The sequence below is a fragment of the Bacillus sp. BML-BC051 genome, from assembly GCF_019656175.1.
Lineage (GTDB): Bacteria > Bacillota > Bacilli > Bacillales > Bacillaceae_G > Bacillus_A > Bacillus_A mobilis.
Genome location: NZ_BPLI01000016.1, coordinates 1 through 115,343, shown reverse-complemented (window position 1 = coordinate 115,343; position 115,343 = coordinate 1). Strand labels below are relative to the sequence as shown.

123 protein-coding genes, 1 tRNA gene, 3 pseudogenes and 2 riboswitches (1 of these 129 running past the window's edge) are annotated in these 115,343 nt (G+C 35.5%); of the genes and pseudogenes, 90 read left to right on the top strand and 37 right to left on the bottom strand.

The features are described 5' to 3' along the window. Positions 1–344 carry the 5' portion of a hypothetical protein gene (locus tag K5S59_RS07940; protein WP_000424520.1) on the bottom strand. 490 nt of this gene lie to the left of the window's left edge, so 344 of the gene's 834 nt are visible here — the first part of the coding sequence; its start codon is at positions 342–344; its stop codon lies beyond the left edge, outside the window. A gap of 196 nt (positions 345–540) precedes the next feature. Between K5S59_RS07940 and K5S59_RS07935 the strand changes: the two genes are divergently transcribed. Next, positions 541–1,326, top strand: coding sequence for a zinc ribbon domain-containing protein (locus K5S59_RS07935; RefSeq protein WP_000650078.1), 786 nt, complete (start codon positions 541–543; stop codon positions 1,324–1,326). A 128-nt stretch (positions 1,327–1,454) separates the two neighbouring features. On the opposite strand, the gene K5S59_RS07930 is transcribed toward K5S59_RS07935, so the two are convergent. Then, the gene (locus K5S59_RS07930) at positions 1,455–1,883 is read right to left on the bottom strand and encodes a hypothetical protein (RefSeq protein ID WP_000332418.1); all 429 of its coding nucleotides are present in this window, start codon (positions 1,881–1,883) and stop codon (positions 1,455–1,457) included. Positions 1,884–2,082: 199 nt separating this feature from the next. On the opposite strand from K5S59_RS07930, the gene K5S59_RS07925 reads away from it, so the two are divergent. The 3 genes from K5S59_RS07925 (at position 2,083) to K5S59_RS07915 (ending at position 4,664) form a co-directional block, all read left to right on the top strand. Beyond that, the gene (locus K5S59_RS07925) at positions 2,083–3,417 is read left to right on the top strand and encodes an FAD-dependent oxidoreductase (protein ID WP_098873032.1); all 1,335 of its coding nucleotides are present in this window, start codon (positions 2,083–2,085) and stop codon (positions 3,415–3,417) included. Between the two features lie 100 nt (positions 3,418–3,517). After that, positions 3,518–4,006, top strand: coding sequence for a GNAT family N-acetyltransferase (locus K5S59_RS07920; RefSeq protein ID WP_098873031.1), 489 nt, complete (start codon positions 3,518–3,520; stop codon positions 4,004–4,006). A gap of 247 nt (positions 4,007–4,253) precedes the next feature. After that, positions 4,254–4,664 (top strand): DUF3908 family protein, encoded by a 411-nt coding sequence (locus tag K5S59_RS07915; protein ID WP_000996801.1) that lies wholly within the window; start codon positions 4,254–4,256, stop codon positions 4,662–4,664. 31 nt (positions 4,665–4,695) lie between these two features. Here the strand turns inward: K5S59_RS07915 and K5S59_RS07910 are convergent, their stop codons facing one another. From K5S59_RS07910 to odhA, 6 genes are all read right to left on the bottom strand, one after another. Next, the gene (locus tag K5S59_RS07910; RefSeq protein ID WP_098258232.1) at positions 4,696–5,286 is read right to left on the bottom strand and encodes a class I SAM-dependent methyltransferase; all 591 of its coding nucleotides are present in this window, start codon (positions 5,284–5,286) and stop codon (positions 4,696–4,698) included. A gap of 91 nt (positions 5,287–5,377) precedes the next feature. Next, positions 5,378–6,919: a SagB family peptide dehydrogenase gene (locus K5S59_RS07905; protein WP_120449698.1), complete on the bottom strand. Its 1,542-nt coding sequence runs from the start codon at positions 6,917–6,919 to the stop codon at positions 5,378–5,380. Positions 6,920–6,935: 16 nt separating this feature from the next. Continuing rightward, on the bottom strand, positions 6,936–8,885 hold the full coding sequence (locus K5S59_RS07900; RefSeq protein WP_000193000.1) for a TOMM precursor leader peptide-binding protein: 1,950 nt from the start codon (positions 8,883–8,885) through the stop codon (positions 6,936–6,938). Beyond that, entirely contained in the window at positions 8,882–10,801 is a 1,920-nt protein-coding gene (locus K5S59_RS07895) for a putative thiazole-containing bacteriocin maturation protein (RefSeq protein ID WP_001061545.1), read from the bottom strand. Before K5S59_RS07895 ends, K5S59_RS07900 begins: the two co-directional genes overlap by 4 nt. A gap of 124 nt (positions 10,802–10,925) precedes the next feature. After that, positions 10,926–12,185: a 2-oxoglutarate dehydrogenase complex dihydrolipoyllysine-residue succinyltransferase gene (gene odhB / locus K5S59_RS07890; RefSeq protein ID WP_000569925.1), complete on the bottom strand. Its 1,260-nt coding sequence runs from the start codon at positions 12,183–12,185 to the stop codon at positions 10,926–10,928. A 134-nt stretch (positions 12,186–12,319) separates the two neighbouring features. Continuing rightward, positions 12,320–15,187, bottom strand: a complete 2,868-nt coding sequence (gene odhA, locus K5S59_RS07885) for a 2-oxoglutarate dehydrogenase E1 component (RefSeq protein WP_000197139.1) — start codon at positions 15,185–15,187, stop codon at positions 12,320–12,322. A gap of 823 nt (positions 15,188–16,010) precedes the next feature. Between odhA and K5S59_RS07880 the strand changes: the two genes are divergently transcribed. The 11 genes from K5S59_RS07880 to K5S59_RS07830 all read left to right on the top strand — a co-directional run bounded on the left by K5S59_RS07880 (position 16,011) and on the right by K5S59_RS07830 (position 20,974). Then, positions 16,011–16,220 (top strand): helix-turn-helix transcriptional regulator, encoded by a 210-nt coding sequence (locus tag K5S59_RS07880; protein ID WP_086389278.1) that lies wholly within the window; start codon positions 16,011–16,013, stop codon positions 16,218–16,220. Positions 16,221–16,222: 2 nt separating this feature from the next. After that, positions 16,223–16,600 carry a hypothetical protein gene (locus K5S59_RS07875; protein ID WP_048545076.1) on the top strand — a complete coding sequence of 126 codons (378 nt, stop codon included), beginning with the start codon at positions 16,223–16,225 and terminating at the stop codon, positions 16,598–16,600. A 28-nt stretch (positions 16,601–16,628) separates the two neighbouring features. Further along, entirely contained in the window at positions 16,629–16,811 is a 183-nt protein-coding gene (locus K5S59_RS07870) for a DUF3976 domain-containing protein (RefSeq protein WP_001178300.1), read from the top strand. Positions 16,812–16,936: 125 nt separating this feature from the next. Then, positions 16,937–17,296, top strand: coding sequence for a hypothetical protein (locus K5S59_RS07865; protein WP_120449699.1), 360 nt, complete (start codon positions 16,937–16,939; stop codon positions 17,294–17,296). A gap of 18 nt (positions 17,297–17,314) precedes the next feature. Further along, a complete protein-coding gene (locus tag K5S59_RS07860; RefSeq protein WP_001195386.1) occupies positions 17,315–17,584 on the top strand; it encodes a hypothetical protein in 270 nt (89 codons plus the stop codon). Positions 17,585–17,666: 82 nt separating this feature from the next. Then, complete coding sequence (locus K5S59_RS07855) at positions 17,667–18,212, top strand: hypothetical protein (protein ID WP_098873286.1); 546 nt, start codon at positions 17,667–17,669, stop codon at positions 18,210–18,212. A 157-nt stretch (positions 18,213–18,369) separates the two neighbouring features. Beyond that, positions 18,370–18,966: a hypothetical protein gene (locus K5S59_RS07850; RefSeq protein WP_000723768.1), complete on the top strand. Its 597-nt coding sequence runs from the start codon at positions 18,370–18,372 to the stop codon at positions 18,964–18,966. Between the two features lie 443 nt (positions 18,967–19,409). Continuing rightward, the gene (locus K5S59_RS07845) at positions 19,410–20,285 is read left to right on the top strand and encodes a WXG100 family type VII secretion target (RefSeq protein ID WP_000522926.1); all 876 of its coding nucleotides are present in this window, start codon (positions 19,410–19,412) and stop codon (positions 20,283–20,285) included. Between the two features lie 13 nt (positions 20,286–20,298). After that, entirely contained in the window at positions 20,299–20,496 is a 198-nt protein-coding gene (locus K5S59_RS07840; protein ID WP_001255348.1) for a hypothetical protein, read from the top strand. Then, positions 20,497–20,745, top strand: a complete 249-nt coding sequence (locus K5S59_RS07835; protein WP_000771617.1) for a DUF4176 domain-containing protein — start codon at positions 20,497–20,499, stop codon at positions 20,743–20,745. Positions 20,746–20,785: 40 nt separating this feature from the next. After that, positions 20,786–20,974, top strand: a complete 189-nt coding sequence (locus tag K5S59_RS07830) for a hypothetical protein (RefSeq protein ID WP_000516410.1) — start codon at positions 20,786–20,788, stop codon at positions 20,972–20,974. 424 nt (positions 20,975–21,398) lie between these two features. Here the strand turns inward: K5S59_RS07830 and K5S59_RS07825 are convergent. Both K5S59_RS07825 and K5S59_RS07820 read right to left on the bottom strand, forming a co-directional pair. Beyond that, positions 21,399–21,471: transfer RNA gene (locus tag K5S59_RS07825), tRNA-Val, on the bottom strand. Between the two features lie 189 nt (positions 21,472–21,660). Continuing rightward, positions 21,661–21,885 carry a hypothetical protein gene (locus K5S59_RS07820; RefSeq protein ID WP_000090219.1) on the bottom strand — a complete coding sequence of 75 codons (225 nt, stop codon included), beginning with the start codon at positions 21,883–21,885 and terminating at the stop codon, positions 21,661–21,663. Positions 21,886–22,170: 285 nt separating this feature from the next. Here K5S59_RS07820 and K5S59_RS07815 point away from each other — a divergent pair, with 285 nt between their 5' ends. The 6 genes from K5S59_RS07815 (at position 22,171) to calY (ending at position 27,191) form a co-directional block, all read left to right on the top strand. Continuing rightward, positions 22,171–22,398 (top strand): hypothetical protein, encoded by a 228-nt coding sequence (locus K5S59_RS07815; protein WP_000251861.1) that lies wholly within the window; start codon positions 22,171–22,173, stop codon positions 22,396–22,398. A gap of 155 nt (positions 22,399–22,553) precedes the next feature. Continuing rightward, on the top strand, positions 22,554–23,840 hold the full coding sequence (locus K5S59_RS07810) for a D-alanyl-D-alanine carboxypeptidase family protein (protein ID WP_098258826.1): 1,287 nt from the start codon (positions 22,554–22,556) through the stop codon (positions 23,838–23,840). A gap of 191 nt (positions 23,841–24,031) precedes the next feature. Then, positions 24,032–24,601: a signal peptidase I SipW gene (gene sipW, locus K5S59_RS07805; protein WP_000674073.1), complete on the top strand. Its 570-nt coding sequence runs from the start codon at positions 24,032–24,034 to the stop codon at positions 24,599–24,601. Positions 24,602–24,663: 62 nt separating this feature from the next. Continuing rightward, a complete protein-coding gene (locus K5S59_RS07800) occupies positions 24,664–25,254 on the top strand; it encodes a TasA family protein (protein ID WP_000172848.1) in 591 nt (196 codons plus the stop codon). Positions 25,255–25,410: 156 nt separating this feature from the next. Beyond that, the gene (locus tag K5S59_RS07795) at positions 25,411–26,190 is read left to right on the top strand and encodes a DUF4047 domain-containing protein (RefSeq protein WP_000917480.1); all 780 of its coding nucleotides are present in this window, start codon (positions 25,411–25,413) and stop codon (positions 26,188–26,190) included. Between the two features lie 407 nt (positions 26,191–26,597). Then, positions 26,598–27,191 (top strand): biofilm matrix protein CalY, encoded by a 594-nt coding sequence (calY, locus tag K5S59_RS07790; protein ID WP_000053727.1) that lies wholly within the window; start codon positions 26,598–26,600, stop codon positions 27,189–27,191. Positions 27,192–27,267: 76 nt separating this feature from the next. On the opposite strand, the gene K5S59_RS07785 is transcribed toward calY, so the two are convergent. Both K5S59_RS07785 and K5S59_RS07780 read right to left on the bottom strand, forming a co-directional pair. Continuing rightward, positions 27,268–27,591 carry a helix-turn-helix domain-containing protein gene (locus K5S59_RS07785; RefSeq protein ID WP_000578881.1) on the bottom strand — a complete coding sequence of 108 codons (324 nt, stop codon included), beginning with the start codon at positions 27,589–27,591 and terminating at the stop codon, positions 27,268–27,270. A gap of 79 nt (positions 27,592–27,670) precedes the next feature. Continuing rightward, positions 27,671–27,805 carry an anti-repressor SinI family protein gene (locus K5S59_RS07780; protein WP_000276217.1) on the bottom strand — a complete coding sequence of 45 codons (135 nt, stop codon included), beginning with the start codon at positions 27,803–27,805 and terminating at the stop codon, positions 27,671–27,673. Between the two features lie 342 nt (positions 27,806–28,147). On the opposite strand from K5S59_RS07780, the gene inhA1 reads away from it, so the two are divergent. The 11 genes from inhA1 to K5S59_RS07725 all read left to right on the top strand — a co-directional run bounded on the left by inhA1 (position 28,148) and on the right by K5S59_RS07725 (position 41,281). Continuing rightward, positions 28,148–30,535, top strand: coding sequence for a M6 family metalloprotease immune inhibitor InhA1 (gene inhA1 / locus K5S59_RS07775; protein ID WP_120449701.1), 2,388 nt, complete (start codon positions 28,148–28,150; stop codon positions 30,533–30,535). A 171-nt stretch (positions 30,536–30,706) separates the two neighbouring features. After that, positions 30,707–32,074, top strand: a complete 1,368-nt coding sequence (locus tag K5S59_RS07770; protein ID WP_000116790.1) for an aldehyde dehydrogenase — start codon at positions 30,707–30,709, stop codon at positions 32,072–32,074. Positions 32,075–32,310: 236 nt separating this feature from the next. Next, on the top strand, positions 32,311–33,294 hold the full coding sequence (gene potA / locus K5S59_RS07765) for a spermidine/putrescine ABC transporter ATP-binding protein PotA (protein WP_000720324.1): 984 nt from the start codon (positions 32,311–32,313) through the stop codon (positions 33,292–33,294). Further along, a complete protein-coding gene (gene potB / locus K5S59_RS07760; RefSeq protein ID WP_120449703.1) occupies positions 33,291–34,139 on the top strand; it encodes a spermidine/putrescine ABC transporter permease PotB in 849 nt (282 codons plus the stop codon). The genes potA and potB overlap by 4 nt, the downstream gene beginning before the upstream one ends. 6 nt (positions 34,140–34,145) lie before the next feature. Next, positions 34,146–34,946, top strand: coding sequence for a spermidine/putrescine ABC transporter permease PotC (potC, locus tag K5S59_RS07755; protein ID WP_000714201.1), 801 nt, complete (start codon positions 34,146–34,148; stop codon positions 34,944–34,946). Between the two features lie 38 nt (positions 34,947–34,984). After that, positions 34,985–36,034 carry a spermidine/putrescine ABC transporter substrate-binding protein PotD gene (gene potD, locus K5S59_RS07750; RefSeq protein WP_000772504.1) on the top strand — a complete coding sequence of 350 codons (1,050 nt, stop codon included), beginning with the start codon at positions 34,985–34,987 and terminating at the stop codon, positions 36,032–36,034. A 59-nt stretch (positions 36,035–36,093) separates the two neighbouring features. Continuing rightward, positions 36,094–36,741 carry a phosphatase PAP2 family protein gene (locus K5S59_RS07745; protein ID WP_097845385.1) on the top strand — a complete coding sequence of 216 codons (648 nt, stop codon included), beginning with the start codon at positions 36,094–36,096 and terminating at the stop codon, positions 36,739–36,741. Between the two features lie 110 nt (positions 36,742–36,851). Then, positions 36,852–39,044 (top strand): MMPL family transporter, encoded by a 2,193-nt coding sequence (locus K5S59_RS07740; protein ID WP_120449704.1) that lies wholly within the window; start codon positions 36,852–36,854, stop codon positions 39,042–39,044. Positions 39,045–39,145: 101 nt separating this feature from the next. Further along, positions 39,146–39,562 carry a hypothetical protein gene (locus K5S59_RS07735; protein ID WP_000490294.1) on the top strand — a complete coding sequence of 139 codons (417 nt, stop codon included), beginning with the start codon at positions 39,146–39,148 and terminating at the stop codon, positions 39,560–39,562. A gap of 98 nt (positions 39,563–39,660) precedes the next feature. Then, entirely contained in the window at positions 39,661–40,584 is a 924-nt protein-coding gene (locus K5S59_RS07730; RefSeq protein WP_120449706.1) for an RluA family pseudouridine synthase, read from the top strand. 91 nt (positions 40,585–40,675) lie between these two features. Continuing rightward, positions 40,676–41,281 carry a DUF1648 domain-containing protein gene (locus tag K5S59_RS07725; protein ID WP_120449708.1) on the top strand — a complete coding sequence of 202 codons (606 nt, stop codon included), beginning with the start codon at positions 40,676–40,678 and terminating at the stop codon, positions 41,279–41,281. Between the two features lie 40 nt (positions 41,282–41,321). On the opposite strand, the gene K5S59_RS07720 is transcribed toward K5S59_RS07725, so the two are convergent. The 4 genes from K5S59_RS07720 to K5S59_RS07705 all read right to left on the bottom strand — a co-directional run bounded on the left by K5S59_RS07720 (position 41,322) and on the right by K5S59_RS07705 (position 46,585). Then, complete coding sequence (locus K5S59_RS07720) at positions 41,322–42,149, bottom strand: CAP domain-containing protein (RefSeq protein WP_000747583.1); 828 nt, start codon at positions 42,147–42,149, stop codon at positions 41,322–41,324. A gap of 465 nt (positions 42,150–42,614) precedes the next feature. After that, entirely contained in the window at positions 42,615–43,943 is a 1,329-nt protein-coding gene (locus K5S59_RS07715) for a (Fe-S)-binding protein (protein ID WP_000209611.1), read from the bottom strand. Continuing rightward, on the bottom strand, positions 43,940–45,352 hold the full coding sequence (gene glcD / locus K5S59_RS07710; RefSeq protein WP_212982184.1) for a glycolate oxidase subunit GlcD: 1,413 nt from the start codon (positions 45,350–45,352) through the stop codon (positions 43,940–43,942). The genes K5S59_RS07715 and glcD overlap by 4 nt, the downstream gene beginning before the upstream one ends. A gap of 117 nt (positions 45,353–45,469) precedes the next feature. Beyond that, a complete protein-coding gene (locus K5S59_RS07705; protein ID WP_120449712.1) occupies positions 45,470–46,585 on the bottom strand; it encodes a CdaR family transcriptional regulator in 1,116 nt (371 codons plus the stop codon). 136 nt (positions 46,586–46,721) lie between these two features. On the opposite strand from K5S59_RS07705, the gene K5S59_RS07700 reads away from it, so the two are divergent. The 9 genes from K5S59_RS07700 (at position 46,722) to K5S59_RS07660 (ending at position 54,890) form a co-directional block, all read left to right on the top strand. Then, entirely contained in the window at positions 46,722–47,696 is a 975-nt protein-coding gene (locus K5S59_RS07700; protein ID WP_001234173.1) for a YncE family protein, read from the top strand. After that, complete coding sequence (locus K5S59_RS07695) at positions 47,689–48,360, top strand: response regulator transcription factor (RefSeq protein ID WP_000049884.1); 672 nt, start codon at positions 47,689–47,691, stop codon at positions 48,358–48,360. Before K5S59_RS07700 ends, K5S59_RS07695 begins: the two co-directional genes overlap by 8 nt. A gap of 3 nt (positions 48,361–48,363) precedes the next feature. Beyond that, a complete protein-coding gene (locus K5S59_RS07690) occupies positions 48,364–49,764 on the top strand; it encodes a sensor histidine kinase (protein ID WP_000494824.1) in 1,401 nt (466 codons plus the stop codon). Positions 49,765–50,003: 239 nt separating this feature from the next. Next, positions 50,004–50,693, top strand: coding sequence for a FadR/GntR family transcriptional regulator (locus tag K5S59_RS07685; protein ID WP_255260117.1), 690 nt, complete (start codon positions 50,004–50,006; stop codon positions 50,691–50,693). A gap of 168 nt (positions 50,694–50,861) precedes the next feature. Further along, entirely contained in the window at positions 50,862–51,581 is a 720-nt protein-coding gene (locus K5S59_RS07680; protein ID WP_000869141.1) for a (Fe-S)-binding protein, read from the top strand. A 16-nt stretch (positions 51,582–51,597) separates the two neighbouring features. Further along, positions 51,598–53,019 (top strand): LutB/LldF family L-lactate oxidation iron-sulfur protein, encoded by a 1,422-nt coding sequence (locus tag K5S59_RS07675; protein ID WP_000061923.1) that lies wholly within the window; start codon positions 51,598–51,600, stop codon positions 53,017–53,019. Next, a complete protein-coding gene (locus tag K5S59_RS07670) occupies positions 53,019–53,729 on the top strand; it encodes a LutC/YkgG family protein (protein ID WP_000147206.1) in 711 nt (236 codons plus the stop codon). The genes K5S59_RS07675 and K5S59_RS07670 overlap by 1 nt, the downstream gene beginning before the upstream one ends. A 112-nt stretch (positions 53,730–53,841) precedes the next feature. Next, entirely contained in the window at positions 53,842–54,564 is a 723-nt protein-coding gene (locus K5S59_RS07665; RefSeq protein WP_098258833.1) for a prepilin peptidase, read from the top strand. A gap of 14 nt (positions 54,565–54,578) precedes the next feature. Then, entirely contained in the window at positions 54,579–54,890 is a 312-nt protein-coding gene (locus tag K5S59_RS07660; RefSeq protein ID WP_001103787.1) for a cyclic-phosphate processing receiver domain-containing protein, read from the top strand. Positions 54,891–54,917: 27 nt separating this feature from the next. Here the strand turns inward: K5S59_RS07660 and K5S59_RS07655 are convergent, their stop codons facing one another. The 7 genes from K5S59_RS07655 to phaQ all read right to left on the bottom strand — a co-directional run bounded on the left by K5S59_RS07655 (position 54,918) and on the right by phaQ (position 60,393). Then, complete coding sequence (locus K5S59_RS07655; RefSeq protein ID WP_000893043.1) at positions 54,918–55,769, bottom strand: formate/nitrite transporter family protein; 852 nt, start codon at positions 55,767–55,769, stop codon at positions 54,918–54,920. A gap of 203 nt (positions 55,770–55,972) precedes the next feature. Beyond that, positions 55,973–56,767: a TerC family protein gene (locus K5S59_RS07650; RefSeq protein ID WP_120449713.1), complete on the bottom strand. Its 795-nt coding sequence runs from the start codon at positions 56,765–56,767 to the stop codon at positions 55,973–55,975. Between the two features lie 90 nt (positions 56,768–56,857). Continuing rightward, positions 56,858–57,023, bottom strand: a riboswitch (yybP-ykoY riboswitch). A 38-nt stretch (positions 57,024–57,061) separates the two neighbouring features. After that, positions 57,062–58,381 (bottom strand): TrkH family potassium uptake protein, encoded by a 1,320-nt coding sequence (locus tag K5S59_RS07645; RefSeq protein ID WP_000822324.1) that lies wholly within the window; start codon positions 58,379–58,381, stop codon positions 57,062–57,064. Between the two features lie 114 nt (positions 58,382–58,495). Then, the gene (locus K5S59_RS07640) at positions 58,496–58,681 is read right to left on the bottom strand and encodes an alpha/beta-type small acid-soluble spore protein (protein ID WP_000241212.1); all 186 of its coding nucleotides are present in this window, start codon (positions 58,679–58,681) and stop codon (positions 58,496–58,498) included. A 147-nt stretch (positions 58,682–58,828) separates the two neighbouring features. Beyond that, positions 58,829–59,272, bottom strand: a complete 444-nt coding sequence (locus K5S59_RS07635; protein ID WP_001067917.1) for a MaoC family dehydratase — start codon at positions 59,270–59,272, stop codon at positions 58,829–58,831. A 101-nt stretch (positions 59,273–59,373) separates the two neighbouring features. After that, complete coding sequence (gene phaP / locus K5S59_RS07630) at positions 59,374–59,898, bottom strand: polyhydroxyalkanoic acid inclusion protein PhaP (protein WP_000448585.1); 525 nt, start codon at positions 59,896–59,898, stop codon at positions 59,374–59,376. 42 nt (positions 59,899–59,940) lie between these two features. Further along, on the bottom strand, positions 59,941–60,393 hold the full coding sequence (phaQ, locus tag K5S59_RS07625) for a poly-beta-hydroxybutyrate-responsive repressor (RefSeq protein WP_000903018.1): 453 nt from the start codon (positions 60,391–60,393) through the stop codon (positions 59,941–59,943). A 198-nt stretch (positions 60,394–60,591) separates the two neighbouring features. Between phaQ and phaR the strand changes: the two genes are divergently transcribed. From phaR to K5S59_RS07600, 5 genes are all read left to right on the top strand, one after another. Then, positions 60,592–61,074 carry a polyhydroxyalkanoic acid synthase subunit PhaR gene (gene phaR, locus K5S59_RS07620; protein ID WP_000566960.1) on the top strand — a complete coding sequence of 161 codons (483 nt, stop codon included), beginning with the start codon at positions 60,592–60,594 and terminating at the stop codon, positions 61,072–61,074. A 152-nt stretch (positions 61,075–61,226) separates the two neighbouring features. Beyond that, complete coding sequence (locus K5S59_RS07615) at positions 61,227–61,970, top strand: acetoacetyl-CoA reductase (protein WP_000250414.1); 744 nt, start codon at positions 61,227–61,229, stop codon at positions 61,968–61,970. An 83-nt stretch (positions 61,971–62,053) separates the two neighbouring features. Next, complete coding sequence (phaC, locus tag K5S59_RS07610; protein WP_000206842.1) at positions 62,054–63,139, top strand: class III poly(R)-hydroxyalkanoic acid synthase subunit PhaC; 1,086 nt, start codon at positions 62,054–62,056, stop codon at positions 63,137–63,139. 94 nt (positions 63,140–63,233) lie between these two features. Continuing rightward, positions 63,234–64,427 (top strand): NAD(P)/FAD-dependent oxidoreductase, encoded by a 1,194-nt coding sequence (locus K5S59_RS07605; RefSeq protein WP_212981777.1) that lies wholly within the window; start codon positions 63,234–63,236, stop codon positions 64,425–64,427. Positions 64,428–64,450: 23 nt separating this feature from the next. Next, positions 64,451–65,800 carry a TrkH family potassium uptake protein gene (locus K5S59_RS07600; protein ID WP_001204690.1) on the top strand — a complete coding sequence of 450 codons (1,350 nt, stop codon included), beginning with the start codon at positions 64,451–64,453 and terminating at the stop codon, positions 65,798–65,800. A gap of 38 nt (positions 65,801–65,838) precedes the next feature. On the opposite strand, the gene K5S59_RS07595 is transcribed toward K5S59_RS07600, so the two are convergent. Continuing rightward, positions 65,839–66,174, bottom strand: coding sequence for a DUF3905 domain-containing protein (locus K5S59_RS07595; RefSeq protein WP_002070938.1), 336 nt, complete (start codon positions 66,172–66,174; stop codon positions 65,839–65,841). A gap of 147 nt (positions 66,175–66,321) precedes the next feature. On the opposite strand from K5S59_RS07595, the gene K5S59_RS07590 reads away from it, so the two are divergent. The 11 genes from K5S59_RS07590 to cbpA all read left to right on the top strand — a co-directional run bounded on the left by K5S59_RS07590 (position 66,322) and on the right by cbpA (position 78,849). Further along, positions 66,322–66,474, top strand: a complete 153-nt coding sequence (locus K5S59_RS07590) for a hypothetical protein (RefSeq protein ID WP_000240799.1) — start codon at positions 66,322–66,324, stop codon at positions 66,472–66,474. A gap of 228 nt (positions 66,475–66,702) precedes the next feature. After that, positions 66,703–67,779, top strand: coding sequence for a putative 2-aminoethylphosphonate ABC transporter substrate-binding protein (locus K5S59_RS07585; RefSeq protein WP_073517459.1), 1,077 nt, complete (start codon positions 66,703–66,705; stop codon positions 67,777–67,779). Between the two features lie 20 nt (positions 67,780–67,799). Further along, complete coding sequence (locus tag K5S59_RS07580) at positions 67,800–68,801, top strand: putative 2-aminoethylphosphonate ABC transporter ATP-binding protein (RefSeq protein WP_000006173.1); 1,002 nt, start codon at positions 67,800–67,802, stop codon at positions 68,799–68,801. Further along, positions 68,802–70,559: a putative 2-aminoethylphosphonate ABC transporter permease subunit gene (locus tag K5S59_RS07575; protein ID WP_120449716.1), complete on the top strand. Its 1,758-nt coding sequence runs from the start codon at positions 68,802–68,804 to the stop codon at positions 70,557–70,559. Between the two features lie 21 nt (positions 70,560–70,580). Then, complete coding sequence (gene phnX, locus K5S59_RS07570) at positions 70,581–71,375, top strand: phosphonoacetaldehyde hydrolase (RefSeq protein WP_000687368.1); 795 nt, start codon at positions 70,581–70,583, stop codon at positions 71,373–71,375. 15 nt (positions 71,376–71,390) lie between these two features. Further along, a complete protein-coding gene (gene phnW / locus K5S59_RS07565) occupies positions 71,391–72,488 on the top strand; it encodes a 2-aminoethylphosphonate--pyruvate transaminase (protein ID WP_098258837.1) in 1,098 nt (365 codons plus the stop codon). Next, complete coding sequence (locus K5S59_RS07560) at positions 72,485–73,669, top strand: saccharopine dehydrogenase family protein (RefSeq protein ID WP_000862147.1); 1,185 nt, start codon at positions 72,485–72,487, stop codon at positions 73,667–73,669. The genes phnW and K5S59_RS07560 overlap by 4 nt, the downstream gene beginning before the upstream one ends. 40 nt (positions 73,670–73,709) lie before the next feature. Further along, positions 73,710–74,492, top strand: coding sequence for a DeoR/GlpR family DNA-binding transcription regulator (locus K5S59_RS07555; protein WP_000117660.1), 783 nt, complete (start codon positions 73,710–73,712; stop codon positions 74,490–74,492). Between the two features lie 429 nt (positions 74,493–74,921). Further along, positions 74,922–77,222: an NEAT domain-containing leucine-rich repeat protein gene (locus K5S59_RS07550; RefSeq protein ID WP_000750361.1), complete on the top strand. Its 2,301-nt coding sequence runs from the start codon at positions 74,922–74,924 to the stop codon at positions 77,220–77,222. A 248-nt stretch (positions 77,223–77,470) separates the two neighbouring features. Beyond that, on the top strand, positions 77,471–78,100 hold the full coding sequence (locus K5S59_RS07545; protein WP_097845404.1) for a class II aldolase/adducin family protein: 630 nt from the start codon (positions 77,471–77,473) through the stop codon (positions 78,098–78,100). A 125-nt stretch (positions 78,101–78,225) separates the two neighbouring features. Then, a complete protein-coding gene (gene cbpA / locus K5S59_RS07540) occupies positions 78,226–78,849 on the top strand; it encodes a cyclic di-AMP binding protein CbpA (RefSeq protein ID WP_001264221.1) in 624 nt (207 codons plus the stop codon). Positions 78,850–78,916: 67 nt separating this feature from the next. On the opposite strand, the gene K5S59_RS07535 is transcribed toward cbpA, so the two are convergent. Beyond that, positions 78,917–79,687: a divergent polysaccharide deacetylase family protein gene (locus K5S59_RS07535; RefSeq protein ID WP_001234115.1), complete on the bottom strand. Its 771-nt coding sequence runs from the start codon at positions 79,685–79,687 to the stop codon at positions 78,917–78,919. 397 nt (positions 79,688–80,084) lie between these two features. Between K5S59_RS07535 and K5S59_RS07530 the strand changes: the two genes are divergently transcribed. After that, positions 80,085–80,366 carry an aspartyl-phosphate phosphatase Spo0E family protein gene (locus tag K5S59_RS07530; RefSeq protein WP_000495529.1) on the top strand — a complete coding sequence of 94 codons (282 nt, stop codon included), beginning with the start codon at positions 80,085–80,087 and terminating at the stop codon, positions 80,364–80,366. A gap of 29 nt (positions 80,367–80,395) precedes the next feature. Here the strand turns inward: K5S59_RS07530 and K5S59_RS07525 are convergent, their stop codons facing one another. Then, complete coding sequence (locus K5S59_RS07525) at positions 80,396–81,892, bottom strand: DUF3149 domain-containing protein (RefSeq protein WP_000669143.1); 1,497 nt, start codon at positions 81,890–81,892, stop codon at positions 80,396–80,398. Positions 81,893–82,086: 194 nt separating this feature from the next. Here K5S59_RS07525 and K5S59_RS07520 point away from each other — a divergent pair, with 194 nt between their 5' ends. The 4 genes from K5S59_RS07520 to K5S59_RS07505 all read left to right on the top strand — a co-directional run bounded on the left by K5S59_RS07520 (position 82,087) and on the right by K5S59_RS07505 (position 85,277). Next, positions 82,087–82,533 (top strand): MarR family winged helix-turn-helix transcriptional regulator, encoded by a 447-nt coding sequence (locus K5S59_RS07520; RefSeq protein ID WP_000203334.1) that lies wholly within the window; start codon positions 82,087–82,089, stop codon positions 82,531–82,533. Between the two features lie 160 nt (positions 82,534–82,693). Then, positions 82,694–84,388: a M3 family oligoendopeptidase gene (locus K5S59_RS07515; protein ID WP_000008589.1), complete on the top strand. Its 1,695-nt coding sequence runs from the start codon at positions 82,694–82,696 to the stop codon at positions 84,386–84,388. Positions 84,389–84,526: 138 nt separating this feature from the next. After that, a complete protein-coding gene (locus K5S59_RS07510; RefSeq protein ID WP_000941963.1) occupies positions 84,527–85,060 on the top strand; it encodes a DinB family protein in 534 nt (177 codons plus the stop codon). Positions 85,061–85,160: 100 nt separating this feature from the next. Then, complete coding sequence (locus tag K5S59_RS07505; RefSeq protein ID WP_000066280.1) at positions 85,161–85,277, top strand: DUF6254 family protein; 117 nt, start codon at positions 85,161–85,163, stop codon at positions 85,275–85,277. An 11-nt stretch (positions 85,278–85,288) separates the two neighbouring features. Here the strand turns inward: K5S59_RS07505 and kinB are convergent, their stop codons facing one another. Further along, positions 85,289–86,497, bottom strand: a complete 1,209-nt coding sequence (gene kinB / locus K5S59_RS07500; protein WP_002070958.1) for a sporulation sensor histidine kinase KinB — start codon at positions 86,495–86,497, stop codon at positions 85,289–85,291. Between the two features lie 207 nt (positions 86,498–86,704). Further along, positions 86,705–86,748, top strand: a riboswitch (PreQ1 riboswitch). Between the two features lie 93 nt (positions 86,749–86,841). On the opposite strand from kinB, the gene queC reads away from it, so the two are divergent. From queC to queF, 4 genes are read left to right on the top strand one after another with little or no spacing between them, the layout of a single operon-like run. Beyond that, on the top strand, positions 86,842–87,504 hold the full coding sequence (gene queC, locus K5S59_RS07495) for a 7-cyano-7-deazaguanine synthase QueC (RefSeq protein WP_000711591.1): 663 nt from the start codon (positions 86,842–86,844) through the stop codon (positions 87,502–87,504). Continuing rightward, the gene (gene queD / locus K5S59_RS07490) at positions 87,504–87,995 is read left to right on the top strand and encodes a 6-carboxytetrahydropterin synthase QueD (protein ID WP_000368410.1); all 492 of its coding nucleotides are present in this window, start codon (positions 87,504–87,506) and stop codon (positions 87,993–87,995) included. Before queC ends, queD begins: the two co-directional genes overlap by 1 nt. Continuing rightward, on the top strand, positions 87,988–88,704 hold the full coding sequence (gene queE / locus K5S59_RS07485) for a 7-carboxy-7-deazaguanine synthase QueE (protein WP_000036276.1): 717 nt from the start codon (positions 87,988–87,990) through the stop codon (positions 88,702–88,704). Before queD ends, queE begins: the two co-directional genes overlap by 8 nt. An 18-nt stretch (positions 88,705–88,722) precedes the next feature. Next, positions 88,723–89,220 (top strand): preQ(1) synthase, encoded by a 498-nt coding sequence (gene queF / locus K5S59_RS07480; protein ID WP_000918895.1) that lies wholly within the window; start codon positions 88,723–88,725, stop codon positions 89,218–89,220. Positions 89,221–89,275: 55 nt separating this feature from the next. Here queF and K5S59_RS07475 read toward each other — a convergent pair whose 3' ends face one another. Then, positions 89,276–89,461, bottom strand: a complete 186-nt coding sequence (locus tag K5S59_RS07475; protein ID WP_001165081.1) for a YkvS family protein — start codon at positions 89,459–89,461, stop codon at positions 89,276–89,278. A 260-nt stretch (positions 89,462–89,721) separates the two neighbouring features. Here K5S59_RS07475 and K5S59_RS07470 point away from each other — a divergent pair, with 260 nt between their 5' ends. Together K5S59_RS07470 and K5S59_RS07465 are read left to right on the top strand one after the other, a co-directional pair. Continuing rightward, the gene (locus K5S59_RS07470; protein ID WP_000971065.1) at positions 89,722–89,880 is read left to right on the top strand and encodes a hypothetical protein; all 159 of its coding nucleotides are present in this window, start codon (positions 89,722–89,724) and stop codon (positions 89,878–89,880) included. Between the two features lie 89 nt (positions 89,881–89,969). Beyond that, entirely contained in the window at positions 89,970–90,572 is a 603-nt protein-coding gene (locus K5S59_RS07465; RefSeq protein ID WP_098258842.1) for a histidine phosphatase family protein, read from the top strand. 35 nt (positions 90,573–90,607) lie between these two features. On the opposite strand, the gene K5S59_RS07460 is transcribed toward K5S59_RS07465, so the two are convergent. Next, on the bottom strand, positions 90,608–91,186 hold the full coding sequence (locus K5S59_RS07460) for a GNAT family N-acetyltransferase (protein ID WP_000619535.1): 579 nt from the start codon (positions 91,184–91,186) through the stop codon (positions 90,608–90,610). A 245-nt stretch (positions 91,187–91,431) separates the two neighbouring features. Here K5S59_RS07460 and K5S59_RS07455 point away from each other — a divergent pair, with 245 nt between their 5' ends. The 12 genes and pseudogenes from K5S59_RS07455 (at position 91,432) to K5S59_RS07400 (ending at position 101,298) form a co-directional block, all read left to right on the top strand. Then, complete coding sequence (locus K5S59_RS07455; RefSeq protein WP_000356682.1) at positions 91,432–91,626, top strand: hypothetical protein; 195 nt, start codon at positions 91,432–91,434, stop codon at positions 91,624–91,626. 26 nt (positions 91,627–91,652) lie between these two features. Next, entirely contained in the window at positions 91,653–91,970 is a 318-nt protein-coding gene (locus K5S59_RS07450; protein WP_120449720.1) for a hypothetical protein, read from the top strand. A gap of 476 nt (positions 91,971–92,446) precedes the next feature. Continuing rightward, the gene (nrdI, locus tag K5S59_RS07445; protein ID WP_000634376.1) at positions 92,447–92,806 is read left to right on the top strand and encodes a class Ib ribonucleoside-diphosphate reductase assembly flavoprotein NrdI; all 360 of its coding nucleotides are present in this window, start codon (positions 92,447–92,449) and stop codon (positions 92,804–92,806) included. After that, positions 92,793–93,920: pseudogene (locus K5S59_RS07440) on the top strand (ribonucleotide reductase N-terminal alpha domain-containing protein); the annotation flags it as partial. The gene nrdI and the pseudogene K5S59_RS07440, both read left to right, overlap by 14 nt. A 382-nt stretch (positions 93,921–94,302) precedes the next feature. Continuing rightward, positions 94,303–95,253, top strand: coding sequence for a ribonucleotide reductase large subunit (locus tag K5S59_RS07435; RefSeq protein ID WP_306563445.1), 951 nt, complete (start codon positions 94,303–94,305; stop codon positions 95,251–95,253). A 93-nt stretch (positions 95,254–95,346) separates the two neighbouring features. Beyond that, positions 95,347–96,315 carry a class 1b ribonucleoside-diphosphate reductase subunit beta gene (gene nrdF, locus K5S59_RS07430; RefSeq protein ID WP_001203026.1) on the top strand — a complete coding sequence of 323 codons (969 nt, stop codon included), beginning with the start codon at positions 95,347–95,349 and terminating at the stop codon, positions 96,313–96,315. A gap of 216 nt (positions 96,316–96,531) precedes the next feature. Further along, positions 96,532–96,912 carry a GntR family transcriptional regulator gene (locus K5S59_RS07425; RefSeq protein ID WP_000687513.1) on the top strand — a complete coding sequence of 127 codons (381 nt, stop codon included), beginning with the start codon at positions 96,532–96,534 and terminating at the stop codon, positions 96,910–96,912. After that, complete coding sequence (locus tag K5S59_RS07420) at positions 96,909–97,607, top strand: ABC transporter ATP-binding protein (protein ID WP_000137713.1); 699 nt, start codon at positions 96,909–96,911, stop codon at positions 97,605–97,607. The genes K5S59_RS07425 and K5S59_RS07420 overlap by 4 nt, the downstream gene beginning before the upstream one ends. Further along, entirely contained in the window at positions 97,604–98,398 is a 795-nt protein-coding gene (locus K5S59_RS07415) for an ABC transporter permease (protein WP_098873276.1), read from the top strand. Before K5S59_RS07420 ends, K5S59_RS07415 begins: the two co-directional genes overlap by 4 nt. A gap of 14 nt (positions 98,399–98,412) precedes the next feature. Beyond that, complete coding sequence (locus K5S59_RS07410) at positions 98,413–99,315, top strand: ABC transporter ATP-binding protein (RefSeq protein ID WP_000528803.1); 903 nt, start codon at positions 98,413–98,415, stop codon at positions 99,313–99,315. After that, complete coding sequence (locus K5S59_RS07405; protein ID WP_000475443.1) at positions 99,315–100,091, top strand: ABC transporter permease; 777 nt, start codon at positions 99,315–99,317, stop codon at positions 100,089–100,091. Before K5S59_RS07410 ends, K5S59_RS07405 begins: the two co-directional genes overlap by 1 nt. Positions 100,092–100,284: 193 nt before the next feature. Beyond that, positions 100,285–101,298 carry a CPBP family intramembrane glutamic endopeptidase gene (locus tag K5S59_RS07400; protein ID WP_120449722.1) on the top strand — a complete coding sequence of 338 codons (1,014 nt, stop codon included), beginning with the start codon at positions 100,285–100,287 and terminating at the stop codon, positions 101,296–101,298. 29 nt (positions 101,299–101,327) lie between these two features. On the opposite strand, the gene K5S59_RS07395 is transcribed toward K5S59_RS07400, so the two are convergent. Then, on the bottom strand, positions 101,328–101,510 hold the full coding sequence (locus K5S59_RS07395; protein WP_000707107.1) for a DUF3913 family protein: 183 nt from the start codon (positions 101,508–101,510) through the stop codon (positions 101,328–101,330). 100 nt (positions 101,511–101,610) lie between these two features. Beyond that, entirely contained in the window at positions 101,611–102,063 is a 453-nt protein-coding gene (locus tag K5S59_RS07390) for an Lrp/AsnC family transcriptional regulator (RefSeq protein WP_001175500.1), read from the bottom strand. 63 nt (positions 102,064–102,126) lie between these two features. Between K5S59_RS07390 and K5S59_RS07385 the strand changes: the two genes are divergently transcribed. From K5S59_RS07385 to K5S59_RS07375, 3 genes are all read left to right on the top strand, one after another. Next, positions 102,127–102,618: a carboxymuconolactone decarboxylase family protein gene (locus tag K5S59_RS07385; protein ID WP_002070981.1), complete on the top strand. Its 492-nt coding sequence runs from the start codon at positions 102,127–102,129 to the stop codon at positions 102,616–102,618. After that, positions 102,611–103,165, top strand: coding sequence for a cysteine hydrolase family protein (locus tag K5S59_RS07380; protein ID WP_000184440.1), 555 nt, complete (start codon positions 102,611–102,613; stop codon positions 103,163–103,165). The genes K5S59_RS07385 and K5S59_RS07380 overlap by 8 nt, the downstream gene beginning before the upstream one ends. 85 nt (positions 103,166–103,250) lie before the next feature. Next, entirely contained in the window at positions 103,251–103,649 is a 399-nt protein-coding gene (locus tag K5S59_RS07375) for an SseB family protein (RefSeq protein WP_000435201.1), read from the top strand. A gap of 27 nt (positions 103,650–103,676) precedes the next feature. Here K5S59_RS07375 and K5S59_RS07370 read toward each other — a convergent pair whose 3' ends face one another. Further along, entirely contained in the window at positions 103,677–104,597 is a 921-nt protein-coding gene (locus tag K5S59_RS07370) for a S66 peptidase family protein (RefSeq protein ID WP_033656303.1), read from the bottom strand. 164 nt (positions 104,598–104,761) lie between these two features. On the opposite strand from K5S59_RS07370, the pseudogene K5S59_RS07365 reads away from it, so the two are divergent. The 3 genes and pseudogenes from K5S59_RS07365 to K5S59_RS07350 all read left to right on the top strand — a co-directional run bounded on the left by K5S59_RS07365 (position 104,762) and on the right by K5S59_RS07350 (position 107,766). Next, positions 104,762–105,361: pseudogene (locus K5S59_RS07365) on the top strand (IS607 family transposase). Beyond that, positions 105,358–106,514: pseudogene (locus tag K5S59_RS07360) on the top strand (RNA-guided endonuclease InsQ/TnpB family protein). The pseudogenes K5S59_RS07365 and K5S59_RS07360 overlap by 4 nt, the downstream one beginning before the upstream one ends. 157 nt (positions 106,515–106,671) lie before the next feature. Continuing rightward, positions 106,672–107,766, top strand: coding sequence for an NAD(P)H-dependent flavin oxidoreductase (locus K5S59_RS07350; RefSeq protein ID WP_000495249.1), 1,095 nt, complete (start codon positions 106,672–106,674; stop codon positions 107,764–107,766). 17 nt (positions 107,767–107,783) lie between these two features. On the opposite strand, the gene dltD is transcribed toward K5S59_RS07350, so the two are convergent. The 5 genes from dltD to K5S59_RS07325 form a co-directional block, all read right to left on the bottom strand. Next, the gene (gene dltD, locus K5S59_RS07345; protein WP_001030252.1) at positions 107,784–108,959 is read right to left on the bottom strand and encodes a D-alanyl-lipoteichoic acid biosynthesis protein DltD; all 1,176 of its coding nucleotides are present in this window, start codon (positions 108,957–108,959) and stop codon (positions 107,784–107,786) included. Beyond that, the gene (gene dltC, locus K5S59_RS07340) at positions 108,956–109,195 is read right to left on the bottom strand and encodes a D-alanine--poly(phosphoribitol) ligase subunit DltC (RefSeq protein WP_000807310.1); all 240 of its coding nucleotides are present in this window, start codon (positions 109,193–109,195) and stop codon (positions 108,956–108,958) included. Before dltC ends, dltD begins: the two co-directional genes overlap by 4 nt. Positions 109,196–109,263: 68 nt before the next feature. Further along, positions 109,264–110,430, bottom strand: coding sequence for a D-alanyl-lipoteichoic acid biosynthesis protein DltB (gene dltB, locus K5S59_RS07335; protein ID WP_000127944.1), 1,167 nt, complete (start codon positions 110,428–110,430; stop codon positions 109,264–109,266). Next, positions 110,427–111,941 (bottom strand): D-alanine--poly(phosphoribitol) ligase subunit DltA, encoded by a 1,515-nt coding sequence (dltA, locus tag K5S59_RS07330; RefSeq protein WP_000770525.1) that lies wholly within the window; start codon positions 111,939–111,941, stop codon positions 110,427–110,429. Before dltA ends, dltB begins: the two co-directional genes overlap by 4 nt. A gap of 12 nt (positions 111,942–111,953) precedes the next feature. Then, positions 111,954–112,100 carry a teichoic acid D-Ala incorporation-associated protein DltX gene (locus K5S59_RS07325; RefSeq protein WP_000440293.1) on the bottom strand — a complete coding sequence of 49 codons (147 nt, stop codon included), beginning with the start codon at positions 112,098–112,100 and terminating at the stop codon, positions 111,954–111,956. Between the two features lie 336 nt (positions 112,101–112,436). On the opposite strand from K5S59_RS07325, the gene K5S59_RS07320 reads away from it, so the two are divergent. The 4 genes from K5S59_RS07320 to K5S59_RS07305 all read left to right on the top strand — a co-directional run bounded on the left by K5S59_RS07320 (position 112,437) and on the right by K5S59_RS07305 (position 115,246). Further along, positions 112,437–113,606, top strand: a complete 1,170-nt coding sequence (locus tag K5S59_RS07320) for an amidohydrolase (RefSeq protein ID WP_000827665.1) — start codon at positions 112,437–112,439, stop codon at positions 113,604–113,606. Between the two features lie 226 nt (positions 113,607–113,832). Next, the gene (locus tag K5S59_RS07315; protein ID WP_000929011.1) at positions 113,833–114,009 is read left to right on the top strand and encodes a hypothetical protein; all 177 of its coding nucleotides are present in this window, start codon (positions 113,833–113,835) and stop codon (positions 114,007–114,009) included. Further along, a complete protein-coding gene (locus K5S59_RS07310) occupies positions 114,002–114,448 on the top strand; it encodes a flavodoxin (protein ID WP_000041146.1) in 447 nt (148 codons plus the stop codon). The genes K5S59_RS07315 and K5S59_RS07310 overlap by 8 nt, the downstream gene beginning before the upstream one ends. Before the next feature lie 24 nt (positions 114,449–114,472). Continuing rightward, the gene (locus K5S59_RS07305) at positions 114,473–115,246 is read left to right on the top strand and encodes a hypothetical protein (RefSeq protein WP_098259408.1); all 774 of its coding nucleotides are present in this window, start codon (positions 114,473–114,475) and stop codon (positions 115,244–115,246) included. Positions 115,247–115,343: the final 97 nt, after the last annotated feature.

Below are 115,343 nucleotides of genomic sequence, written 5' to 3'. Positions count from 1 at the left end.
CCAATGAAGAAGTTCCCAATTCGTTGATATACACTCTTTTGATTGTATTGATGTTGTACGTAGCCTAAAGCACCTTGACTTGTATCTGTTGGGAAAAACTGCGTTGCTACAATTTTATGACGAAATAGTACACACATAATGGCATGTCCAAGTTCGTGAATAGGGACACCGACCCAAGCCGTTAAAAGGAATCCTTTTCTCCCGAAAGCTCTCGACCAATACATGCGTGTGAGAGATTCTAAATAGCCTAATAGAAATCCAATTACAATGATAACGCCAATTAAAGAAAATAATTGGATTACGCTTGTAAGGAGTATTTGAAAAATTGAGTTTACCAATTCCATTGCCAGTCATCCAATCTGTTAAAAATGTTATTTGTTCTGTTTCATAATAGCATTATTTTTCAAGATTGCTAGCATATATATTTTCATTTGAAAGAAGGATTTCATAATCTTTTTCTTGTAGTCATGTTTTATGTCCAAAGTCATATATTGAATTTGTAACACCCTATATGGTATATGCTCAAGGAGGGATGAGAGAATGAAATGTCCGGCGTGTCAGACGGAAAATGCAGCAGAGGCAAAGTTTTGCGGGAATTGTGGACATTCGTTGACCGAGGAAGCAGTAGCGAGTGGTGCACAGGAAGAAGGTGAGCAACAAGCACGCGTAGCACCAGCAAAGGAAACTCGACCAAATGAAACGGTAGAGCAAGCGAAGCGGTTTGCAAGTGGCTATTTTCAGTTCTTTAAACATGCTTTCAAAGCACCGACAGCGATTATGAAAAGCGGCAAGGTTGAAGTACGAAATGGAATTGTAAGTCTTGTTCTTATTTGTTTTTTAGGGGCATGTATTTTTTATAGAATGATGAGTGCCGCAGCAGCTGTTACGAAAACATTTGCACCAGATATACCTACTCCTACATTCTTTTTGGACTCTGTAACGGTCTTTTTATTTTTACTAATTTTAACTTTATTTGTCGGATTTATTATTTTTGTAAGTGGGAAGATGATGAAATCATCTTTTTCGTTTCTTGAAGTATTCGGTATATGGGGAACGATAGCGACACCAGCTATTGCTATATTAGTGCTTTCTTTTCTTTTTAGTTTTTTATTAATCTTTTTCTTACCAATCTTATTAGGGCTGGCTACAACGTATATGGGAATTAGTATAATTGTAGCTACAGTAAAACTAGATAACGGTGGATTAGATCTTGTTTACACTCTTCTTATCGCAAATGTTTTCATCGGAATTGCAACGTTTATCGTGTTTTGGTCTTACATAAACACGATAATTCAAACCTTTACACAGGGATTAACTGGCCTCTAAAGAAAAGGTGGATGAATGTATGTACAAAGTGTGGGACTCAGTTTGAAGATTGAATCTTATAATGTTGAACTGAACAAATCAAGAGAATAGAACATATGAAAAAGGTACAGTGCACAACTGTACCTTTTCTATGTTTTTTTAGCTGGACCAGGATCCCTTGAGAAAAAGATATGAAAGAGGAATGTGACTTTACTTGCTCCTCCTGATGTACTTGCTTGCACATCAGATAATGCGCTAGATGTTAACACACCTTCAGAATGAGGCGGTACGACTATTTTGAGGGCATCATCTGATTCTGATGATGCAGTAACTGTTATTGTATCATCAGATAAGTTTAAAATTTTTACAGTACCGATTGGTAAGATAGACTTGCCAGCGTGTGATGCTGAAGCGAAGTGAGAGCCTTTCCAAATCGTTTGTGCGAAGGTTTCATCATTAGATAACCAAGCGCGAGCGCTGTATAATGTTGCGTTAATGGAAAATTCTTGGTCAAGTGATACGGCGGGTTTCGGTTCTTGCGGTTCCTCCGGAGTTTGAGCGAGAAGGCCGGCACACATATATGTTTCACCTACTTTCGATAGTTACTGTTATAGCATATTAAATATGTTGTTTATAAGACACGACGGTTACCTATTCAGGCATAGGTTTGTGCACTAAATTTGAAGATGAAATTCTCTTTCTTTACAATGGAAGTAGGTGTTATTTCTATAAAATATGGAAAACGTAAAGAGTATGTAAAAAAGAAGGAGTGGTAAAGTGAACTATGTCATTATTGGCGGAGATGCAGCTGGTATGAGTGCAGCGATGCAAATTGTTAGAAACGATGAAAATGCAAATGTTGTAACGTTAGAAAAAGGTGAGATTTATTCGTACGCGCAGTGTGGATTGCCGTATGTCATTAGTGGTGCTATCGCTTCAACGGAAAAATTAATCGCCCGTAATGTAAAGACGTTTCGTGATAAATATGGAATTGATGCGAAAGTACGACATGAAGTAACGAAAGTAGATACGGAAAAGAAAATGGTGTACGCAGAGCATACGAAGACGAAAGAAGTTTTTGAATTTCCGTACGATCGTTTATTAATTGCGACTGGAGTGCGTCCTGTTATGCCTGAATGGGAAGGTCGAGATTTGCAAGGCGTTCATCTTTTAAAAACAATTCCGGATGCTGAGCGCATATTAAAAACGTTAGAAACGAATAAAGTTGAGGATGTAACTATTATTGGCGGCGGTGCGATTGGACTGGAGATGGCAGAAACATTTGTCGAACTTGGTAAGAAAGTAAGAATGATTGAGAGAAACGATCATATTGGTACGATTTATGATGCAGATATGGCTGCATATATACATAAAGAAGCAGATAAACATCGTATTGAAATTTTAACAAATGAAAATGTAAAAGCATTTAAAGGAAATGAAAAAGTGGAACAAATTGAAACGGATAAAGGGACGTATAAAGCAGATCTTGTTTTAGTATCGGTTGGAGTAAAGTCAAATACTGATTTTCTTGAAGGAACAAATATACGTACAAATCATAAAGGGGCAATTGAAGTAAATGCATATATGCAAACGAATGTGCAGGACGTATATGCAGCTGGTGATTGCGCAACACATTACCACGTTATAAAGGAAATTCATGATCATATCCCGCTCGGAACGACTGCCAATAAACAAGGGCGACTTGCTGGACTGAATATGCTTGATAAACGAAGAGCCTTTAAAGGTACGTTAGGTACAGGTATTATTAAATTTATGGATTTGACGCTTGCTAGAACAGGGCTAAATGAAAAAGAGGCAAAAGGACTACATATTCCGTATAAAACAGTCAAAGTAGATTCAACAAATATGGCCGGCTATTATCCAAATGCGAAACCACTTTATTTGAAATTACTATATCGTTCTGACACGAAACAATTATTAGGCGGACAAGTAATTGGAGAAGAAGGCGTAGATAAACGAATTGATGTGATTGCGATGGCACTTTTCAATAAAATGAGCATTCACGATTTAGAAGATGTCGACTTAAGTTACGCACCACCATATAACAGCGTTTGGGATCCAATTCAGCAAGCGGCAAGGAGAGCGGAATAGCACTTTTTAAGTGCTATTTTTTTTGTAAAGGTAGGTAAACTTTTTTAGCGAATAATAAAGAAGGAGAAACAGTTACATATAGGGAAGGGGATCATTAAAAATGTTTGTAACAGTTCAAATAGTTCAAGAATCAGAAAAAGAAATATTGCGTAATTTGTATGCACTATATCTTCATGACCTCTCTGCATTCACTCCTAATATAACGATTGAGGCAAATGGCTTTTTTGAATACGAAGATTTACATATGTTTTGGGAAAATGATGGAATCACTCCGTATTTTATTAAAAGTGATAATGATATCATAGGATTTTTATTATTGTTGGAACGCCCGTTTTTGAAGAAGGAAAATGACTTTGGCATAAATGACATTTTCATATTGAATCAGTATAAGGGAAAAGGAATCGGTAAACAAGTTATTGAGAATTTATTAAAAGAGAAACGAGGACAGTATTTCGTTATCGAACTTGTGAAAAATGTACCAGCTGTTTCTTTTTGGAAGAAAGTATATAGGGAGTTAAACATCGAATTTGATGAGAAAAAACAGTTAATCGATGATGAAGAATGTCTCGTTCAAACGTTTAAAATATAATGAAATCGATGCTCCTAGTATTTATCTCGCATTAACGGTCAGTAAGACCACCACCTCAAAATTCAGCGAAAGCAAAGAAGTTAGGTGGAGGGCGGGCTGCTAGTAAAAGCCCGATTGGTGAAGGCTGATTAAAGTTTCACTTTATTTCGAATATACCGTTCACCCTTGAAAACATAGTACTTATCGCTTATATTTTCATATAGTATTTATTTTAAAATAAAGCAATGAACGAACCAGGGGGCACAGTATGGCAATTAATATGAAAACAATCGAAGAATGGATTGCTGAATCAAACGCAAGACAAGAAGAAGACTTTGGAAACGTTGTAGAAGAGATGAAAGAAGTATGCGTCGGACTTGATAATGCGACATTAATTTATACGAAAAACGTATTTTGTTTCGGTAAGAAAGTAGAAGTATTGTTCTTCTTCCAAGACCATGTCGTAATCGGACAAGAAAAAGATGAATATGTTGAAATTGAAAAATTAAAGTATGATGCTATTACACATAGCAACTTAAAAACAAATGACAAAAATACAACGTTAGAATTAAAGTTTGCTAATGGACAATCTATCAATTTAGATAGTTTAAATGATAACTACGGTACGAAAAATTGGTTATTTGCAAGACAAATTAAGAGTATCTTTAAATTAATCTAGTAAAAAAGCAGACCTCAAAGGGTCTGCTTTTTTATTTGTTTCCTATTACACAAAGGCATCCTCTTTCTTCGTAACATTTCACGCTTGTAAATCCTGTTTTATAAAATAGGTTTATTAATTCTTCATTCGTTTTATATTTCTCCATATGATATTGAATTTTAAAAGTTTCAGCCACTAATAAAAAGGATCCATTCGGTTGTAGGACGCGAAATACTTCTTTTATATCTTGTTCCACATCAGGCCAAAAGTAGTGTGTTTGAAAAGCGGTAATGAGATTGAAGAAGTTTGTATGATAGGGCATAGAAGAAACGCTTGCTTGTTGAACAATGACTTTTTGTTTTTGAACATCCTTTATATTCGTCTGTATAGAATTTTTAACAGCTTGATCGGAGTAATCAATCCCATATATTTTCCCAAGTGGAGTTCGTTTTGAAAGAGTGTGTATCGTTTTACCGCCGCCACAGCCAATATCTAATATGATTGCATTTTTCTTTATATGTACTTTCTGTAATGCCCAATTTGTTAGTCTCGTATGTGCACTGTTCATAATACAAAGCATGGAAGAACCAATTGTCCCGCGAGGATTTTTTGCTTGCTGGATTAATCGTTGTAAAATACTCAAGTAAAACTCTCCTTTTATGTAAGAATATATACTCATTTCGCTTTTTATAAATTAAGTCCTTTAAAAAAGCACGCCGTTCATCGGCGTGCTTCTAATTACGCAAATCCCCTTTTAACCAATTTCGCGCTCGATAAGCCCCGACAGGAATTTGAATGAGAGACGTTTCATTTCCAGTATCTATCCCGTATAACTGATCACATGAATTTGTATCAAAACTTAGTAATGGATGCCCGCCCATCCCCATCGCGGTTGCGGCGAAAACGAGTTTATGAACGAGTATACCAGCTTCCATTTGGTGAATACGGTATCCTCTATAGCCTAATGCATTTGTATAGTAATCTTTCTTTCCGACTACATGTAGGCAAAGCGGTACTTGAAAAAGATTTACGTTATCCATCGTCATACTGGATTGAAGGGGATAACGAAGGTCTCCATATCGAAGTGGCTGTATGGAATGTGTTTTACTGTTATAAGAATAAGCACCGTTTTCTATATCTTTTACGTTATAAAAACATCCATATAATGAGACTCGTGCATTTTCATTTACATACTGACCATCAAGGTCGTTGTAATAAGGGAAGGAGAGACTCGCTTCTTGTAGTAATGTAGCGAGCTCGGCTGCATCCCATTTCGTGAAAGTAAAGTCAGCATCAGGGGAATACCGTTCTTTACAAAGTTGTAAGAAATCATACGATAACCGTTCTACTTGCGGCAATTGTACAGCGTGCGCATGATGTTGATAGTGCTCTTCATGATGTAGTGTTTGGAAGTGTGCTGTCGATTCAATCATAGAAGCTTCATTTATTTTTGTTATCATTGGATATTCATTTACATGTTTTGAGCGAACGAAATGTTCGTGTGCTAACGGCGGAATTTGCTGCAACAATTCATGAGAAGTAACTGCTTTATTTTCATGGTAATCATTGTGAAACCAATTTGTATGTGGTTCTGTACTGAAAGGAACAACAGCATACACGCTTTCTTCACCTTCTGATAGTCCGAGTAAGTGATTGATTGCACGGTCTAGAAACTGAAAGTATACGCCATTTGTGTAACCGAATTGTTTGGCACATGCAAGTAATTGTCCGATGAGAACACCACTATCTAATCCTTGAAGACGGTATGAAAAATTATTGTATTTAAAGTAGTTTTTCCAAAACATAGTGGATACGAATGCAGTGCCAAAACAAGACTGTATGTTACAACGATTGCCAAGTGCCTCAGTAAGATAAGAATCAAAATTTCCTTCACGAAGTAAGATAAGCCGGTGATGCGCAGCGTCGTAATGGTAAATACCGTCTGGATAATCATCAATCTTTAAATATATATACAATTCATTTGGATATAAAGCGCCGCCTGAAGGGATAGATCTTCGGGATAAAATTTTCTCGCTATTTAGCTGACATAACTGTGTTAAACCAAATGAGTACCAAAGGTAATGACCAATCTCTTTTAAAGTAGGTGTAGTAGAAGAGTTAGGTAAAGATAATGGGATTTCTAAAGAGAGTGGAATAATAGGGACATTTCGATATAATTTATAAGGGAGCGGTGCATCTTCCCAGTCCACTTCATGGTTCGGCATAATTTCGTCTATAGAAAAATGGAGATGATGTAAAAAAGTATCCAGCTGCATAGAATCCCCTCCTTTACTATGGAAACGGATGCGGATGTGGATTTAATTGTTCATTCGTTAAAGGTTCGTTTGTATATCCAAGTGTCATCGGCACAGTATATACTCTATCCAGTCCTGTAACCCGAGTGAGATGGTGGCCGAACGTCATCGGTAGCATGCCTGGAATAATGACTTTTACACAATGTAATCCGTTTTTTTCTATAAGAGGTACTGTTTGATTTACAACGATTACGTCAAGTCCAGATTGCTGCAGACGGTTTAAAAGTTGATGAAGATCGGATGTTAAATCTAGATCAACTGATTGTAATGCATTCATTTCTTGGAATGATTGTACCGGGGCATCGTCACGTAAAAGAAAGTGAAGACGTTCTTCTGCTTCTTTTAATCCGTACAGCATACTATGGTCTTCCATTTTATTTACGAGATAAGGGTCTTGTAAGCAGTTTTCGTAGTGCTCTCTTTTTTGTTCGAGTTCATCGTCTGCTATTAGTAACATGCCTGCTATTTCATGGATGGCACTCTTTAAAGCGCGGACAGGGTCTAAATGAGAGCCTCCCGCACAAACAACGTTCATTCCATTTTCACGCGTATTTTTCGCAATTACCCATAAGCTTGGGATACCGTGTTCCATCGTTGCGTTAAAAGCATGTAATTCATACCCGGTAATCGTGTACAGCCGCTGAATCATTAATTGTAATTCCGTATCATTTGCTGAACTAAGATCAAGGCGGGGGAGAGGTAATTCGGCATACCAAGTGAGCAAAAAGGCGTCACGCTCTACAATTTCTAAAATGCCATGAAAAATTGCCTCTTCTAAACTACCACCAATTGCACATCCATTTGATGTTTCATACACGAAAGCATCTCGATGACCGAGGCTATAATAAGCAATTGATTCAGGAACTAAAATTGGCTGGTTTTGTAATAAAGAGTAGCCCCATACCCAGTTTTGTTCATAGTCAGGATCAAACGGTTTAAACGGAAAACTATTACGATTATAATGTTCATTTGTATGTACACCGAGCAAGAGGGGATTAAGTGCATGATCCTCTAACTCACGAAAACTGCCGTGTACATTTGTCTTTTTTCCTCGAGGTGACATACCACAATATCGTTCTAAACCTTCTAAAATAGCAGTTGCTTCACTCATTGCAAATGAATGAGTTCGGCCTGCAACACCTTCGTTTCCAAACATTAATGGCATGTTTATAATAACGTCAGCAAATGGTAATAAAGAATGCTGCATTTTTCCGTTCAACATACCGACCCGATAATCTAAATAATCTCTCGTTAAAAATGTGTTTAGTTCATGAATGGAACGACAGCGATAAGTTGCTTCGCTTGTTTTTAAGCTCGGTTGTAACGAAATCGCTGCTGCATCTGCCGTATCGTCAGGCAAATTACTACATACAGGGCAGAGCGGATCGGGAAGAAAAGAATGACGTGTACATTGCAGTGTTTGTAAGTTTAGTAAAATGAGTTCATTTTCTAAAGAAGAATGGTTATGGGTTAATATTTTCTCTGTTTCTGCACGAATAAGATGGCACATTTGTAACATACCATTTTGGGTGGCACGTACATCACGCCTTGTTACATTATCTGCCTTTAACGCATATTTCCGCTGTAGTTCCCACATTTCCTGTTGATCAAAGCCAGCGATAAACCGGCGTCCATCAGAGCAGTTGGAACAGCCAGTTGCAAGAGGATGAATGTAAGGACCAATAATACCTTCACCAAATGAAGTGAATGCACGTAGCCATGGAATATGATTCGATCGAAACATTAGCTCGGCATCATGATGAAGAGAAGAAGGAGAGCCATCATGTAGTACGAGAGCGAGATGAATGTTTTCAGGGAGTTCTTCTGTAAGGCTATGTTGGCGAATGATAGAATATTGTTTGCATAGTTGATCATGTACATAGTTTGCAAGTAAGCCATCTCCTATAAGCAATATATTTTGAGTCATAGACTGTCCTCCTTTGCAATTAATACCCCGTACACACCATCTAAGTTTTCTTTCAAAAATGGTTCAATAGCTAAATCAAACACGAATGGATAAAAATTATGTTCTTCTAAATGTTGCAAGGCAAGCTGTACAGATTGCGAGCTTGGAAGTTCTTCTTCCGCTTGTATTTCTAACCTAAAAGAATCCGTATCATATAAAATAATAGAGGATTCCGGCAAGATATTAGCTCTGTATGGAGTCTCTTCATTTTGAATATGAAGAAGGGATAGTTGTAGTGCGTTTCGTAACGCTAACGTTGTATTAATATTAGATGCGCCGTACCATCGATTATTTATACCGACCCAAACGACTGGAAAGCTGAGAATCTCTTCACTTACTGCTATTTTAGGTGTTTCATGAATTGTAGCGAGAGCATCGTAATAAAACCTACAATGTTTATCATGAATTTCGGTTAAGTCGACCGTCGTAATTTCTTCTAGCATATGTGACTGCCGCTCATACAATTTGTTATTTAAATGTTGTTGTAGCGCTCGGTATACACCTTCTGTCATTGTTTCTCCAGCGCCAATACCGATATCGTTATGTTCAGGAATAAGGCGGTGCATAATTTCTGCTATATATGTTTCAATTCCTGTTAAACCAGCTTCTCGGCGTGCTTCATTATGAGTTAAACCTCCGCAAGTCATAAGAGGCAGGAGGGAAGCAGGGCCATCTGATAGTGGAGTAGCTACTTGAATATGGCATTGTGATAAGGGTAATTGATATGAATCTTGTTCATCCCATACATGGAATATACCAGCTTCTTTAGAAGTTAATGAGTCGAAAAAGCGGAATAAATCAGTTGAGGTATGTTGGTTGGACCGATGCTCAAGTTGTTCAGAAAGATTTTCTATCGTATCAATTGTAAAACTTTCATCAGTTGCAAGAGGATGTTTTATAAAAGGATGCCATGCCCCTTCGAGTGTTTCGTAATTTAATAAAAAGAATTGTGGTTCTTTTTCTCGGGAAGAATCATCAGCGACATGCTTAAGTAATTCAAATACGATTATATTTGCTAACATTGCAGATGGAAGTGGTGAAAATGATGCTGATGAATGTTCATTTTGTAAAGTCGTTTCATGTAGCCGGTGCCATGCGGACTCCCAGCATTCTTCACGATTAGCTGTTACGATAGGGCCGGCTATACCAAGTGCTGATAAACAGACGGCAGGTATGAAGTTCTTTCCTACTTCTCTACAAATCGTGTGAACTGCTCTTAGGCCTTCAATATCTCCATTTTGAGAAACATACAAAATCCAGTCGAAAGGCTCGAACACTTCATGCAGGGGACGATCAATTGTCGTATCTATTTCCTGAACAAGGACATGATCATCAACTTCATGTGCAAGTTCTACTAGCTCATGAATGCGATCGTAATTTGTTTCCTCATAATCTGTAACAAGGTAATGAAAGGTAGGTAATCCTGATTCTAATAAAGAAGAAACTAAGGAAGTAAGCATATCTCCAGAACCAATTATAAGGACGTTTGCCGCGCGATATGTTTCGAATTTTAGAGCGCCTGAATGAGAATCAGCTTCTAAAAATTCAATTTGTGAAGCGTATCTATCAAGTAATGCGCTATTTAATTCATGAGGTGCATCTTGACTTACATCCCGAACGAAACCATTTTCATATAAAATCTCTCCGATTTCAAATACACGATTTTGATAGGGGAGAGGGAGACCGTCGGTTATTTCTGCTAAAGAGTAATTACCGTTAAACATTGGCATTAATTTTTCAATCCAGTTGTAAATCCCATCACCGTCCATACGAAATGAACTGGCGTTATTTCGAAAATAGACACCCCCGTTTGAGTCGGGGAGGAAGAAAGTATCCTTATTAGCTTTAAGTTTTGCATGAATTGGAAGGTTATTCATTTTAATCCTCCTTACGTTTAGGCATACATTATTAGCTTATGTTATGAAATTTGTCCCGTATGAACGCAATAAAAAAAGGTTGTAGAATGATTCATTCTACAACCTTTAATAGATTATTAATCTATCAACCTTCTAATAATAATGATTTTGGATCTTCAAGCATATCTTTAACAGCAACAAGGAAGCTAACTGCTTCTTTACCATCAACAATACGGTGATCGTAAGATAAAGCGATGTACATCATTGGACGGTTTTCCATACGTTCTGCATCGATTGCAACTGGACGTACTTGGATTTTGTGCATTCCTAAAATACCAACTTGTGGGCTGTTTAGGATCGGTGTTGACATTAGAGAACCGAACACACCACCGTTTGTAATTGTGAATGTACCACCTTGTAGTTCTTTTAATGAAAGTTTGTTGTCACGTGCTTTCATACCTAAATTACGAATTTCACTTTCGATTTCAGCGAAGTTTAATTGGTTAGCATCGCGTACAACTGGTACAACTAATCCATCTGGAGCTGCTACTGCAATACCGATATCATAGAATTTTTTAATGATAAGCTCGTCGCCTTGAATTTCAGCATTTAATAATGGGAATTGTTTTAATGCTGCAACAACTGCTTTTGTGAAGAATGACATGAAGCCAAGACGTACATCATGTTTTTTCTCGAAAGCATCTTTACGCTCTTTACGTAATTCCATGATTGCAGTCATATCAACTTCGTTAAATGTTGTTAACATTGCAGATGTTTGTTGAACTTCTACAAGGCGTTTTGCAATTGTTTGACGGCGGCGGGACATTTTCACACGCTCAACTGGTTTTTCGAATTCCGTTTTTGCAACTGGAGCAGGAGCTGGACTTTTTGGAGCAGCTGGTGCTTCTTTTGGTGCTGCAGCATGAGCTTGTACATCGTGTGGTCTCACACGTCCAAGTGGATCTGTGCTACGTACGTCGTTTAAGTCGATTCCTAATTCACGAGCCATTTTTCTAGCAGCTGGTGATGCGATCGGACGGTTCGTATTTGGTAAACCTTGTAAAGTTGCAGCTTGCTCAGCATTTGGAGCCGCAGCTTTCGGTGCTTCAGTTGTTTCTTGTTTTGGTTGCTCAGCCACTGGTGCAGGTGTACTTACTGCAACTGGTGCTCCGTTTGCATCTAAAATTGCGATAGTTGCGCCAACTTCAACTGTATCCCCAGGTTCGCCTAGTAACTTCGATACAATACCTGAATCTTCTGCAATGATTTCTACATTGACTTTATCAGTTTCAAGCTCAACAACGCTGCCACCTTTCTCAACTTTGTCGCCTACGTTGATAAGCCATTGTGAGATAGTTCCTTCAGTAATAGATTCTGCAAGCTCAGGTACTTTAATTTCGATCATTTTAAATGTCCTCCCCTTATTTGCCTAACGGTGTGTTTTTTCTTCTTTTGTCTTCGGTAATCTCCATTTGTTAGCCCGCCCCCCGGGCAGAGTATCCGTCCAGGGAGCAAGCTAGAAATCTTCATTGTTACTTTTTAGTTGCTGAAAACTTCAATTTCTTGTTTATCTTGACGGAAGTTATACTTCACATCTAAAGCGTGTGCAACAATTAGTTCTTGCTCAGCTTTGTGAGCGAATGGATCGCCACCAGATGGGCTAGAGCGATCTGGACGTCCAATATAACCTGTTTTCACTTTATCTCCAGCAAGTTCGAACAGAATTGGAGCCATGTAATGCCATGCGCCCATATTACGAGGTTCTTCTTGAACCCAAATAATTTCTTCTAAGTTTTTAAAGCGTTTAATAATAGATTGAACTTTCTCAGCAGGGAATGGGTACAGCTGTTCAATACGAACGACATGAACTTCATCTAAGTTGTATTCATGTTTACCAGACTCAATTTCTGCAGCTAAGTCAATCGCCATTTTACCTGTGCTTAAAACAAGACGTTTTACTTTGTTTGGTTTCGTGCCAAGGTTTTCTTGTTCTAGAGCAGGTTGGAAACGTCCTTCGCTTAACTGACTAGCAGTTGAAAGCGTAAGTGGGTGACGTAATAAACTCTTCGGCGTCATCAATACTAACGGTCGAACAGCTTCTGTTCCTAAGATAGATGCTTGACGACGTAAAATATGGAAGTATTGTGCCGCGCTCGTTAAGTTTGCAACTGTCCAGTTATTCTCAGCAGCTAACTGTAAGAATCGCTCTGGACGTGCACTAGAGTGCTCTGGTCCTTGACCTTCATAACCGTGTGGTAATAGAAGAACTAAACCAGATTTTTGACCCCATTTTGCTCTTCCAGCTGAAACATATTGATCAAATAATGCTTGCGCAGTATTTGAGAAGTCACCATATTGCGCTTCCCACATAACAAGAGTTTCTGGAGCGAATACGTTATAACCATACTCGTAACCAACAACAGCAGCTTCTGATAACGGACTGTTATGAACAGAGAAGGATGCATTAATGTTTGGTAAGCGATGCAATGGTGAATATGTTTCATTTGTATCCGTATCGTGTAATACGATATGACGGTGCGCGAATGTACCACGCTGTGAATCTTGACCAGTTAAACGAATTGGCGTACCTTCTTGTAAAATAGAAGCGAATGCTAATGACTCAGCAAGTGCCCATTCAATTTTACCGTTCTCTTCAAGAGCATCTTTACGGCGCTCAAGAATTTTCTTCACTTTTGGATATACGTTAAAGCCTTCTGGCCAAGATAGTAGACCTTCATTAATTGCGCGAAGTGAGTCAATCTCAACACCAGTATCAATTGGCTGAATGCCTTTTGCAACAACATCTGGTACTTTAACATGAATTGTTGCATCGCTCGTATCAGCTGGTGGTACTTGTGCATAGTCAGATTTTAATTGCTCTTGTATAAACTGTGTAATTGTTTCAACCTCATCTGCATTTAGAACACCAGCAGTTTGTAATTGGTCTGCATAAATCGCTCTTACAGTTGGGTGGTTTTTAATCTTTTTGTATACTTGTGGTTGCGTAACTGCTGGGTCATCCATTTCGTTATGACCGTAGCGGCGGTAACCAATTAAATCGATTAAGAAGTCTTTTTTGAACAATGTACGATATTGAATCGCAAGGTTAGCAGCAGCAAGACAAGCTTCTGGATCATCAGCGTTCACGTGAACAATTGGAATATCGAAACCTTTTGCAAGGTCACTTGAATATTTCGTAGAACGAGAATCATAGCTATCAGTTGTAAAACCAACTGCATTGTTTGCGATAACATGAATTGTTCCGCCTGTTTGATACGCGTTCAATCTGCTTAAGTTCAATGTTTCAGATACAATACCTTGACCAGGGAATGCAGCATCACCATGAACTAAAATTACGAATGATTTTGAAGTGTCTTGTTCTGGAAGACCAGATTTTTTACGATTCTCTTGAGCCGCACGTGCGAAACCTTCCACAACAGGGTTAACGAACTCAAGGTGACTCGGGTTATTTGCCAATGTAACGCGAGTGCTAACTTCTTCGTTACTAACGACTTGTTCTCTACCTAAATGGTATTTTACGTCGCCAGTCCAGCCAGAGTTAGCCACTGCGCCTTCTATTTTTGCATGTTTGAACTCAGCAAACATGTGACTATATGGTTTTTCTAATACGTGTGCAAGTACGCTTAGACGACCGCGGTGAGCCATACCAATCATGACATCTTCTACGCCGCTTTTAGCACCTTCTAGAACAATTTCATCTAGAACAGGTACAAGCATATCAACGCCCTCGATAGAGAAACGCTTTTGCCCAACGAATGTTTTATGCAAGAATTGCTCGAAACCTTCAACAGCTGTTAAACGTTTTAAAAGAGCAGTTCGTTTTTTATTTGATAGTGGTTGACGCAATGAATTTGATTCCACCATTTGATGCAACCACGCGCGTTCTTCACTATCTTGTATATGAGAAAATTCATAAGCTAAAGATTTTGTATAAACGTCTTTTAATCTATGAATTACATCAAGTGCAGTGTGAATACCTTCTGGTGCATCTTGCCATACTGTCTTTGCTGGAATCGCTTTCAAGTCAGCATCGCTCAGTTCGTTCATTGCTTTCTCAAGAAGAGATTGTCCATTTGCAGCATCTTCCATCGGATTGATGTGAGCCAACGTATGCCCGAAAGAACGAATCTGTTCAACAAGCTGAACGACTTTAAGAATTTTTTCAATGTTCCCTGTGTTTTGAGGAGAAAAATGTGTTGCTGTGTTGTCCCCTGTTACGACATCATCTTGAAACGAAGGAGCTCCAAAAATTTCAAAAAGCTCTTGTAATTCCGGATCAACAGAACCTGCTCCAGTTACGTAAAGATCATACTGCTCAATAACATAACCAAGGTTCGGACCGTGGAACTTGGCCCAAGGGTTTGTCGTTGTATTCTTCCTCGTCATTTGTTTAAACCTCCCAATGCATATAATCCTTTTCCTTACAAAAGGTGCATTTTGCTCTTTTCAATAATTGATGAACCAATAATCAATGTAAATCTTTTCTTTACTCTTATGTTATTACAATAATTTACATAATACCAAACACTATTACTTATCTGTTTTGTAAAAAAACATTCACAATAACTTATCACCCAAGTTAATCTTTCATGTTATAAAGTAATTTTACAGAAAAACAGGGTGGATATATTTGGTATACCTACACGAATAACTAAAATTGTTGCATGTAAATATAAGTATAATAGTTAGAATGTTTCGATAAAATCGAGTTCGAATTATGTATATTGAAATAATAAGCGCTTTCATTGATATTATACAACAATATAACGGAATATAGTATAAAAAATAAAAAATTATGAATTTATCGTAAACTTTATTTAGATAGTGTTAAATATTGAAAGGAAAGTGAAGGATTTCTACAAAAAAAGTTGCTAAACATAAAAAATGCTTCATAAACAGTTAGTTTCTATAAATATGACGAAAAACACCGTAAAACCAATAACGCATTTCGTAGAATAAAGAGATCAATGAAATATTTTAAAAGGATAAAACAAATAGGGAGATATTAAATTTTAAAAAAAGAGAGGAGGAGATATAGTAACGGTTATTTAAAGTGTTCCGCGTTTCATTTCAAAATAGACGTGCTGAAACTGAAAAAGTTTCTTCTATATAAATAGAGTGAAAAATGAACAAAACGAATGTAAAGGAAACTTGACGTAAAGCTTGCTTTACATATATACTCGGTATAAGGGAGGAGGGAGAAATTTCCTTGGAAAATAAAATGGTCGAATATCGAAAAAAATTTGGACTATCTCAAGAAAAATTGGCTGAGAAACTTGGAGTTTCTAGGCAAACTATCATTTCAATTGAAAAGGGAAAATACGATCCATCACTTCCGTTAGCATTTGAAATAGCAAAAACATTTCAGACAACGATAGAACATGTATTTATTTATGAAAGAAAAGAAGAGGGGGAATAAAGATGAACTATTCACAAAAGTACTTCGTTATCATGGGAATTATTTTTCTATTCATGAGTGGATTTATGATATTAACAGGTATAATGACGCATTCTGCACCACCGGCTCCAACGTATACAGTACTTGCGATGATGATTATGTGTTTCTGCTTAAGTTACTTACACCCGCAATTTAAAGAAAAAGATGAGCGAATGAAACTTATTCGTTATAAAGGAATGTTCTTCAGCTTTTTTGCATTAGCAGCATATTATCTTCTTTTCTCTTTCGGCTTAAACTTAAAAATAATTACACTATCTGCTACTGAACTATTGAACATATTAATGGCACTTACGATGAGTACAGTTTTTATCTCATTTGTTGTTTTATCGAAAAGATATTAAGATGGAAGAGAGAAAGGAAGATTAACATATGCAAATGATGTATGCTTTTGGCATTGGACTTGTATTATTTTTAGCTGTATTCTTATTTATTCGTAAAGACGTTCAAGGTGGGACGTTAACGAAAAGAGGCTTTTATAAAATGATCGGCTGTTTAGTCGTTATGTTTATAGCGATCATTGTAATGATCGTTTTAATAAATCAATCACTATAGAATGAACCTTACTTGAGTAAGGTTTTTCTTTTTGGTATAAAATCCGGAAATTCCCACTAAATCCATTTACTACATATAATAGATATTATATAATTTAATAAAATGATAGATAGGGGGCATAGTATATGAATAAAAAGACTAGCTTCTTTTTATTAACATGCCTACTACTTATAGCTAGTATTACTTATATAATATGTAACAAACGAGAACAAGTGCCACCTATGTTAGTATGGGAGGGTCAAGAATACTCCGTTACGAATGAACCTGCCGAAGCTGAAAAAGTTGGACAAAGGCTCGGAGAAGTAACAAAGAAAATCGAAACAAGTAAAAAACCTACTAAAAATAGTGAATCCAACACATTACAAGAAAAAACAGAAGTATTCACAATGATAGAAGAAGAAAAAGGTACTCACTCACCTTTAATCATCAAGGAGCCTTATAGTGATGAATATAGAGTAGTAAGACCGATGTTATATGTACTATAAAGTGAAAAGGAGACTCATATGCAGACAGTAACTTCATACCCATGGTCGTTAAGAAAAATGTTTGTTTTTTTCCTTTGCTTCGTCCTTCCGCCAATCGGTGCGATTTATATTTTGATGAATAGAGAAGCACTCCAAAAGAGAGACTTCATTTTATATGTATTATTTGCTGCTATTAATATATCGCTTTGGTTATCACTTATGATCTTTGATCGGAGTATGTGGATGGTAGCGGGGCATTATGTGTTTGGAGCAGTTGTTATTGTATTTTCGAATATGAATAAGAGATAAGCCAGCAACCTTACAGTTGCTGGTTTTTTATTTTGCTATTTATAATGAAGAAACAAATTTTTAATAGAGAGTAGTGGGCGTTATGAGATGGAAAGAGGGAACATTTGAAAAAGTAGAAACGAATGACTCATCTATTGAGCAAATTATAAACACGTTTAAGGAACAAAACTTAAATGGTGGCGCAATAATAAGCTGTTTCAAAGTGCATAACGAAAATTTTTTCAAAGAAATACCACATTCGAAAGATGGACACGAGCACTTCTTTAGAAGAATCTTCAACTCTTTAGATATAATCAATAACTTAGAAGAGTTAAAAATACATACATCAGAAAAATATAAGTTTCGTTTTAAAGAGCAACTGGCAGTCATACTTGATGGAAGCATTGCCGCTCAAATTTTGTGGGGCGGGGCATATGAAGGATTTAAGGAACGACCAGTTATCGCAAAGCAATTAGCGGTCAATGTATGTCAATATATGTTTCAAGATCGATACGAAGATATTAAAGTGTTCGAAAGCTATCACCCTTGGACAGATTGGTTTTACGATGTTGCGTGGGATATTACTTGGATGGTGTTAGATAGTACGGAGCATAAAATGTGGTTAGTTTGTGCTACGGATACGGATTGATAGAAGAGGGCCTTGTAGGAATGCTGCAAGGCTCTTTATCTTTTGGGAATGAATAGAAAATGAATCATATAAATGCTATACTAAAAAATGTTTGTAATGTCAGTTTCATACTATTATATAGTGATGACTTACTAGAAAAGATAAGAGGAGAATAAACGTGAAAAAGATACAGAAATTATTGCTGTTAATGATGGTAGTAGGATTAACCGTAGGTGTTTTAGCAGGATGTGCAAATCCGAAAGATACGACAGAAGAATTTTTAACAGCGATACAAAAAGGTGATGTAGAAAAAGCTCGTACATTTGTTGAGAGTGACAAGGAATTTAATAAACTAAATGAAAAAACAGATGATGCTGAGGCAAAAGAAATGCTGAGTGCAATTACGAAAAACTTTAAATTTGAAAAGCCAGAAGAAGTATCGAAAAAGGATGACAAAGCAGAAGTGAAAGTGAAAATTACATCTGCTGATCTATCCGTTGCTGTAACAAAAGCAGTGGGAGAAGTTATGCCAATGGCCTTCGCAAGCGCCTTTAGTGAAGACAAAGAGCAATCTGAAAAAGCAATCGAAAAAACGATGACATCAGCAATCGTCAAACACTTATCAGATAAAGATGCAATCATGGCAACTCGCGAAGTTACATTGAACTTAAAGAAAAACAAAGATGGCGACTATAAAATTGTTGCAGATGATAACTTGAAAGAAGTATTATTTGCCAATGCGAAGTCTTTGGAGAAGATGTTTGGCGGGAAGTGATTGACTTAGATAAAAAAGAGAAACCATATCACGTAGAAAGTTGATATGGTTTCTCTTTTTTTATGACCCCGGAGAGGCTCGAACTCAGGATCTTCATCTACTATCATCTTTCATGGTTATAGCAGATGATAGGGGATGAAAGTTGTTGTAGCTCCGTTCCATAGAGATACTATACAGGAAACAGTTGATAGGCATACCTCTTTAGTTTTATTTAGAAAGATAGGATAGGTCTACGTATTTAATAGTAGAAATAATTTTGTAGAATGGGACTAGATGATATTACAGAGTTAGCGCGAATGCATAAGTTATAAATTCAAGTACCGAAAGGGCAACTTTGAGGAGAAAAAGACTTCGGAGTTTTAAGATTATATAAAATATTCTTAGTTGCAACAATTCTATTGTGGTAAAATATTCTATATGAAAATTAAAAAGGGGAAAGGCTTATGGGCTTAATAAAAATTACTCCAGAGCGTTTGGAGCAATCTGCTAAGTTGGTACAAGATATAAGACAAACTTTAGACAATATACACAAAGATCTTTATAACCAAACAGAATACATAGCGTCTCAGTGGACAGGTGCAACCAGTCAAAATTTCTATCAAATGTTTAATGAAGCGAAACCAAGGATTTTTGAAGTTAATAATCTATTGGATAAAATTTCAGAAGAACTCAAACGTTCTGCCAAGAAATTCCGTGAAGCAGATCAAATGAATTATATGATAGCGAAGGCAAAATCCAAAAAAGATGTAGAATATTTAAAAGGTAGTATGGATGCGGAATTTGGTGATGGTAGAATTTCACTTAAAGGTAGTGGAACTGTGATGAATGCCGAACATGAATTATTTGATAATGCAAACTTTACCTTTAAAGCATTAAACGGTTCAGCAGAATTCAACATACCATATACTGTCGAGGCTGCTAAAGAAGATGTTTTACAACGAAATATTATAGGGGTGAAAATAGAAGGTGCTGTTGCAGAAGAGACGATAGCTCATAAATATAATTCTTCTAAAGGTTTTGGAGAGGAGTTAACTCTCACTAGCAAACAAGGAGTAGCTTCTTATGTACAGGGGATTGAAGGATTTTCTATTAAAAGTGAAAACATGATAGCTTTGCAAGTATACGAAGCGGAAATTACAAAGATTAAGATACCTGACTACATCCCTGTATTAGGTAAATACGATGTAGATGTTAAAGGTGAAATCATACTGGGTGGATATGGTTATAAAATCCGTGCAGGTGAAGAATCAGGATTTTCTGCGACAGCACCTAATGGTTATGGTGGAGGATTCTCATTTAAATTTAAGAAGGAAGAGTGAGGATGAGGTTAAAATGCGTAGAGTCACACAAATAGTAATATGTATTGCAGCAGTACTATTAATTACACTAGCTATGATAAATGGAGAAACGTGGAAAGATAAAATTGTTATCTCGCTGGCTGTTCTTGTATTTACTGGATTTTCTCTAGTATGGAACTCATTTGTTATAAATCTTATGGAAAAAATCAATAAAAAAAAGGAGAATAAATAAATGAAACTTTTACCGATTGGAACAGTTGTGAAGCTAGAAGATATAGAACAATTTGTGATGATTATTGGAAGAATGGTTACTTCAGCGGATAATCGTGATTTTGATTATATAGGTGTTCCTCACCCAGTTGGCTATCTAGGTGATGAAAAAGTATTATGTTTTAATCATGATAAAATTATAGAGGAAATGCATAGAGGGTATATGACTGAGAGTGAATTGGTTCTACGTGAGAAATTAGTAGAATTGTAAAAAGAAACGTAAATCTTAAGGATATGATAGGAGAAACAAAATGGGGAAGATAATGAGAATTATTGTAATTATTGGTATCCTTATTCCTCCAGCGTTACTGTGGAGTGCACCTGATATTCCTCTAAATGATAAACTGCTGTTTACAGGTTTACAACTAACTGTAGGATTCACCACAGTAGTAGTGTTAGAGGTTATATTTAGAAATCGAAAAAAGAAGAGGGCAAAATAGATATAAATTGTATAGAATGGCAGATAAGAATATTGGTGGTTAATCATCTCAATAAAAGAAGCTAACAGAAGCAGGGAGAACTCCTTGCTTTATTTTTTGTATAGAATTGCTAAGTAGAGTATCGTTAAATTAGGATATCTGAAGGGGGGATAGGGATCTGAGTTAGATAAACGGTAGTCTTAAGAGTTATCTAACTGATTTCAATGAGTGTAAAAACTATAATTTTAATTACTATACAAACTTAAGTAGCATTTTCTTTTCAGTCCTTTCTCAGTTTTATGGAAACAAAAAAGAGGACGCCCCCCTGAGCCAGCTGGTTTGCTGACTAGAAGTAGTCCTCTGTTAACTTGTGGTTTCTGATGGAGACCTCCACAGTTTTAGCTTTTGAGAATACCCCCTCAAGCCTTGATACTATTAGGTTTTATGACCCCGGAGAGGCTCGAACTCACGACCTCCACCCTGTCAAGGTGGCGCTCTCCCTGCTGAGCTACGGGATCTTCAACAATGCGTATGTAACAGCATCTTTAATCTTTATGCTAAAGTAATTATATATAATTAACTGAAATTTTACAATGTTTTTATATTAAACTTTGAAGGGAAAGTATTTTGAATCATGCTAGTCGTGTATTAAGGAATATATTAAGTAGAGAATGTACTGAAAAGTGAGTTCGAATAAAGCGGTTATATTATTTTTTTCGATACCAATCTAAAGGACCCTCATCACTTAAATCGACAAGAAAAGGGAATAAGAAATGTAAAGGTAAGCTAATAAGTTCTGGCATAGCGTTCAATGTTTTCTTTGATAGATACTGCCTTCCAAAACAATACGGACAATCTTTTTCAAATGTCACGAGTATCGACCATACATCTTTTACTTTCCATTTCGTTTTACAATACGTACAACGCGCCATAGAGTGCCTCCTCATGTTAAGGTTTCTTCTAGTATATTCCATTCTATTGTACGAAAGTCATTTGTATTTGGTGTGATAAAATGTAAGTTGTTTTATTTTTATGTGGATCTATTTAGTCACTTATGATCATTTACATACCGTTTGATATTTTTGCATGGTGATAGGTTTTCAGTTTTAATATGCAAATTGGCCAATATATCCTTTTTACAATTTACTTAAAATCATGTATAACAGAGATACAAGATTATTTTATAATTATTCAAGAGTAGAGGGAGAATTATTGTAATGGTAAGGAAAACGTTCAAGATGCGCGTATCTAGAAATAGAACGATTTCGATTAATGGCTCGATTCTTGATGTGGATATTACACATGATGAGTTTTTACAAGAGTTTGTTGAGTGGGTCGATTCTAAAGGCTGGTCGTTTATGGGGATAACAGATGAGATTACACCTGAGGAAGCTAGTCAAAATTTAATAGATTCATTGATTGATGAGAAGGATAAGAAAGAATAATTCCTTCTTATTTTTTATTGTATATTTATGTTCTTTATCGTAAAAGTATGATATAGTAAAAAACAGTGAATATTCTTCCAATTTAATACAAATTACATATGGATTGGTAGACTCAGTTTTTAAGCTGTGAGAGTATAGTGAAAAGGGAGAGTCATATGGTAAATTTTAAGAAAATTTTGGCTTTTATTACCGTTATTTGTTTATTTTTTTTGACACCTATGACGTTACGTGCTGAGACGAATGTTGGAGTGAATCCAGAGCAAGTGGCACCACCACCTGCGGAAGGGCCAAATGTTTTTAGCCAGTTTGCAACTGCGATTGATGCGAAAACAGGAGATGTTTTGTATGACAAAAATGCACATCATCGCGCATTTCCGGCGAGTATGACGAAAGTGTTAACAGCAATTTTACTTATGGAGCATACGAAGCCAGAGGATCAATTTACGTTTTCACAATTAGCATTAGATCAAGAGAAGAGTAATTATCAAATTGAGTTTCAACCTGGTGAGACGATTAATCGTAATACTGCGCTTATGATTTTAATGGTGCTGAGTGCGAATGATGTGTCGTATGCGATTGCGGAGCGCATTGGGGGAAGTGTTGAGAATTTCGCTCATATGATGAATGAAAAAGCGAAGCAATTAGGTGCTACAGATAGTCACTTTGTCACGCCAAACGGATTGCATGATCCGAACCATTATACAACGCCATTTGATATGGCAATGATAACGAGAGGTGTGCAAAAATATCCTGAGATTTTACAAGCGATGAATACGAAAAGAACGACAGTTACGACATCTAGGCAGACGGTGTCTATTTTTAACAAGTCTACTTATTTTGAAAATCCATATAGCATTGGTGGTAAGACGGGTTTTACAAATGAAGCGCGTAATACACTCGTTTTATTAAATGAGAAGGATGGCAATCGTATTATAAATGTAGTAATGGCTTCTCAAAGGCCTGAGATTTATGAAGATTTGAAGCAGATGGCGGACTATTCTTTCGGTCAATTTGTGAAGCAAACTGTACTAGATAAACATAGCTGGCATCAAAAGGCAACGTATTTAAATAAAGATATTGATAGCGAGCTTGAAAAAAGTGCAGAGCTTATGCTTAAGAAAGATGAAGGGAAGAATGTGAGGACGATTTTCCGTGCGGCCTCATTAGATAAAGATTCTTTATATCATAAAGGAATTCATCGTGGTGAAGTAGTTGGGGCAGTTGATATTACGAAAAATAATCAAACAATTGCGACGGTAAATGTTCTTTCTAAAGAAGATGTTACTTTTGCGATGCCTAAAAAAGATACGGCTGAGCCTGAAGTAAATGAATCAAATGTGAAAATAATAAGCATTGGGATAGGTGCCGTTGTATTATTGGGAGCCATTTTATTTGTAGTGCTACGCCGAAATACAAAAGGAATGAAATCAGAAGAAAAATAAAATACTAGTTAAAAGGCTGTGAAGAGACTTTGTCACAGTCTTTTTTATATATTTAAAATAACTAATAATTGTAAATTTTCTTATTGCATTTATGTATTGTTCGTTATATTATTTATTTGTGTTCTTGTTAAAGAACAAGGTGTGTATTATATACTTCAAATAATATAAAACAACGGAGAGGGAGAGAAATGATGAAATTCGTTTGGAAGATTATTAGCAACGTTATCTCATTTGTTTTATTTGCATTGATGATTTGCTTAGCTTTTGTAGTTATTTCTTCAAAAGCGAGCGGTGGGGATCCAACAGTGATGGGATATCAATTTAAATCAGTGTTATCAGGGTCGATGGAACCAACATTTTTAACAGGATCAATCATTGCGATAGAGCCGACGAAAGATGGTTCTAAATATCAAAAAGGCGATGTTATTACTTTTAAAGAGAAAGATGAAAAAATTATCACTCACCGTATTATCGGTGTGAAAGATACAAATGGAAAAGTAATGTATGAAACAAAAGGGGATAACAACAACGGTGCTGATTTAGAACCAGTACTTGCGGAGAATGTCATTGGGAAATATGCGGATATTACAGTTCCTTATGCAGGGTATGCATTAAATTATGCGAATTCAAAAGCTGGAGCTGCTTTGCTTCTTATTATTCCAGGAATCTTTTTACTAGGCTATTCAGCGATTTCTATTTTTGGTGCTATTCGTAGCATTGACGGAGAAAAGAAAGAGAAAAAAGTAGAACAATCCGTCTAGTTCATTTGGTTATACTTTCCGTTTAGGAAGTTGACAAATATATAAATCAAGGGGATATGGACATGACTTTAAAGAAAAAATTAGGGATGGGTATCGCATCAGCAGTATTAGGAGCAGCACTAGTTGGCGGAGGAACATTTGCATACTTTAGCGATAAAGAAGTGTCAAACAATACATTTGCGTCTGGAACACTTGATTTAGCGCTGAACCCATCAACAATTGTGAAAGTGGATAATTTAAAACCAGGTGATACAATTGAAAAAGAATTTAAATTAGAGAATAAAGGTACATTAGATATTAAAAAAGTATTATTAACTACAGAGTATGATGTAGAAGATGTGAAGAATGATAATAAGAAAGACTTTGGCGAAGACATTGAAGTAGTTTTCTTGAAAAATATTGATAAAAAAGATGAAGTAATTAAGAGAACGACATTGAAAGATTTGAAGAGTAAAACAGTGACTGCTGCAGAAAATGATTTAGTAAGTTGGTTATGGCCTGAGAAAGGTATTAAAGCAGGAACTAATGATTCATTTAAAGTGAAATTCCACTTTATTAATAAAAATGAGCCTCAAAATGAATTCCAAGGTGACAAACTTCAATTAAAATGGACATTTGAAGCACAACAAGGCGATGGAGTGGAAAAAAAATAAGCAGAAAAAGAGACTATCAAAAATGATAGTCTCCTTTTCTGCTAAAAGGGAAATGTAAAAAGAAAGATAATTTCTTATATCATTTTATAATTCACTTTATTATAATAAAGGTATAGTTCTTGATAAAGAACGAGTTGTTCGATAGGAGAGATTAAAATGCTGAAGCCACCTCGCAAATTCAAAAAGATGCTTATATTGCCATGTTTGTGTTCTATTACTTTTTATTTAGGCTCTCAAATGATGACTTATACAGAAGCAGCTTTCATTCATGAAACGAAAGTAGCGGCTACAATTTCTACAGCAAGTATTTTTCCAAAAACAGTGGATCAATTATCAGAACAAGCTAAGCAGCATAAGGAAGTTATTTTACATGAGTATGAAGAGATGAAATCAAAAGCAACGGTCACCTCCACGCAAGAGTTAGAACAGGCGCTTGTTAAGTGGAAGCAAGGGCGTGAGAAAATAGTTGCGGAAAGAGAATTGTTACAAAAAGTATATGTATCAATAGAAAGCTCTTATAATCAAGTGCAAGAAGAGTTAAAAGGTGGCAATACAACCGAGTCGAATAAGCAGGTATTCTCGTATGTGAATACTGGTTTTCATATAGTGAAAGATAATTGTGAGTATGTTGATAAAGAGGTAAAGTTACAGGTGATTGATAAACAAATTCAAGATTTTGAGAAATTACTAGTAGAGGAAACAGCAAAACAAGTGAGTGAGGCTACGAAACAAGAAGAAGCGAAAAAGCTAGAAGAGAGTAAGAAGCAAGAAGAAGCGAAAAAGCTAGAGGAGAGTAAGAAGCAAGAAGAAGCGAAAAAGCTAGAGGAGAGTAAGAAGCAAGAAGAAGCGAAAAAGCTAGAAGAGGGTAAGAAGCAAGAAGAGGCGAAAAAGCTAGAGGAGAGTAAGAAGCAAGAAGAGAGTAAGAAACATGAATAGTAAGTAAAATACAGCAATATTACAGAGCGAATAGGTGAGAGAGCATTGCGACTCACCTATTCGGCGTGTTCTCTTAATTTTAACAATACACGTCAAAATCTAGCGGATACGAGAAAACTAGTTGGCCGCATGATGGTGAAAGATACTAATTGGTATGGATAGTGAAAATTAATTGACAATTTTCTTTATTTCTCAACTTTTTTTCGAAAATTTAAAATAATATTGAGAAATAAAAATAACTGAAAATACTAATAAAAAAATGTTGTATTTATATAGTGTTGTTCGTTATAATGAACTTAAGGTTTTTAAAAGAGAACGAATATTAGCTAAGCTAATATAGTTTTCTTTATGTTCCTTATTGAAAAATAAGGGGTAAAAATATAAAAAACGGCTAGGGGGAATTGATTGTGAGTCTGAAAAAGAAATTAGGTATGGGAGTTGCATCAGCGGCACTGGGGTTATCTTTAATTGGTGGAGGAACATTTGCATACTTTAGCGATAAAGAAGTATCAAATAATACATTTGCAGCTGGGACGTTAGATCTTACATTAGACCCTAAAACGCTTGTAGATATTAAAGATTTAAAACCAGGGGATAAAGTAAAGAAAGAGTTCTTATTAAAGAATAGCGGTTCGTTAGCAATTAAAGATGTACAATTAGCGACAAAGTATACTGTGAATGACTTGAAAAAAGATAACGCCGGTGAAGACTTTGGTCAGCACATTAAGGTGAACTTCATTTGGAATTGGGATAAACAAAGTGAGCCTGTATACTCAACAACATTAGCTGAGTTACAAAAAGAAAATCCAGATGTTTTAGCTAAAGCAATCTTTGCTCCTGAATGGGGAGAAAGTGGTGGTTTAGCAGCTGGTACTGACGATTACTTATGGGTAGAATTTGAATTCGAAGATAAAGGTGATCAAAATAAATTCCAAGGTGATTCATTGAGCTTAGAATGGACATTCAATGCTCACCAAGGAGAAGGCGAATCAAGAGAATAAATCAAAAAGCGGGGAATCCCCGCTTTTTTTTATAAAGAAAAAAGAAGTGCCGGTTGTAAGCACTTCTTTCTATTTATTATTTTTGATCGTGCTTCCACTTTGTAAACTCAAGAAATTCACGAAATTGTTCTTTGGAGACACCTGAGCTCATCGCATCTTTAACGAGTTGTGTCCATTCGGAGTCTAAATGATTTTCCTTTGTTGTTTCATCATGAAGTAGAGTATCAACTGGAATTTGTAGAACTGCTGCGATTTTTTCAAGAAACTGAATGGAAGGGTTTTTTTGTAAATTTCGTTCTATAGAACTAATGTAAGATTTAGCAACACCAGCTTTTTCGGCAAGTTCAGTTAATGAAATACCTTTTTGTAAGCGAAGGCGTTTTATACGTTCTCCAATCATATTTGCGCACCTTTCTATCAATATGTAGTCGTCTTATGATGTCATTATTATAACATAAACTTCGTTAAAAAGAACAAGCCTATTGAGCCTGACTGGATGGCTTCATACGTTGGAAAAAATGTTCGATATCTTGCAGGGCGATACCAGCGTCTAGAGCTTCAAGTATTAAATCAATCCATTCTTGATCCAATGCGTCAGTCTTATCTTTGTACAAATGTAATTCCTCCCTAATTATCGGTCATAACTGCTGCTACAGAATATATGATAATACAATCGCATTTTGTGTTTTATATAGTGAATTATCAAATATTTTGTAGATAAAACAAAGATAAAATCCCCATTAAATTCCCTCTATGGCGATTATAAAGTTTCTGACAAATATTTTCAATATTTTCAGAAAACATTGTTGAATTGTGATATATTCGTATACTAACTATGAAATTTTTACAAATATATTAAAAAAATTACATAATATAACTAAATATTGAAAAAATATTGAATTTTTAATAAAATTCAATATGTAATACATATTATTTATTAGGGGAGGAAATAAGGGATGAACAAGAAACCGTTCAAAGTTTTGTCATCAATCGCTTTGACAGCTGTATTAGGTCTTTCATTCGGAGCGGGTGGCCAGTCTGTATATGCTGAAACACCTGTGAATAAGACAGCTACGAGCCCAGTTGATGATCATTTAATTCCAGAAGAACGTTTAGCAAATGCGCTAAAAAACCGTGGGGTAATTGATTCGAAAGCTTCAGAGACAGAAACAAAGAAAGCTGTCGAAAAATATGTAGAGAACAAAAAGGGTGAAAATCCTGGGAAAGAAGTATCAAATGGGGACCCACTTACGAAAGAAGCATCTGACTTTATAAAGAAAGTGAAAGATGCGAAAGCAGATACGAAAGAAAAGTTAGACAAACCAGCAACAGGAACACCTGCTGCGACAGGACCGGTCAGAGGTGGTCTAAATGGTAAAGTACCAACTTCTCCAGCAAAGGGAAAAGAATATAACGGTGAAGTTCGTAAAGATAAAGTACTCGTGTTACTTGTAGAGTACGCTGACTTTAAACATAACAATATTGATAAAGAACCTGGTTATATGTATACTGACGATTTTAACAAAGAACATTATGAAAAAATGTTATTCGGTAATGAGCCATTCGCATTAGAGGATGGCAGCAAAATCGAGACGTTTAAACAATATTACGAAGAGCAATCTGGCGGTAGTTATACAGTAGACGGAACAGTTACAAAATGGTTAACAGTTCCTGGTAAAGCTGCTGATTACGGTGCAGATGCTGCTACAGGTCATGATAATAAAGGGCCAAAAGGACCACGTGATTTAGTAAAAGATGCATTAAAAGCAGCTGTAGATAGCGGTATTGATTTATCAGAGTTTGACCAATTCGATCAATATGATGTAAATGGTGATGGAAACCAAAAACAACCGGACGGTTTAATCGATCACTTAATGATTATCCATGCGGGTGTTGGACAAGAAGCTGGCGGTGGTAAATTAGGTGACGATGCAATTTGGTCACATCGCTGGACTGTTGGACCAAAACCATTCCCAATTGAAGGCACACAAGCGAAAGTTCCATATTGGGGCGGAAAGATCGCAGCATTCGACTACACAATTGAACCAGAAGATGGCGCAGTTGGTGTATTCGCACATGAATATGGTCATGATTTAGGTCTTCCAGATGAGTATGATACAGACTATACTGGTGATGGTGAACCAATTCAAGCTTGGTCTGTTATGAGTGGTGGAAGTTGGGCGGGTAACATTGCAGGAACAACGCCAACAAGTTTCTCGCCGCAAAATAAAGAGTTTTTCCAAAAAACAATCGGTGGTAACTGGGCAAATATCGTAGAAGTAGATTACGAGAAATTAAATAAAGGTATCGGTCTAGCAACATATTTAGATCAAAGTGTTACGAAATCTAACCGCCCAGGTATGATTCGTGTTAACTTGCCAGATAAAGATATAAAAACAATTGCTCCAGCATTTGGAAAGCAGTATTACTACAGCACAAAAGGTGACAATCTTCACACAAAAATGGAGACGCCACTGTTCGATTTGACAAATGCAACGACTGCGAAATTTGATTTCAAGTCATTGTATGAAATTGAAGCAGAGTATGATTTCCTTGAAGTGCATGCTGTAACAGAGGATGGCCAAAAAACATTAATCGAAAAACTTGGTGAGAAAGCAAATAGTGGCAATGCACATTCAACAAATGGAAAATGGATTGACAAATCATACGATTTAAGCCAATTCAAAGGCAAGAAAGTAAAATTAACATTTGAGTACATTACAGATGGTGGTTTAGCATTAAACGGTTTCCTACTTGATAATGCATCACTAAATGTAGACGGTAAAGTAGTATTCTCTGATGATGCAGAAGGTACACCGCAGTTCAAATTAGATGGGTTCGCTGTATCTAATGGAACAGAGAAGAAGAAACATAACTATTATGTAGAGTGGAGAAACTATGTTGGTTCAGATAACGCATTGAAATATGCTCGTGGTCCAGAATACAACACAGGTATGGTTGTATGGTATGCAGACTCAGCTTATACAGATAACTGGGTTGGTTTACATCCAGGACATGGTTTCCTTGGCGTAGTTGATTCTCATCCAGAAGCAATTGTTGGAACTTTAAACGGTAAACCAACAGTAGCAAGTAGTACACGATTCCAAATCGCTGATGCGGCGTTCTCATTCGATAAAACGCCGGCTTGGAAAGTTGTATCTCCAACGCGCGGAACGTATACGTATAATGGCTTAGCAGGCGTACCGAAGTTTGATGATTCGAAAACGTATATTAATAAACAGATTCCAGATGCAGGACGTATTTTACCGAATCTTGGCCTGAAGTTTGAAGTAGTAGGACAAGCCGATGATAATTCTGCAGGTGCTGTTCGTTTATATCGTTAATATAGTAAAACTACCGAAAGATTTTCTTTCGGTAGTTTTTTTGTGAGCAATGAATTTTATATAAAAGAAGAAATTATATATAATGTAACTTTATGAATAGAAATTTATTAAATATGAAGTCTATATAAATAATGAAAGAATTGGATAAAAATAGTGGGAGAAGGTGAATGAATGAGTGTTTCTTCTATTGTAAATAAACAAAAGGCATATTTTTATAATGGTCATACGAGAAGTATAGAAGTGAGAAAGAATAATTTGAAGAAGCTTTATGAAGGCATTCAGCGCTTTGAAGAAGAAATATTTCAGGCATTGAAATTAGATTTAAATAAGTCAGTTCATGAGTCGTTTACAACGGAAGTTGGATATGTATTAAAAGAAATTTCCTTTCAATTGAAGCATATTTCATCGTGGAGTAAACCGAAGCGTGTTCGAACAGCACTCACTCATTTTGGATCAAAGGGGAAAGTAGTGCCTGAACCGTACGGTGTGACACTTATTATTGCACCGTGGAACTATCCGTTTCAATTAGCAATTGCACCTCTTGTAGGAGCGTTGGCGGCTGGAAATACAATCGTTTTAAAGCCGTCAGAGCTAACGCCAAACGTTTCCAAAGTGCTTATGAGAATGTTAGAGGAAATATTCCAAGAAGAGCTTGTAGCGGTAGTAGAAGGTGGTGTAGAAGAGAGTACGGAATTGCTACGGGAACCGTTTGATTATATTTTCTTTACAGGTAGTGTTGGTGTTGGAAAAGTTGTGATGGAAGCAGCAGCGAAACGGTTGACGCCACTCACGTTAGAACTTGGCGGAAAAAGCCCGTGTATTGTACATAAAGATGCAAAAATAGATGTAACAGCAAGAAGAATTGTGTGGGGGAAATTTTTAAATGCAGGGCAAACGTGTGTAGCGCCTGATTATATGTATGTGCATACTTCGGTGAAAGGACAGTTAATCGAGGCATTACGACACGAGATTGCGGAGCAGTATGGGAAAGAACCTTTGCAAAATGACAATTATGTACGAATTGTGACTGAACGTCATTTTGAACGTTTATGTACATTTTTGAAAGATGGTAAAACGGTAATCGGCGGGAACTATAAAAAAGAAACTTTACATATAGAACCAACAGTGTTAACGAATGTTACATGGCAAAGTACTGTTATGGAAGATGAAATTTTTGGTCCGATTTTACCAATTATAGAGTACGACAACATAGAAGAGGTAATTGGCACAATTCAGCAACATCCAAAGCCGTTAGCGTTATATGTATTTTCTGAAGATAAAGAAGTACAAAAGAAAGTGACGAGTAATATTTCATATGGCGGAGGCTGTATTAATGATGTTGTCTATCATCTTGCAACGCCATATTTACCTTTTGGTGGCGTTGGAAGTAGTGGATTAGGTAGTTATCATGGGGAAGAAAGTTTTCGGACTTTTTCACATTATAAAAGCATTTTAGCCCAATCTACGGCATTCGATATGAAAATTCGTTACTCTTCTACAAAAAGTGCTTTAAAATTCATACGAAAGTTGTTAAAATGATGATGGTGTTTATCAGTAGGCGTAGCCGTATGATAATAGCCCCTTCGCAATGGAAGGGGTTTTTCTGTTCGACACATGTATCGTGGGAAAATGAATCAAACATACTACATAAAGAATAGAAGAGAACGCAGCTAAACAACCATTTTTGTTTGGATCGAAACAAAAAATAGTCTATAGAACATAAATATTTATTCATGAATATAAAAATTAAAATTTAAGGTAGATAGGACGGGAAAATGAAAAAGATTATTAAAGTTGAAGCAGTAGAAAAACATTTTGGAAATCAAGTGATTATCCCACCTCTTTCTTTAGACATTAAAGAAGGGGAATTTTTAACGATTTTAGGGCCGAGTGGTTGTGGGAAAACAACGTTACTTCGCATGATCGCAGGTTTTGAAACGCCAACTAAAGGGAATCTTTTATTAGATGATGAAAAGATTAACGATTTGCCACCATATAAGCGCCATATGAACTTAGTGTTCCAACATTATGCGCTATTCCCACATATGAATGTGGAGAAAAATATTTGTTTCGGTATGAAGATGCAGAAGGTACCGGCAGCAGAGCAGAAAGAGCGTGCTGAAGAGGCAATGCGTTTAACGCAGTTACTTGAGTTCCGTAATCGTAAACCTGCAAAGCTTTCTGGTGGACAGCAGCAGCGTGTAGCAATTGCGAGAGCGATTGTAAATAACCCGCGTGTATTATTACTAGATGAGCCACTTGGGGCGTTAGACTTTAAGTTAAGAAAAGATTTGCAACGTGAATTGAAAAACTTACAACGTAATTTAGGAATTACGTTCATATACGTAACGCACGATCAAGAAGAAGCGATGAGCATGAGTGATCGTATTGTCGTTATGAATAAAGGTCATATTGAACAAATTGGAACGCCGAAAGAAATTTACAATAAGCCGAAAACGATGTTCGTTGCGACATTTATCGGTGAAAATAATATTGTGAAAAACGGGGAAGGCTATGTAGCAATTCGCCCTGAAAACGTAAAGGTACGTTCGGTTGAAGAACCGATTTTAAAAGAATACCATCTTGGACATATTGAAGACGTTGAATTTGTTGGAAATATGGAAAAGCTTTATGTACGTGAAGAGAAAACATCAGAATTACTAATGGCATATCAAACTGCTGAAGAAGCAGCGCAGTGGAGCATTGGAGATAATGTATACGTAGGCTGGGAGCAAGAGGACGAGGTGACCTTAAATTGAAAAAAGGGAAATTACTCGCACTACCGACAGTCGCGTGGCTGTTAATCTTCTTCCTAATTCCCCTTCTGTTTGTATTGGCATTTGCCTTTATGCAGCGCGGGGCATATGGGACAGTGGAAATGCAATTTACGTTAGAGAATATAGCTCGTGTGTTTGATCCACTATACATGGGAACGTTATGGGAAACTGTTAAGATTGCAGTTATTACAACAGTAATCTGTTTAGTAATTGGTTATCCATTTGCTTATACAATTACAATTGTTGATCGTAAATACCGTTCCATTCTTTTATTATTGGCAACGATCCCGTTTTGGATTAACTTCCTTGTTCGTTCATACGCATGGATTGTTATTTTACGTTCACAAGGTCTTGTAAACACATTGCTATTGAAACTAGGTATTATTAGTGAACCGTTAAATTTACTATATAATACCCCTTCTGTAATACTCGGAATGGTATATTCTTTATTACCATTTATGATTTTACCAGTGTATGCAGCGATTGAGCAGCTGGATAAGCGTAAGCTAGAAGCAGCTTATGATTTAGGAGCAACACCAGTAAAGGCATTTTGGAATGTTACAATACCAATGACGATGTCAGGGATTGCTACTGGTTCTATTTTAGTGTTTGTTTCTTCTATCGGAATGTTTGTTGTATCAGACGTTATGGGTGGATCGAAAGTAGCATTAATCGGAAACGTAATTCAAAATCAATTCTTAGGAGCGCGTGACTGGCCGTTTGGATCTGCGTTATCTATGATTGTTGTTCTATTCTCTGTTCTGTTAATTTACTTATATTATCGTGCAACGAAAGTATATAAATATGATGGGAACGGAGGGGAATAGGCAAAGATGAAGAAGTTTTTAGTTTCTTATTCTTGGTTAATTTTATTGTTCTTGTATTTTCCAATGATGGTTTTAATGGTATATTCCTTCAATGATTCTCGCATTAATGCGGAATGGGAAGGTTTTACATTCCATTGGTATACAGATTTATTTCAAAAGCAAGATGTTATTGATGCGTTTGTAAATAGTATGACGATTGCGATTGTAACGACGGTTGTAACGACAGTTCTTGGTGTGATTTTTGCGATTGCATTACATCGTTATAAATATCGTTATGAAGGGGCTATTAACGGTCTTGTGTATTTACCAATTTTAATTCCTGATATTTTAATGGGATTATCTTTACTTATCTTATTTAGTCAATTAGGTATGGAACTTGGCAAAACAACAATTATTATTGCGCACATTACATTTAGTATTTCATTTGTTGTCGTTATTTTAGCAGCACGTCTTTCTGGTATGGGACGTGATTTAGAAGAGGCTGCGAATGATTTAGGCGCAACGCCGTGGCAAACGTTTCGTTATGTAACGTTCCCAGCAATTGCACCAGGAGTTATTTCAGCCGCATTATTAACATTCACATTATCAATTGATGATTTTGTAATTAGTTTCTTCGTATCAGGACCAGGATCAACAACATTGCCATTATACATTTACAGTATGGTTAAGCGCGGAGTATCACCAGAAATTAATGCACTTTCTACAATTTTAATTGTAGCAATCGTAGGATTAATGGTTCTATCTGAAATCTTCCGTAACAAAGGTGCAGATGGTGAAGAAAACTCTGGAGGACACCTTCCTTTATAATACGAACGATATAGAAAGTACGAGGGGGTAATAAACCGATGAAATTAATGAAAAGATTAGCCGGCGCAGCAATTAGCTTTAGTCTTGTAGCTGGTGTACTTGCTGGTTGTGGTGAAAAGAAAGAAGAGTTAAACATTTATAGCTGGGCTGACAATTTTGATGAGCAAGTGCTAAGAGATTTTGAAAAGAAATATAACGTGAAAGTTAACTATGATAAGTACGCAAGTAACGAAGAAATGCTCGCGAAATTACAAGCTGGTGGCGCAAAGTATGATTTAATTCAGCCATCTGATTACATGGTTAAAACAATGGCAAAAATGGATTTATTAGCGCCGTTAGATAAAAAGAATATCCCAAATATCGAAAATATGGTTTCTAATTTCAAAACACCTGCGTTTGATCCAGAGAATAAATATTCTTTAGTATATACTTGGGGCGTAACAGGTATTGCGTACAATAAAAAGTATGTGAAAGAAGCTCCTACAAGCTGGGCTGACCTATGGAATGAGAAATATAAAGGGCATGTAACTTTATTAAATGATTCTCGTGAAGTGTTAGGAATGGGTCTTAAGAAGCATGGATTCTCAAACAGCACGAAAGACGATGCACAGTTAAAGACAGCTGCAACGGATTTACAGAAGCTACTTCCAAACTTATTAGCATTTGATACAGATAATATTAAACAAAAATTCATTACAGAAGATGCTTGGATCGGAACAGTTTGGTCTGGAGATGCAGCATTTATCGCAAAAGATAATAAAGATGTAGAGTACGTTGTACCAAAAGAAGGCGGCACAATTTGGGCTGATACGTTAGCAATTCCAAAAGGTGCAAAAAACAAAGAGCTTGCAGAGAAGTTTATGAACTACTTATTAGATGAAAAAGTAAGTGTGAAAAACTACGAGTCAATTGGATACAGTAATCCTAATGAAAAAGCTCATCCTCTTCATAGTAAAGAATATCGTGATAATCATATGATCTTCTTAACGAAAGAAGAATTAGATCGTACAGAATGGCTTGTTGATGTAGACGATAAGCTAAAAGACTATGATCGTTACTGGACAGAGTTAAAAACAAAAGGTAAATAAGTAAGGAAATGCGGTTTCTAAAACAGAAATCGCATTTTTTCATAGTAGGAGGAAATCGCTTGAAGAAGAAGCTACATCAATATGAGGTAGTATGTATTGTTTTATTACTTGCTGTATTTGGCATTGTTGCTTGGCGCGTACATGCGGGTGGCGTTACAGTGATGGATACATATGTCCGAGCATTAGTAAAAGGATTACAAACAGAAGGTTCGCTTACATTTTTTTCACACTATACAAAATTAGGTTCTGCTATCGGGATCGTAACTACGCTAGCTATAAGTTTACTTGTTTTTTGGAGAAAACGTTATTATGCGGCGATGATCGTGTATCCAATGGGTATTTTAATAACACATCTTGTTAATAAAGGGATAAAAGAAATTGTGAAAAGGGAGCGTCCTTCATTAAATGAAGCGTTGGATGCGCTTGGGTATAGTTTCCCTAGTGGGCATGCAATGTTATCTATTATGACATTCGGCTTTCTTGCTTATATCATTGCGGCAAATTTGAAGAGTGTAACGGGGAAATATGTTATAACGATCTTGATGGGAATCTTAATTGTATCGATTGGATTAAGCAGAGTTATTTTAAATGTGCATTACCCAACTGATATTTTAGCTGGTTATTGCGTAGGTGGTATTTTGTTAATTATGGCGATTTACTACCATCGTTTACTTACCGAGAGATTGGGGCTTAATAAAGAGAGATGAAAAAACGTCTAGAAAAACTATTATTATAGTGTTTCTAGACGTTTTTTGTTTGTACGAAGATGTGATACAGTATAAATAACAATTGAATTATTTAAAGTAGGTGAAAGTGCGTGAAGACAAATGTACATAAAGTAGATAAGTGGGGGAAGTTAGGCACTTTTTTGTATCAGTTTCGTTATACAGTAATTGTAGCATTACTATTGCTTGCGATAGCGCTTGGTATTTTTGCCCCAAAGCTACCAGGAGTATTAGGTGGTGACGGTTTCCAAACAGAAGGGGACTATCAAAAGACGAAAGAAATTTTAGATAAAGATTTTAAGAGGTCTCAAGATACACTTTTACTCGTTTTTGAAAAAAATAAAGGTGTTTCACATGAAGAATTTCAAAAGCAAGTAGAGGGAATTGTAAAAAATGTACAAGAGAAAGAGACTTATGAATCTTTCCATCACCCAGTGCAAAATAAAGAAATGTTACAAGATGATATCGGCTATGCGACAATTTTATTTTCCGGGAAAACAAATAAGGAACGAATGGAAAAGACATTACAATTTGCTGATAAAGTCGAAAAGGAAAGTAATGCAGCGTTAAAAGTAACGCCAACAGGATTTCCAAAAATTAATCAAGAGATTAATGAAAGAACGCAAAATGATTTAAAAGTAGCAGAGATGATTGGGTTACCGATTGCATTTCTCGTATTACTATTTTCATTTGGTAGCCTTTTAGCATCTATTTTACCAATTGTAAATGGGGCACTTAGTGTTATTAGTACGATGGGAATATTATACTTTATAGGTGTCGATAAGGAACTATCTATCTTTGTGTTAAATGTTGCACCGATGATTGGACTTGCCTTATCTATTGATTTTGCGCTATTATTTGTAAATCGCTTTCGAGAGGAAGTTGCAAAGCGAACGGTAAAAGAAGCGATAGCAATTACATATCAAACAGCAGGACGTGCAATCGTATTTTCAGGATTATGTGTATTTGTTGGATTATCCGGTTTGTTCTTCTTTAAAATTGATTATATTCAGTCAGTCGCAATTAGCGGAATGATTGTTGTGATTATGAGTATTTTATTCTCACTCACACTCCTTCCAGCACTATTATCCTTAATTGGTAAACGAATATTAAAAAAGAATCAAGTAGCACATACGCCGGCAAAGGCATGGCGTAAATTTGCACAATTTGTAATGAAACATCCAATTGCGATGATTATTGTTGTTACAACATTTATTGTTATTTGCTTATTACCATTACGTACAGCTAATTTGCAGTTCCCTGATGTGGAAGCTTTACCTAAACAAAGTGATACAAGAATTGCATATGAGAAGTACGAAGAGGCATTTAATGAAACGGCAAAAACACATGCTGATGTTACGTTAGTGGTAGAGACGAAAAAAGATATGAAAGAAAAAGAAAGTTTACAAAAGGTAGAAGAAGTCGTTCAAAAGTTAAAAGATGATAAGAAAGTATATGAAGTGAGAAGCTTATACGACGGATTAACTGGTATGAAAGCAGATCAAGTCGCTGGAATATTAGCGTCGCCAGAAGCAGCGAAACTCGCTCCTATATTTGAAGCATATACGAAAGGGAATAAGACGACGATAGAAGTCTTTCTAAAAACAAAACCACGTACTGAAACTGCTAAACAGTGGGTTCGTGATTTTAAACAAAATTATAAAGAGACAGATGTTACGTACTATTTAGGCGGGATGACGACGTTCCAACAAGAGTTAGAAGATGAAATTAAAGATAAAGTTGTAATTGGTATGTCTGTTATATTTGGATCAACCTTTGTTATATTATTATTTGCATTCCGATCTATACTCATTCCGATTAAGGCAATTATTATGAATATACTTAGTTTAAGCGCAACAATTGGAATTGTTGTTTGGTTATTTGAAGGTGGGCATTTTGGTTTAGAAGCAAGTCCTGTTCTATTTGTCTTGCCAATCTTCATTTTCGGTCTCGTATTTGGGCTTAGCATGGATTATGAAGTATTTCTTATTTCGCGTATTCATGAACTGTATGAAGAAACAGGAGATAACGATCAAGCTACGTTAGAAGGACTTGTGTCAACAAGTAGGATCATTACATCAGCTGCGTTAATTATGATTGTTGTAACTGGTGCGTTTGCCTTTACTGATATTTTACCAGTACGGCAAATGGGGCTGGGCGTTGCATTAGCGATATTCCTTGATGCAACAATTATTCGTCTTATGCTCGTACCAAGTTTAATGAAATTGTTTGGAGACTGGAACTGGTGGTTACCATTTCGAAAGAAAAGAGAAAAATCATCGTAAAAAATACTCATCTTATAGATGAGTATTTTTTTATGAATAGCAAGACCTACATTTTGCAAATAGTATGTGATAAGAACATTACATATAAGTAGGTGAAGGCAATGTTTCGTTATTTTAAGTTTAAGCTAAATGATACAGTACAGTTTGCAGAAAACGATGGGCATATGTATCGCATTGTCGGTTATCGGTTAGAAAAAGGATTTTATCCAAAAGATGAATGGACTCATATTATTTATGAATTGCTGAGAGATTTTGATGGGTATACGATGGATGCGGAAGAGGAGGAACTTGTAAAGGTCATTCAAGTAGAGGATGAGTATTACAAAATACAAGAGGTATCGGGCTATCGTTATCCAGTAAAAATGAAGCAAAAACAACAAGTGATGAAAGTAGAAAAAATTGATGACTTATTAGATACGTATAATGATTATAAAAGATTGGCGGATTTCTTTAAAGATTTATCGTATGAACAAAAAGCGGAAGAAGTATTGCAAGAAATGAAAAGGTGTAGAGCGTGAGGGGCAGTCTATTATAAGACTGTCCTCTATTTTTGACGGTGCATCAAAGAGTATTTTCCGTTACAATGAGAGAATCAATAGAAATAAGGTGATACAGTATGGAAACGAATAAAAAGGGCGAATGGTGCGAGATTACTGTTCCAGCGAAATGGAATGGCATAAGTATTGATTCGTTATTAAAAATAGAATGGGAAATACCGAAAAAGTTGTTACATCAGCTTCGTATGGAAAAAGGTGTTATCGTTAACGGAGAACAAAGAAGATGGAATGAGCTTTTAAAAGAAGGCGATAAGTTGCAAGTTCATATGTTTGTGGAGGAAGAATACGATGTAGAGCCTGAATATGGTGAATTACATGTAGTATATGAAGACGATCACGTACTCATCGTAAATAAGCCTGAGAAGATGGACACACATCCTGCTGAAAAAGGTGGAACGGGAACACTTGCAAACCTGGTTGCCTTTCATTTTCAAATGCAAGGTTTAGAGACGAAGGTTCGTCATATTCATCGGTTAGATAAAGATACGACAGGTGGTGTTGTGTTTGCTAAGCATAGAATTGCTGGTGCAATTATGGATCGTTTATTAATGGAACGAAAAATTAAAAGAACATATGCGGCGCTTGTGGAAGGAAAAGTAAAAGGTAAGCAAGGAACCGTTGACGCAGCTATTGGAAGAGATCGTCATCATGCGACGAGACGACGTGTTTCTCCAAAGGGAGATCAAGCGATCACATATTATAAAGTAGAGAAATATTTTAAAAAACAAAATGTTACGTTTGTGACGTTACAATTAGAAACTGGTAGAACTCATCAGATTCGTGTTCATATGAGCTATCATGGTAATCCATTAGTTGGAGATGTATTATATGGTGGACAAACGAAACATATGACAGGGCAAGCATTACATGCGATGAAGATTCATTTCTTACATCCAATTACGAAAGAAGAGATCGAAGTGGATGTACCATTTCCTACAAAATTAAATAATACAATGAAAGAATTTCAAAGAATGAATGCGTAAAGTGTAAGTTTAAGTTTGAGAAAAGTAGATTTCTGCAGGGATTTCTCTAAAAGAAGCGAAGCCGTTAAGAGAAAAGAGAGGTGAGAATCACTTGATCAAATATAAATATATATTAGGAATATTTTTCGCTTGTCTTTTAGTTACTCTATGTCTTTATCCATATTTACCAAACTTTATGGCAGTACATTGGAATGAAAATGGTGGGCCGAACGAGTTTATGAGTAAACAAATTGTTATAGCATTTATTCCTTGTCTTATTATTTTTTTACATGGATTCGTGTATATTATTTCACATAATATATATAAGGTTAATGAAGGCGAGCATATCATTATAAGTGGATTTCTAAAGACGATTACATTATTTATGTTGTTTATCCATATGCTCATTCTCTTTATTAATTGTGGAAGCATGATATCCTTCCAGACAGGACTAACAATTGGAATTAGTATGTTTCTTTTTATGCTTAGTAAAGGCTTTAAAACAGTTAAGAGTACGGAAAAAGACCCAATCAAATTACAAAAAATTCGTTTAGTGAGTAGGCGGATTTTTCAAGTGATGGCATGTAGTATATTGTTTTCATTGTTTTTGAACTTGAAGTGGGGGTTTTACGTGTTACTTAGTGTAATAAGCTGTGGCTCTATTTTGTTTATGTTCTACATAATGTACTCATACATAATAGAAAGTTATGAAACGTAAAAAAGAGTCTTCTCATTATGAGAAGACTCTTTTAATCTATTTACTTCGTAATAAATTGTTGTGTCCAGTAGTTGCCGCTTTCTACATAGCCAACACCGATGTGAGTGAAGCCGTTATTTAAGATGTTTGCACGGTGTCCAGCACTGTTCATCCAAGCTTGTACTACTTCTTCAGGTGTACGTTGGCCTTGAGCGATGTTTTCACCGGCAGATGTATAAGAAATACCAAATTTCTTCATCATGTCAAATGGAGACCCGTATGTAGGGCTGTTATGATCAAAGTAGTTGTTTTTTTGCATATCTTCAGATTTAATGCGTGCTACTTTGCTTAATTCAGTATCGATTTTTAAAGCTGGTAAGCCTTGTTTTGCACGCTCAGCGTTTGTTAATTCAACAACACGTTGTTCGAACTCGCTTAAAGATTTTGCTTCTTCAGCAGGCTTTTGCTCAGCAGGTTTTTGTTCAGCAGGCTTTTGAGTATTGTTGTTTTCAGCAGGTTTTTGAGCTTCTGGTTTTTGAACTTCTTCAGCAGGCTTTTGCTCAACTGGTTTTTGCTCAACAGGCTTTTGAGTTTCTGGCTTAGCTGTTGGTTGCTCAGTTACAACATTTTCAGTAGGTTGTTGACCAGGAATAATGCAATTTGGTTGGAAGTTTCCTTGTTGCCATTGTGCTAATGATTCCACGCCCATAGATTGTAAGAATGCTTGTAATTCTTGTTGGCTCATTTGCTTCATCATCACTTTTGAATGCTGAATATTTTGAACCTTTATGTTAGATGGTTGTACTGTTGCAGCTTGTGCATCTAGAGAAGATACTCCTAAAGTAAGAGCCGTTGCAGCAGCTACAGATAATAAAACACGCTTTTTCATGATGTGTGTCCCCCTATATAAAGTTTTAATTTGTTTTCACACGATTTGTTTTTGACAGCCTGTCTGACTGACAAATTCATCGTAGCATAGATTTTGCGAGAAAAAAGATGGAAAAAAATTCATAGACTTAAAATTTACCTAATTTATCCTAAGGGGTGAAAAGAGCCAAAATAAGAGAAACATAGAGTATAAAAGGAATTTTCAGCATTTTTATACTTGGTTTTAAGAGGGGGTTTTTGGATAAATGTACCTATATTGAAAATGAAGAATCCCATTGTATCAATGGTTTGAGCATTTTTTTGAGGAATATACTGGATTGATTTTTACAAAACTGTAATGTTTCTGTTGTTCTTTTTTATAATAAAGTAACATATTTTTAATGTTGTAGCGGACAAAAAAGCGGCTATCTCTTTACGTAGACGAAGGAGATAGCCGTTTTCTTATTATTACGTATGTTACGAGTTATTACGAGTTGGTTTCAATTGCTTCTAATAATAAATCTACAATGTGAATTCCTCTCATTTTATGAGAAAGGCCTTCTCGCTCAATGCCTAATTTCATTTGTAATAAACAACCTGGGTTTGCAGTAACAATGGTTGCTGCTTCTGTTTCATGTACACGGTCCATTTTGTAATCTAGAAATTCCATTGATAACTCTGAATGAACAATATTGTAAATACCAGCAGAACCACAGCAGCGATCCGCATCTTTCATTTCACGGTAAGTTGCGCCTTGAATTGCTTCTAGTAACATGCGAGGTTCTGAAGATGTTCGCATAACATTGCGTAAATGACAAGAGTCTTGATACGTAATAATTTGCGGTGTGAGTCGTAAGTCATTACGTTTATGGAAATCTAGTTCTACTAGAATAGCGGTAATATCTTTAATTTTAGAAACAAACTGCTTTGCACGTTTAGCCCACTGTGGATCGTCTTTTAAAAGATAATCGTAGTCTACGAGGTAAGCTCCACAACCACCAGCATTCGTAATGATATAGTCGATGTTTAAATCTTCGAAGGCTTTTATATTACGTTTTGCTAGTTCTTTTGCTCCACTTTTCTCACCAGCATGTCCATGTAATGCCCCGCAGCAACTTTGTGTTTTCGGAATAACGATATCACAACCAGCTAACTGAAGAAGTTTCATCGTTGCGTTATTTGTTTCTAAAAACATCGTATCCATTAAACAGCCTGTGAAGAATGCAACTTGTTTCTTTTTTGTACTTTCAGCAGGTAAAAATTCAGGACGATCTTTCATTGCTTTCATTTTAGGGACTTTTGGTAAAACGAGATCCATCGTTGCAAGTGTTTCAGGGAATAACTTCATAATCCCTGTTTTATGTGTTAGCGTTTGTAATCCAGAACGCTGATAAAATCCGATTAGTCCTGTTAATGTTCTCATTCGATTTTGATGCGGGAATAGTCCTTCAAAAACGACTTTACGAACAGCTTTCACTGGCACCGAGAACTTTTTGTTTTGATTTATAATATCACGAGCTTCTTCTAATAAATGTCCGTAATTCACACCAGATGGACAAACAGGTTCACAAGCACGGCAGCCGAGGCAAACATTTAATGTATTTTCAACATCTTCATCTGGCTCAATTAAACCGTCAACGACCGCTTTCATTATTGCGATACGTCCACGTGGTGAATGTGATTCTTTATATCCAGATTGAATATAAGTAGGACAAGTTGGTAAGCAGAAACCGCATCGCATACAGTTTAGTAGTTCATCTTCACTTAATCGTTCTTTAAATTCCTTTTGAATGTTTTCTTTATTTAATGTTGTCATCGTTCAACCACCACTCTTTTACGAGTGTCCTTCGCGAACATCTTTCCTGGATTCATAATGTTATTTGGATCGAAGGCTTGTTTAATCCCTTGCATAGCAGTAATACCTTCTTTACCTAATTTCATTTCTAAATACGGAGCTTTCATCGCACCAACACCATGTTCACCAGTAATCGTGCCACCAAGTTCAATTGCTTTTGCAAATATTTCAGCAAAAGCTTGTTCAGCCCGGTGCATTTCTTCTTCATTACGAGCATCTGTCATACAAGTTGGATGTAAGTTACCGTCACCAGCATGTCCAAATGTACAAATAGGAATATTATATTTTTTTGCAATGGCATTAATCGCTTCAACCATTGGAGCGATTTGTGAACGTGGTACCGTTGCATCTTCTAGTATTGTAGTAGGCTTTAATCTTGCAAGTGCTGATAGCGCACTACGGCGAGCTGTCCGAAGTGCATCTGCATCTGCTTCATCTTTTGCAACGCGAACATCAACTGCATTCATAGAGCGGCAAACGTTAGCCATTTTTTCAATATCTCGATTGACAACTTCAGGCGGACCATCTTGCTCAATTAATAAAATTGCTTTTACGTCGGTTGGTAAACCAATTTGAGCAAACGCTTCTACTACTTCAATTGTCGGTTGGTCTAAAAACTCAAGTGTCGCTGGAATGATTTTATTTGCAATAATAGAAGAAACAGCACGTGCAGCCTCATTAATATCTTCATAGAGCGCAAGCATCGTTTTCTTCGTTTCAGGCATAGGAACAAGTTTTAATATCGCTTCTGTTACGACGCCAAGTGTTCCTTCAGAACCGATAAATAACCGAGTTAAATCGTAACCAGCTACATCTTTTGCTAATTTAACACCAGTGCGAATAATATCGCCATTTGGTAAGACAAGTTCAAGACCCATCACATAATCACGTGTTACGCCATATTTTAATCCGCGTAACCCACCTGAATTTTCATTAATGTTACCGCCAATTGTAGAAATTTTCATCGAGCTTGGATCTGGTGGATAAAATAAACCTTTTTCTTCTACAGCTTTAATAATATCAAGCGTAATCACACCAGCTTGTACTGTGATTGTTAAATTCTCTTCATCAATTTCTAAAATATTATTCATATGACGGAAGATAAGGACGATACCGCCTTCAAGTGGACATGTTCCTGCGCAAAGGTTTGTTCCAGAACCACGAACATATACAGGAATGTTGTGAGTGTTACATACTTTTAACACTTCCGCTACTTCAGTTGTATTACGAGGAGCAATGACTGCATCAGGCATTGCTTGGAAGTTTGGAGTGGCATCATAACTATACGTTAAACGCCCCATATTGGATGTATCTACATTATCGTTGCCAACAATGGATACGAATGAATGAATAATTTGCTTTTCTAACATTGGAAATCCCCCTCAAACTGTTAACGTAATTAGTGATTATAAAAAACGTTGTCACAGTGCTTTCATTATAATGATAAAAAAGTTGGGGGATTCTTTCTATGTATAATCATCTAAAGATTAATCCATTTTATCATTCTTTTTTGTATGATTATCTAATAAGAGTAGCGAGAAGTATAAAATATGTAAGTCTTTGAATTGTTTCGGGTCAAGTCCCGTATGCTCTTCAATCTTTTTAAGTCGGTAATGCAATGTGTTAATGTGTATATGTAATTGTTCAGCTGTTTGTTTATAGGATTGGTTATAATCGATAAATAAGCGTAAAGTGTGCATAAGCTCAGGAGATGATAGTAAGTTTTCGATCGTGCGTCTTAGAAACTGTTCCCGCGTTTCTGCAGAAATATCTTGTAAGCACATTTCTAAACGTAAATCTTCATTAAATACAATTTGTTTCGTTTCAAGTGATACGGAAAGAGCTTGTAATGCTTGTTCATACGATAAGTTCATATTGCTTGGCGTAACGGATTGTCCAATCCCAATATATAAAGGAATAGAAAACAAATTTTCACAATCGTGTTTTAATCGTGTTAAAAATTGATACGTTTGTTCTTTGGAGCTCGTGGCTGTAAATAAAATAAATCGATCATTTCCCCAGCGAATAAATAGATGCTCCTTTGTTAGTAGATTGCGTACGTGTTGCCAAATTTTACGCTGAAGCATCGTGTCATTTTGATCGATAGAGAACAAAATAAGTTGTTTCTTCTTATATAAATCAATACCAAGTGTTTTTGCGCGATCGAGAAAGCTTGGAGACCAGTCTGTATTTTGAAGCCAATCAAAGACAAATGCTTCATAAGAACGGTGTTCAAGTTCTAGTTGTTCTAAAAAGTAGTTTTCATGAATGAGTAGTTCGGTCATTTTACGTAATATTTCTCCGTATTGTGAAATATTTTCAGGTTCGCCTGTAATTCCAATGACACCAATTACTTCGTCATGAAATAGTAAGGGAAGGTTCATCCCCGCCTTTACGCCTTGCAAACGTCGTTCATCTTCTTTTGTAATAATGACAGTTTTCTTTTGTTTTGCACAGCGGAGTGCGCCTTCATGAAATTGACCGATTCTTTCTACATCTGTACTTGCGATAATAACGCCTTGTATATTAATGATAATAATATTTTCTTTAATTAATCTGCGCACCTCTCGTACAATTTTATTCGCTAAATCAGGAAAAAGCATAATTTGCACACCTCAAATTCTATTTGTTGTACATTATATATGTAAATGAAGTAAGAAAGGAAAATTTCACACTTTCCACACATTTATTTGTTATTTTACAATTATAACGAAATCATCCGAAGATGGAGGGAACCTTTTGAGAAAGTATGTTTTTCTTCTCTGTTTTTTATTTCTATTAGTAGGGTGTCAAGGAAGTACATATACACCGATTGCTAAAGATAAAAGTGTTATGATAACAACGAATATAAAAGAAGGTAGTATCAGTTTTGTTGATAAACAAACTAAAAAGTTAATTGCGACATGGGAACTTAATGAACCAATGGCAGGAGTTGCACTACTTCCAAACGGCGAGGACATACTTGTATATGGTAAGCAGTTAGAGTATATGTATGTATATTCACTAGCTGAAGGAAGACAAGTGGCCAAATATAAAACTGGAAAAGGCATTGTAAATGTGATCGTATCCGAAGATAAAAAGCAATTATTTGCTGCCGATCAAACTGCTCAAAAGGTAAGGTTCTTTACAATAAAAGGGAAAGAGACAGGGAGTGTGTCAACCGGAAAAGGACCAATAACGATGGTAGAGTACCATAACCAGTTATCTGTATTAAACTTTTATGATACGAAGCTAACGACAATTGATACAAAGAAAAAAGAAGTGATACAATCCTTTATAATTCCCCCAGCATCAACGGGAGCGACAATTAGCCCAGATGGGAAAGAAATATGGATTGGTGGACATGGTGATGGAAATCAAGTCAATGAAAAAGTATTAGTATATTCATTGCAGAGCGGAGAAATGGTACGTTCTTTACATGCTCCGTTTATGCCTGTGAATATAACGAAGGATAATAAGTATGTATATGCATTAAGTCACGGTTCGAATACGCTTAGACAGTTTGATGTTAGCACGTATAAAGAGGTAGCTTCTGTAGAAGTAGGGTCGAACCCATTTGCATTTTTGAAGAGCGGAGCAGAAGGATACGTAGCAAGCTATGATAGTGATGAAGTGTGTGTCATGGATATGAAGAATTTGAAAATAAAACAAACAATTAAAGTCGGAAAAGGGCCGTTTCAACTCATAGAGAGGGAAGGGAAGGACAATGAGTAAATATAGGGTGCTAGTTGTAGATGATGAAAGTGATATGAGGCAGCTTGTTGGAATGTACTTAGATAATTTCGGATACGAGTGGGGAGAAGCTGGAAATGGGAAAGAGGCGCTCAAAAAATTAGAGACGGATCATTATGATTTCGTTGTATTAGATATTATGATGCCAGAGATGGATGGACTTTCAGTTTGTAAAGAAATTAGAAAAACATCGGATGTACCAATTATATTTTTAACAGCAAAAGGTGAAGAATGGAATAGGGTGAACGGCTTACGTATGGGAGCAGATGATTATATTGTAAAGCCATTTAGTCCTGGAGAACTAATTGCTCGTATGGAAGCTGTGCTAAGACGTTATACAAAGCAAGAGCAACAAGAGGAGATTCAGTTTGGACCGATCCTTATTAATGAAAAAAGTAGGAAGATTGAGGCTGATGGTGAGCCGATTTCTCTTACTGTAAAAGAGTTTGATTTACTCTATTTTCTTTGCCAACATACGGGACAAGTATTTAGCCGGGAACAATTGCTGGAAAAGGTATGGGGATATGATTATGCAGGAAGTACAAGAACAGTAGATACGCATGTGAAAACGATGCGTTTGAAGCTTGGAGAAAGTGGAAATTACATTCAAACTGTTTGGGGTGTAGGCTATAAATTTGAGGTGTAACGTATGTTTACGATGGTACAGAAGCTTTGGCTGACAGTAGTATGTGCAGTATTTGTAACAGTTTCCTTTCTTTATTTTGTATCTTTATATTCGTATGAAAAACTATACGTTGATAATTTAAAAGATTCATTAGTAATGGAAGGGAAGGGTCTTGCTGCGCAATATGATAAGCATGAAGGAATAGCAACTTTTGAAGAGAAAGTAAGAGCATTTGATCAAATATCTAGTTCAGACGTTCTTTTCGTATCAAATCCACGTGATTTAAGCGCATGTTTACCTTTTGATGTGCATCATCATTCTCTTATAAGTGAAGGGGACAGGCAAACATTATTAGATGGAAAAACGGTGACAAAGATAGGGTATGAGGAACATTTTGAACGTAATATTATGGGGGTTGTCATCCCTGTTTTAGAAAATAAAAAGTTAGTTGGCATTGTATATTCTTATATTCCTTTAAAAAGTATAAAAGACTTAATATATGATATGGGCCTTATTTTAGCACCGTTAGCACTGGCTATGACTTTACTAACAATATGGATTGGTAGAAAGATTATTATCGCTATTACGAGACCGCTTTCGCAAATGGAACGAGTGGCTAATCATTTGGCTACGGGAGATTTCTCAGAACGAATTACAATTTCTTCCGAAGATGAAATTGGACGGTTAGGAAAAGCATTTAATAAAATGGCAAATTCTTTAGAGACAGAAGACGTAAAGCGTAAGGAATTTTTAGCTAACGTTTCGCATGAATTAAGAACACCGCTTAGTTATATAAAAGGATATAGCGAGGCTATTTTAGATGGTGTAGCGAAGGGACCGCAGCAGGAAAAAGTAACACAGCTTATTCATAAAGAAGCAGATCGAATGCAGCGCCTCGTTCATGATTTATTAGATTTAGCGCAATTAGAAGGAGAACATTTTCCGTTAAAGAAACAACCTATCGTTTTTTCACAACTCATTGAAGATGTGTTAGATACGTATGAGATTAAGTTTATAGAAAAGAAAATTCGTATTTCAACAAATTTAAATCCAGAAATCATTGTAATGATTGATGAGGATCGTATGCAACAAGTGCTTCATAACGTGTTAGATAATGCGATACGGTATACAAATCAAAACGGGGATATTATGATAACGCTCAGGCAGATAGATGATTACTGTGAATTGAACATAAAAGATACAGGAATCGGAATTGATACAGAGCATTTAGAAAATCTTGGCGAACGTTTTTACCGCGTTGATAAAGCGAGAAGTCGTCAACATGGTGGAACAGGTTTAGGCCTTGCTATTGTAAGACAAATTGTTCATATACATGATGGACAGTGGCGAATTGAAAGTGAAAAAGGGAATGGAACGACGGTTAGTATTAAATTGAAAATACAGGTTGAAGAAAGCATGTTCTAACGTGAAGGGCATGCTTTTCTTCATGAACGCAAATAAATATAGGAGTACATATAAATTAATATTAAACAAATATTAAACAAATATTAAAAATTTGACGATTTTATGAACAAAACATTTGTACTTCTTACCAATTCGTTCTAAAATAGTTATGATGCAAAGTTCTTATAAATCGTTTCAATTGTTGTTTGGAAGATACTGAGGTGATTTAACTGGAGTACAAATCTATTAAACCGAAAAAAATTTACGAAGAAGTATCTGAAGCTATTTTAACAATGATTAAAAATGGTACGTTAAAACCTGGTGACAAACTACTTCCTGTACATCAATTAGCTGAGCAGTTTCAAGTTGGTAGATCAGCTGTTCGTGAAGCGTTAAGTGCGCTAAGAGCAATGGGCTTAATTGAGATGAAACAAGGAGAAGGTACATATGTGAAGAATTTCGATTCTTCTTCATTAACAAAATCATTAAACAATAAATTATTAATGAAGAAAGAAGATATTTTGAATTTATTAGAAGTACGAAAGGTGCTTGAAGTGGGGGCAGTTCGAGCAGCTGCGGCAAAGCGTACGGAAGCTAATTTGCAAAATATGAAACATTGGTTAGATGAAATGGCAAAGAACATTGGAGATGAAAAGGCTGGCGAAAAAGCAGATTTTCAGTTCCATATGGGAATTGCGGAGTCTTCGCATAATAACATTTTGCTTGAACTCATGAATCACGTTTCAGAGATGATTGCTGAAACAATTGGTGAATCAAGACGCATTATTTTATATGGTGAACAAACAACATCAGAACGACTTATAGAAGAGCATCAAGTTATATATGATGCAGTGTTAAAGCAAGATGTAGAATTAGCGCAACAAGCAATGCTAGATCATTTAACAAATGTAGAACATATTGTCACAGGTAAAAACGATATAAATTCGTAATTTAATCTTTTAAAAATCAAATTTTTTGATAAAATAGAGAGAGATTAAGTAAGCGTTTTCTTTAGAAGAGGGAGAGGATAGGCCATGGTTGAGCCTACTTCTTCTTTTCTTAGTCATCTGATGACCATATGTTTGTTGGTGGAGTTGTAAAAAGGGGGAGTAATAGTTATGAAAGTTACTTTATTTGTTACTTGTTTAGTCGATATGTTTGAAACAAACGTCGGCAAAGCAACAGTTGAAGTGTTGGAGCGTTTAGGTTGTGAAATTGAATTTCCAGAAGCACAAGTTTGTTGTGGGCAGCCTGCTTATAATAGCGGCCATGTAGAAGCAGCAAAAGAAGCGATGAAACATATGATTGAAACTTTCGAAGATGCAGAATATATCGTTACACCATCTGGTTCTTGTGCGACAATGTTTCATGAGTATCCGCATGTTTTTAAAGATGATCCGAAGTGGGCTAAACGTGCACAAAAGATTGCTGATAAAACATATGAATTTACACAATTTATTGTAGATGTTTTAAAAGTGACAGATGTTGGTGCAAGTTTACCAGGGATCGCTACTATTCATAAATCTTGTCATATGACACGCCTGCTTGGAGTAAAAGAGGCGCCAGGAATTTTATTATCAAACGTCAAAGGATTAACTGTGAGAGAACTGCCAAACGCGCAAAATTGTTGTGGATTTGGGGGAACGTTTTCAGTGAAGATGACGCCAATTTCTGAGCAAATGGTAGATGAAAAGGTAGATAGTGCAATGGAAACAGGTGCTGATTATTTAATCGGTGCAGATTGTGGGTGTTTGTTAAACATTGGCGGACGTATTGAGCGTTTAGGAAAAGAAATAAAAGTAATGCATATTGCTGAGGTACTGAATAGTCGCTCATGAAGGGGGAACATAAGCTATGTCTATGAAAATCAGTGAGAAAAAATTTAATGATCGCGTTGGCGATGGAATTCAAGATTCGTTTATGCGTGGAGCAGTATCTTCTGCACAAACGCGCTTATATACGAATCGCTTAAAAGCAGCGGACGAATTAGGAAATTGGGAAGAGTGGCGTGAACTAGGTGAACAAATTCGCCAACATACGTTAGAAAATCTTGATTATTACTTAATGCAGTTAAGTGAAAATGTATCAAAAAGAGGCGGACATGTGTACTTTGCGAAAACGAAAGAGGAAGCAGCAAAGTATATTCAAGACGTTGCAAAAAAGAAACAAGCGAAGAAAGTTGTAAAATCAAAATCAATGGTAACTGAAGAAATTAGTATGAATCATGCCCTTGAAGAGATTGGCTGTGAAGTGTTAGAAAGTGACTTAGGAGAGTATATCTTGCAAGTAGATAACGATCCACCTTCACATATTATTGCGCCTGCACTTCATAAAAATAGAGCACAAATTCGTGATGTATTTAAAGAAAAACTTGGCTATGAAAATTCTGATGATCCATACGAAATGACAAAGTTTGTTCGTAAACAACTTCGTGAGAAATTTATGGATGCGGAAATTGGTGTGACAGGTTGTAACTTCGCTGTTGCAAATACTGGCTCTCTTTGTTTAGTAACGAACGAAGGTAATGCCGATCTTGTTATGTCGATTCCGAAAACTCAAATTGCAGTAATGGGTATGGAACGTATGGTTCCGACAATGGAAGAATTAGATGTTTTAGTTGGTTTACTATGTCGTAGTGCAGTCGGGCAAAAATTAACAAGTTATGTAACTGTAGCGGGACCAATTCAAGAAGAGGAAGTAGATGGACCTGAAGAATTCCACTTAGTTGTTGTTGATAATGGCCGATCTCAAATTCTTGGATCGGAATTCCGATCAGTATTGCAATGTATTCGTTGTGCTGCTTGTGTTAACGTATGTCCTGTATATCGTCACGTTGGTGGACATTCATATGGCTCTATATATTCAGGACCAATCGGTGCGGTATTAACTCCACTTTTAGGCGGATATGACGATTACAAAGAGCTTCCTTATGCATCTAGTTTATGCGGAGCATGTACAGAAGCTTGTCCAGTAAAAATACCACTGCATGATTTGTTATTAAAACATCGTCAAGTAATTGTTGAGCAAGAAGGACGTGCTCCACTTGCAGAAAAATTAGCAATGAAAATGTTTAGTATGGGTGCTTCTTCAGCTGCTTTATATAAAATGGGATCAAAAATGGCACCAGCAGCAATGAGTCCATTTACATCTGGTAACCGTGTATCAAAAGGTGTTGGGCCACTTAAAAACTGGACAGATATTCGTGAATTCCCAGCTCCAAGTAAAGAACGATTCCGTGATTGGTATAAAGATCATAAGAAAGGCGGGGACAAATAATGACAGGATTAATTCAAAACCGTGAGTCCTTTCTAGATAATATTGCAAAAGAACTTGGACGTGAGCGAAAAACGGAAGGCGTAAAGCGTCCAGCATGGAAAAGTAATGTGAATGTAGAAACGCTAAAAGATTATTCACAAGAAGAATTGTTAGAAGTATTTAAAAATCAATGTACAAACATTCATACAACTGTAGTGGAAACGACAAACGACCGTTTACGCGAAGATATTCAAAAAGTAATCGTGGAAAACGGCGGGGGACCTATTATGTTATCGGCAGATGAACGTTTTGATTCTTATGGATTGACTTCTTTATTTAAAGAAGAGCTTCCAAAGCAAAATGTTGAAGTGAATGTATGGGATCCTGAGAAAAAAGAAGAGAATATGCGTATCGCAGAAAGAGCGAATATTGGAATCGCATTTAGTGATTATACTTTAGCTGAATCTGGTACGATTGTTGTACAAAGTCATAAAGGTCAAGGTCGTTCTTTACACTTTTTACCGACTGTATACTTTGCTATTATTCCACGTGAAACACTTGTGCCTCGTATTACACAAGCAGTTCAGGATATGAACACACGTGTAGAAAATGGCGAGACAGTGGCATCTTGTATTAACTTTATTACAGGGCCTAGTAACTCGGCAGATATTGAAATGAATCTTGTTGTCGGAGTACATGGACCATTAAAAGCAGTATATTTCATCGTATAAAAGAGGGGAAAGCAGGCCAGAAAATGGCCTGCTTTTTTAATAGAATAGAGATAATATGAAGTAGAATTTCTCTCCTTTTTTTGCTATGTTCTTCTGGAAAGGAGAGGAAGGGATGTTCACTTATTTATATGCATTGTTAGTGGGGATGGTGTTTGGTTCTTTTTTTATGGTAATTGCGATGAGAGTCCCACTAGGTGAGTCTATCATTACCCCGCGTTCACATTGTCATTATTGTAAGTATGTGCTAAAGCCAAAAGAATTGATCCCAATCATTTCATTTTGTATACAGAGGGGACGTTGTAAGAATTGTAAGAGGACGATTTCAATTTTGTACGTAGTATTTGAACTTGTAACAGGAATGATATTTCTTCTTACTGTATATATGATTGGGATGGAACGAGAGATTATCATCATTTTATCGCTATTTTCATTACTTCTTATTATTTCAGTTACAGATTACATATATATGTTAATCCCGAATCGTATTTTAGCTTGGTTTGCCTGTTTACTCATTTTAGAATGTATTTTTGTACCGTTAGTCACTTGGACAGATAGTATAGTTGGTAGTGGCGTTATATTCATTTTGTTACATTGCATGCAGAAGATATATCCAGAAGGGCTTGGTGGAGGGGATATAAAATTACTTTCGCTGCTTGGATTTATAGCGGGACTGAAAGGGATTTTTATGATTTTATTTTTAGCATCTTGCTTTAGTCTTTGTTTCTTTGGAGTGGGTATAGTATTAAAACGTATGAAAATGAGGAGCCAAATTCCGTTTGGTCCTTTTATTAGCCTTGGAGCAATATGTTACATGTTGGTCACGTATACAAAATAGAGAGGGGATAGAACATGAATGTATATATGGATAATCAAAGGAGTTGTCCGTACGGGTATGTACCCGCTACTACAGTAGAATGTGCTTTGCAAATGGTTCGGGATTATGAGGTAAATATTCTTTCCCTTGATTTTAACATGGGATGGGGAGAAAGAAATGGATTAGATTTTGTAGAGGCTTTTTGTAAAGAGGGTTTATATGTAAATGAAATGCACCTTCATACGAATGATGTCATCGGTATGCACAAGATGAAACAGAGGATTAATAAGGGGAAGAAAGAAGGGGAAATTAATCCTCACCTTGTTGTTAAATATGTGGGGAGCTAAAAACTCCAAAGTAAAACTTTGGAGTTTTTAATGTTTCATATGAGCTTGCAACGGAATGATTTCTTCTTGTTGAGCTGCTACTAATTCAGTTTCTTCTTGTTTCACGTCAGGTACTTTCTTTGTTAAGTAATGGTAAACCATACCGACAAATACAGACCCGCCAATAATGTTACCGATTGTAACTGGAATTAAGTTATGAATAGCACCTGCAAAAGAAATTGCCTCCGGATGCGGTGAAACTAAAGATAAAGCAAACAGTGATAAGTTTGCAATACTATGCTCGTAACCAGATAAGAAGAATGTGAAAACGAGCATCATCATCATCATAATTTTTGCTGTATCACCTTTAACTTGAGAAGGTAAGAAACAAGCAAGACATACAAGCCAGTTACATAAAATTGCTTTAAAGAATAGTTGCATTGTAGGTGTATTCATTTTTCCTTCTACTACTTTATTCATGAAATGACCGTGATCAATTGCTTCAAAAATGCCAGTTGCATAAAATAGTAAGGCAAAGAATAAAGCACCAGCTAAATTACCTGCATAACAAGCAACCCAGTTACGAAGTGTATCAGCAATTGTTGTTTCTTTTCTTAAAGTTGCTACTGTGAAGTACATTGTGTTTCCAGTAAACAATTCAGCGCCGCCATATATAATTAGTACGAGGGCAATTCCGAAAAACATAGAAGCAGCTAAATAAGTTGCTGGTGAATCTGCAATGTGAAAAAAGTTACCTAATTTAAAACATAGTACAATAATAAAACCGATATAAATACCCGCAAGTGCGGCACGAATGAAATATTGCATCGGGTTTGTATCTAGCATTTGTTTTTTGCTCTTAGCCAGTTTGACAACATAATCTAATCCTTGTTCTAGCATGAGTAATACGCTCCTTTAGTACATCATCTATAAATACTCCTTATATGAATAAACTACATGGATTCGGTCTTAGTTTCAATAAGTTTGTGCAATGTTTCACAAAAAGGACATACATGCATTGGGAAAACGCTTACAAAAGGTAGTATAATGGAATTTTTTCTGGACATTGAGAGGGGAAAGGGAAAAAGGAAAAAGCGCTGTAATTACAGCGCTTTTTCGTCTAAATTCTTTTCTGCTTTTACTTCTACTTCTTTTGAGAAGAACCAACCGCCAACTGCGATTCCAACTAATACAATCCAGAATGTAAGCTTCCATGGCGTAGATTCTGGGAATGAATGCGGAATTACATTTAATGCAGGGTGTGCTAATGTATAGATTGCTAGTTTCACACCAACCCAACCTACAATTAAGAATGCTGCAGTTTCAAGTCCTGGCTTACGTTTTAAGATTTGTACGAAAGCAGTTGCTGCAAATCGCATAATGATTAATCCGATAAGTCCACCTACAAAGATAACAACGAATTGCCCAGTATCAAGACTACCAATTGTACCTAATCCTGTTTTCGGTAAAGTCATTGCTAATGCAACAGCAGCTAAAATTGAATCAACTGCGAAGGCGATATCAGCAACCTCAACTTTAAATACAGTCCACCAAAAGTTCTCTTGTTTTTTCTTTGCTTCTTTTTCTTCTGTGTCTTCATCCGTATTCTTTTTAACATACGTTTTAAATAAGTGATTACCAGCGATAAACATAAGGTAAATGGCACCGATTGCTTGCACTTGCCATACGTCGACTAGGAACGAAATCATAAATAATGATCCGAAACGGAAAACAAATGCCCCCGCCAATCCGTAAAATAGTGCTTTCTTTCGTTTTTCTTCTGGTAAATGTTTTACCATAATTGCAAGAACAAGAGCGTTATCAGCTGCTAAAATCCCCTCTAGTGCAATTAGGATGAGTAATACCCAACCATACTCCAATAATAATGATACATCCATGTACATTCTCCTCTCATTTCTATAAGTACTAAATAAGTGAAGAATTTCCCCACTATTTAGTTTCCCCATACTCCTGCCTATTAACTTTGGAAGAATTTGGTAATGAATACAAAAAAGACCTCTGCCGTTAATAGGCAAAGGTCTTGCTAGACATATGTAATAAAAATGCCAACAAAGCCGGAAGAACTAAGTTCTACGTAATGACGACTTTGTTTCCAAGAAATATTCTTGGACGCTACTCCCCTTTGGAGATATGCTATTGTACTCTCATTATATGGATAATTTATACGGTTGTCAACCTGTTAAAATATCTTCATTCGGATATTTTATTTTTCGGTTCTTTTTACGTGCAAATGAAAAAGCCAATGTTAAAGGTCCCATCTTCCCGAAAAACATCATAAAGATAATAATAGCTTTTCCAATCATAGTTAAGTGTGGTGTGAAATTCATACTAAGACCGACAGTCCCGAATGCTGAAAATACTTCGAAAGCACTCATCAATAGAGGAACTTGCTCAGTAATGCTTAAAATTAAAATAGCAAAAAAGATAAATGAAATGGAAATAATAGTGATGGTCAATGATTTGACAATGAGGGTATCTTTAATAGATTTTTTAAACACGACAATATCATCTTGCTCTTGTAAAAATTTAAATACCCCAAAAAACATGATTAAAAAGGTTGTTAACTTAATTCCACCACCGGTTGAAGCACTACCAGCGCCAATAAACATAAGGAGCATCATTAATAGTAGAGAAGGTTTTGATAATGCAGAAATATCAACGGTATTAAACCCGGCGGTACGCGTTGAAACCGCTTGGAAATAAGCGGCCATTCCTTCTTCAAATGGGGTAAATCCTCTCATAGAAAGAGAATTGTGGAACTCGAATATGAAAATAAAAATAGTCGCAATAATATTGACGATTAGAGTAGAAGAGAGCATAAGTTTTGAGTGTAATGTAAGGTTTTTAAAATTTTTCTTTCTTTTTATATCTATAATTACTGTAAAACCAATCCCCCCTAAAATAATGAGGGAAGAAATAACGAGATTGACCAGAATGCTATGAGAATGGGACATTAAATTATCGCTCCACACAGAAAAACCAGCATTGTTAAAAGCAGAGATTGAATGAAAAAAGCTATAATAGATCCCTTTAGCAATACCGTATTTTGGTACCCATTCAAAAGAAAGAATCAAAGTAGCGATACATTCGACTGTAAAAGAGAATAAAAATAATGCTTTGGCAAGACGAATGACGCCACCAATGTTCGTTTGATTTAACGCTTGTTGCAGTAAAATTCGGTTTTGAAGACCAATTTTTCTGCCAAGCATAATCGCAATTAAAACGGCAAAACTCATAATTCCAAGTCCGCCCACTTGTATAAGAGTTAAAATGACACATTGGCCAAATAAGGTAAATACTTTCCCCGTGTCCACAACACCAAGCCCTGTAACTGTACAAGCAGAAACAGTTGTAAATAAAGCATCGAGCCATGAAATAGACGTTGTTGTAGCAATTGGTAGCTTTAATAAGCATGTACCGATAATTGATAACATAATAAAAGAAAAAGTAAGAACACGGGGAGGACTCATGCGAATGTTAATCCGTTTCATGTCACATATCGTTCCTTTCAGTTTGCTCTTACTAGTATGTGAAAAAACACGATTATGTATGTTAAAAATAGAAAGAGGCAGAGAATACCTGCCTCTAAGCCATATGTTATAGTATTATCCACGTAATTGTTGTTGAGCTAAAGCAACAAGTCGTTTTGTTACTTCACCGCCAACTGAACCGTTAGAACGAGATGCTGTATTAGAACCTAAGCTAACACCGAATTCTTGTGCAATTTCATATTTAAATTGTTCAAGTGCTTGTTCTGCACCTGGAACTAGTAATTTGTTTGTTTTTACCATGTTGATACACATCCTTATGAGTAGTCCAGTTCAGCTAAGTACTTATCTGAACTGGTAACATTATTTTATGTGGAAACGACGTACTCATACGCGGAAGTAATCGGTGTGATTAGAAGTTATTGGATAGAAAAAAGAGTAGCAAATTTGCTACTCTTTTTTCAGTATTGTCGCTGTACCTTCCACGACAATATCACCTGATTGATTATATATGTTTGTTTGCAACGTAATGATTTTTTTATCGTCACGTTTTTTGATGACTTCTGCCACAACGCGAAGTGTATCGCCAATTTTGACAGGAGCACGGAATGAAACGTTTTGAGATAAATAAATCGTGTTTTTGCCAGGGAGTTTCGTTCCAAGGATCGTCGAAATGAAACTGGAAACGAGCATGCCATGAGCAATACGTTCTTTAAACATTGTCGTTTTTGCAAAAGAATCTAAAATATGAATAGGGTTCACATCTCCAGTTAATTTTGCAAAATTGATAACGTCTTCATCTGTAATCGTTTTTGTAAGGGATGCTTGATCACCGACTTGAATCTCATCATAACGAAGCTCCGGAACAGTTTGTGCTTCTTGAAATGGATTCATTTGGGCCTCCTTCTTTTCCATATCGAAAAATGCCAGCCATCTTGATGTAGTAGGAGGAAGAAAGAGTTTTGTTTGTGCTGCAGTTAGCTCCCACATTTTCCTTACTTGATGGAAGTAAATAAATTTTTTGAGTTTTCCTCGAACTGCTTTGCGAGTTCTAGTTGTTTGGACTTGAACTCTCCCAAAAAAACTTCTAACTGTTTTTGAACCTCTTCACGTTGTACTTGTTGTTGTTCGATAAATTGTTTTGTTGTTTCTTCAAATTGACCGCTAGTTTGAGTAAGAATAGACAAAGATGTTTTCGTAGGAGAAACAGTAAGTTGGTGCATTTGAGTAGAAAGTTCATTCCATTTGCCTTGCCACTCGTTAATTTGATCATTTAAGGAGTTTCCAGTTAATTGCTTCACGTAATCTGTATATTGGTTATTGAACTGAGCAGTGAATTGTTGTAGTTCTTTTTCTAGTTCATCTACTCCTGATGTTAATTTATGCAAAGCGTCTTGTTGTTGTTTTAAAGTTTCTAAAGTAAGTTGCTCTAATTGTTTCCCAGCTGAAGAGAAGAGGGAAAGAGATTGAGACCAGTTTTTCCAAAATGCATCGACTAATTCGTATGGCTTAGTTTCCATTGTTTGACCTCCAAATGTTTTTTTGCATATTGTGAACGCAGATTACTCTGCTGTACCACCAGGTGAAGATGAAGAATCCTTTTCATCCTTTTCTGGAGAAGTAGAAAATGGAAAGAATGCATTGGTGTATAACGTAAAAAACGTCCGCAACATATTTTGATAATGTTCAAAAGAAGTCGCACATGTTGTTAAATATTGCTCTCCATATTCTGTTAAAGAATAAATTCGTTTCGCTGGCCCGCCTTCGCTTGTATCCCAAGTAGAAGAAATAAGGTTTTCTTTTTCTAACTTGCGCAATGTTCTATACACATTACCTTGGTCAACAGAAGAAAAGCCGATGTCCATTAGCATTTGAATGAGTTTGTAACCATGAAGACTCCAGTCTTTTAGACAGAGAAGTAAGAAAGGAACTAAGAAGTTTTTTGGCATGGAGTTTGGTTGTTTCGCTTGGTTTTTTTCCAAACTTTCTGGGTGTTCTGGTTCATTATGTAGCATGATTGTGCATCACCTCATGAATCAGTTAGATGGAATTTTTTGCTTATAAGTGCAATTTACACCTATCTGTTTTTAATGTCAACACATTTATTGGAAAATAAAGAAAAATAAAATATAGACTTGAAGTTTTATTCAGAATATTAGAAAATAGTGAATAGGTTGAATTGTTTCAAAAACAAAAAAGGGAGTGTAGGCGAAGTGATTGATCAAAAATTCGATCCATTGCAAGCATGGAAAAATGCTTATGAACAAACCGAAACATTTTGGGGAAAAGCGCTCAATGAAACAATTAAAACAGAAGAATATTCTGCTTGGATGGGCAGCGTTCTAGACTTGAATTTGTTTTATCAAAAAGCGTTAAATGATACAACAAAAAGTTATTTAGAACAGGTGAATGTGCCTACAAAAGAGGATATCGCTAGAGTAGCTACGCTTGTTATTAACTTAGAAAATAAAGTTGATAACATTGAGGAAGTTCTAGAAGAGAAAGTGGATTCATTAGGACAAGCCCCTACATTAAAGCGTGATGTTACGAAAGTAAAGCAAGATATTCGCACATTAGAAACGAAAGTTGATCAAATTTTGGAATTGCTAGAAAAGCAAAATGCAGTTCTAGCGAAACTACAAGTACCTGTAAAAGAAGAAGTAAAGCCTGCGAATAAGCCAGAAAATAAAAAATGATAATAGCGTTTGTTTATAACGTGTAAAAGGGAAGGGAGAATCTCTTTTTCATGTATAAACAACGAAACATAATTAATATATGGACTCTATTCATATGAGTACCAAAATGATTCATAACAATCGTTCACAAATTCATTTAAGGGGGAAAAGAAATGGTTCAATTAAATGGCAAAGTAGCAATCGTAACAGGTGGGGCAAAAGGAATTGGAAAAGCAATTACAGTAGCATTAGCACAAGAGGGAGCAAAAGTAGTTATTAACTATAACAGCAGTAAAGAAGCAGCTGAAAACTTAGTAAATGAATTAGGAAAAGAAGGACATGACGTTTATGCAGTTCAAGCGGATGTTTCGAAAGTAGAAGATGCAAACCGACTTGTAGAAGAAACTGTGAATCATTTTGGTAAAGTTGATATTCTTGTTAATAATGCTGGTATTACAAGAGATCGTACATTCAAAAAGTTAAATCGTGAAGATTGGGAGCGCGTAATTGACGTGAACTTAAGCAGCGTATTTAATACGACTAGTGCTGTACTTCCATACATAACAGAAGCTGAAGAAGGAAGAATCATTAGTATTTCTTCTATTATTGGTCAAGCTGGTGGATTTGGACAAACAAACTACTCTGCAGCAAAAGCAGGTATGTTAGGATTTACAAAATCATTAGCGTTAGAACTTGCAAAAACAAACGTAACTGTAAACGCAATTTGCCCAGGATTTATTGATACTGAAATGGTAGCAGAAGTACCAGAAGAAGTACGTCAAAAAATCGTTGCGAAAATCCCGAAAAAACGTTTTGGTCAAGCTGATGAAATTGCAAAAGGTGTAGTATACCTATGCCGTGACGGTGCGTATATCACAGGTCAGCAATTAAACATTAACGGCGGATTATACATGTAATGAAGTAAGAAAAAAGTGCATATCCATAGCAGGAATGCACTTCTTTTTTTTAGAAAGAAATCGACCAAAAAGGAGATAGAAAAATGACTACATTCGTAACGGAATGGGAAAAGCAATTGGAGTTGTACCCAGAAGAATATCGTAAAGCATATCGCCGTGTGAAAAGAGCGAGCGAAGTTTTATTACGCGAACCAGAACCACAAGTTGGTTTAACACCAAAAGAAGTTATTTGGACGAAGAATAAAACGAAGCTGTATCGTTACATTCCAAAACAAGAAAAAACACAGAGAGTTCCAATCCTATTAATATACGCGCTTATTAATAAACCGTATATTATGGATTTAACTCCAGGAAATAGTTTAGTGGAATATTTAGTAGATCGTGGTTTTGATGTGTATATGCTTGATTGGGGCACATTTGGTTTAGAAGATAGTCATTTGAAATTTGATGATTTCGTGTTCGACTATATTGCAAAAGCAGTGAAAAAAGTAATGCGTACTGCGAAATCGGACGAGATTTCTTTACTTGGTTACTGCATGGGTGGAACGCTAACTTCTATTTATGCAGCACTTCATCCACACATGCCAATTCGCAACTTAATCTTTATGACAAGTCCTTTTGATTTCTCTGAAACAGGATTATACGGTCCTTTATTAGATGAGAAATATTTCAATTTAGATAAAGCGGTTGATACATTCGGAAATATTCCACCAGAAATGATTGATTTCGGAAATAAGATGTTAAAACCAATCACAAACTTTGTAGGTCCATATGTCGCTTTACTCGATCGTTCTGAAAATGAGCGCTTCGTCGAAAGCTGGAAATTAGTTCAAAAGTGGGTTGGTGACGGTATACCATTCCCAGGTGAATCGTATAGACAATGGATTCGCGATTTTTATCAAAATAATAAATTAGTGAAAGGTGAACTCGTTATTCGCGGACAAAAGGTAGACCTTGCAAATATTAAGGCGAATGTCTTAAATATTTCTGCGAAACGTGATCATATCGCACTGCCATGCCAAGTAGAAGCGTTGCTAGATCATATTTCTAGCACAGATAAACAATATGTATGTTTACCAACGGGACATATGTCGATCGTTTACGGTGGAACAGCGGTAAAACAAACATATCCGACAGTTGGAAATTGGCTGGAGGAGCGCTCTAATTAAAAATAAAAAATCCAACTAGCGTATGTTAGTTGGATTTTTTTATGGGAAATAACAAAACATAGAAAGGAGAAATTTATATTTTAGGAGTATAATTATGAAACTTATGACTGGTAAGTTGTTTTGGAATACAGGCGTTTCTATACCTTGTTATCCATCATTAGAAAATGATATGATATGTGATGTGCTTATAGTCGGAAGCGGAGAAGCAGGTGCTCATATAGCGTATTCGTTAGCGAAAATTGGAATGCGTGTTACGCTCATTGAAAAACGAGCAATCGCATGTGGTAGCACAGCTGCTAATACAGGTTTACTCCAATTTCTTCATGATAAATCGTTAACCTCACTGATCCATACATTTGGTGAAAAAAAAGGGGTACGAGCATATAAGCTTTGTTACGAAGCGTTACGAACAATGGAACAAGTTGTACCGACTCTCGATATTGATCCCCAGTTTATTCCGCGAAGTAGTTTGTATTATGCAAGTAGAAATGAGGATGTATCGTTTTTACAAGAAGAATATAATACGTTACGCCATTATGGATTCCCGGTTGAATATTTTACCGATTCACATATGAAGAAGAAGTATTCATTCACAAAACAAGCAGCGTTATATATGCATGGTGATGCCGAGGTGAATCCGTATTTATTAGCGCATAGCCTTTTGCATAAAGCAAATCAAATGGGAGCTACTATACTTGAGCATACAGAGGCCATACATATAAAAAAACGCCAAAATGATTTAATTTGTTACACGAAAACAGGAAATCAAATTATAGCAAATAATATTATTATGGCGACAGGTTATGAATCACTTTTCGGAAAGAAAGAAAAAAATACAACAGTGGAAACATCTTATGTAGTTGTGACAAATAAGGTAGATTCATTTGAAGGCTGGCACGAACGATCATTAATTTGGGAAACAGCCCGGCCTTACCTATATTTTCGAACATATCAAAATCGCATTATTGTAGGCGGATTAGATGAAGCGATGCAAATTCAAACAATTGGTGATACGAAATTATTGCATAAGCGTGACATCCTTATTAACATTGTAAAAGAGATGTTCCCTCAGTATAAGAATATACAGGCAGAGTACTATTGGGCGGCAGCATTTGGTGGTAGTCATGATGGTCTCCCTATTTTAAAAGAAGACAAAAAGATACATAATTTGTTTTACGCATTACCATATGGAGGTAATGGAACTGTGTATGGAATGGTATTTGCCAAATTATTTGAGCAGTTATTTACAAATAAAGAAAGTGAAGATTTTTCTTTATTTAATCGATAGAAAAAAGGTAGCGAAGTGATGGAATGAGAGATATAAAAAAGTTTTTACAAAAATTACGTCCTGTACAACTCATTGTTTTGTTTTATTTATTAGCAGTAGTTGTATCGGTGATATTGCTTAGTTTCCCGTTTGTTACGAAGGCTGGTGTGAAATGGACATTTATCGATGCCCTCTTTACATCTGTTAGTGCGGTAAGTGTTACGGGATTGTCTGTTGTTACGATTTCAGATACATTTACTACAGCAGGAATTATTATGTTAGCCCTTATTTTACAATTAGGCGGCTTAGGAATTATGGCGCTTGGTACATTCGTTTGGATTATAACGGGGAAAAAGATCGGTTTGCAGAGAAGAAGACTCATTATGGCAGACCATAATCAAGGGAATTTATCAGGCCTTGTAGAATTGATGCGTTCTATTTTAATTGTAATTATTTCGATAGAACTTATTGGAGCAATATTACTAGGTACAAGATTCTTACTTTACTTTCCAACTTGGCAAGAAGCTTATTTTCATGGTTTCTTTGCGGCTGTTAGTGCAACTACGAACGGCGGATTTGATTTAACAGGACAATCGCTAATTCCGTATAAAAAAGATTACATTGTGCAAATGATTCATATGTTACTTATTATTTTAGGGGCAATCGGTTTCCCAGTGTTAATGGAAGTAAAGCAATTCCTTAGTAAAAGGAGACAGCAACTATTTCGTTTTTCGTTATTTACAAAATTGACGACAACAACATTTTTTGCGCTCGTTATCGTTGGAACAATTATGATTTTTTTACTAGAACGAAATCATTTTTTAGCAGGAAAGTCATGGCATGAAACAGTTTTCTATACATTATTCCAATCTGTGACGACGCGAAGTGGTGGACTGGCTACAATGGATATACGTGAATTGTCACAACCGACGCTTTTATTTATGAGTATATTAATGTTTATAGGGGCATCTCCAAGTTCGGTTGGGGGCGGAATACGTACAACAACATTTGCTGTTAGTATATTATCGTTATACACTTTTGCAAGAGGCGGGAGAACGGTCAGAGTCTTCAAACGTCAGCTACATGAAGAAGACGTGCTAAAAGCATCTGTCGTTATGACGATGGGGATTTTATTATGTGCCACGGCACTCTTTATTTTATCTATTACGGAAAATGTACCGCTTATGAGTTTGATTGTTGAAGTGTGTTCTGCTTTCGGAACGACAGGACTATCGACAGGTATTACGCCAGATTTAACAACGGTTGGTAAACTTGTACTCATTGTACTTATGTTTATCGGGCGTGTCGGTATTTTAACATTCATATTAGCTAGTGGTGGAAGAGAACAGCCACCTCGCTATAAATACCCGAAAGAGCGAATTATTATTGGATAATATGAAACCATTCTACCTATGTTAGGTAGAATGGTTTTTTAGTCGTTAATGCCAAATTGCGGATGCATAAAAGCGTCATTCTTATTATCCACTTCTTTTTTTAGCAACTCTTGATTTTCTTCTGAAATCCACCCAATATCATTTGTAGGATGAATCCATTCTTCTCCAGCCATAATGGCAGGGTCTACTTCATCAGTCCAATTGTGAAGTGGACTATTCTCGGAATCATATTTACTGTCTCCGATTACGACGTCATATTGATTTATGAAAGGTTGTTGCATCTTCTTTCCTGTTCCTTTAAAAGATGGAAAATTCATTTGATGCGGGAGCGTTTCATCTAAAATTGGTGACTGAATTTTATCTTTTTTCTTCAAAATAATCGCTCCTTTTATAATGCTTTCTTCATAGGTAGTATTTCCATCTAGCGGCTCTTATGTACTTGTTAACACTTGCCAGTAATAATTATTTCAGCTTGCTTCAAACTAGAGTAGAAAGTGAATCTTTGAGAGCAGGTGAATGTATTGGTAAAAAGAAAAGTAAAACAAAATGCGGCAATCAACAATAATAAAACTCCGAAAGAAAGCTTACCAGATGCAGAATTTGCATTAGAGTATGAAGGAGAAAATAGCGCGAAGTATGCAAATCGTAATTCAAAAAAAGGTAAACAAAAATGAGGCGTTTTTTACAAACGCCTCATTTTTTTGTGGGATTATAAAGGTTTTTTTAATTATTTGTAAATTTAGAGTTCATTATTAGCAGAAAAATGCGAAAAAACATAGAAGTAGCAACGTATTACACAAAAACAAACAACAAACAAAAGATTAATGTTGGTTTAATACTGCTTTTACACTAGTTGTTTATATTTGAATTGTACATAAGATTTGTAAAAGGAGAGAGAGACAGTGAAAAAAACAATCTTTAAAGCTGTAGCAACTGGAATGGTATTTTCGTTATTAATGGGGTGTGGTGCAAAGAAAGAAGAAAGTGCTGGGGCAAAAGTGAAAGATGATAAGTTATCTGGATCATTAACAGTTTACACAGCGATTGAAGAAGAACTTGTACCAATTTATCTTGATTCTTTTAAACAGAAGTATCCAGATGTAAAACTGAATATTGTTCGTGATTCAACTGGAGTTATTACAGCGAAATTGCTAGCTGAAGGAAAAAATACACAAGCAGATGTTGTATGGGGAACAGCAGCGTCTAGTCTATTAGCTTTAGATAAAAAAGATATGTTAAAAGGATACTCTCCAAAAGGAGCAGATCGTGTTCTCACGCAATTTAAAGATGATAAGCAACCAGAAAAATGGGTAGGTAATACGGCATTTATGACGGGGATTGCTATAAATAAAGAAGAATTAAAGAAGAAAAATTTACCGATGCCAGAATCATATGAAGACTTAACGAAACCAGAATATAAAGGAACGCTTGTTATGCCACATCCGGCTTCTTCTGGGACAGGGTTTTTAACAGTTTCTGCATGGTTACAAATTATGGGTGAAGATAAAGGCTGGGATTACATGAAGAAACTTCATGATAATATGGCAACTTATACTCATTCAGGATCAAAACCAGCGAAATTAGCAGGCGCAGGTGAATATCCAGTGGGCGTATCAATGGTTTATAGTGCTTTGAAAGAGAAACAAAAAGGTGCACCAGTTGAAGTTGTATTGCCGAAAGAAGGATTAGGATGGGAAGTAGAAGCGAACGCACTTATTAAAAAAGATAATGCAAAAAATGAAAAATTAGCGCAAGCATTTTTAGATTGGGCGATTACTGATGATGTAATGAAGTTATACTTCGAGAAAAATGGATTTGCGACAATTAAAAATGATTATAAACTTCCAGATGGATTCCCTAAAGATGTAACAGAAAAGTTATACAAAAAGAATGACTTTAAGTGGGCAGCAGAAAATCGCGACAAAATTTTAGAAAAATGGGAAAAAGAGTTTGGCCAAAAAGCAGAACCGAAAAAGTAAGTGAGTGGGAGAGAGAAAAAATGAGCGAATATTTATCAATTCAACACATTCAAAAACAGTTTGATGCATTTACAGCGTTAAAAGATATTTCTTTTACTGTGAAAAAAAATGAGTTTGTATGTTTATTAGGCCCAAGTGGCTGTGGGAAAACGACATTGCTTCGAATTTTAGCAGGGTTAGAAGAGGCAACAACAGGTAGTATAGCTGTGGATGGAAGAGATATTACAGCATTACCTCCTGGAAAGAGGAACTTCGGAATGGTGTTTCAATCGTATGCATTATTTCCGAATTTAACAGCACTTGAAAATATTGAATACGGCTTAAAGACAAAAAAATATGGAAAAGCAGAAGTAAAAGAGAAAGCGCTAGAGGCGTTAGAACTAGTTGATTTACTGAATGTAAAAGATAAATATCCTGCTCAAATGTCTGGTGGACAACAGCAGCGAGTGGCACTTGCACGTGCGCTCGCTCTATCTCCGGATATTTTGTTACTGGATGAGCCGTTATCTGCTTTAGATGCAAAAGTACGTGAAAAGTTACGTAGAGAAATGCGTGATTTGCAAGAAAAAGTAGGAGTAACAACTATTATGGTCACGCATGATCAAGAAGAGGCATTAACGATGGCTGATAAAATTGTTGTAATGAATCATGCGGAAATTATGCAGATTGGAACACCAGAGGAGATTTATCAAAGACCAGCCAATCCGTTTGTGGCAGATTTTATTGGTTCTATTAATTTCTTTTCGAAAAATAATGAAGAACATGCAATTCGTCCTGAACATGTAACAATTGTACAAAATGATGGTATTAAAACGGTTGTGGAAAGTATGGAATTTCGTGGATCTGTATATCGGACAGAAGTGCGAGTCGTAGAAGAGAAAACACATCTTTATAATGAGAAAATTGTAGTGGATATATTGGCATCAGAGGTTGAAAAAACCGCTATTAGAAAAGGAAAGCCGATTCAAATCTCTTTCTCAGAAAATCATATGTTGTCATATGGAAAGAAGGTCATTGTATAGATGGAGATGTTAGAAAATTTCAAGGTAGAAAGTACGAAAAAAAAGATTAAGAGACGTATTGGTAAAGAAGAGTGGATACAAAGACTATTAATTATTGGTATGCTTCTTGCTTTTTTGATCATGCTTGTATTCCCCCTATTACAATTGTTTACACAAGCTTTTTACGATAAAGATGGAGCTTTCATTGGTGTTGCGAATTTCAGTAAATATTTCACAACACCAACGCTAGTTCAATCATTACAAAATACGATATGGATTTCGGGCGCGACAACAATTATTGCAGTGACACTCGCTTTCGCTTACGCTTATGCGATTGCTCGTACGAATGTGTTTGGTAAGCGTGTATTTCAATATGTCGCGTTGTTACCACTATTCGCACCAACGATGATGCACGGTATCGCACTGACATATTTATTTGGTAATCAAGGGTTAGTAACGAAAGGAATGTTTGGCTTGTTTGAAGGGATACAAATCCCTTTATATGGACCAGTAGGAATTGTGATGGCTGAGGTCATGTATACATTTCCGCAAGCATTTCTTATATTATTAATTGCTTTTCAAGGCTCTGATTATCGTTTATATGAAGCTTCTAATATGTTAGGAGCGAGTAAAACAAAGCAATTTTTCACTGTTACTTTACCTAGTGTAAAGTACGGATTAATTAGTGCGATGTTCGTTGTGTTTACACTTAGTTTCACTGATTTTGGGGCACCAAAAATTGTTGGTGGACAATATAATGTACTTGCTACTGATGTATATAAGCAAGTAATTGGACAACAAAATATGCCGATGGGTGCAACTGTCGGAATGATTTTATTAATCCCTGCTATATTTGCATTTGCAATTGATCGCATTACGCAAAGAAAGCAGGCGAATCTCTTATCTTCCAAATCAGTACCTTACAGAATAATAAATAATAAGAAACGAGATGTTATTTCATTCGTATATTGTAGTTTAGTAACGCTTATGATCATTCTATTATTTGTGGCAGTTGGTATTGCGGCAAGTGTGAAAGTATGGCCATATAATATGAGCTTTACATTTGAGCATTTTAACTTTTCTAGTTTAACAGGAGATGGACTTGAAGCGTTTAAAAATAGCGTAATTGTTTCAGCAATCACAGCGGTTATTGGGGCTGTTTTAACATTTATGTTCGCTTATGCAATTGAGAAAATAGATCAGCTACAATTTTTCCGAAAAGCAGGTTACTTTTTCTCTATCGTCCCTTTAGCGATACCAGGTTTAGTACTTGGATTAGGGTATGTCTTCTTCTTTAGTCAACCAACCATACAAATCTTTGGATTTTCCGTAACGAATCCGTTTCATTCTCTATACGGAACAATCGTTGTGCTAGTACTAGTCAATATCATTCATTTTTATTCTGTAACATTTGTTACGGCAACGACAGCTTTAAAGAAATTAGATCGAGAGTTTGAACTTGTTTCACAGTCGATGGGAATTCCGTTTTATAAAACATTCTTTCGAGTAACAGTACCGATGTGTTTACCGGCGATTTTAGAAATGGTAATGTACTACTTCGTAAATTCAATGGTAACTGTTTCGGCAGTCGTATTCCTATACGCAGCTGATTTTAAACTAGCTGCCGTATCAATTGTAAATATGGATGATGCAGGAAATGTAGCACCAGCAGCTGCAATGAGTGTACTTATTGTTGTTACAAATATTGTAGTAAGAGTTGTATATGAATGGGGAACGAAAGCACTTCGTAACCGAACTTCACAATGGCAAAAAAGATAAATAAGAAGGGTGATGGATTGAATGAAAATAGAAGCAGTTATTTTTGATTGGGCGGGTACGACAGTTGATTATGGATGTTTTGCACCACTGGAAGTATTTATGGAGATTTTCCATAAACGCGGTGTTGAAATTACTGCAGAAGAAGCTCGTAAGCCAATGGGGTTATTGAAAATTGATCATGTTAGGGCATTAACAGAGATGCCTCGTATTGCGAATGAGTGGAATCGTGTTTTCGGACAATTACCAACAGAAGCAGATATTCAGGAGATGTATGAAGAATTTGAAGAGATTCTCTTCGCTATTTTACCGCGCTATGCGTCGCCGATTAATGGAGTAAAAGAAGTGATTGCTTCTTTACGTGAAAGAGGAATTAAAATTGGTTCAACGACTGGTTATACGAGTGAAATGATGGATATTGTAGCAAGAGAAGCAGCGCTACAAGGGTATAAACCTGATTTTCTTGTAACGCCAGATGATGTTCCAGCGGGTCGTCCATATCCGTGGATGTGTTATAAAAATGCGATGGAACTTGATGTATATCCAATGAATCATATGATAAAAGTTGGAGACACGGTATCGGATATGAAAGAGGGAAGAAATGCTGGAATGTGGACAGTTGGTGTAATTCTGGGCAGTAGCGAGCTCGGTTTAACGGAAGAGGAAGTGGAGAATATGGATTCGGTAGAACTTCGTGAAAAAATAGAAGTAGTTCGCAATTGTTTCGTTGAAAATGGGGCGCACTTTACGATAGAAACGATGCAGGAACTCGAAAGCGTAATGGAACATATTGAGAAACAAGAACTTATTATTTCATAAAAGGGGAATAGGATCATGACTGAAAATCACTACTTATTATTAACACCAGGACCATTAACGACAACAAAAACGGTAAAAGAAGTTATGTTATACGATTGGTGTACGTGGGATGCTGAATATAACACGATGGTGCAAGATGTAAGAGCTAAACTTGTATCGTTAGCAACGAAGGAAGAAGAGAAATATACGACTGTTCTCATGCAAGGAAGCGGTACGTTTTCAGTTGAAGCAGTAATTGGTTCCGTTATTCCTAAAAATGGAAAGTTACTTGTTTGTACAAATGGTGCGTACGGTAAGCGAATTGTACAAATGGCAGAGATGTTACATATAGATGTGGTGGTTAGTCAAACGGAAGAATGGGAGCCTACTAATATTGCAGAAGTAGAAAAGATATTACAACAAGATAAAGGGATTACACATATTGCAGTTGTTCATTGTGAAACAACAACAGGTATTATCAATCCAATTGTAGATGTATGTAAATTAGGGAAGCAATATGGAAAAGTAACACTAGTTGATGCAATGAGTAGTTTTGGTGGTATTGAAATAGATATCGCTGAGTTGCAAATTGACTTTCTAGTTAGTAGTGCGAATAAATGTATTCAAGGGGTTCCTGGGTTTGGCTTTGTTATTGCAAAGCGCGATGAATTGTTAAAATGCAAAGGGCAGGCACGTTCATTATCATTAGATTTATATGATCAGTGGGAGACGATGGAAAATCAAAATGGTAAATGGCGTTTTACGTCACCTACACATGTTGTACACGCTTTTTATCAAGCACTACTTGAATTAGAAAAAGAGGGCGGAGTAAAAGCTCGTTACAATCGATATTATAACAATCAAAAACTATTAGTGAATAGAATGAGAGAAATCGGATTTAAGTCACTAGTAGATGAAAAATATCAGTCGCCTATTATTACATCCTTCATTTATCCAGAAGAGTGGTTTGATTTTGGGCAATTATACAATGAATTAAAGCGTGATGGCTTTGTTATTTACCCAGGTAAAATTTCAAAAGTAGATACATTCCGTATTGGAAATATCGGTGATGTACATGAGGCAGATATCAATCGCTTAGTTGATAGTATTGCTAAAGGAGTTGTTATAGGTTGAAAGTATTCTGCTTAGGTGGTGCAGGTAAAATTTGTCGTGAAGCAATTTTAGATTTAGTGCAATTTTCATCTTTTGAGACGATTACAGTAGCTGATTTTAATGAAGAAGAGGGCCTGAAAGTAGTAGAATGGCTCAACGATCCTCGTGTTGATTTTGTGAAAGTAGATGTAACAAATCATGAGGATACGGTTGCAAAAATGAAGGGCTATGACATTGTAATGGATGGCACGACGATAAAGCTAAATGGTTTGTCAACTCGATGTATTGCAGAAGCAGGCTGTCACGGTGTGAATTTGAATGGATTTGGTGAAGAAAATGACTCGCATTCTATATTTGTTCAAAACGGAAAAACATGTTTACCTGGTTTTGGTATGACGCCAGGTGTAACGCAAATGATGGCAATGCATGCAGCAAATCAGCTAGATACTGTAGAATCAGTTCGTGTCAGTCACGGTTCGTATCGTCCGATTGCTTTTTCTGCATCAATTACAGAAACAACGACATATGAATATGATCCACATTTACCATCACGTACAGTGTATGAAGATGGTGAGTTTAAGCAAGTACCTCCGTTTGCGCGTCCGAGAGAAATTGAATTACCGGCGCCTTATGGTAAGGCAACGCAGTATATAATCCCGCATTCTGAAACGATTACGTTAGCAAAAGCACTGAAAAATAAAGGCGTCAAACTGATAGAGACGAGAGGGACTTGGCCAAAGCAAAATATGCAACTCGTACGTGCGTTATATGATTACGGTATATTGCGTAATGATCAAGTTGAAATAAATGGGGAAGAAATAGGCATTATGGATTGTATTTCGAAGTATTTATTGCAATCGAAAGAGGGACAAGAAACAGAAATTTACGGTTATGCACTTCATGTAGAAGTAATAGGTATGAAAAATAATGAGAAACAAAGGCACATATTATATCATACACACCCGTTATCTGATGGATCTGTTGTAGGATGGGAAAAATTAAGAGCTTATACAAGAAACGTCGGTATTCCATTTGGGATTGCTACAGAGTTAATCGCAAATGGGAATGTAAATAAAGTCGGGGTTGTGACACCTGAGGAAGCTTTTGTAAAGCCACAAATTATTTTTGATGAACTAGTAAAGCGTGGTATTCATATTCATGAAGAAGTTTTTACTGAAAAAGAAAGTTATAACTTTGTATAAGTAAGGTAGTTTATGAGGTAGAAATCAATGGGGTGAGGCTATGTCTGTAGTAGGTGAAGAAAGAAAGCGAACCATTCTTGAGAAGGTAGAGTTTAAAGGGAAAGTAAAAGTTTCAGAGTTAGCGAGAGAATTTGCTGTATCAACAGAGACGATTCGCCGTTATTTAGAAGAATTGGATCGTGAAAAGAAGTTGAAGAAAGTGTATGGTGGTGCCGTCCAGCTTCCAGGAGCTGGAATAGAGGCACCGATGTTAGAACGAGAGATGCTACATATAGAAGAGAAGAAGAGAATTGGGTATAAAGCAGCAACGTTTGTGGAAGATGGAGATGTGATTGCGATTGATGACGGAAGTACACCACTTCAAATGGTGCCATATCTTGTCCATCGTAAAAATTTAACGATTGTAACAAGTTCATTTCCAGTAGCGACACAATTAATTTCTTCTATTAATAAAAAGATGTTTCACGGTGAAGTTTTATTTATTGGCGGAAAAGTATCTCCAAAGCACTCACGTGTGTCAGGATCTATTTCACAGCAAGTAATCCAGCAATTTCATTTTCATAAAGCATTCGTTTCGATTGATGGATTGTTACCCGGTTTTGGGGTTTCTAGTTTTGAATTAGAAAAGGCAAAACTGTCAGAAGCGATGATGAAATTAGCGGAGAAAACATATATTTTATGTGATCATACAAAAATAGGGGTAAAAGGAAATTACCGAATAGCAGCATTTTCGCGTATTCAACATGTAATTTGTGATAAGAAAATGCCTTATAGTTTTGAAGAGGAAGTCAAAAGGCATAATATTCAATGGACAATTTGCTAACTAAATTGAACTCCCACCTGATTATGAGGTGGGAGTTTTACTGTCCGCAAATAGCGGGATAAAAGATTTGGATTTATGCAAAAAGTGGACACATTTTCTCATCTCTTTCATATAATTTACCAATACAAAAAAAGTTGGTCGAAGGAAAGAAGGGAGAAGCATGTCAGAACGGATATATAATAAACTTGTATTGTATGCAAATATTTTACAAAAAATTGGTTTTATTAATGAAAAAGAAAAAAGTGAAATTCTTCATACGATAGGCAAAAAGGCCCTTTGAATAAAGGGCTTTTTATTTTTTATCTATGAAAATATAAACTTAATGTAATATTATCATTGACAATGATAATGAGATTCATTATCATTTATTTGTAGGTAATTGATAAGTATTATCAATTGTAAAAATTATATATGATAGGGGATATTATTTTGAAAAAAAGTTATATTAAGGCGCTAGTAGTAGCCACAACATTAGCAATTCCATTTGCTACATACTCTACTCCAGCGTTAGCAGCACTAAAAGCTGAAGCAAACCAGTCGGTGGCAGCAGCTAGTGAACGTACATACGATACTGAAATTAAAATATATAAGGATCAAAAAGATGAGCCATCTATGGTTTCTCAGTATATAAAAAATCCTAAAGTAGCAATTGAAGATGGGAAAAAAATTGTTACTGTAACAATACAAGATAGCGATTATTTTCAATATCTTAGAATAGAGGATAAAAACCAACCTGGTGTATTTCAAGATGTGAAAGTTTTATCAGAAGATAAGAGGAAAAATGGAACGAAAGTAGTCCAATTTGAAATTGGCGAATTTGAGAAGAAGCATAATATGCAAATGCATATACTTATTCCGGCCATCGGATATGATCACAAATATCAAGTTCAATTTGAAATTAACGATCCAACTGTAGGTGACAAAGAAACAGAGAAACCCGATGATAACTCCAATTCAGGCAATACGGAAACGGATCATCCAGTTGATAGTCAAAATATGATAACAGATAATAAATTAAGAGAACTTGTTAATAAAAAAGTATTTAATAGAAAAGATTTAAATACACCGATTACGAAAGAAGAGTTATTACAAGTAAAGGACTTGTTTTTAAATACGAATGAGATTCTTGATTATAGTGCATTAAAATATATGCCCAATTTAAAATCTTTAACAGTTGCGAATGCGAAGATAACAGATCCGTCGTTCTTTGCGAACTTAAAGCAATTAAATCATTTAGCTTTGCGAGGTAATGAATTTTCAGATGTAACGCCACTTGTTAAGATGGATAATTTAGAATCTCTTGATTTAAGTAATAATAAAATTACAAACGTTGCACCATTAGTTGAAATGAAAAATGTAAAAAGTTTATATCTATCAGGAAACCAAATAGAAGATGTAACAGCATTAGCGAAAATGGAACAACTAGGTTACTTGAATTTAGCAAATAATAAAATTACGAATGTTGCTCCATTAAGCGCGTTGAAAAATGTAACATACTTAACTTTAGCAGGTAATCAAATTGAAGATATTAAACCGTTATATTCATTACCTTTAAAAGACTTAGTATTAACGCGTAATAAGGTTAAAGATTTATCGGGTATTGATCAAATGAATCAATTAAATAAATTATTTATCGGGAAAAATCAAATTGAAGATGTGACACCACTTGTTAAAATGACTCAGCTTACAGAATTAGATTTACCTAACAATGAGTTAAAAGATATTACGCCATTATCTAGTCTAGTAAACTTACAAAAGCTTGATTTAGAAGCAAATTATATTTCAGACTTAACACCAGTTAGCAATTTGAAAAAGTTAGTATTTCTAAGTTTTGTTGCAAATGAAATCCGTGATGTTCGACCAGTTATAGAACTAAGTAAAACAGCTTATATCAATGTTCAAAACCAAAAAGTATTTTTAGAGGGTACAGAAGTAAATAAAGAAGTAAAAGTACCTGTATACGAAAAAGATGGTAAAATCTCTACAAAAATTCGTTTGAAGAGCGAAGGTGGTACGTATAGTAACGATGCAGTTATGTGGAGCACACCAGGTGAGAAAGTATATGAATTTGGTGTGAAAGATCCATTTGCGGATACAGGAATCTTCTTTACGGGATCTGTCATTCAAAATGTGGTAGAAAGTAAAGGGGATAACACTTCTAAAGAAGACAACACTTCTAAAGAAGATGAAAAAGTAGAAGTAGTGGAATTTAAAGATGTACCAAAAGGACATTGGTCAGAAGAAGCAATTAATTATTTAGCGAAAGAAAATATTTTCAAGGGATATGGAAATGGACAATTTGGATTTGGGGATAGTATTACTCGTGGACAAGTTGCGTCTTTAGTACAAAGGTACTTGAAATTAGAACATAAAGGAGAGCAGAAAGAGAGATTTACAGATACGAAAGGGCATATGTTTGAGCAAGATATTGCTACAGTTGCGCAAGCTGGCATTATGCAAGGTGATGGTACTGGGGAGTTTCGTCCAGATGGAGTATTAACTCGATATGAAATGTCTGTAGTATTGCATAAAGTATTTCAGTTAAAAGAAGATGGAAATAATAAAGTGAACTTTAAAGATGTACCAACTGGTCATTGGGCAGAAGGTTATGTGAAAACGTTAGCGGATAATAATATATCAAAAGGTGATGGAAACGGAAACTTTTTAGGTGATGATCTCGTAACACGTGAACAATATGCACAGTTTTTATATAACGCAATAACGAAATAAAAGATGAGAAAATACGTTATTCTTTGATTGAAAAAGAATAACGTATTTTTTATGTATAAAATGAAATAGAGAATAGATAGGAGTATAGACATATGAATAGCCCATTTTAAAGAAGAGGTATGAAACTATATTGACAAAAAGGCGTTCTCATGTGATAATTCAATTAAATTTTTAGAATAATCAAAAAATATTTCTTTTACATAGAAAGGATTCGAACATTATATAAATATTATGCCGGGGGTGACGAAATGTTATTTTTTCTAAAAAAATGGAATGAATTAAAAGATGTGAAATCTGAATTGGCACTTCGTGATTGGTTTTATGGTACAAAAATTAGTTTATCACTCTGTACGTCAAAAGAGCCGTTAACTTTTTTGGTAAACGTTGAGGGAAGAGATAAAGGGTTATTTTCAGAAGAAGACTTTATTGTTGTTAATTGTATGTGTGAGCCAGTATTTGAAAATGAAGAAAAACCAGCTGCAGAATCGTTTATGCATGCGGATATTTATAAAAAAAGTAGTGCAGAATGTATTTTACAAGTGCAGACTGTAGATAGCCATTTAATATCAGAGTTATATGGAGAAGAAGGGGAAGTAACATTCGATAAACGTAGCGTGGAACGTGTTTTTGGAAAAGAAGGTATAACAGAAATGTCAATTCCGATTGTAGAAGATGAGAAAAAATTCGCTGATTTATTAGAAAATAATGTACCGAATTTTATTGAAGGTGGAGGAGTAGTTCTTGTTCATAATTATGGCATGATCGTGTGGGGGAAAACTCCAGAAGAAGCGAAAAAATGGTTAGAGGGTATAGAATATTTAATGAATTACCATGTAAAGTTGTTAATGATAAAAGGTGCAAAGAGCTCTGTTATATAAAATGTTTGTGATGTCGTTACAAGTCAATAAATAAATGAAAGCGTTTTAAAAATAATTTTACTCATAAAATATAGGTCTCCTTATTATATATAGATTACATGTTGACATGTAAGGAGGAACATATTTTGCGAGTTAAATATCATTTTCTGCCAAAACAGCAAGTAACATTTTGCAAAATGAACCATTCAGGTGAAGAGGCTTTACACATTATGAATGAAACGGGATTTCGAGCAATCCCTGTGTTAGCAGAAGATGAAAAGAAATTCATGGGGATTATTTATAAAGTAGATCTTTTAGAAAAAAAGTGTAATAGTGGATTAGAGAAAGTAAGCACGGAACATATGCTGGAAGATTCCTCTGCATTTATTTTTGAAAAGGATTCTTTTTTTAGAGCATTTTATGTTATTCGTCGACTTCCATTTTTAGCTGTGCTAAATGACTATAATGAATTTGTCGGTATCTTAACGCATTCCAATATATTTGATGTTATTGAAGATTCATTTGGTATGCGGACGGGTGGTTATATATTAACAATTGCGACACAAGATTGTAAGGGAACGATTAAAGAACTTGGGACATTGTTGAAAGCTTTTAATATCGGTGGACTATTTACGCTAGATAACGGTGATCAATATATTCGCCGCGTTATCGTAAATATAGCAGATGAGTTAAATGAAAAAAGATTGAAGCAATTAATTGAAAAAATAGAGAAAAAAGGATTCAGGGTGAGCCATGTAGATTATATTTAAGGTGGAAAGGAAAGGTACCAATTTGCTATATGCAGATTGGTACCTTTTTTAGTGTGAGTAATGAATCTTATTTTGAAACAGGAGGTGGAGATAGTGCTAAATCAGATAAAAAAATAAAATCTGCATGTTCGCGAATGTTAGGAATCGAAGTTTCTATAACACGTGATGTAATTTCACCTGGAGGCCCAACGTGTCCGATAGCTACCATAATCGGTTTTTCTTGAATTTTTTTAATGAGTAATTGAGCTTGTTTTGAAATATGTGCGGCTGTATACACATCATCAAAAAATAATTGGTTTTCAATAATAGGCACTCCTAATTCTTTCCCGATTTTTGGAACGACACTCTTAGGATTTGTTTTGCTATCTAAATAAAATAAACCGTGTTTTTTACAAGCTGCAAGTATAAGCCTTACAATTCTTTCGTCCGCAGTCACTTTTGATCCCATATGATTGTTCATCCCAATTGCATGTGGTACTTCTTGGATCGCTTGTTCGAGTCGGTTATTTATTTCTTCGTCGCTTAAATCAGTTGTAATTGCTTTTGGTCCAAGCCATTCTTTTTTACCTTTAATAGGTTCCATTGGCATATGTATAATAACTTCGTGCCCTTTCTTATGAGCCGCTATCGCATCTTCCTTTGTGGAAGGGAGAAAAGGCATAACGGCAACAGTCAGTGGAATAGGAAGTGATAACATTTTATCAGTCCCCTTCATATTATTGCCAAAGTCATCAATGACAATAGCGACTTTGTTTGTATGTGCCTTTGCTTGAACAGGAAACAAGAAGGATGGTAAGAACATAGTAAATATAAGCAATGCAATCGTATATTTGCGCATATAAATAGTTCCTTTCTATTTTATCCCGCTATTTGCGAGCAGTGAGGAATGAACAAGATCCCCAATGATTAAATTTGACTTTATCAATCACCATTATGTTTTGCGTTTTTATATAAATTAAACAAAAAATGTCGAAGAAAAGTATATGGAAAATAGAGAATACGCTATTTAATTGGTATTTGTAAAAAAAGAAGATGAAAAAAATGTCTATTATTGCGAATGTATTTACAAAGATAGAATAATTTGTAATAATTCTCAAAGTGAGGGTAAAGATTTGTAAATTACAGGGAGAAAATGTTAAATTTTCTGATTCTTCAAATTCAAATATGATTAAGTAGTTAAAAGGCCGATGGAGAAGTGAAGTTGAGAGCATGGAAGTATAATAAGGGGGATATGAATGTTTACTGTAAAAAGGAAGTACACATTAGAAAAGCTTTCACGTGATATTCATATGAAACGTGAAGAAATGATTCAATTAGGTTTAACAAGTGGTTTAAATAGTATGGAGACGATTCAAGTGAGTCAAGAATTGGACAAGCTTATTTTACAGTACCAGTGTTATAAAGAAAAACAAACACCAAAATGGTTATCATTTATAAAGGTACCTATTTTTCAAATTGGGTATGAAGGAAAATCGAGTAATTTTTGGCGAATGCTTGTGGCGGGTTTTATGAAATAAGTATAATTACCCTTTTGGGAGAAGGATAATTATACTAGGTGTAACGGAATTTCGATATGAACTGTCGTTCCTTCGTGTTCTATACTGTCGATAAAAATATGCCCATTGTACATCTCTACAATTCGTTTACATATGACAAGTCCAAGACCTGTTCCAGTATCTTTATTAGTAAAGAACGGATGAAAGAGGTGTTTTTGAATATGTTTTGGAATCCCTTTTCCAGTATCTATAATTTGCAATTGTGCGTGTGTTTCATTGTTTGTTACAGAAATAGTTAGTGTATCACCAGAAGTCATGGCTTCAATTGCATTTTTTGTAATGTTTAAAACCACTTGTTTCATATGGTCTTTTGAGCAACGGATATGAACAGGATGGTCTGGTAAATGTAAATGGAATACAATGTTATGTAGATTCGCCTCAGATTGAATAATTAATGCTACCTCATTTAGAATGTTTCTCACATCATATGTTTGTTCAATGATTGCAGTTGGCTTTCCAAGAATAAGAAATTCGCTTACAATTTCATTAATCCGTTCTATTTCTTGTTCGATGACGGAAAAATAGAACTGGTCTTGTTCATCTTTATATTTCTCTTTTAATAGAGCGACAAGTCCTTTAATTCCGGTAAGGGGATTACGGATTTCGTGGGCTGTACTAGCTGCAAAAGTGCCAACCAATTCAATTTTTTGTAGTTCATTTTGTTGTCTTTCCAGTTTTGTTTGCCGTTTTAACAACATATATTGAGCAAGTAAAAATAAAATAGACATTAAAAATAAAGTAGCTATACACTCTATTGCAACCCACTGGTATAAGGTTTTTTGATGGATAGGCAATGGAGAAACAGAGACCTTCCAATTTAATCTTTGGAGTGGGGTAGTAAGCATATTAGAATGTGCATCACTTGTTTCGTTATTGTCATCGGTTAGAAAAACTACATCATATTTATCAGTTACTTCAAAGTGGTATTGTGGCTTAATGGCATTTAAAGATGCTGAAATGTAGTCAAAGCGTAAACTTGCTAACAATAAGCCTGATAGCGACTTCTGTTTATTGAAAATGGGAGAAGCAATCATAATAGCTTGATGTCCAAGAACACGATCTGTAATGACTGATGATACAGTTGTTTTCTTCGTCTGTAACGCGTCTTGAATATATTTACGATCTGAGACATCAACAGGTGGTCGGTCGCCTTCGGATGCGATTGTAATGATGCCTTCTGGTGTAGCGTAATATAGACCAGAAAAACGTGCATCGTTTCCATCTGTATCATGTACAATTTGTTTCACACCATTTATATTTCCAGTCTCGGTTCCTACGACCTTTGAGAGCATTTCTAATGCGGAAATCGCTTCACCAAGGTGATGATCTAAATAGTCTCTATATAAAAAGAGAACCGTGTGAGCAGATAGTTTATTTTCCTGCTTCATTTTATATGAATGATATGAATAAAATGTAGCACCAATCCCTATCGTTGGTAGGATAACAAGCAATATATATAAAACTATGCTGTGGAATTTGAATTTCAAATTTGGTACTCCTTCTTTTTTATTATCATTATATATAAACTATGTTAAAATTGTCATGTTTTTATTCAAGAATCATTCATAATATATTTGGGGAGAGGAAATGAATGAGTGAATACTCATTCGGAATTTACATGAAGCACTAAGCTGTTTTTTCTTTTTATTACTGAGAATTTAAGTGAAGGGTTGAAAGTTGTATGACATCAAATAATGAACGAGAAGATATTTCTCAATCTCTAAAAGTATTTATTGCATTATCTCGTGTACATCGTTCTGTTATGGATATTACAAATAAATCTATACAAAGTAACGGGTTAAATCCAACTGAATTTGCTGTATTAGAACTGCTATATCATAAAGGCGGTCAACCACTTCAGCAAATTGGTGAGCGTATTTTAATAGCTAGTGGCAGCATTACATATGTTGTAGATAAGCTAGAGAAAAAGGGACTAGTAAAAAGAATTCCGTGCCCGAATGACAGACGTGTTATTTATGCTCAATTAACTGAGTCTGGAGAGAACTTTATTGCTTCTATTTTTCCAGGGCATGAACAAGTTATACATCAGTCTTTTGAAATGTTAACGAAAGAGGAAAAGGATGAATTACTTGATCTATTAAAAAAGATTGGAAAGTATGAAAAGTAATAGTATGTTCCAAAGGAGCTTTGGATAACGAAATCCAAGGCTTTTTTGTTTACATGTAATTATGACAATAGCTGCCGTATTTTGTTGAAGAATAAGAGGAGATTTGTAAGTAAGCATTGAATTATAGTAAGGATACATATAATGGAGAGGAGGCTCGTTCATGTCATTTAAAGACTATGAATATAAACGGCCAAATATTGAAGAATTAAAAGAGAAGTTTACTGTTGCTTTAGAGAAGTTTGATAACGCCAAAACTGTAGAAGAACAAAAACAAGTCATCAATTCAATTAACGAAATTCGCAACGACTTCGGTACAATGGGGAATCTTTGTTACATTCGTCATTCTGTTGATACGACAGATGTTTTTTATAAGGAAGAGCAGGATTTCTTTGATGAATTCTCTCCAGTTGTACAAGGATATGGTACAAAGTATTATAATGCGTTAATACATTCTCCATTCCGTGAAGAATTAGAAGCGTATTATGGAAAGCAATTATTTGCTTTAGCGGAGTGTGATTTGAAAACATATTCTGATGAAGTCGTGAAAGATTTACAATTAGAGAATAAATTGTCTTCACAATATACACAGTTATTAGCATCTGCAAAAATTGACTTTGCAGGAGAAGAAAGAACGTTATCACAGCTTATTCCATTTATGCAAGGGAAAGAAAGAAGTGAACGTAAAGTAGCAAGTGAAGCATATTACGGATTTTTAGCTGAGAATGAGGAAGAGTTAGATCGTATTTATGACGAGCTTGTTAAAGTGAGAACGAAAATCGCCAAATCTTTAGGTTTCAAAAACTTTGTTGAACTTGGATATGCAAGAATGTACCGTACAGATTATAATGCGGAAATGGTGGCGAATTATCGTCAGCAAGTACTTGATTATATCGTTCCAGTTACAACGGAATTAAGAAAACGACAACAAGCACGTATCGGTGTAGAGAAGTTAGCGTATTACGACGAAAACTTTGAGTTTGCTACTGGTAATCCAACTCCAAAAGGAGATGCGGATTGGATTGTTAATCATGGGAAAACGATGTATAAAGAGTTATCGGCTGAAACGGATGAATTTTTCAATTTCATGCTAGATAATGATTTATTAGATTTAGTTGCGAAAAAAGGAAAAGCTGGTGGCGGATATTGTACATATATTGAGAATTATAAAGCTCCATTTATTTTCTCAAACTTCAACGGAACATCTGGCGACATTGATGTATTAACACATGAAGCTGGTCATGCTTTCCAAGTATATGAAAGCCGTAAGTTTGAAATTCCAGAATACAATTGGCCAACGTATGAAGCATGTGAAATTCATTCTATGAGTATGGAATTCTTTACATGGCCATGGATGAAGTCATTCTTTGAAGAAGATGCAGATAAATATTATTTCTCTCACTTAAGTTCAGCGCTTCTGTTTTTACCGTATGGTGTATCTGTTGATGAATATCAACATTATGTATATGAAAATCCAGAAGCATCACCAGAAGAGCGCAAGACAGCATGGCGTAATATAGAGAAAAAGTATTTGCCGCATCGTGATTATGAAGATAATGATTATTTAGAGCGTGGTGGATTCTGGCAACGTCAAGGGCATATTTATAGCTCGCCGTTCTACTATATCGACTACACGTTAGCACAAATTTGTGCGTTGCAATTTTGGAAACGTGCAAGAGATAATAGACAAGAGGCGTGGGAAGATTATGTAAATCTGTGCCAACAAGGTGGAAGTAAATCATTCTTGGAATTAGTAGAAGTTGCAAATTTAACATCACCATTTGCTGAAGGTTGTGTGAAAAGTGTCATTACAGAAATAGAAGCATGGCTACATGCGATTGACGACACAAAATTGTAAAAAACATGCGCTTTTTTTCACATGTTTAACATCGACATAACGAGAAAATGATGAGATAATAAAAGAAAATTCAGAATACTAAAAGGTGTTTCTAATAAGGAGCACCTTTTTTCACCAACAAAAAGGGGGGAAAGAAGTATGCTTCAATCTAATATGGATGTGAGTTTAGAAAGTTTGGTGAACTCATTACAGTCTACTCGAAGCACGCTATTATCAGAAATTGAAATGTTAAATGATACAGAAGTGAATGTAAAGCCACGCCGTGATAAATGGAGTATTATTCAAATTTTGCATCACTTGCACTTAATTGAACAATCAGTTACGTCTGCCCTTGTATATGCTTTACAAAAAAATGAAAGAAATACGACTCCATTTAAAGATCTCCAACTTACGCTTGATCGCACACATAAACGAGAAGCTCCTCAGCAAATGCAACCAACAGAAACGTTAATGAAAAAACAGCAAGGAATTCAATTACTAGAACATTCACGACAAGAACTATTACATGCGCTTCATAGTGTGATAGATGAAAAAGATCTATTTGAAAATGGATTAAAGCATCCGGTTTTTAATGATCTGAATTTGTATCAGTGGGTTCAATTTCTTGATTTGCATGAACAAAGACATCTTACGCAGTTAAAAGAGGCGAAACACGCAATTTTACAGCGATAATTAGAAGGAAGTGGGAGACCACTTCTTTTTTGATACGTGCATAGTTTTCTTTCTTATTTTGGAATACTACATGGAGAAAGAAAAGAAGGAGTTGAAAAGTATGTCCAACAAAAAGAAAGAAGAAGAGCGCGCTTGGAAAGCACGTAAAGAAAATCAAAAACCACATGGAAAAGTGAAAGCCTTTGCTGAATTAGTTGAAGGAACAGAAAAAACGTGATGATTATTTCATCACGTTTTTTGTATGAGTGGAAAAGTTAATAAGAAGGTTGTACCAGTCCCTTTTTCGCTTATAATATCAATTTTTCCATTCATAGCTTGCACAACACTGAATACGACCATCATTCCAAGACCAGTCCCTTTTTCTTTCGTTGAGTAGAAAGGGGATCCAAGGCGTTTTACTTGTTCTTGATCCATACCAACTCCTGTATCTTTTATATATAACTGAATACGCTTATGATCAGGAACTAATGTGAAATAAAGATCACCGCCTTTTGGCATGGCCTCAATGCAGTTTTTTAAAATATTTAACAAGCATTGATTTAGTTTTTGTTTTTCTCCCGCGATAAAAAAAGAAGTGCTTTGCTTTATATAATGAGTACGCACATTTGCTAAATTAGCAAGCGGTGTAATTAACGCTAATGCGTGTAGTAGTTCTTCTTCTAACTGTAATGTTTGTTCTTTTTCAATACTTGGTTTTGCAAAGGTTAAATAATCTGTAAGAACGTGATTTGCTTGTTCGATTCCGTTGATGGCTATATCGATATATAATTTTCGCTCCTGTTCAGTGCATGTATCTGATTGTAAAAGTTGCAAAAACCCTTTCGTTGAAGTTAATGGATTGCGAATTTCATGAGAGATAGAAGCTGCCATTTCACCAATTAAATGGAATTTTTCAGCATTCATAAGTTCGTTTTGTAGACGAACTTGAGTTTGTAATATATGTAGTAAATATAAAATAAGGATTGTACCAAGTATCGTACATAACTCATACACAATAATATGTGGTATATAATCAGACTTATTTGTAACTTTTGAAAGAAAGAATGGTATCCAACTAAAGCCGTATGTGAGACTGTAGATAATAGCAAGTGTTATTTTTATACGATTAGAAGTTCGATTGAAAACTTTGTATGTAAATAGTAGGACAATAAATAGAAGGATAGAACCGATAAGCGATGGAAAAACACCTATTCCTCCTAATAAGAAGCGGTATATATTTAATACAATTAATATAGATCCACCGGCAATAGGACCTCCTGTTAATGTACCGACAATTAATACGATATGGCGCATATCAAATTGAAATCCATAATTTGTTTTTGCTCCGAAAGTAATACATAGTATGGTAGCGAGGCAACATAATGCAATAAATATAGCTGAATTTAATTTAGGAGAACGTTTCCCTTTTTGATTCCAAAATAAATGGTATACGAGCATGGTAACAAGGATGAATAATATATTTAAAAAGAGATAAATAATAAAGGGTTTCAGTGGGGTGCCTCCTCTCTTCTCACATTAAATTAATCATACTATAAAATGAAAGAAATGAAATGAGAAATAGCGGAAAAATCAGAAATTTTTTCTGGTAGTATACAATATGTTACAATAAGCTTTGTCAATGAAAGAAGGAATTCCGTGCAATGCACGGGAGAGGTTCGCGAACTCCCTCTATAAAAAACTATGGAAACAACAATATCTTTAGGTATTGTTTTGTTTTTTTATTGTGACAGTTCAAGAACGTTCTTTCTTCTTATTCGTAGTAGAGAAGGAGAATGAGTGAAATGAAAAAAGAAAAGGCAGTTGTTGTTTTTAGTGGAGGGCAAGATAGTACGACATGTTTATTTTGGGCAATAGAGCAGTTTGCAGAAGTAGAGGCTGTAACGTTTAATTACAATCAACGTCATAAGTTAGAAATTGATTGCGCAGCAGAAATTGCAAAAGAGCTAGGAATTAAACATACGGTACTAGATATGAGTCTATTAAATCAACTTGCTCCAAATGCGTTAACGAGAACGGATCTGGAGATTACACATGAAGAAGGTGAATTGCCATCGACGTTTGTAGATGGACGAAATTTACTATTCTTATCATTTGCTGCTGTATTAGCAAAACAAGTTGGGGCACGTCATATTGTAACGGGTGTATGTGAAACTGATTTTAGTGGTTATCCAGATTGCCGTGACGTGTTTGTGAAATCGTTAAACGTTACTTTAAATTTATCCATGGATTATCCGTTCGTAATTCATACACCACTTATGTGGATTGATAAAGCGGAAACATGGAAATTATCAGATGAACTTGGAGCATTCGAGTTTGTTCGAGAAAAAACATTAACATGTTATAACGGAATCATTGGTGATGGTTGCGGTGAATGTCCAGCATGTCAACTTCGTAAAGCAGGATTAGATACGTACCTGCAAGAGCGTGAAGGAGCGAGTAACTAATGGATAACTTCTTTGGATTTCGCATCGTAGAAAATTTGCAAAAAATGGACAAGGATATTCAGCGTAAGCAGCTTAAATATCATAATAAAAGAGTAATGGTCAGCAAGGAATTTACATTTGATGCAGCACACCATTTGCACTGTTATGAAGGGAAATGTAAAAACTTACATGGTCACACATATAAAGTTGTATTTGGGATTAGTGGATATGTAAATGAAATCGGTCTTGCGATTGACTTTGGAGATATAAAAGAAATTTGGAAGAATGAAATAGAAATCTATTTAGACCATCGTTATTTAAACGAAACGTTACCAGCAATGAATACGACTGCTGAAAACATGGTCGTTTGGATTTACGAAAAGATGGCAGAAGCATTAATAAAAGATAATCGTGCGAACGAATATAAAGGAGCTCGTGTTGAATTTGTTCGTCTTTTCGAGACGCCAACTAGTTATGCGGAAGTAAGACGGGAGTGGATGCTCGATGAGTAAAATCCCTGTTTTAGAAATATTTGGTCCGACTATTCAAGGTGAAGGAATGGTTGTGGGACAAAAGACGATGTTTATCCGTACAGCTGGCTGTGATTATAGCTGTGCTTGGTGTGATTCTGCTTTTACTTGGGATGGATCGGCTAAAGATCAAATTAGACAGATGACAGCAGAGGACGTTTGGAATGAGCTTGTAGAAATTGGTGGCGAAAATTTTTCTCATGTTACGATTTCAGGTGGAAATCCAGCGTTGCTGAAAAATATTGAGTTTCTTCTTTCTATATTAAAAGAGAATGGAATGCGAACGGCAATTGAAACGCAAGGGAGTAAATGGCAAGATTGGTTACTTCAAATTGATGAGATAACGATTTCTCCAAAACCACCAAGTTCGGCAATGAATACTGATTTTCAGAAGTTAGATGCTGTGATTCAGAAACTAGCAGGAAAAGATATTAGTTTAAAAGTAGTAGTATTTGACGATCAAGATTTTGAATATGCAGTTAAGATGCACGAACGTTATCCAAATGTGCCATTTTTCTTACAAGTAGGGAATGATGATACAAAAACAGTGGATGATGCGATGTTGATTAAAAAATTATTAGATAAGTATGAGTGGCTTATTGATAAAGCTGTAAATTGTAAAGAGATGAATGATGCAAAAGTATTGCCGCAGCTTCATGCGTTAGTATGGGGAAATAAACGCGGAGTATAATGAGAAGGGATGTTTAAAATGGCAGGAAGATTAGATGAAGATTTAAAAGATGTAACGTTACTAGGAAATCAAAATACAAAATATTTATTTGAATATAGCCCAGAAATTTTAGAGGTATTTGATAATAATCATCCAAACCGTGATTATTTTGTGAAATTCAATTGCCCTGAATTTACAAGCTTATGTCCGAAAACAGGTCAACCAGATTTTGCAACAATTTATATTAGCTACATTCCAGAACAAAGAATGGTAGAGAGTAAATCTTTAAAGTTATATTTATTTAGTTTCCGCAATCACGGTGATTTCCATGAAGATTGCATGAACGTTATTATGAATGATTTAATTAAATTAATGGATCCACGTTATATTGAGGTATGGGGTAAATTCACACCACGTGGAGGGATTTCAATTGATCCTTACTGCAACTACGGTCGCCCAGGAACGAAGTATGAACAAATGGCAGACTACCGCATGATGAACCATGATCTATATCCAGAAACAATTGATAATCGTTAATATATAATAGAAAGAAAGGATCTGTATAACATACAGATCCTTTCTTTCTATTATATTATGCATTTTGATTAATGACAGTATAGTTTTTATGACTCACAACTGTAAGAGGTTCCATATCTAGTTCTCTAAAATTTTCCATAATTGTTATATCTACAATAACGGAGTTTTGATTTACTTTTTGAACACGGCCTTGCATTCCACCTTTAAATTCAATGATATCTCCAGTTTCTGCGATCTGCATAAGCAACTCTCCTTGTTACAGTTTTCCCAAAAAAGAGTAATTTTGGTTTTTTTATTTCCTCTTATTTTGAACCATATTGTCCATTTTGTAAATGTTTCCAAAGTAAAAATTCGAAAAATATTCACATTTTGTAAGAAAATATGCAATAACTCCATGTTAATAGAAAAAAAAAACGGTTTAAATGCAGACATCTTTATATAGGGGTATAATAAAAAAACATACAATAACCTACTAAAGTGGGAGAAATTAGAGGCGGTAAAATGATGTTTGAATTTGTGGGGAGTGTTATAGCATTAACTTTATTTGGATTTTCTTATATAAATTTAAAAAAGATTCGTCATCATGAAACGACTACATATTTTGATGGGATGGATGGTATACATACTGGGGTCACAAATGAGAGTGGCGGGGATATGTAAAGGTGTATAACTTTCTTTTTTTTGCGTGGTATGATATTTAAAAATAGTACATAATAGAGTTCGTAAGTGATGAATGGAGAGTGGAAAGAATGAAGATTTCTTTTATTCGTCATGGTCGCTTAGATCGTACTATAGAACCAATGACGGTTACATCCTTTCGTGAATGGATGAAAGGATATGACTTACATACTATAACAGAAAAAGCACCTATACCAATGGAAACAAAGGAAGCGGTTGAAGCAGCAAAATTGATTGTAACGAGTGATCAAAGGTGTGCTGTACAGTCAGCAGCTGAATTAGTGGATTCTTTATCTTTTATGCAAAATGCTCTTTTTAGGGAAGCTGAAGTTCCGACGAGTTTTTATGCTCCAAAATGGTTGAAGTGTAAACCTAATGTATGGATGTTTATCGGACGAACTGTATGGATACTTGGTTACCATAAAGATGTGGAGTCTTATAAGGAAGTAAGGGAGAGGGCAAAGCAAGCGGCTTACTTATTACATCGTTACGCTCTCGTACATGGAAGCATAGCTCTTGTAGGTCATAATTATGTGAATGTAATGATTGGTGCGGAACTGAGAGCGATGAGGTGGTCTGGTACGCCTATTTTGAACAGAGAGCCATGGGGATGTACAACATATACGTTTCACGAGGCGATGAATGGAAATGTATTGAATACGAATTTAACATAAAAGCACACGATTTATATAAATCGTGTGCTTTCTTTTTAAGATATAGAAACTTTGATGTTTAATGTTTTTACGAGATGTGCATAAGGTTCGCCTACGAGCATAACAATTTGATCCTTTTTATAACCTAGTTTTTCGTATAGTGAATAGGCACGTTTGTTTTCTAAATTAACAAGTAATGCGATTTTTTCATACACCTGTTCAGTTGCATAGATTTCAGCAGCTTCAATTAATTTAGAACCAATTCCTTTTCCGCCATATGCACTTGAAACTGATAATGTATCAATGTAATATTCATCAAGCTCAGCTTCTTTTTCTAACGTAATCGATTCATCTTTATGTAATTCTCTTAAGTGATGTACAATTGGTGCATCAAGCATTGTTGCTTCACTACCATGATAAGCGACAATAACTCCAACTGCATCCCCGTCGTGTTCATATACAAAACAGTTTTCGTAGCTCAGTCGATTTCGCTCTTTTGAGAACCATGTTTCAAGTCCTAGTAATACTTCTGTCTCAACAGTGCTACCTGTGATTTTTTCAGCAATTTCGTGCAGAGCGTTATACAATAAAGGCGCTACCAGCTTCGCATCGGTCTTTTTTGCTTTCCGAATCATAGTATCCCTCCTAGTTCTATTTATATATTGTAGCATAGTGGTATGAAACTTTGCATAATTGAATGTCGAAATGTTTGATATAGAGAAGTAGCTATGTTAGTATATGATATTTAGTGGACATATAGTAAAGTGATATCTTTTGCGAAATATTGAAAATGAAATGAAGGTATAGCATCTGGATAATTTTACAGTTGTTGACCTAAAGAATATACGATAAAATAAAATATTGCATAGAGGTGAAATACATGGATAAAGAATTAGCAAATGCAATTTTAGATCAGCTGAAAAATGGTGAAATAAAGGAGTACGTTGTTACGAAAGATGTATTTTATACGTTCAGAGAAGTTGTAGTAAGTCGAGAAGATTTTAAACATATTATTGGGAACGCGCAGCGCGGCGGACAAGTAATTTATACATATTCAGAAACGCCACGTTCGTAACTAGAAGAATATAGGGGAGGAGAATTATGGGCGATTTTAAACAAGGCATATTACCGCATTGGGAGTATATGTGGAAAGATAGAGCAGGAAATAGGTTTATGGGGATGGTTATGTACCCAGAGAAACGAAAGTGTTCGGCAAAAATGCTGCAGAAAATAAAAAGAGCATATGAAGAGGCTATAGAAATTAAAGTAACTGTACAAGTTCAACATACATATCAGTACGTAGAAGGAATGATTGTGTACTTTGATGAAGAAGCTCCTGTATGTACAATGATTGATAAAGATGAAAATCCACATCATATATTTGTAAAAGATATTTTGCGTATTGAGCACTCTGAATAATCTTTTCATAAATAAGTTGAATTTCCATAATAATAATCTTTTTCTATAATAGTTATCTTTTAGTATGTAACGCGAACCGAAAGTATATGTATAATATTTAATAAAGTAAAATTGATAAATGTAATCGTTTTTTAGAACAGATTATCGTTTCATGTCTGTTCTTTTTTGCGTGATGCTGGAGAAATATATTCCTCCAGCATTTGCCGTTTTATGACAAAATATATTGGTAACTTTTTTAAAAATAAGGTTAAATTCGTTGACAACTTTTTTGAAAAGCACTTTATTGACATGAGTTTTAGAATGTTGTTTCATAGTCATTGTATTGAAAAAAATCGACTGTCTTGTCGAAAAGTGAAATTTAAAAAAAGAAAGAATTTATACATATATCTTGTGTCTTATTTTGAAACGTAATACAATATATAGAGAAAACAAGAATCAATATACAGAGAGTATAGATTGGAGAGGGAGGGTCGGAAATGATAGTTGCATATGATTCTATGACAGGAAACGTGAAGCGTTTCATTCACAAATTAAATATGCCGGCCGTTCAAATTGGTGAAGATCTAGTAATAGATGAAGACTTTGTTTTAATTACGTATACAACAGGTTTTGGCAATGTACCAGAACGTGTTTTAGAATTTTTAGAGCGCAATAATGAAAAATTAAAAGGCGTATCTGCAAGCGGCAATCGTAACTGGGGAGACATGTTCGGTGCAAGTGCTGACAAAATTTCTGCTAAATATGAAGTGCCTATTGTATCAAAATTTGAGTTATCAGGAACAAATAACGATGTAGAATATTTTAAGGAAAGGGTGCGGGAGATTGCGACACATTGAACTGAATAATGAAATCACGCAAATGCAGGACGGTTTTTATCAGCTTCATAAAGATAAAGAGGCATTAGAAGTCTTTATGGAAGAAGCTAGAGAGAATACCGTTCATTTTAATAGCGTGGCAGAGCGAATGGAGTATATGAAAGAACATGATTACTATTACAACGTTCTGGACGAGTATAGCTTGGAGGAAGTAGAAGAGGTATATAACATCGCTTATGGTGAAAACTTCGAGTTCCAATCTTATATGGCAGCATCTAAGTTCTACAAAGATTATGCGTTAAAAACAAATGATCAAAAGCAATACTTAGAAAGCTATGAAGATCGTGTAGCAATTGTTTCATTATACTTAGGACGCGGTGATGTTGCGAAGGCAAAACACTTCGCAAGCATGATTGTAAAACAAAACTACCAACCAGCGACACCAACCTTTTTAAATGCGGGACGAAGCAGAAGAGGAGAAATGGTGTCTTGTTTCTTGTTAGAGATGGATGATAGCTTAAATTCAATCGGCTTTAACATTAATACTGCAATGCAATTATCGAAAATCGGCGGGGGAGTAGCCTTAAACTTATCTAAGCTACGCGCACGCGGTGAGCAAATTAAAGGTATCGATAATGCTGCAAGTGGTGTAGTACCTGTTATGAAATTACTTGAAGATTCGTTTTCATATGCGAATCAGCTTGGCCAACGAAAAGGTGCCGGCGCAGTATACTTAAACATTTTCCATTGGGATATTATTGAATTCCTTGATACAAAAAAAATAAATGCCGATGAGAAGAGCCGTATTCAGTCTCTATCAATCGGAATTATCGTTCCAAGTAAGTTCTTTGAACTTGCTGAGAAAAACGAACCTTTCCATGTTTTCGCACCTTATACGGTGTATAAAGAATATGGAAAGCATTTAGATGATATTGATATCGATGAAATGTACGATGAATTAATGAGCAATCCGAAAGTGAAGAAGAAGCCGCTAGATATTAGTGCACGTGATATGCTTATTAAAATTGCTATGATTCAGCTTGAGTCTGGTTACCCATACTTAATGTTTAAATCAAATGCAAATAACCAACATCCACTGAAGGATATTGGAACTGTGAAGATGTCGAACTTGTGTTAAATATGTAGCACCTTCTAGTAGAAATGCTAGTCGAAAACTCCGTTAAACGGGGAAAGCCTCAAATTTGAGGTAACCTACCGTGCTAAATCTTATCTTAGAATGAAAATATAAAAGTTCAGAATGTATCTTATTATTTTGTATAGCAGAGTTATGGGACAACATAAAGTAATAAGAGACTTTCTGAAGTATTAAGATAAGTAAAAGCCTAACGACTATCCCTTATGGGAGTAGAGCGCAAGCGATTGGCGTTCGAAAAGCGGAGCACCTAATCAGGTAATGCTGTAGGTGATGATATAGTCTGTCCTGTATGGTGACATACAGCAGTTGCTTGAGCAACGGACTGAGGAGTAGCGAACTCGGTTGAACATTCGAGACAGAAATCTTCCAGCTTCAAGAAACTTCTGAAATAAATGATTACGGTACAGATGACATTATCCGTCGTGATATTAACTGTAACTTAGGATCGTTAAATATCGTAAATGTAATGGAAAATAAAGAAATTCGTGAAGCAGTTCATGCGGGAATGGAAGCTTTAACAGCTGTTTCTGATATGACGATCATTCCGAATGCACCAACTGTGAAAAAAGCTAATGATGAGCTTCATTCAGTTGGACTTGGTGCCATGAACTTACACGGATATTTAGCAAAAAATAAAATCGCTTATGAAAGTGCAGAAGCGAAAGAGTTTGCTCGTACATTCTTTATGATGTTAAATTACTACTCGATTGAGAAAAGTATGGAAATCGCTAAAGAAAAAGGCGAAACATTTAAAGACTTCGATAAGTCTGATTATGCGAATGGCACATACTTTGAAAAGTACGAAACGACAGATTACAGCCCAGTAACTGAAAAAGTTCAGCAACTATTTGAAGGAATTCATATTCCAACAAAAGAAGATTGGACAAGTTTAAAAGAGCAAGTGAAGAAGAATGGATTATATAATTCATACCGTCTTGCTATCGCTCCAACACAATCTATCAGTTACGTTCAAAATGCAACTTCAAGCGTAATGCCGATCGTAAGTCAAATTGAATCAAGAACGTATGCGAATGCGACAACATATTATCCAATGCCGTATTTATCAAAAGATACGTTCTGGTACTATAAATCTTCTTACGATATGAATCAGTTTAAATTAATTGATTTAATCGCAGAAATCCAAGAACATATTGACCAAGGAATTAGTACAATTCTTTACGTTAACAGTGATATTTCAACACGTGAATTAGCACGTTACTACATCTATGCACATAAAAAAGGCTTAAAGAGTCTGTATTATACGAGAACACGTAAGTTAAGCGTGGAAGAGTGCGTAGCTTGTACCGTTTAATATAAAAAGTGAGACATCATGAGCAGGGTTTTCTGAACCCTGCTCATGCTTAGTTATCAATTTTTCATGTTTATTTAGAGAAGGGGCGATTGAATGCGTGCGGTAAACTGGAACAAAAAAGAAGATGATTTTAGTTTAATGTTTTGGAAGCAAAACATCGCTCAGTTTTGGACAGAAGAAGAAATCGCGGTGTCTTCTGACAAAAATACTTGGGTGCAATTATCAAAAGAAGAGCAAATTGCGTATAAGCGTGTATTAGGTGGTTTAACACTTTTAGATACGAAACAAGGTGGCGAAGGGATGCCGCTTGTACTTGTTCATCTTGAAAATTTACAAGCGAAAAGTGTATTAGCTTTCATGGGTGCTATGGAAGAAGTACATGCGAAGAGTTACAGTCATATTTTCACAACGTTAGCTACTGAAGAAGAAATCGATGATATTTTTGACTGGGTAGACAATCATCCGTTACTTGAGAAAAAGGCTGGTATTATTACGGGTTACTATCGTCGTTTATTAAAGCCTGAAGTAACGAAAAAAGAGTTATACATGGCAATGGTAGCCAGTGTGTTCTTAGAAAGTTACTTATTCTATAGTGGTTTCTTCTATCCACTTTACTTAGCAGGTCAAGGTAAATTGACGGCAAGTGGTGAAATTATTAACTTAATAATTCGTGATGAATCAATTCACGGCGTATTCGTCGGTATTTTAGCACAACAACTCTTCACAGAACTTTCTGCAGAAGATCAACAAGAAGTGCAAAAAGAAACACAAGAGTTATTAATGGAACTATATGAAATTGAAATGGCATACACAGAAGAAATTTACACTTCTATCGGTCTTGTAGAGGATGTAAATCGTTTCGTTCGTTACAATGCGAATAAAGGACTTATGAACTTAGGACTTGAGCCGAAGTTTGAAGAAGAAGAAATTAACCCAATCGTTTTAAATGGTTTACGTACAGATACGAAAAACCATGATTTCTTCTCTGTAAAAGGAAATGGTTACGTAAAAGCGACGAACGTTGAAAAGTTATCTGATGATGACTTCGTATTTAATTTTTAATATATGATCATAAAGAAAAGCTGTCTTATTCATTGATAAGGCAGCTTTTCTTTATGGTTTTGTTTACATAACACTATTATTTTTGTATAACGATTTCTGTTGAAAAAGTTCTATCCGGCTAATGGATAGAACTTTTTTGTAATTAAATGGGTATTTACAATCCTTTTGTATTGGTGTATTATTTAACTAGTACACCGATACAAAAGGAGGGAAGAAATGAAAATAGAGTTTTCTCCAAATACACCAATTTACATTCAGGTAATGGAATACATAAAAAAAGAAATCGTAACAGGACATTTATTGCCTGGTGATAAAATTCCCTCTGTACGTGAATTAGCGAGTGAATTACAAGTAAATCCAAATACGATTCAGCGTACATTTCAAGAGCTAGAACGGGATGGAGTTGTAGTAACGCGTAGAGGAATGGGACGATATGTAACGAATGAAGGGGAGAAAATTATGGAGCTGCGAAAAGAGATGGCGAAAGAATTACTTCATTCTTTTATAGATGGAATGGACAATTTAGGTTTTTCAGAAGAAGAAATTCTTACAATCCTTCGTTCTTCATTACATGAGAAGAGGGAGGAGAGCGAATGACAGAGCTATTAAAAATAGAGAATTTATGGAAGAGATACGGATTAAAAGCAGTGATCCGTGAATTAAATATAGAGATTACGGAAGGGAAAATTATAGGACTCGTTGGAGATAATGGGAGCGGGAAAACGACGTTATTGAAAATGATTGCTGGTCTGCAGCATCCTTCCGAAGGGAGTATTACAATCGCTGGTAAAAAGGTCGGATTAGAAACGAAAGAAATTGTTTCTTTTATGTCGGATAAACCAGTATTTGATGATTGGATGACGGTAAAAGATTCTTTATTTTTCTATCGAGATTTTTATAAAGACTTCGACATTCAAAAAGCGGTAGATACGATTGCGGAATTTAAAATACCGTTAGAAGAAAAAATTACAGCTTTATCAAAAGGTATGGTTGAAAAGCTACAAATTATTTTAACATTTTCGAGAAAAGCGAAGTTATACGTACTAGATGAACCGCTTGGCGGAATTGACCTTGTTTCTAGAGAACACGTATTAGAGCTTATTTTACAGTTTTATCGCGAAGATTGTACCATTTTAATTGCAACACATTTAATTGGAGAAGTGGAAAATATTTTTGACGAAGTAATCTTCTTAAAAGATGGTGAGAGTGTGCTACATGAAAATGTAGAGGAGTTACGCTTTCAGCGAGGAAAAGCTGTCACAGATGTGTTTAAGGAGGTGTTTAGTAGATGAAGGCCAGTTTAATATATATGTACAATGCGAATAAAAAGCAAATTGTTATTTCGTTATTATCATTCATATTTATTGTAGCTGTCGCTTTTGTAAGTATGGGGAATTATATTAAACAAGAATCAGGAGAAGTAAGGCAAATGATTATAATTGCCTTAGTATTCTTAGTTTATATAATTTTTGCGGTATTAGTATTACTGCAGGCGATGTCTGCGTTTGGGAAAATGACCGAAAGTACATTATTTCGATTAACACCGATATCTGGTAAAAAAATTGTTTTAGCAATATTGTCATATGCGGCAATTAGTTTAATGTGTTTTGAAGTGATAGGTACTATATTTTTCTATAGTATTTCGATGAAAGTAATAAAAGGTACAGAACTCTATGGAATGTTATTTACCGAAAGTACAATTGAGCTAGATATAGTAAAACAAGTATTTAGTAGTGTGTTATATGTATTTAATTTATCAAGTATATTGTTAGTTTTACTTTTCACAGTATCTGGTGTTAAAGTATTTTCTTTAAAAAAGAAAAAAATGGAGTATGTACTTATTTTCTTCTTATTTTTACTAGTGACGAAAGTAATCAATATGATATATGAAATGTTAGGCGGATTTGCACCTACACCTGCTTTTATCAAAAAATTAGTTTATATAGATGAATCGACAGATGTAAATCTCATACTATATCCAGAAAAACTTATGAATGTATATAGTATTGCTTTTTCAATCGGTATATTTGTTTTACTTGTTTATATAACAGGTCGCATAATTGATAAAAAACTAGAAGTCTAAAGGAGGAATCAACATTGGGAAATGTAGTAGTAAAGTTAGAGAATGTTCGAAAAAAGATTGGTGGAACAGAAATTATCCGCGGTTTATCATTTGAAGTTCGTGAAGGGGAAGTGTACGGGTTTCTTGGACCGAACGGTAGTGGTAAAACGACGACAATTCGTATGATGACAGGTCTTATATCAATGACAGAGGGCGATATTACAATTTGCGGTCATAGTATTCGCACAGAGCGTGAAAAGGCGCTAGAGCAAATTGGGGCGATCGTAGAAAATCCTGAACTATATGATTATATGACTGGAATGCAAAACTTAAAGCATTTTGCGAATATGGCAATTACACCAATTAGTAAAGAACGCATTGTTGAAATTGTAAAGCTTGTTGAATTAGAGCATGCGATTCATAAAAAAGTGAAAACATATTCACTTGGTATGAAACAACGTTTAGGAATTGCACAGGCATTACTTCATCAGCCGAAAATTTTAATTTTAGATGAGCCGACAAATGGATTAGATCCAGCTGGTATTCGTCAAATTCGTGATTATTTACAGCGTTTAGCGAAAGAAGAGAATATTGCCGTAATCGTATCAAGTCACTTATTAAGTGAAATTGAACTCATGTGTGATCGCGTCGTTATTATTAAGCAAGGGGAGTTTGTACAAGAGTACAACTTACATGAACAAGCGAAACATGATGAGACAGTCGTTGTAGCGTTTGAAGTAGACCAAGTACAGAAAGCAAATGAAATCATTAAAGGTAAGGCGCAAGGAAACGTAATTGCAGTATCTGTAATGAAAGAAGAAATCCCACAACTTGTAAAAAAACTTGTGAATGGCGATGTGCTTGTATACGGAGTTACTGTTCAAAATAAAACGTTAGAGGATGAGTTCTTAGCGATTACAGGGGGAGTGAAAGCGTAATGTTTAAATTAATTCAAAATGAATTTTTAAAGTTACATGCGAAAAAGGGTATGTATATTTTAATTGGTGTCATTGCAGTATTGGAGATTTTGGGAGTTTTAGCGATGCTGAAATGGGGAGACGGAAGTGAATTTAAAGGATCATATTTAGATTTTGCAAGTTCAGAGATTGGTTTAATTACTTTGTTTGCAACAATTTTTGGGATTACGATTGCTTCTCGTATGATTACTGATGAGTTCCAAAAAGGTACAATTAAGCAGTTATTAATCCGTCCAAGAAAACGAATTACAGTTTTATTCTCTAAATATATTACAGTGTTACTTACTATAGTATTTATCATATTTGCTAGCACTTTAATTGCAATGATTGTTGGCGGAATTGTAATGGATGGTAGTAAAACAGAATTAACGGTAGGAATCGTAATGAAATCTACTTTATATCAAGTACTTTCACCGTTCTTCTTTGCGACACTTGCATTTTTCTTAGCAAACGTGTTTAGAAAGTCTGTATTACCATTAATTATTACGATGTTCCTCTTCTTCTTACAAGGACCAATTAATATGGTACTGATGATGTTTGCAAAAGGTGTAGCGAAATTTGTAGTGTTTTTCCATTTGAATTTAAGTGTGTACGATAGCAATAAATTAGTGAGCGGCGGAATGGAACCAACATTTACAGAGTTTACTTTTACAACTTCATTATTACTTGTAGCTGCATACTTTATTGTATTACTTGTAGCATCAAGTGTATTATTCCAAAAACGTGACGTATTATAATAAAAGAAATCCCCGCTTGTAAAAACGGGGATTTTTATTACATAACTTTCTCGTAGATTTCAATGGAAAGAAAAAAATGATTACTATATGTTGTTCGGAAGAATTTGAGAAAAATAGGAAAATTTTCAACTATATTCATATTATAATTTAATTATCATACTGTTTATTTTTACTATCTTTGGGGGTGTACTATATGCACTATGCATTTTCACGTATAAGACTACGCAGTTTTTTTGGATGGATGATTATAGGGTTGTTTCTTACGATGATCCTATTAGAGCTAGCAAATGTTTCTGAGAATACGCTGGAAGTTGTTTCACAAATAACTATATTTTTTGTATTTCCGTTATTTTGGTTATACGTAAAAACAAATAAAAATAATGTTGTATTTAACAGTTTTTTTGATAAGCCAGGACGTTTACCGTGGGGATTAATTGTATTAGCAACGATAATGGGAATGATTTTTTCAGTTGGTATATCTCATATTCAATTTTACATATTAGCACATACGTTACCGAATTTCTTAGTTACTATGTTAGAAGACGGAAACGTTATTAATACGAGTAACATATATATGACGATATTTACTTTCATTTCAGCGTGTGTGTTAGCACCTATTATGGAAGAGGTTATTTTTAGGGGCTTCTTTTTACAGCGAATGGCTTATAAATGGGGAATTAAAAAAGCTGTAATCATATCTTCACTTATTTTTGGTTTAGGACATTTTGATGTGATTGGTGCATTTATGTTTGGTGTTGTGATGTGTCTTTTATACATAAAGACGAAAAATATATGGACGAATATCGCTGTACACGCTCTAAATAATTTGATTGCAACAAGTATGCAATTTGTCAGTGGAGAAGAGAGTGGTGCCATTTCAATTCCTGAATTACAAGCGCAAAGTAATTTATGGATCGGTATCGGTCTTACAGTTGTTGGTTTACTTTGGTTAACTCCGTATGTTTGGAAGCAATGGCGTACAGTAAAAGAAGTTGGTGTGCCGCCGATGCGCTTTATAAATGAGGAAAAAATAGTAAGTGTGTTACAAGAAAATGAAGTGTATAGTCAAGTGATTGTAACAGATAGACTGATGGCTGTAGAGCTACCAGATGATGCTGTAAATAAGCTTCGATTAGAAGAAAATGATTATGTAACAGTATCTGTAGAAGAAGATAAAATCGTTATAAAGAAAGCGCACGATAGATAATTAAAAAGTAGCTCCTTAGGAGCTACTTTTTAATTTGTAATAATTTCTACACGAAAATTATTACCGTTCTTTACATATTTAATATCTGTAACAGTGCGGACTGTTTTTAAAATCTCCACTTTTTCACCAATTCGAGGGATAGTCGGAACATTGTCCCAAATGCCAAGCAAGTCATCTAATTGTGCCGTTTTTTCATAAAACCAGATTTTCAATGTAAAGCCCCTTTCTCGAACTTTATGTATTTTAATACATAATATATTATTTTTATTCTTATTGTAAGGGGTTTTTATATATTTTATGAATAAAAATAAATTAAACTTCTGGGAAGATATGTTCAATATCAGGAGTAAGAGATACTTCTGATAATACGATATGAGAAACAGTCGTTGCATATGAAGAAACATCATTGATAAATTCTTCAAGTTCAACGAGTGAAGGAACAGAAATTTTTACAATGTAGCATAAGCTCCCTGTTACGCGGTAACAAAAACTTGCAGATGGATAAGACTGAATAAACTGTTGCATACGTGTTGTATCACCATTTTTTAAAGTGATTTCTAAAATACAATCTAAAACAAGTCCTGCTTTTTTATAATCGATATCGATTGTGTACTTTTGAATAACGCCTTCACTTTCAAGTTTGCGAACACGTTCTGCAGTAGACGGAGCAGATAAGTTTACTCGTTTCGCCAATTCACGCATGGAAAGGCGACTATCATTATATAATTCATTTAAAATCTTTCGATCGACACGGTCTAGTTGCATTTGTAAATATACCTCCAGTAAAATAATAATTTTTGTAAAGTAAAAATATAAATTAAGATTCATATGAAATGTAAAGTGAACTTTATTTATTTTACAATAAAACGGAAGGAAATAGGAGGGGAAATGATGGAGAGAATTTCATTATCAAATGTAGGAGATACAAAGTTTCAAAAGTTATTAGGGCATAACCCAGAGTTATTACATTCATGGAGTATGGTAGAGAATACATTGTATAGTAAAGGAACTCTGTCGGCAGAGCTAAAGGAGCAAGTAAGAAGAACATTAGCGTACGGGAATGAATGTCCGTACTGTATGGCAAAGGGAAGACCTGATGATATGCAAAAGGTAGAAGAAATGAGTGTAGCAGTTACTTTTGCACATACATTTGTTCATGATAAAAAGGCAATAGATGATAATATGTTTCATGTATTGAAACAATATTGGACGGAAAAAGAAATTGTAGAGCTTTGCGCTTATATTTGTTTTATTACTGCGTCACAACAACTTGGTTTTCTGTTTCAATTACAGCCGAATGAAGGAGAAAATGATGACTAATCAAATAGCACTTATCATAATTGATGTACAAAAGGCGTTTCAGTTACCATACTGGGGCGAGAGAAATAATCTTTTTGCTGAAGAAAACATGAAAATGTTATTAGCAGAATGGAGAAAAAGGAAACGACCAGTTTTTCATATTCAACATGTAAATAAAGAAAATGCTCAATCGATGTTTTATGAAGGAGCGGAAACGGTGAACTTTAAAGAAGAGCTGAAGCCATTACCAGGCGAAGTGATTATTCAGAAATCTGTTAACAGCGCGTTCATTGGGACAAATTTAGAAGAGCAATTAAGAGAGAACAAATGTAATGCAGTAGTGGTTGTAGGATTAACGACAAATCATTGTGTGGAGACTACGACACGAATGGCAGGGAATTTAGGGTTTACAACGTATTTAGTGAGTGATGCAACGGCGACTTTTAACCGTAAAGGTCTAGATGGTAAAGAGTATAATGAAGAGGATATTCACAATATGACACTTGTAAATTTACATGAAGAGTTTGCTACGATTGTAACGACAAAAGAAGTATTAAAATTATTTTAAGAAAATAATTGCGAATTATGTAGAAAAAAATAAGAATATTTCGTATAATCTAAGTACAATCATTTTGAAATAGGGGTGGCATCATATGGAGCAAATTCCGGTAAAGAGAATAGAAGAAGTACTTGTTGTAGCAGGGGACGATAAACAGAAGCAAAAGGAATTTTATGAATTGCTCTTATCTACTGAGTTTTATGTTGCTGGTTCACTAGAAGCAGAGGACGGGGCAACAGAAGGAATACTTCGTTTGCGTCATTTCCAAGGAGAGGGTAGATGGATCGTTCCGTTCTTTACACAAATGGAATTTGTAAAAGACGTGTTGCCAGAAGGAACGCCCCTTATTACGATACGTGGAAAAGAATTATTTGGTAGCATTGAGAAAGATGCTACAGCAGTATTAAATGTTGGTACTGATATAAGTAAAACATTTATTCCAGAAGAAGTTGCAGATATCGCATCTGGACGAATTTTTAATTATTATAAATAAAAGGAAAAGCGGAATCGCTTTTCCTTTTTAATTTGAATACAGATTGGCTACGCCAGAAGAAATAGAGAGTGTTTTATTATTTGTATTTATTGTCGCTGTAGCTCCAAGAGGAATGCCGATGTTTGGACTGATATGTCCAATCGGTAAACCGAATAGAACAGGTATATGATATGGTGCGAAATATTCATATAATATTGTTTGTAATGATTGAGATGGTTTAGAAGGAGTGCAGTCATGACAACTTGTAAAAATAACACCGCTGCATTCATTAAACTTTCCAGATAAAAGTAGCTGATTTAACATACGGTCAATACGATACGGTTCTTCCCCAATGTCTTCAAGCAACAAAAGTTTATTCGCCGTATCTATCTCATAAGGTGAGCCAATTATACTCGTTAACACAGCTAAATTTCCTCCCGCTAATGTGCCTGTAACTGTACAAGAAGAGGTAGGTACGATACATTCTGAAGCAGATAAGATGGTGGAATACGGATGGAATAGTTGATTGAAAGAAGATAAAGAGAGAGAATCTACACCTTTTCCTAATTCTTCAACCATTGGGCCATGAAAAGTAATGAGCTTTGCATAACGTGAAAAGGCCGTATGTAAAGCTGTAATATCGCTATATCCCCAAAAGATTTTTGGATTTTGCCTAATGATTTCATATTGAATGTGAGGGAGGAGACGAGCACTTCCGTAACCACCCCGTGCACAGAAAATGGCTTTTACTTCATGATTGGAAAATGCTTCATGTATATCATCAAGGCGAACCTGATCACTTCCAGCTAAATATCCATATTTCTCATAAACACTCTTCCCGATTACTACAGATAAACCCATCTCTTGTAATACATTTACACCTTTTAATACACTTTCAATTGTTGGTGGACCGGACGGTGCAATAACCATTACTGTATCACCTTGTTGTAACGCATCTGGATAAATCATCATTTTCAGCCTCCTTCCCTTTCAATATATTCGCTTCATAGGAAGTTCAACCCTTGTAAAAGAAGGGTAAAGTTTGTCAAATAAAGAAGATATAAGGGGAATGGGAGAAAGAAACAGTAAACAAAAACATAGACAAAAGTAGGCATATATAATAAAAAGTAATTATGAAACAATATAAACCAAAAGAATTTTCAGAAATGCTTAATGTCTCTGTTAAGACATTGCAAAGGTGGGACAATCAAGGTGTTTTAACTGCTTACCGAAACCAAAAAGGAAGATGATACTATACAGAAGAACAGTATAAGGAATATATGGGTATTCAAGAAGAAAATAAAGTAGGCAAAGTAGTTATTTACACAAGAGTATCAAATCCAGGTCAGAAAGATGATTTAGAAAATCAGGTTGAGTTTTTAAAAGCATTCGCAAATGCACGAAGGATGATTGTAGATGAAGTTATCACAGATATTGGTAGCGGATTAAACTACAAAAGAAAACAGTGGAATAAACTGATTGACAGTTGTATGGAAAGAAATATTTCGACTATCATCATTGCACACAAAGATAGATTTGTACGTTTTGGATATGATTGGTTTGAAAAGTTTCTTCGTAAAATGGGGGTGAAAATTATTATTGTTAACAATAATAAACTATCTCCTCAAGAAGAACTTGTTCAGGATTTAATATCTATCATTCATGTATTTAGTTGTAGAATATATGGGTTGAGAAAATACAAAAAGAAAATGTCGGAGGATGAAGACTTATGAAAAGAGCATATTTAATAGAAGTCAAACCGACAACTGAACAAGTTAGTAAAATCCGTCAAACTATTGGGGTGTGTCGATATGTATATAACCTGTATATCTCTAAAAATAAAGAGGCATATGAGTCGGAGGGGAAATTTCTTAGTGGCTATGACTTTTCCAAATGGCTAAACAACATTCATACAAAAGAGTGTGACCAGTGGATTAAAGAAGTGTCGAGCAAAGCGGTAAAACAAGCGATTATGAATGGAGATAAAGCTTTTAAGCGATTTTTTAAAGGTTTATCTAAGTTTCCACAATATAAAAAAAAGAAGAAGCAAGATGTGAAGTGCTACTTTCCGAAAAACAACAAAACAGATTGGACAGTAGAAAGACATAGAGTAAAAGTCCCTACAATTGGTTGGATAAGGTTAAAAGAGTATGGATATATTTCAAAAAATACAACTGTAAAAAGTGGTACAGTATATCAAAGAGCAGGAAGATACTATGTGTCTATACTCTGTGAAGTGAAAGAGGTAAAACCAAATTCAATTCTCAATGCAGTAGGTCTAGGAATTGATTTGGGAATTAAAGACTTCGCTGTACGTAGCGATGGAAAAACTCACAAAAATATAAATAAAACAGTACAAGTAAAAAAGATAGAAAAACGGTTAAAACGTGAACAACGCTCTTTATCACGCAAATTTGAAAATATAAGAAAGCGAGGTGAACAACCTGTTACTAATAAAAGAGCGAATATAGATAAAAACATTCTTAGGGTGCAAAAACTACATGCTAGGCTAGTAAATATCCGATTAGCGTATGTAAAGTCTATTGTAAATGATGTGGTGAAAACCAAGCCAACGTTTATTACAGTAGAAGATTTGAATGTGAAAGGTATGATGAAGAACAAACATCTATCTAAAGCTGTAGCGCAACAATGTTTTTATACTTTTAAAACATGGCTATCAACGAAATGTAGGGAATATGGAATTGAGCTACGGCAAGCGGACAGATTCTATCCATCTTCTAAATATGTTCATGTTGCGGTCAAAAAAAGTCGGATTTAAAGCTGTCTGACCGAGTATATACATGTGATTGTGGAAATGTAATGGATAGAGATTTAAATGCATCTATCAACCTTTTACAAGCAAAAAAATATACAATACTAACGTAAATAGATTGTATATATGTACGGTGGGCTACATCGGAATTTACGCCTGTGGAGTGTCACAGCAAACTGTAGTAGCAAGTGATTAGCGAGGCAGGGCACGTAGAAGCAGGAATACTCTAAGAATATACATTTGTCTATATTTTTAGTAGCAGGAGAAATGATGTTTACAAGTCGTGTAATAGATCTATTACAAATTAAGTATCCAATCATTCAAGCAGGTATGGCAGGTGCGATTACGACGCCTGAGCTTGTTGCAGCTGTAAGTAATAGCGGAGGACTAGGAACGCTTGGAGCGGGCTATATGAGCCCTGAACAAATTCGTGAAGCAATTTATAAAATAAGGGAACGAACGGATAAGCCTTTCGGTGTTAATTTACTGTTAACGAAAGAAATACAGATCGAAGAAGAGAAGGTAACCTTGGCAAAGGGATTACTTAGCGGAGTAAATAGAGAATTCGGTATAGAGGAAGAAGAGACGATAAAGCTTCCAAAAAGTTATAAAGAACAATTACAAGTGTTAGTAGAAGAAAACGTACCAGTCGTCAGCTTTGCATTTCAAACGTTAGAAAAAGAAGAAATAGATGACTTAAAAAGAAGAGGAATAAAAGTCATTGGAACAGCTACCCATGTAAGAGAGGCGAGGGTGCTTGCTGAATTAGGAGTAGACATTATTGTCGGTCAAGGTAGCGAGGCAGGAGGACATAGAGGAACGTTTATCGGGAAAGAACAGGATGCTATGATTGGGACGTTCGCATTAATTCCACAGTTAGTAGCAGCAGTCCCGCATATACCAATTGTTGCAGCAGGTGGTGTAATGAACGGGCAAGGGCTTGTTGCGGCATTTACACTGGGAGCAGAAGCTGTTCAAATGGGATCAGCCTTTTTAACGAGTGAAGAAAGTATCACGCATGACGTGTATAAAGAAGCAGTTTTGCATAGTACAGATACGAGTACAACTGTGACCCGTGCGTTTTCCGGGAAATATGCACGGGGTATTCGTAATGAATTTATAGAGAGACATGAAGGAAAAGAAGAAGGGCTTCCGATGTATCCAGTGCAAAATGTATTAACCTCTAAAATACGCCAAGAAGCAGCAAAACAAAATAAAGGAGAATATATGTCGCTTTGGGCAGGGCAAGCTTCATCATTAGCACGAATAGAATCAGCTCAGCATGTAGTGGAGCGAGTGATGAAAGAAGCAGAGAATGTAATCGAACAATTACAAAATATATATAGAAAAAGACCACTTGAATAATTCAAGCGGTCTTTTCATTAGTTTGCTTTATAAAATTGTTGGATGGCCTCATCGATATAAACCCAGCCTTTCCAACCTAAGTGCATATGATCTTTTAAGAAGTATTTATCATACTCATGATTTGAGAAGTCGGCAATTGGATAACCAGCGTTCTCAATTTGCTCATGAACTTTCTTGTAGTATAATTCGCGACGTTCTTTCGGGAAGCCAGCGTAATCGTACCAAGGACCTTTTACAGGAACAGAAATGAAGAGTGGTTTTGCACCAGATTGTTTTAATAAATCAAGTACAATTTGTAAATCTTCATATTCTGGCGATTGATCATAAGCATCATTTTTTAAGTAGCCTTCACGTTGCTTTAATTTCTTCTTAATTTTGCTATTGAAGTAATCATCTTCGATACCATATTCGTTAGAACCTGATTCTACTGCACCAGTTTGATCTGCATGTTTACGAGCTTCTTCCCAGTTCATTTGTTTTAATGAAGGGTCAAGTTTTTCTTTATGCGGTTTAATATCAAACATTGCTGTAAATAAATCTTTACGATCTAAAATGTTACGGTAAATATAAGCGAAAGGTTTAGCAGCAAGTGCTTTTACTTTATGCTTTGTATCATCATAAACGATACCTTCAAGCGAAATTTTTAGTAAAGTTTCTTTCTTAACAATCTCAAAGTTTAATAAACGTTTTGCAATTTGCTTTTTCATTTCAGGCTTTAAGTCATCATTGAAAAGCAAGTGGTAACCTTGTTGTTTTGAAAAGTTAGGTGCAAAGTGTGTTTCATCAATACCTTGTGGCACAAACCATTGAGGAGAAAGAACGAATACCATTTTCTTATCCTTCAATTGATCTATTGTAGATGCAAAGTTTAATACATGTACAAGGTCTTGTGTTCCACCGCGTCCAAGTAGGAATGGTGTGAAGCCTTCAGGCTTTACTTTGAAATAATTTGATGGATGGAAAGCATCCATACGTGCGAATTCCGATGAACCGTACATCGGAAGGTATTTCGGGTCTGCTAACATCTTTTGCTGTAAAATCATACTTTGAATCTTTTCTTCTTTTAAAGAAGTGGCAGCTTGTTCTACTTTTTCATCACTTAAAAGTGGAAGTAGGAAGCGCGTTGGAATAAGTAAGAATACAGCAAAAAGGGCCAATGCTAAAAGCATCGGACCAAATTTTGCTTTGTTCATCGGATTTCTTCCAACTTCTTAATAACCATGTTTGGTGTAGCCCACTCGTCACGGTCAAAGTCAGAAATAGAAACTTCAATATCTAAACGCTCTTGGAATTCAACTAATAAAGATACTACAGCGAAAGAATCAAGAATACCTTCTTCAAATAATTGAACATCTAAGTTTTCTTTCACAATATCGTTTTCACATACTTCTTCTAAAATATCTAATACTTGCTCTTTGAATTCTGCCATTTTTAAAATCTCCTTTATATCCGAAATATATTATATGTGCAACTTCTTATTAGTATAAGAAGGGTGCATTAAAAGTATCTGTTAAGGTGTCCAGAGAAAATTAGGAAACCGAAACATACAACGTGGAACGTAATTACAATCGCAAGGACGTGTGTAAATTTATTATTTGGCCAAAACTTATGCTTCTTGTTTTTTCGTTCAAAAATATCGAATAAAATGAACAGTGCAGCATGATATAGACCATAAATAATGTATTGATACACATGCTCACCAGTAATATGCCAAATTCCCATGATGAAAAAGTTTAAAAATGCACCGATATACGAAATTGTGTAACGGTTTTTAATTAACTTTTTCTTCGTTGCAAAAAAGACGAAACGCATGTAAATAAAATCACGGAACCAGAATGATAAACTCATGTGCCAGCGGTTCCAGAAATCTTTAATGTTACGACTAATGAATGGTTTATTAAAGTTTTCTGGCGTTTTAATACCCATCATATAACTTACACCAATTACAAATGAGCTATAACCAGCAAAGTCGAAGAATAAATATAAGCTATAGCTATACATGTAAATCATATTAGATAGGATTGTATCTTGCTGAGCAAATGCCGGATCCATAAAATATTGTTTTATTAAGTAAGCGATAATAAATTTATACAAGAAACCTTGGAAAATACGGTTTAATCCTGTATATAGTAAATTTTGATATTCCTCAGCGCTAGGTGGCTTTTGAATATCTTTTTGGAATCTACGATAACGATCGATAGGTCCCGTTGAAATAGCTGGGAAGAATAAAACAAATTCCCAAAAATTAAAGAAGGAAAGTTCTTTAATTAAGCCATCACGAACTTCAAATACCATTTGCACGGCTCTAAATGTTACATAGGACATTCCTAAAAAGACAACAAATTTTAGTTCAGGAACAAATGGTGCGACTTTTGCCAAAATAAGTGGCAAAATTGATAAAATAACAGCTATACAAAACGTGAATGTACTATTCTTTTGTTTTCTTAATAATAAATAGCCTTTAATCAGGGCATATTGCCAAATGATAAATGCGGCTAACATAATCGCTTGCTTCGGTTTATCCGAGAAGATAATAGCAAGCATGACTAATGTTAAAACGGCATTATATTTACGCAACATTTTACCTTTTAATCCAGCTATGATAGTAGGTATTAATAAAATGCCCACTATAGCGAAAAAATAAAATGATCCATATGCGGTCATGCTGTAACCTCACTCAATAATTTTTTGCGATCTACCTTTCCATTTGGTGTCATTGGAATAGAAGATTGATACATGAATTTACGTGGAATCATGTAGTTTGGTAATCGCTCATTGAGTTCTTTTTTAATTGCAGATGTTAATTTGAATTCTTTTTCAAATGAATGTTCTCCAGGAACAACAACCGCTAATAAATAATCGTATTTCTCACCTTTTTTAATTGGAACGATAACTGCTCCTTCTACGTAAGAACACGCACGAAGGTGATGCTCAATTTCTTCTAATTCCATTCGATAACCATGCAGCTTAATTTGGAAATCAAGACGACCATTATAGAATAGAAGACCATTTTCAACATAGCCAGCATCGCCTGTTTTATAGGCGCGCTCACCGTCAATCATAGTAAATGCTTTTTCTGTTAATTCAGGGCTTCCTAAATATCCAACGCTTACGCTTGGACCGACAATTACGATTTCACCTTTTTCACCATCAGGTGCGATCGTGCCATCTTCTTTCATAATAAGAAGGCGGCAGTCTGATTTACAGTAGCCAACTGGAAGTGATTTGTATTGATCAAGTACTTCTTCTGTAACGTGAATACCTGTTACAGCGACAGTAGCTTCTGTTGGACCGTACGTATTCATAATTGTCGCTTTCGGGAAACGCTCAATTAATTTTCTAGCCACTTCGTTTGGTAACACTTCACCGCAGAATAAGAATGTTTTCATGTTTGGTAGCATACTCTCAGAGAAAGATGCTTCCATTAAACACATTTCTGCGAAAGATGGTGTTGAAGTCCATACTTGTATATCCGATTGCTCTAAAGAAGCAAACAAGTCTTTTGGACGTGCAATCATATCTTTATCGATTGCCCAAAGTGTACCACCTGTTACTAATGATGGGTAAATATCCATGACAGATAAATCGAATGAGAAAGGTGCTTGGTTTAAGAATACTTGCCCTGTTTGTAAGTTGAAATCTTCTACAGCCCATTTTGTAAAGCTTACAAGGCAGTTATAAGTAATCTGAACCCCTTTCGGATTACCTGTGCTTCCTGATGTGTAAATAATGTAGAAGTTCTCATCACCTTTTACCGCATGTTCAGGATTTGGAGTGTTCCCTTTATGAGTAAAGAAAATATCTTTTAAGTTGTCTTCACTTACAATGCGAACTGGTAAATCAGTTACAGTTACTTCTGTTCCTGATAAAAGTAGTTTCGCACCAGAATTTTCAGCGATACGTTGTACACGATCAGCTGGGATAGATAAATCTACAGGAATATAAGCATGTCCAGCTTTTACACAACCTAAAAAGTTAATAATCATTTCAGGTTGCATATGGCCATACACCATAATTGGTGAACGATCATCTGGATACTCAGAAGAAATCCAATGTGCTAACGCATCAGAATCTTCCTTTAATTGTTTGTACGTAATTTTCGCATCTCGCCAAACAAAAGCAGTTTGATCAGGCGTTTCAATAGCCCACTTTTCAATTTGTTCTAATAACTTCATAACGTTCCCACCCTAGAATTCATTGTAAATAAATGTACTTGTGTTTGTATCATGGAATCCATACAACCAAAGTAATGCAAATAAAATTGCAAGGTAATAAACCGTCTTTGCAACCCATTGTGTGAGTGGTCGAGACCATATCTCTTTTAATCTTTCCATGTCTTTCCCTCTCTTAATGAAATAATAGCTCTTTGTAGGTATCATGTCCTACATTATTGTGAAAAAAACAAAATTCCACATTTTAGGTAAAAATAAGTCAAAAGGCTCTTTTCTGATATTAGCACTAAATACTAAAAAAGAAAATCCCTAACTTAGCAATTATATTACATTCAGCACCAATTTGTAATGGGTTTGATATGTAAATAGGAAGTGGATTGTGTGAATGTATAAAAGTGGTCTGGGAGAATGGATAGGAATGTAATATTTGTTTGAATTTTTGAGTTTTTCATAGTTAATGTATGGATTGTTAAAGTTTCGTAAAAGGGGGAATTTCTGATGAAGAGGATGTGGAAGGATTTTATTTCAGAAGAAAACATTATTAAATGGAGACGGTATTTTCATAAACATCCGGAATTATCATTTCATGAAAAAGAAACTTCGCAATTTATATATGATACATTATGCTCATTTTCTTCTTTTGAAGTAACGAGACCGACGAAGTATAGTGTACTAGCAATTAAAAGAGGAACGGAACAAGGAAAAGTAGTTGCGATTCGGGCTGATATAGATGCTTTGCCAATTCAAGAGGAGACAAGGAAATCTTATACGTCTGCGAATAAGGGAGTGATGCATGCATGTGGACATGATGCTCACGCCGCTATTTTGTTAAGTACAGCAGAAGTGCTATCACATATAAAGGAAGATTTTGCAGGTGAGATTCGTCTCTTCTTTCAGCACGCAGAAGAGGTGTATCCTGGGGGCGGACAAGAAATGGTTAAGGCAGGCGTGATGGATGGTGTGGATTATGTAATAGGTTTACATGTTATGTCAGGACTTGAGAGCGGGAAGATAGGAATTGCGTATGGACCGATGATGGCGGCACCGGACGTATTTACAGTTGAAATTCAAGGGAAAGGAGGGCATGCGGCGAGGCCAGAAGAAACGATAGATCCTATTGCTATCGGAGCACAGATTATTACAAATTTACAACATATCGTATCAAGAAATACAAGTGCTTTCATGCAAAGAGTTGTTTCAGTTACGCAGTTTCATGGGGGAATGGCTGATAATATTATTCCTAGTGCAGCAACTTTAATGGGAACTGTGCGCTCTTTTAATCAAGCGTTAAGGGTGGAAGCAGAAGAGAAAATTGAGCAAATCGTGAAAGGCATTACAAAGGCACATGGAGGGGAGTATACATATACGTATCGATATGGATATGATCCGGTTATTAATGATGGATATATTACGAAAGTAGTAGAAGAAAGTGCACTACATTTGTTTGGGAATAAGCGTGTTGTGAAGCTTGAACCCTCTATGGGAGGAGAAGATTTCTCAGCATATTTAAGAAAGGCACCGGGTTGCTTCATTAAATTGGGGACGGGGAATGAAAAGGTAGGTACTTGTTATCCGCATCATCATCCAAAATTTGATGTAGATGAATCAGCTTTAATTTATGGAGTGGAATTATTTCTAGAGACAGCGATAAGACTACTAAAATCATAAAAAAGTATAAAAAAAGGCAACTGCGCTCTATCGCAGTTGCTTTTATTTCTTTCCGTCAGAGAGGGCTGAGAAAGAACTATGCTCATTTATAGTATATGAATAGCTAACGGACAAGCTTGTACATTTTCATCATTTTTTTAAAAATAGTTATTGACATTGATAATCACTGTCAATTAATCTAAGGGTAGTTGAAATTGATAATTATTATCAATAGGGTGGATGCGATATGTTAATGAGAAAAAAATTTCACCTTCTGCGGAGGGGATTAAAAGATAAAAATAAAGATGTTGATCAGCATATGGAATGGCAAAGAAATGTAATTCGTTCTGAATATGTAGATGAGAAGAGTACACTTCCAACAGAAAAAGAGATACAAGGTAAAAGGAGAGATACAGTTGAGTAAGTTAGTAATGATTTTTGCAAGTATGAGTGGAAATACAGAGGAAATGGCTGATCATATTGCCGGTGCCATTCGTGAAACAGAAAATGAAATTGAAGTTATCGATATTATGGATTCACCAGAAGCTTCTATACTAGAACAGTATGATGGGATTATTTTAGGTGCTTACACTTGGGGAGATGGTGACCTTCCTGATGATTTCTTAGATTTTTATGACGCAATGGATTCTATTGATTTAACTGGGAAAAAAGCGGCAGTATTCGGATCATGTGATTCGGCGTATCCGAAATACGGCGTGGCGGTTGACATTTTAATAGAAAAGCTACAAGAACGCGGGGCAGCAGTTGTGTTAGAAGGACTAAAAGTAGAATTAACGCCAGAAGATGAAGATGTAGAAAAATGTTTACAGTTTGGAGCTGAATTTGTAAAACACCTTTCTTAATGGCAGAAGGGAGATGAAGAGCAAGTGCATGAGAAAATCGCAATCAAAACGATGACAGATTATCATTTGTATGATTTTATGCGTTGTCCGCATAAATTTTATTTCCGTCATATAAAAAGAAGAGAACCTTCTTCGTTTGAATGGCAACAAATCGCACAAATGATTGTGAATCGAATTATTAACGAATATTACACACTACCTGCGGGCCAACAAACTAAAATCGTACTTTTAATATTAATAGAAAAGTATTGGAAAAAAGTAAGGATTAATATGTTTGCTTCAAAGATGGAGTATTATATTGTGTTAGCGAAGTTAACGGATCATTTATTACAGTTTGTTGAAAGAGATGATAGTCAGACACCGCCGTTATTTTTATATGAAAAATTTCAAACATATATGGAAGAGTTAGGTGTCCACATGTCATTGACATTAGAAGTTGGTGAGTGGAGTACTGAGTCGTTTGTAATTAAAAAGTATGTTGTCGATGCGGATGAGGAAATGCTTGCTCTTTGTCAAAAGTTAATGACAGTATTCAGTTATAAAGCTTTCGGCATTCTTCCAGGAAAAATTGAAGTAATTAATTTAATAGAAGGAACTAAGTATGAGTACATTCCGAAACAGGAAGATATTATAACTGGAATGGCTGATTTATCTAGAATGAAAGAAATGTTGCAGCAACCTGAGCATTATACAGAGCGTCATTTTCGTTCTGAGTGTATAAGTTGTGCATTTCGTAGCGAATGCCAAGGGGAAGAAGTAAAGAAAGAAGCGAAGCAGAAGAAAAATATCGTACATTAAAGGATGCAATGTTGCATCCTTTTTTTGTTATTGACATGAAAAGCTTTTCATCATTTACCGTATATTTGTAGCAGATTTTAATAAAGTGAAACTTTAA

What these genes read in the sequence shown, in the direction of transcription:
- dltA (WP_000770525.1), bottom strand. Translation starts at nt 111,941, where the DNA reads ATGAAGTTATTAGAACAAATTGAAAAGTGGGCTATTGAAACGCCTGAT.
- K5S59_RS07840 (WP_001255348.1), top strand. Translation starts at nt 20,299, where the DNA reads ATGCGTAGAGTCACACAAATAGTAATATGTATTGCAGCAGTACTATTA.
- K5S59_RS07315 (WP_000929011.1), top strand. Translation starts at nt 113,833, where the DNA reads ATGTTAATGAGAAAAAAATTTCACCTTCTGCGGAGGGGATTAAAAGAT.
- K5S59_RS07845 (WP_000522926.1), top strand. Translation starts at nt 19,410, where the DNA reads ATGGGCTTAATAAAAATTACTCCAGAGCGTTTGGAGCAATCTGCTAAG.
- K5S59_RS07640 (WP_000241212.1), bottom strand. Translation starts at nt 58,681, where the DNA reads ATGGTAAAAACAAACAAATTACTAGTTCCAGGTGCAGAACAAGCACTT.
- K5S59_RS07810 (WP_098258826.1), top strand. Translation starts at nt 22,554, where the DNA reads ATGGTAAATTTTAAGAAAATTTTGGCTTTTATTACCGTTATTTGTTTA.
- odhB (WP_000569925.1), bottom strand. Translation starts at nt 12,185, where the DNA reads ATGATCGAAATTAAAGTACCTGAGCTTGCAGAATCTATTACTGAAGGA.
- K5S59_RS07715 (WP_000209611.1), bottom strand. Translation starts at nt 43,943, where the DNA reads ATGACAACATTAAATAAAGAAAACATTCAAAAGGAATTTAAAGAACGA.
- glcD (WP_212982184.1), bottom strand. Translation starts at nt 45,352, where the DNA reads ATGTTAGAAAAGCAAATTATTCATTCATTCGTATCCATTGTTGGCAAC.
- K5S59_RS07665 (WP_098258833.1), top strand. Translation starts at nt 53,842, where the DNA reads ATGTTCACTTATTTATATGCATTGTTAGTGGGGATGGTGTTTGGTTCT.
- K5S59_RS07465 (WP_098258842.1), top strand. Translation starts at nt 89,970, where the DNA reads ATGAAGATTTCTTTTATTCGTCATGGTCGCTTAGATCGTACTATAGAA.
- K5S59_RS07705 (WP_120449712.1), bottom strand. Translation starts at nt 46,585, where the DNA reads ATGCTTTTTCCTGATTTAGCGAATAAAATTGTACGAGAGGTGCGCAGA.
- K5S59_RS07450 (WP_120449720.1), top strand. Translation starts at nt 91,653, where the DNA reads ATGGGCGATTTTAAACAAGGCATATTACCGCATTGGGAGTATATGTGG.
- K5S59_RS07800 (WP_000172848.1), top strand. Translation starts at nt 24,664, where the DNA reads ATGACTTTAAAGAAAAAATTAGGGATGGGTATCGCATCAGCAGTATTA.
- K5S59_RS07860 (WP_001195386.1), top strand. Translation starts at nt 17,315, where the DNA reads ATGCAGACAGTAACTTCATACCCATGGTCGTTAAGAAAAATGTTTGTT.
- K5S59_RS07580 (WP_000006173.1), top strand. Translation starts at nt 67,800, where the DNA reads ATGAGCGAATATTTATCAATTCAACACATTCAAAAACAGTTTGATGCA.
- K5S59_RS07870 (WP_001178300.1), top strand. Translation starts at nt 16,629, where the DNA reads ATGCAAATGATGTATGCTTTTGGCATTGGACTTGTATTATTTTTAGCT.
- K5S59_RS07930 (WP_000332418.1), bottom strand. Translation starts at nt 1,883, where the DNA reads ATGTGTGCCGGCCTTCTCGCTCAAACTCCGGAGGAACCGCAAGAACCG.
- K5S59_RS07655 (WP_000893043.1), bottom strand. Translation starts at nt 55,769, where the DNA reads ATGCTAGAACAAGGATTAGATTATGTTGTCAAACTGGCTAAGAGCAAA.
- K5S59_RS07385 (WP_002070981.1), top strand. Translation starts at nt 102,127, where the DNA reads ATGAAATGTAAAGTGAACTTTATTTATTTTACAATAAAACGGAAGGAA.
- dltB (WP_000127944.1), bottom strand. Translation starts at nt 110,430, where the DNA reads ATGACCGCATATGGATCATTTTATTTTTTCGCTATAGTGGGCATTTTA.
- K5S59_RS07720 (WP_000747583.1), bottom strand. Translation starts at nt 42,149, where the DNA reads ATGAAAAAGCGTGTTTTATTATCTGTAGCTGCTGCAACGGCTCTTACT.
- K5S59_RS07390 (WP_001175500.1), bottom strand. Translation starts at nt 102,063, where the DNA reads ATGCAACTAGACCGTGTCGATCGAAAGATTTTAAATGAATTATATAAT.
- phaC (WP_000206842.1), top strand. Translation starts at nt 62,054, where the DNA reads ATGACTACATTCGTAACGGAATGGGAAAAGCAATTGGAGTTGTACCCA.
- K5S59_RS07425 (WP_000687513.1), top strand. Translation starts at nt 96,532, where the DNA reads ATGAAAATAGAGTTTTCTCCAAATACACCAATTTACATTCAGGTAATG.
- K5S59_RS07900 (WP_000193000.1), bottom strand. Translation starts at nt 8,885, where the DNA reads ATGACTCAAAATATATTGCTTATAGGAGATGGCTTACTTGCAAACTAT.
- K5S59_RS07380 (WP_000184440.1), top strand. Translation starts at nt 102,611, where the DNA reads ATGACTAATCAAATAGCACTTATCATAATTGATGTACAAAAGGCGTTT.
- K5S59_RS07505 (WP_000066280.1), top strand. Translation starts at nt 85,161, where the DNA reads ATGTCCAACAAAAAGAAAGAAGAAGAGCGCGCTTGGAAAGCACGTAAA.
- K5S59_RS07320 (WP_000827665.1), top strand. Translation starts at nt 112,437, where the DNA reads ATGAAGAGGATGTGGAAGGATTTTATTTCAGAAGAAAACATTATTAAA.
- K5S59_RS07605 (WP_212981777.1), top strand. Translation starts at nt 63,234, where the DNA reads ATGAAACTTATGACTGGTAAGTTGTTTTGGAATACAGGCGTTTCTATA.
- phaP (WP_000448585.1), bottom strand. Translation starts at nt 59,898, where the DNA reads ATGGAAACTAAGCCATACGAATTAGTCGATGCATTTTGGAAAAACTGG.
- K5S59_RS07475 (WP_001165081.1), bottom strand. Translation starts at nt 89,461, where the DNA reads ATGCAGATCGCAGAAACTGGAGATATCATTGAATTTAAAGGTGGAATG.
- K5S59_RS07510 (WP_000941963.1), top strand. Translation starts at nt 84,527, where the DNA reads ATGCTTCAATCTAATATGGATGTGAGTTTAGAAAGTTTGGTGAACTCA.
- K5S59_RS07535 (WP_001234115.1), bottom strand. Translation starts at nt 79,687, where the DNA reads ATGCGCAAATATACGATTGCATTGCTTATATTTACTATGTTCTTACCA.
- sipW (WP_000674073.1), top strand. Translation starts at nt 24,032, where the DNA reads ATGAAATTCGTTTGGAAGATTATTAGCAACGTTATCTCATTTGTTTTA.
- K5S59_RS07855 (WP_098873286.1), top strand. Translation starts at nt 17,667, where the DNA reads ATGAGATGGAAAGAGGGAACATTTGAAAAAGTAGAAACGAATGACTCA.
- K5S59_RS07415 (WP_098873276.1), top strand. Translation starts at nt 97,604, where the DNA reads ATGAAGGCCAGTTTAATATATATGTACAATGCGAATAAAAAGCAAATT.
- potC (WP_000714201.1), top strand. Translation starts at nt 34,146, where the DNA reads ATGAAGAAGTTTTTAGTTTCTTATTCTTGGTTAATTTTATTGTTCTTG.
- dltD (WP_001030252.1), bottom strand. Translation starts at nt 108,959, where the DNA reads ATGAACAAAGCAAAATTTGGTCCGATGCTTTTAGCATTGGCCCTTTTT.
- queE (WP_000036276.1), top strand. Translation starts at nt 87,988, where the DNA reads ATGAGTAAAATCCCTGTTTTAGAAATATTTGGTCCGACTATTCAAGGT.
- K5S59_RS07520 (WP_000203334.1), top strand. Translation starts at nt 82,087, where the DNA reads ATGACATCAAATAATGAACGAGAAGATATTTCTCAATCTCTAAAAGTA.
- K5S59_RS07635 (WP_001067917.1), bottom strand. Translation starts at nt 59,272, where the DNA reads ATGAATCCATTTCAAGAAGCACAAACTGTTCCGGAGCTTCGTTATGAT.
- kinB (WP_002070958.1), bottom strand. Translation starts at nt 86,497, where the DNA reads ATGCTCGTATACCATTTATTTTGGAATCAAAAAGGGAAACGTTCTCCT.
- odhA (WP_000197139.1), bottom strand. Translation starts at nt 15,187, where the DNA reads ATGACGAGGAAGAATACAACGACAAACCCTTGGGCCAAGTTCCACGGT.
- K5S59_RS07575 (WP_120449716.1), top strand. Translation starts at nt 68,802, where the DNA reads ATGGAGATGTTAGAAAATTTCAAGGTAGAAAGTACGAAAAAAAAGATT.
- K5S59_RS07680 (WP_000869141.1), top strand. Translation starts at nt 50,862, where the DNA reads ATGAAAGTTACTTTATTTGTTACTTGTTTAGTCGATATGTTTGAAACA.
- K5S59_RS07370 (WP_033656303.1), bottom strand. Translation starts at nt 104,597, where the DNA reads ATGATTTATCCAGATGCGTTACAACAAGGTGATACAGTAATGGTTATT.
- K5S59_RS07690 (WP_000494824.1), top strand. Translation starts at nt 48,364, where the DNA reads ATGTTTACGATGGTACAGAAGCTTTGGCTGACAGTAGTATGTGCAGTA.
- K5S59_RS07770 (WP_000116790.1), top strand. Translation starts at nt 30,707, where the DNA reads ATGAGTGTTTCTTCTATTGTAAATAAACAAAAGGCATATTTTTATAAT.
- queF (WP_000918895.1), top strand. Translation starts at nt 88,723, where the DNA reads ATGGCAGGAAGATTAGATGAAGATTTAAAAGATGTAACGTTACTAGGA.
- K5S59_RS07405 (WP_000475443.1), top strand. Translation starts at nt 99,315, where the DNA reads ATGTTTAAATTAATTCAAAATGAATTTTTAAAGTTACATGCGAAAAAG.
- K5S59_RS07555 (WP_000117660.1), top strand. Translation starts at nt 73,710, where the DNA reads ATGTCTGTAGTAGGTGAAGAAAGAAAGCGAACCATTCTTGAGAAGGTA.
- queD (WP_000368410.1), top strand. Translation starts at nt 87,504, where the DNA reads ATGGATAACTTCTTTGGATTTCGCATCGTAGAAAATTTGCAAAAAATG.
- K5S59_RS07460 (WP_000619535.1), bottom strand. Translation starts at nt 91,186, where the DNA reads ATGATTCGGAAAGCAAAAAAGACCGATGCGAAGCTGGTAGCGCCTTTA.
- K5S59_RS07875 (WP_048545076.1), top strand. Translation starts at nt 16,223, where the DNA reads ATGAACTATTCACAAAAGTACTTCGTTATCATGGGAATTATTTTTCTA.
- queC (WP_000711591.1), top strand. Translation starts at nt 86,842, where the DNA reads ATGAAAAAAGAAAAGGCAGTTGTTGTTTTTAGTGGAGGGCAAGATAGT.
- K5S59_RS07815 (WP_000251861.1), top strand. Translation starts at nt 22,171, where the DNA reads ATGGTAAGGAAAACGTTCAAGATGCGCGTATCTAGAAATAGAACGATT.
- K5S59_RS07895 (WP_001061545.1), bottom strand. Translation starts at nt 10,801, where the DNA reads ATGAATAACCTTCCAATTCATGCAAAACTTAAAGCTAATAAGGATACT.
- K5S59_RS07660 (WP_001103787.1), top strand. Translation starts at nt 54,579, where the DNA reads ATGAATGTATATATGGATAATCAAAGGAGTTGTCCGTACGGGTATGTA.
- potA (WP_000720324.1), top strand. Translation starts at nt 32,311, where the DNA reads ATGAAAAAGATTATTAAAGTTGAAGCAGTAGAAAAACATTTTGGAAAT.
- K5S59_RS07730 (WP_120449706.1), top strand. Translation starts at nt 39,661, where the DNA reads ATGGAAACGAATAAAAAGGGCGAATGGTGCGAGATTACTGTTCCAGCG.
- K5S59_RS07670 (WP_000147206.1), top strand. Translation starts at nt 53,019, where the DNA reads ATGACAGGATTAATTCAAAACCGTGAGTCCTTTCTAGATAATATTGCA.
- K5S59_RS07865 (WP_120449699.1), top strand. Translation starts at nt 16,937, where the DNA reads ATGAATAAAAAGACTAGCTTCTTTTTATTAACATGCCTACTACTTATA.
- phnX (WP_000687368.1), top strand. Translation starts at nt 70,581, where the DNA reads ATGAAAATAGAAGCAGTTATTTTTGATTGGGCGGGTACGACAGTTGAT.
- K5S59_RS07915 (WP_000996801.1), top strand. Translation starts at nt 4,254, where the DNA reads ATGGCAATTAATATGAAAACAATCGAAGAATGGATTGCTGAATCAAAC.
- K5S59_RS07735 (WP_000490294.1), top strand. Translation starts at nt 39,146, where the DNA reads ATGTTTCGTTATTTTAAGTTTAAGCTAAATGATACAGTACAGTTTGCA.
- K5S59_RS07785 (WP_000578881.1), bottom strand. Translation starts at nt 27,591, where the DNA reads ATGATTGGAGAACGTATAAAACGCCTTCGCTTACAAAAAGGTATTTCA.
- K5S59_RS07325 (WP_000440293.1), bottom strand. Translation starts at nt 112,100, where the DNA reads ATGGAAAGATTAAAAGAGATATGGTCTCGACCACTCACACAATGGGTT.
- K5S59_RS07695 (WP_000049884.1), top strand. Translation starts at nt 47,689, where the DNA reads ATGAGTAAATATAGGGTGCTAGTTGTAGATGATGAAAGTGATATGAGG.
- K5S59_RS07835 (WP_000771617.1), top strand. Translation starts at nt 20,497, where the DNA reads ATGAAACTTTTACCGATTGGAACAGTTGTGAAGCTAGAAGATATAGAA.
- phnW (WP_098258837.1), top strand. Translation starts at nt 71,391, where the DNA reads ATGACTGAAAATCACTACTTATTATTAACACCAGGACCATTAACGACA.
- dltC (WP_000807310.1), bottom strand. Translation starts at nt 109,195, where the DNA reads ATGGCAGAATTCAAAGAGCAAGTATTAGATATTTTAGAAGAAGTATGT.
- K5S59_RS07935 (WP_000650078.1), top strand. Translation starts at nt 541, where the DNA reads ATGAAATGTCCGGCGTGTCAGACGGAAAATGCAGCAGAGGCAAAGTTT.
- K5S59_RS07795 (WP_000917480.1), top strand. Translation starts at nt 25,411, where the DNA reads ATGCTGAAGCCACCTCGCAAATTCAAAAAGATGCTTATATTGCCATGT.
- K5S59_RS07400 (WP_120449722.1), top strand. Translation starts at nt 100,285, where the DNA reads ATGCACTATGCATTTTCACGTATAAGACTACGCAGTTTTTTTGGATGG.
- K5S59_RS07545 (WP_097845404.1), top strand. Translation starts at nt 77,471, where the DNA reads ATGTTATTTTTTCTAAAAAAATGGAATGAATTAAAAGATGTGAAATCT.
- K5S59_RS07375 (WP_000435201.1), top strand. Translation starts at nt 103,251, where the DNA reads ATGGAGCAAATTCCGGTAAAGAGAATAGAAGAAGTACTTGTTGTAGCA.
- K5S59_RS07820 (WP_000090219.1), bottom strand. Translation starts at nt 21,885, where the DNA reads ATGGCGCGTTGTACGTATTGTAAAACGAAATGGAAAGTAAAAGATGTA.
- K5S59_RS07830 (WP_000516410.1), top strand. Translation starts at nt 20,786, where the DNA reads ATGGGGAAGATAATGAGAATTATTGTAATTATTGGTATCCTTATTCCT.
- K5S59_RS07675 (WP_000061923.1), top strand. Translation starts at nt 51,598, where the DNA reads ATGTCTATGAAAATCAGTGAGAAAAAATTTAATGATCGCGTTGGCGAT.
- nrdF (WP_001203026.1), top strand. Translation starts at nt 95,347, where the DNA reads ATGCGTGCGGTAAACTGGAACAAAAAAGAAGATGATTTTAGTTTAATG.
- K5S59_RS07600 (WP_001204690.1), top strand. Translation starts at nt 64,451, where the DNA reads ATGAGAGATATAAAAAAGTTTTTACAAAAATTACGTCCTGTACAACTC.
- K5S59_RS07920 (WP_098873031.1), top strand. Translation starts at nt 3,518, where the DNA reads ATGTTTGTAACAGTTCAAATAGTTCAAGAATCAGAAAAAGAAATATTG.
- K5S59_RS07530 (WP_000495529.1), top strand. Translation starts at nt 80,085, where the DNA reads ATGTTTACTGTAAAAAGGAAGTACACATTAGAAAAGCTTTCACGTGAT.
- K5S59_RS07515 (WP_000008589.1), top strand. Translation starts at nt 82,694, where the DNA reads ATGTCATTTAAAGACTATGAATATAAACGGCCAAATATTGAAGAATTA.
- K5S59_RS07645 (WP_000822324.1), bottom strand. Translation starts at nt 58,381, where the DNA reads ATGAAACGGATTAACATTCGCATGAGTCCTCCCCGTGTTCTTACTTTT.
- K5S59_RS07470 (WP_000971065.1), top strand. Translation starts at nt 89,722, where the DNA reads ATGATGTTTGAATTTGTGGGGAGTGTTATAGCATTAACTTTATTTGGA.
- K5S59_RS07905 (WP_120449698.1), bottom strand. Translation starts at nt 6,919, where the DNA reads ATGCAGCTGGATACTTTTTTACATCATCTCCATTTTTCTATAGACGAA.
- K5S59_RS07650 (WP_120449713.1), bottom strand. Translation starts at nt 56,767, where the DNA reads ATGGATGTATCATTATTATTGGAGTATGGTTGGGTATTACTCATCCTA.
- inhA1 (WP_120449701.1), top strand. Translation starts at nt 28,148, where the DNA reads ATGAACAAGAAACCGTTCAAAGTTTTGTCATCAATCGCTTTGACAGCT.
- potD (WP_000772504.1), top strand. Translation starts at nt 34,985, where the DNA reads ATGAAATTAATGAAAAGATTAGCCGGCGCAGCAATTAGCTTTAGTCTT.
- K5S59_RS07615 (WP_000250414.1), top strand. Translation starts at nt 61,227, where the DNA reads ATGGTTCAATTAAATGGCAAAGTAGCAATCGTAACAGGTGGGGCAAAA.
- K5S59_RS07420 (WP_000137713.1), top strand. Translation starts at nt 96,909, where the DNA reads ATGACAGAGCTATTAAAAATAGAGAATTTATGGAAGAGATACGGATTA.
- phaQ (WP_000903018.1), bottom strand. Translation starts at nt 60,393, where the DNA reads ATGCTACATAATGAACCAGAACACCCAGAAAGTTTGGAAAAAAACCAA.
- nrdI (WP_000634376.1), top strand. Translation starts at nt 92,447, where the DNA reads ATGATAGTTGCATATGATTCTATGACAGGAAACGTGAAGCGTTTCATT.
- K5S59_RS07455 (WP_000356682.1), top strand. Translation starts at nt 91,432, where the DNA reads ATGGATAAAGAATTAGCAAATGCAATTTTAGATCAGCTGAAAAATGGT.
- K5S59_RS07350 (WP_000495249.1), top strand. Translation starts at nt 106,672, where the DNA reads ATGTTTACAAGTCGTGTAATAGATCTATTACAAATTAAGTATCCAATC.